This is a genomic window from Dactylosporangium sp. NPDC050588, from assembly GCF_040654975.1.
GTDB lineage: Bacteria > Actinomycetota > Actinomycetes > Mycobacteriales > Micromonosporaceae > Dactylosporangium > Dactylosporangium maewongense.
This window is the reverse complement of the sequence record NZ_JBFAJA010000005.1, coordinates 17,127-132,469: the sequence shown is the minus strand read 5'-3', so window position 1 is coordinate 132,469 and position 115,343 is coordinate 17,127. Positions and strand designations below refer to the sequence as shown.

The 115,343-nt window shown below is 73.6% G+C and carries 90 protein-coding genes (1 of these 90 only partly in view); 44 read left to right on the top strand and 46 right to left on the bottom strand.

The window, feature by feature from the left end:
• Both AB0I21_RS04705 and AB0I21_RS04700 read right to left on the bottom strand, forming a co-directional pair.
• Positions 1-666 carry the beginning of a methyl-accepting chemotaxis protein gene (locus tag AB0I21_RS04705; protein ID WP_360559083.1) on the bottom strand. Its footprint begins 987 nt before the window's first position, so only the first 666 of its 1,653 coding nucleotides appear in the window; its start codon is at positions 664-666; its stop codon lies beyond the left edge, outside the window.
• Between the two features lie 73 nt (positions 667-739).
• Positions 740-2,104: a condensation domain-containing protein gene (locus AB0I21_RS04700; protein WP_360559082.1), complete on the bottom strand. Its 1,365-nt coding sequence runs from the start codon at positions 2,102-2,104 to the stop codon at positions 740-742.
• Positions 2,105-2,452: 348 nt separating this feature from the next.
• On the opposite strand from AB0I21_RS04700, the gene AB0I21_RS04695 reads away from it, so the two are divergent.
• Entirely contained in the window at positions 2,453-3,475 is a 1,023-nt protein-coding gene (locus AB0I21_RS04695) for a LacI family DNA-binding transcriptional regulator (RefSeq protein WP_344501949.1), read from the top strand.
• 246 nt (positions 3,476-3,721) lie between these two features.
• Here the strand turns inward: AB0I21_RS04695 and yicI are convergent, their stop codons facing one another.
• Positions 3,722-6,142: an alpha-xylosidase gene (gene yicI / locus AB0I21_RS04690; RefSeq protein WP_360559081.1), complete on the bottom strand. Its 2,421-nt coding sequence runs from the start codon at positions 6,140-6,142 to the stop codon at positions 3,722-3,724.
• A 119-nt stretch (positions 6,143-6,261) separates the two neighbouring features.
• On the opposite strand from yicI, the gene AB0I21_RS04685 reads away from it, so the two are divergent.
• The 3 genes from AB0I21_RS04685 (at position 6,262) to AB0I21_RS04675 (ending at position 9,065) form a co-directional block, all read left to right on the top strand.
• Positions 6,262-6,606 carry an MmcQ/YjbR family DNA-binding protein gene (locus AB0I21_RS04685; RefSeq protein ID WP_344501947.1) on the top strand — a complete coding sequence of 115 codons (345 nt, stop codon included), beginning with the start codon at positions 6,262-6,264 and terminating at the stop codon, positions 6,604-6,606.
• Between the two features lie 10 nt (positions 6,607-6,616).
• On the top strand, positions 6,617-6,871 hold the full coding sequence (locus AB0I21_RS04680; protein WP_344501946.1) for an acyl-CoA-binding protein: 255 nt from the start codon (positions 6,617-6,619) through the stop codon (positions 6,869-6,871).
• Between the two features lie 976 nt (positions 6,872-7,847).
• The gene (locus AB0I21_RS04675) at positions 7,848-9,065 is read left to right on the top strand and encodes a family 16 glycosylhydrolase (protein ID WP_360559137.1); all 1,218 of its coding nucleotides are present in this window, start codon (positions 7,848-7,850) and stop codon (positions 9,063-9,065) included.
• Positions 9,066-9,074: 9 nt separating this feature from the next.
• Here the strand turns inward: AB0I21_RS04675 and AB0I21_RS04670 are convergent, their stop codons facing one another.
• Positions 9,075-10,286: a PucR family transcriptional regulator gene (locus AB0I21_RS04670; protein WP_360559080.1), complete on the bottom strand. Its 1,212-nt coding sequence runs from the start codon at positions 10,284-10,286 to the stop codon at positions 9,075-9,077.
• Between the two features lie 65 nt (positions 10,287-10,351).
• Between AB0I21_RS04670 and AB0I21_RS04665 the strand changes: the two genes are divergently transcribed.
• The 5 genes from AB0I21_RS04665 (at position 10,352) to AB0I21_RS04645 (ending at position 14,918) form a co-directional block, all read left to right on the top strand.
• Entirely contained in the window at positions 10,352-11,836 is a 1,485-nt protein-coding gene (locus AB0I21_RS04665) for an NAD(P)/FAD-dependent oxidoreductase (protein ID WP_360559079.1), read from the top strand.
• A gap of 85 nt (positions 11,837-11,921) precedes the next feature.
• The gene (locus AB0I21_RS04660; RefSeq protein WP_360559078.1) at positions 11,922-12,827 is read left to right on the top strand and encodes an alpha/beta hydrolase; all 906 of its coding nucleotides are present in this window, start codon (positions 11,922-11,924) and stop codon (positions 12,825-12,827) included.
• The gene (locus AB0I21_RS04655; RefSeq protein ID WP_360559077.1) at positions 12,824-13,675 is read left to right on the top strand and encodes an SDR family NAD(P)-dependent oxidoreductase; all 852 of its coding nucleotides are present in this window, start codon (positions 12,824-12,826) and stop codon (positions 13,673-13,675) included. Before AB0I21_RS04660 ends, AB0I21_RS04655 begins: the two co-directional genes overlap by 4 nt.
• Positions 13,676-13,707: 32 nt before the next feature.
• On the top strand, positions 13,708-14,511 hold the full coding sequence (locus AB0I21_RS04650; protein WP_360559076.1) for a sterol desaturase family protein: 804 nt from the start codon (positions 13,708-13,710) through the stop codon (positions 14,509-14,511).
• Positions 14,512-14,558: 47 nt separating this feature from the next.
• Positions 14,559-14,918, top strand: a complete 360-nt coding sequence (locus AB0I21_RS04645; protein WP_360559075.1) for a hypothetical protein — start codon at positions 14,559-14,561, stop codon at positions 14,916-14,918.
• Between the two features lie 38 nt (positions 14,919-14,956).
• On the opposite strand, the gene AB0I21_RS04640 is transcribed toward AB0I21_RS04645, so the two are convergent.
• The 4 genes from AB0I21_RS04640 to AB0I21_RS04625 form a co-directional block, all read right to left on the bottom strand.
• Positions 14,957-16,060, bottom strand: coding sequence for an RNA ligase RtcB family protein (locus AB0I21_RS04640; RefSeq protein WP_360559074.1), 1,104 nt, complete (start codon positions 16,058-16,060; stop codon positions 14,957-14,959).
• 179 nt (positions 16,061-16,239) lie between these two features.
• Complete coding sequence (locus AB0I21_RS04635) at positions 16,240-17,673, bottom strand: family 43 glycosylhydrolase (protein WP_360559073.1); 1,434 nt, start codon at positions 17,671-17,673, stop codon at positions 16,240-16,242.
• Between the two features lie 102 nt (positions 17,674-17,775).
• Entirely contained in the window at positions 17,776-18,183 is a 408-nt protein-coding gene (gene yidD / locus AB0I21_RS04630) for a membrane protein insertion efficiency factor YidD (protein ID WP_360559072.1), read from the bottom strand.
• A 93-nt stretch (positions 18,184-18,276) separates the two neighbouring features.
• Positions 18,277-19,764, bottom strand: coding sequence for an MFS transporter (locus tag AB0I21_RS04625; protein WP_360559071.1), 1,488 nt, complete (start codon positions 19,762-19,764; stop codon positions 18,277-18,279).
• 110 nt (positions 19,765-19,874) lie between these two features.
• Between AB0I21_RS04625 and AB0I21_RS04620 the strand changes: the two genes are divergently transcribed.
• The 4 genes from AB0I21_RS04620 (at position 19,875) to AB0I21_RS04605 (ending at position 24,177) form a co-directional block, all read left to right on the top strand.
• Positions 19,875-20,468: a TetR family transcriptional regulator gene (locus AB0I21_RS04620; RefSeq protein WP_360559070.1), complete on the top strand. Its 594-nt coding sequence runs from the start codon at positions 19,875-19,877 to the stop codon at positions 20,466-20,468.
• Positions 20,469-20,528: 60 nt separating this feature from the next.
• Entirely contained in the window at positions 20,529-21,050 is a 522-nt protein-coding gene (locus tag AB0I21_RS04615; protein WP_360559069.1) for a toxin-antitoxin system HicB family antitoxin, read from the top strand.
• Between the two features lie 99 nt (positions 21,051-21,149).
• A complete protein-coding gene (locus AB0I21_RS04610) occupies positions 21,150-21,995 on the top strand; it encodes a DUF4097 family beta strand repeat-containing protein (protein WP_360559068.1) in 846 nt (281 codons plus the stop codon).
• A gap of 25 nt (positions 21,996-22,020) precedes the next feature.
• Positions 22,021-24,177 (top strand): MMPL family transporter, encoded by a 2,157-nt coding sequence (locus AB0I21_RS04605; RefSeq protein WP_360559067.1) that lies wholly within the window; start codon positions 22,021-22,023, stop codon positions 24,175-24,177.
• A gap of 88 nt (positions 24,178-24,265) precedes the next feature.
• Here AB0I21_RS04605 and AB0I21_RS04600 read toward each other — a convergent pair whose 3' ends face one another.
• On the bottom strand, positions 24,266-26,029 hold the full coding sequence (locus AB0I21_RS04600) for a TerD family protein (RefSeq protein WP_360559136.1): 1,764 nt from the start codon (positions 26,027-26,029) through the stop codon (positions 24,266-24,268).
• A 189-nt stretch (positions 26,030-26,218) separates the two neighbouring features.
• Here AB0I21_RS04600 and AB0I21_RS04595 point away from each other — a divergent pair, with 189 nt between their 5' ends.
• Together AB0I21_RS04595 and AB0I21_RS04590 are read left to right on the top strand one after the other, a co-directional pair.
• Positions 26,219-27,799 carry a DUF4139 domain-containing protein gene (locus tag AB0I21_RS04595; protein ID WP_360559066.1) on the top strand — a complete coding sequence of 527 codons (1,581 nt, stop codon included), beginning with the start codon at positions 26,219-26,221 and terminating at the stop codon, positions 27,797-27,799.
• Positions 27,800-27,907: 108 nt separating this feature from the next.
• Positions 27,908-29,008 carry a hypothetical protein gene (locus tag AB0I21_RS04590; RefSeq protein ID WP_360559065.1) on the top strand — a complete coding sequence of 367 codons (1,101 nt, stop codon included), beginning with the start codon at positions 27,908-27,910 and terminating at the stop codon, positions 29,006-29,008.
• A gap of 31 nt (positions 29,009-29,039) precedes the next feature.
• Here the strand turns inward: AB0I21_RS04590 and AB0I21_RS04585 are convergent, their stop codons facing one another.
• Entirely contained in the window at positions 29,040-30,326 is a 1,287-nt protein-coding gene (locus AB0I21_RS04585; protein WP_360559064.1) for an MFS transporter, read from the bottom strand.
• A 111-nt stretch (positions 30,327-30,437) separates the two neighbouring features.
• On the opposite strand from AB0I21_RS04585, the gene AB0I21_RS04580 reads away from it, so the two are divergent.
• The 3 genes from AB0I21_RS04580 (at position 30,438) to AB0I21_RS04570 (ending at position 33,233) form a co-directional block, all read left to right on the top strand.
• The gene (locus tag AB0I21_RS04580; protein ID WP_360559063.1) at positions 30,438-30,965 is read left to right on the top strand and encodes a hypothetical protein; all 528 of its coding nucleotides are present in this window, start codon (positions 30,438-30,440) and stop codon (positions 30,963-30,965) included.
• A 69-nt stretch (positions 30,966-31,034) separates the two neighbouring features.
• The gene (locus AB0I21_RS04575) at positions 31,035-32,354 is read left to right on the top strand and encodes a condensation domain-containing protein (protein ID WP_360559062.1); all 1,320 of its coding nucleotides are present in this window, start codon (positions 31,035-31,037) and stop codon (positions 32,352-32,354) included.
• 27 nt (positions 32,355-32,381) lie between these two features.
• Positions 32,382-33,233, top strand: a complete 852-nt coding sequence (locus AB0I21_RS04570; protein WP_360559061.1) for an alpha/beta hydrolase — start codon at positions 32,382-32,384, stop codon at positions 33,231-33,233.
• Positions 33,234-33,278: 45 nt separating this feature from the next.
• Here the strand turns inward: AB0I21_RS04570 and AB0I21_RS04565 are convergent, their stop codons facing one another.
• On the bottom strand, positions 33,279-35,885 hold the full coding sequence (locus AB0I21_RS04565; protein WP_360559060.1) for a glycosyl hydrolase family 18 protein: 2,607 nt from the start codon (positions 35,883-35,885) through the stop codon (positions 33,279-33,281).
• Positions 35,886-36,007: 122 nt separating this feature from the next.
• A complete protein-coding gene (locus AB0I21_RS04560) occupies positions 36,008-36,928 on the bottom strand; it encodes a hypothetical protein (RefSeq protein ID WP_360559059.1) in 921 nt (306 codons plus the stop codon).
• A gap of 104 nt (positions 36,929-37,032) precedes the next feature.
• Between AB0I21_RS04560 and AB0I21_RS04555 the strand changes: the two genes are divergently transcribed.
• A complete protein-coding gene (locus AB0I21_RS04555) occupies positions 37,033-38,643 on the top strand; it encodes a TerD family protein (RefSeq protein WP_360559058.1) in 1,611 nt (536 codons plus the stop codon).
• Here AB0I21_RS04555 and AB0I21_RS04550 read toward each other — a convergent pair.
• Positions 38,640-39,752, bottom strand: coding sequence for a crosslink repair DNA glycosylase YcaQ family protein (locus AB0I21_RS04550; RefSeq protein ID WP_360559057.1), 1,113 nt, complete (start codon positions 39,750-39,752; stop codon positions 38,640-38,642). The two genes, AB0I21_RS04555 and AB0I21_RS04550, sit on opposite strands and share 4 nt — an antisense overlap.
• Positions 39,753-39,858: 106 nt before the next feature.
• Between AB0I21_RS04550 and AB0I21_RS04545 the strand changes: the two genes are divergently transcribed.
• Positions 39,859-40,173, top strand: coding sequence for a hypothetical protein (locus AB0I21_RS04545; RefSeq protein WP_360559056.1), 315 nt, complete (start codon positions 39,859-39,861; stop codon positions 40,171-40,173).
• A gap of 91 nt (positions 40,174-40,264) precedes the next feature.
• Here AB0I21_RS04545 and AB0I21_RS04540 read toward each other — a convergent pair whose 3' ends face one another.
• On the bottom strand, positions 40,265-45,733 hold the full coding sequence (locus AB0I21_RS04540; RefSeq protein WP_360559055.1) for a biotin carboxylase N-terminal domain-containing protein: 5,469 nt from the start codon (positions 45,731-45,733) through the stop codon (positions 40,265-40,267).
• A gap of 287 nt (positions 45,734-46,020) precedes the next feature.
• The gene (locus AB0I21_RS04535; RefSeq protein ID WP_344501971.1) at positions 46,021-46,488 is read right to left on the bottom strand and encodes an Lrp/AsnC family transcriptional regulator; all 468 of its coding nucleotides are present in this window, start codon (positions 46,486-46,488) and stop codon (positions 46,021-46,023) included.
• A 131-nt stretch (positions 46,489-46,619) separates the two neighbouring features.
• Here AB0I21_RS04535 and pdhA point away from each other — a divergent pair, with 131 nt between their 5' ends.
• Genes pdhA through AB0I21_RS04515 form a run of 4 tightly spaced genes read left to right on the top strand, consistent with a single transcriptional unit; the run spans position 46,620 to position 50,615 of the window.
• Complete coding sequence (pdhA, locus tag AB0I21_RS04530) at positions 46,620-47,714, top strand: pyruvate dehydrogenase (acetyl-transferring) E1 component subunit alpha (protein ID WP_360559054.1); 1,095 nt, start codon at positions 46,620-46,622, stop codon at positions 47,712-47,714.
• The gene (locus AB0I21_RS04525; RefSeq protein WP_354891078.1) at positions 47,711-48,703 is read left to right on the top strand and encodes an alpha-ketoacid dehydrogenase subunit beta; all 993 of its coding nucleotides are present in this window, start codon (positions 47,711-47,713) and stop codon (positions 48,701-48,703) included. The genes pdhA and AB0I21_RS04525 overlap by 4 nt, the downstream gene beginning before the upstream one ends.
• Entirely contained in the window at positions 48,703-49,962 is a 1,260-nt protein-coding gene (locus tag AB0I21_RS04520; protein WP_360559053.1) for a dihydrolipoamide acetyltransferase family protein, read from the top strand. The genes AB0I21_RS04525 and AB0I21_RS04520 overlap by 1 nt, the downstream gene beginning before the upstream one ends.
• A complete protein-coding gene (locus AB0I21_RS04515; protein WP_360559052.1) occupies positions 49,959-50,615 on the top strand; it encodes a hypothetical protein in 657 nt (218 codons plus the stop codon). Before AB0I21_RS04520 ends, AB0I21_RS04515 begins: the two co-directional genes overlap by 4 nt.
• Here the strand turns inward: AB0I21_RS04515 and AB0I21_RS04510 are convergent.
• Positions 50,594-51,355, bottom strand: coding sequence for an IclR family transcriptional regulator (locus AB0I21_RS04510; protein ID WP_360559051.1), 762 nt, complete (start codon positions 51,353-51,355; stop codon positions 50,594-50,596). The two genes, AB0I21_RS04515 and AB0I21_RS04510, sit on opposite strands and share 22 nt — an antisense overlap.
• A 46-nt stretch (positions 51,356-51,401) precedes the next feature.
• Between AB0I21_RS04510 and eda the strand changes: the two genes are divergently transcribed.
• Together eda and AB0I21_RS04500 are read left to right on the top strand one after the other, a co-directional pair.
• On the top strand, positions 51,402-52,031 hold the full coding sequence (eda, locus tag AB0I21_RS04505) for a bifunctional 4-hydroxy-2-oxoglutarate aldolase/2-dehydro-3-deoxy-phosphogluconate aldolase (protein ID WP_360559050.1): 630 nt from the start codon (positions 51,402-51,404) through the stop codon (positions 52,029-52,031).
• A complete protein-coding gene (locus tag AB0I21_RS04500; protein WP_344501979.1) occupies positions 52,028-53,128 on the top strand; it encodes a sugar kinase in 1,101 nt (366 codons plus the stop codon). The genes eda and AB0I21_RS04500 overlap by 4 nt, the downstream gene beginning before the upstream one ends.
• Positions 53,129-53,384: 256 nt before the next feature.
• On the opposite strand, the gene AB0I21_RS04495 is transcribed toward AB0I21_RS04500, so the two are convergent.
• The gene (locus AB0I21_RS04495; protein WP_360559049.1) at positions 53,385-54,749 is read right to left on the bottom strand and encodes an MFS transporter; all 1,365 of its coding nucleotides are present in this window, start codon (positions 54,747-54,749) and stop codon (positions 53,385-53,387) included.
• Between the two features lie 190 nt (positions 54,750-54,939).
• On the opposite strand from AB0I21_RS04495, the gene AB0I21_RS04490 reads away from it, so the two are divergent.
• From AB0I21_RS04490 to AB0I21_RS04475, 4 genes are all read left to right on the top strand, one after another.
• Positions 54,940-56,796 (top strand): M14 family zinc carboxypeptidase, encoded by a 1,857-nt coding sequence (locus AB0I21_RS04490; RefSeq protein ID WP_360559048.1) that lies wholly within the window; start codon positions 54,940-54,942, stop codon positions 56,794-56,796.
• Positions 56,797-56,855: 59 nt separating this feature from the next.
• Complete coding sequence (locus AB0I21_RS04485) at positions 56,856-57,347, top strand: SigE family RNA polymerase sigma factor (RefSeq protein WP_344502337.1); 492 nt, start codon at positions 56,856-56,858, stop codon at positions 57,345-57,347.
• The gene (locus AB0I21_RS04480) at positions 57,344-58,372 is read left to right on the top strand and encodes a hypothetical protein (protein WP_360559047.1); all 1,029 of its coding nucleotides are present in this window, start codon (positions 57,344-57,346) and stop codon (positions 58,370-58,372) included. The genes AB0I21_RS04485 and AB0I21_RS04480 overlap by 4 nt, the downstream gene beginning before the upstream one ends.
• Positions 58,373-58,474: 102 nt before the next feature.
• A complete protein-coding gene (locus tag AB0I21_RS04475; RefSeq protein WP_360559046.1) occupies positions 58,475-60,613 on the top strand; it encodes a hypothetical protein in 2,139 nt (712 codons plus the stop codon).
• A 65-nt stretch (positions 60,614-60,678) separates the two neighbouring features.
• Here the strand turns inward: AB0I21_RS04475 and cysA are convergent, their stop codons facing one another.
• From cysA to AB0I21_RS04445, 6 genes are all read right to left on the bottom strand, one after another.
• A complete protein-coding gene (gene cysA / locus AB0I21_RS04470; protein ID WP_360559045.1) occupies positions 60,679-61,698 on the bottom strand; it encodes a sulfate ABC transporter ATP-binding protein in 1,020 nt (339 codons plus the stop codon).
• On the bottom strand, positions 61,695-62,570 hold the full coding sequence (locus AB0I21_RS04465; RefSeq protein WP_360559044.1) for a sulfate ABC transporter permease subunit: 876 nt from the start codon (positions 62,568-62,570) through the stop codon (positions 61,695-61,697). The genes cysA and AB0I21_RS04465 overlap by 4 nt, the downstream gene beginning before the upstream one ends.
• Positions 62,563-63,420: a sulfate ABC transporter permease subunit CysT gene (gene cysT, locus AB0I21_RS04460; protein WP_360559043.1), complete on the bottom strand. Its 858-nt coding sequence runs from the start codon at positions 63,418-63,420 to the stop codon at positions 62,563-62,565. Before cysT ends, AB0I21_RS04465 begins: the two co-directional genes overlap by 8 nt.
• The gene (locus tag AB0I21_RS04455) at positions 63,417-64,454 is read right to left on the bottom strand and encodes a sulfate ABC transporter substrate-binding protein (protein ID WP_360559042.1); all 1,038 of its coding nucleotides are present in this window, start codon (positions 64,452-64,454) and stop codon (positions 63,417-63,419) included. Before AB0I21_RS04455 ends, cysT begins: the two co-directional genes overlap by 4 nt.
• Entirely contained in the window at positions 64,451-64,960 is a 510-nt protein-coding gene (locus AB0I21_RS04450) for an Rrf2 family transcriptional regulator (protein WP_360559041.1), read from the bottom strand. The genes AB0I21_RS04455 and AB0I21_RS04450 overlap by 4 nt, the downstream gene beginning before the upstream one ends.
• A gap of 148 nt (positions 64,961-65,108) precedes the next feature.
• Positions 65,109-66,911 carry a serine/threonine-protein kinase gene (locus tag AB0I21_RS04445; protein WP_360559040.1) on the bottom strand — a complete coding sequence of 601 codons (1,803 nt, stop codon included), beginning with the start codon at positions 66,909-66,911 and terminating at the stop codon, positions 65,109-65,111.
• A gap of 164 nt (positions 66,912-67,075) precedes the next feature.
• Between AB0I21_RS04445 and AB0I21_RS04440 the strand changes: the two genes are divergently transcribed.
• On the top strand, positions 67,076-68,455 hold the full coding sequence (locus AB0I21_RS04440) for a hypothetical protein (protein WP_360559039.1): 1,380 nt from the start codon (positions 67,076-67,078) through the stop codon (positions 68,453-68,455).
• 21 nt (positions 68,456-68,476) lie between these two features.
• On the opposite strand, the gene AB0I21_RS04435 is transcribed toward AB0I21_RS04440, so the two are convergent.
• The gene (locus tag AB0I21_RS04435) at positions 68,477-72,196 is read right to left on the bottom strand and encodes a nidogen-like domain-containing protein (protein WP_360559038.1); all 3,720 of its coding nucleotides are present in this window, start codon (positions 72,194-72,196) and stop codon (positions 68,477-68,479) included.
• 277 nt (positions 72,197-72,473) lie between these two features.
• Between AB0I21_RS04435 and AB0I21_RS04430 the strand changes: the two genes are divergently transcribed.
• The gene (locus tag AB0I21_RS04430; protein ID WP_360559037.1) at positions 72,474-73,595 is read left to right on the top strand and encodes a serine hydrolase domain-containing protein; all 1,122 of its coding nucleotides are present in this window, start codon (positions 72,474-72,476) and stop codon (positions 73,593-73,595) included.
• A 56-nt stretch (positions 73,596-73,651) separates the two neighbouring features.
• On the opposite strand, the gene AB0I21_RS04425 is transcribed toward AB0I21_RS04430, so the two are convergent.
• The 3 genes from AB0I21_RS04425 to AB0I21_RS04415 are packed head-to-tail and all read right to left on the bottom strand — an operon-like array spanning position 73,652 to position 76,330.
• Positions 73,652-74,815 carry a hypothetical protein gene (locus AB0I21_RS04425; protein WP_360559036.1) on the bottom strand — a complete coding sequence of 388 codons (1,164 nt, stop codon included), beginning with the start codon at positions 74,813-74,815 and terminating at the stop codon, positions 73,652-73,654.
• On the bottom strand, positions 74,809-75,531 hold the full coding sequence (locus tag AB0I21_RS04420) for a hypothetical protein (protein WP_360559035.1): 723 nt from the start codon (positions 75,529-75,531) through the stop codon (positions 74,809-74,811). Before AB0I21_RS04420 ends, AB0I21_RS04425 begins: the two co-directional genes overlap by 7 nt.
• A 34-nt stretch (positions 75,532-75,565) precedes the next feature.
• Positions 75,566-76,330, bottom strand: coding sequence for a hypothetical protein (locus AB0I21_RS04415; protein WP_360559034.1), 765 nt, complete (start codon positions 76,328-76,330; stop codon positions 75,566-75,568).
• A gap of 248 nt (positions 76,331-76,578) precedes the next feature.
• Between AB0I21_RS04415 and AB0I21_RS04410 the strand changes: the two genes are divergently transcribed.
• On the top strand, positions 76,579-77,529 hold the full coding sequence (locus tag AB0I21_RS04410) for a DUF2690 domain-containing protein (protein ID WP_360559033.1): 951 nt from the start codon (positions 76,579-76,581) through the stop codon (positions 77,527-77,529).
• On the opposite strand, the gene AB0I21_RS04405 is transcribed toward AB0I21_RS04410, so the two are convergent.
• A complete protein-coding gene (locus tag AB0I21_RS04405; RefSeq protein WP_360559032.1) occupies positions 77,524-78,360 on the bottom strand; it encodes a helix-turn-helix transcriptional regulator in 837 nt (278 codons plus the stop codon). The genes AB0I21_RS04410 and AB0I21_RS04405 overlap by 6 nt on opposite strands.
• 49 nt (positions 78,361-78,409) lie before the next feature.
• Between AB0I21_RS04405 and AB0I21_RS04400 the strand changes: the two genes are divergently transcribed.
• Positions 78,410-79,120: an alpha/beta fold hydrolase gene (locus AB0I21_RS04400; RefSeq protein ID WP_360559031.1), complete on the top strand. Its 711-nt coding sequence runs from the start codon at positions 78,410-78,412 to the stop codon at positions 79,118-79,120.
• Between the two features lie 21 nt (positions 79,121-79,141).
• Here the strand turns inward: AB0I21_RS04400 and AB0I21_RS04395 are convergent, their stop codons facing one another.
• From AB0I21_RS04395 to AB0I21_RS04350, 10 genes are read right to left on the bottom strand one after another with little or no spacing between them, the layout of a single operon-like run.
• Positions 79,142-80,782: a helix-turn-helix domain-containing protein gene (locus AB0I21_RS04395; RefSeq protein WP_360559030.1), complete on the bottom strand. Its 1,641-nt coding sequence runs from the start codon at positions 80,780-80,782 to the stop codon at positions 79,142-79,144.
• 10 nt (positions 80,783-80,792) lie between these two features.
• Positions 80,793-81,899 carry an o-succinylbenzoate synthase gene (gene menC / locus AB0I21_RS04390; protein ID WP_360559029.1) on the bottom strand — a complete coding sequence of 369 codons (1,107 nt, stop codon included), beginning with the start codon at positions 81,897-81,899 and terminating at the stop codon, positions 80,793-80,795.
• On the bottom strand, positions 81,896-82,801 hold the full coding sequence (locus tag AB0I21_RS04385) for a GNAT family N-acetyltransferase (RefSeq protein ID WP_360559028.1): 906 nt from the start codon (positions 82,799-82,801) through the stop codon (positions 81,896-81,898). Before AB0I21_RS04385 ends, menC begins: the two co-directional genes overlap by 4 nt.
• A complete protein-coding gene (locus tag AB0I21_RS04380; protein ID WP_360559027.1) occupies positions 82,801-83,955 on the bottom strand; it encodes a M20 family metallopeptidase in 1,155 nt (384 codons plus the stop codon). The genes AB0I21_RS04385 and AB0I21_RS04380 overlap by 1 nt, the downstream gene beginning before the upstream one ends.
• Positions 83,945-87,280 (bottom strand): serine hydrolase, encoded by a 3,336-nt coding sequence (locus tag AB0I21_RS04375; RefSeq protein ID WP_360559026.1) that lies wholly within the window; start codon positions 87,278-87,280, stop codon positions 83,945-83,947. The genes AB0I21_RS04380 and AB0I21_RS04375 overlap by 11 nt, the downstream gene beginning before the upstream one ends.
• Positions 87,277-88,287, bottom strand: coding sequence for an ABC transporter ATP-binding protein (locus AB0I21_RS04370; protein ID WP_360559025.1), 1,011 nt, complete (start codon positions 88,285-88,287; stop codon positions 87,277-87,279). The genes AB0I21_RS04375 and AB0I21_RS04370 overlap by 4 nt, the downstream gene beginning before the upstream one ends.
• The gene (locus tag AB0I21_RS04365; protein ID WP_360559024.1) at positions 88,284-90,125 is read right to left on the bottom strand and encodes a dipeptide/oligopeptide/nickel ABC transporter permease/ATP-binding protein; all 1,842 of its coding nucleotides are present in this window, start codon (positions 90,123-90,125) and stop codon (positions 88,284-88,286) included. The genes AB0I21_RS04370 and AB0I21_RS04365 overlap by 4 nt, the downstream gene beginning before the upstream one ends.
• A 3-nt stretch (positions 90,126-90,128) precedes the next feature.
• Entirely contained in the window at positions 90,129-91,094 is a 966-nt protein-coding gene (locus AB0I21_RS04360) for an ABC transporter permease (protein WP_360559023.1), read from the bottom strand.
• Between the two features lie 22 nt (positions 91,095-91,116).
• The gene (locus tag AB0I21_RS04355) at positions 91,117-92,700 is read right to left on the bottom strand and encodes an ABC transporter substrate-binding protein (RefSeq protein ID WP_360559022.1); all 1,584 of its coding nucleotides are present in this window, start codon (positions 92,698-92,700) and stop codon (positions 91,117-91,119) included.
• A gap of 15 nt (positions 92,701-92,715) precedes the next feature.
• Positions 92,716-94,104, bottom strand: a complete 1,389-nt coding sequence (locus tag AB0I21_RS04350; protein ID WP_360559021.1) for a serine hydrolase domain-containing protein — start codon at positions 94,102-94,104, stop codon at positions 92,716-92,718.
• A gap of 171 nt (positions 94,105-94,275) precedes the next feature.
• Between AB0I21_RS04350 and AB0I21_RS04345 the strand changes: the two genes are divergently transcribed.
• Positions 94,276-95,085: an SDR family NAD(P)-dependent oxidoreductase gene (locus AB0I21_RS04345; RefSeq protein ID WP_354891104.1), complete on the top strand. Its 810-nt coding sequence runs from the start codon at positions 94,276-94,278 to the stop codon at positions 95,083-95,085.
• Positions 95,086-95,140: 55 nt separating this feature from the next.
• Here AB0I21_RS04345 and AB0I21_RS04340 read toward each other — a convergent pair whose 3' ends face one another.
• From AB0I21_RS04340 to AB0I21_RS04330, 3 genes are all read right to left on the bottom strand, one after another.
• Complete coding sequence (locus AB0I21_RS04340) at positions 95,141-96,457, bottom strand: hypothetical protein (RefSeq protein ID WP_360559019.1); 1,317 nt, start codon at positions 96,455-96,457, stop codon at positions 95,141-95,143.
• Between the two features lie 10 nt (positions 96,458-96,467).
• On the bottom strand, positions 96,468-97,997 hold the full coding sequence (locus AB0I21_RS04335) for a hypothetical protein (protein ID WP_360559017.1): 1,530 nt from the start codon (positions 97,995-97,997) through the stop codon (positions 96,468-96,470).
• 227 nt (positions 97,998-98,224) lie between these two features.
• On the bottom strand, positions 98,225-99,979 hold the full coding sequence (locus AB0I21_RS04330) for a hypothetical protein (RefSeq protein ID WP_360559015.1): 1,755 nt from the start codon (positions 99,977-99,979) through the stop codon (positions 98,225-98,227).
• A gap of 318 nt (positions 99,980-100,297) precedes the next feature.
• Between AB0I21_RS04330 and AB0I21_RS04325 the strand changes: the two genes are divergently transcribed.
• From AB0I21_RS04325 to AB0I21_RS04285, 9 genes are all read left to right on the top strand, one after another.
• Entirely contained in the window at positions 100,298-102,073 is a 1,776-nt protein-coding gene (locus tag AB0I21_RS04325; RefSeq protein ID WP_360559013.1) for an endonuclease/exonuclease/phosphatase family protein, read from the top strand.
• Between the two features lie 315 nt (positions 102,074-102,388).
• Positions 102,389-103,207: an AfsA-related hotdog domain-containing protein gene (locus tag AB0I21_RS04320; protein WP_360559011.1), complete on the top strand. Its 819-nt coding sequence runs from the start codon at positions 102,389-102,391 to the stop codon at positions 103,205-103,207.
• Positions 103,204-104,265: a ketoacyl-ACP synthase III family protein gene (locus AB0I21_RS04315; protein WP_360559010.1), complete on the top strand. Its 1,062-nt coding sequence runs from the start codon at positions 103,204-103,206 to the stop codon at positions 104,263-104,265. The genes AB0I21_RS04320 and AB0I21_RS04315 overlap by 4 nt, the downstream gene beginning before the upstream one ends.
• On the top strand, positions 104,262-104,858 hold the full coding sequence (locus AB0I21_RS04310) for an isoprenylcysteine carboxylmethyltransferase family protein (RefSeq protein ID WP_360559008.1): 597 nt from the start codon (positions 104,262-104,264) through the stop codon (positions 104,856-104,858). Before AB0I21_RS04315 ends, AB0I21_RS04310 begins: the two co-directional genes overlap by 4 nt.
• Positions 104,858-105,505, top strand: coding sequence for a nitroreductase family protein (locus AB0I21_RS04305; RefSeq protein WP_360559006.1), 648 nt, complete (start codon positions 104,858-104,860; stop codon positions 105,503-105,505). Before AB0I21_RS04310 ends, AB0I21_RS04305 begins: the two co-directional genes overlap by 1 nt.
• The gene (locus AB0I21_RS04300) at positions 105,502-108,141 is read left to right on the top strand and encodes a PEP/pyruvate-binding domain-containing protein (protein ID WP_360559004.1); all 2,640 of its coding nucleotides are present in this window, start codon (positions 105,502-105,504) and stop codon (positions 108,139-108,141) included. The genes AB0I21_RS04305 and AB0I21_RS04300 overlap by 4 nt, the downstream gene beginning before the upstream one ends.
• Positions 108,138-109,319 (top strand): cytochrome P450, encoded by a 1,182-nt coding sequence (locus tag AB0I21_RS04295; protein ID WP_360559002.1) that lies wholly within the window; start codon positions 108,138-108,140, stop codon positions 109,317-109,319. The genes AB0I21_RS04300 and AB0I21_RS04295 overlap by 4 nt, the downstream gene beginning before the upstream one ends.
• Positions 109,316-110,164, top strand: a complete 849-nt coding sequence (locus tag AB0I21_RS04290; protein ID WP_360559000.1) for a hypothetical protein — start codon at positions 109,316-109,318, stop codon at positions 110,162-110,164. The genes AB0I21_RS04295 and AB0I21_RS04290 overlap by 4 nt, the downstream gene beginning before the upstream one ends.
• A complete protein-coding gene (locus AB0I21_RS04285; protein ID WP_360558998.1) occupies positions 110,161-111,153 on the top strand; it encodes a class 1 isoprenoid biosynthesis enzyme in 993 nt (330 codons plus the stop codon). The genes AB0I21_RS04290 and AB0I21_RS04285 overlap by 4 nt, the downstream gene beginning before the upstream one ends.
• A 7-nt stretch (positions 111,154-111,160) precedes the next feature.
• Here the strand turns inward: AB0I21_RS04285 and AB0I21_RS04280 are convergent, their stop codons facing one another.
• The 5 genes from AB0I21_RS04280 to AB0I21_RS04260 all read right to left on the bottom strand — a co-directional run.
• Positions 111,161-112,648, bottom strand: a complete 1,488-nt coding sequence (locus AB0I21_RS04280; protein WP_360558996.1) for a VCBS repeat domain-containing M23 family metallopeptidase — start codon at positions 112,646-112,648, stop codon at positions 111,161-111,163.
• Positions 112,649-112,764: 116 nt separating this feature from the next.
• Positions 112,765-113,559 carry a Fic family protein gene (locus tag AB0I21_RS04275; RefSeq protein ID WP_360558994.1) on the bottom strand — a complete coding sequence of 265 codons (795 nt, stop codon included), beginning with the start codon at positions 113,557-113,559 and terminating at the stop codon, positions 112,765-112,767.
• Positions 113,552-114,247, bottom strand: a complete 696-nt coding sequence (locus tag AB0I21_RS04270; protein ID WP_360558992.1) for a hypothetical protein — start codon at positions 114,245-114,247, stop codon at positions 113,552-113,554. The genes AB0I21_RS04275 and AB0I21_RS04270 overlap by 8 nt, the downstream gene beginning before the upstream one ends.
• A gap of 44 nt (positions 114,248-114,291) precedes the next feature.
• Entirely contained in the window at positions 114,292-115,056 is a 765-nt protein-coding gene (locus tag AB0I21_RS04265) for a TetR/AcrR family transcriptional regulator C-terminal domain-containing protein (RefSeq protein ID WP_360558990.1), read from the bottom strand.
• Between the two features lie 70 nt (positions 115,057-115,126).
• Positions 115,127-115,343 (bottom strand): hypothetical protein (locus AB0I21_RS04260; protein ID WP_360558988.1); only part of this gene is annotated, 217 nt, incomplete at its 5' end.

Sequence of the window (115,343 nt, the reverse complement as noted above, 5' to 3'; positions counted from 1 at the left end):
CCCGACGATGAGCGAGCCGACCGTCCAGTTGCGCGCGCTGGTGTAGTCGTTTCGCGCCGCGGCCGCCATCGCGTCGGACTCGGTGGTCTCCTGCTGCTGGAGCTTCGCCAGCGACGCGTTCATCTGCGCCTCGAGGCTCTGCCAGAGGGTGTTCGTGGCGGCCATGTCCGACGGCACCGTCAGGCCGGGCGCCGGCTGCTTGCGGAAGACGACCACGTCGCGCAGGTTGCTGTAGTCGGTGAACGCCTTGGCGAAGTCGTTGAGGGCGGCCTCGCGGGCGGCGGAGCCGGCGAGCCGGTCGCGGTACTTCGCGATCGCCCCCTCGATCATCGCGTCGCCGCCCTCGACCGCCTGCGTCCCTCGCGGGCCGAGCGTCGGGTCGTAGGCGGACCAGGCGAACAGCGACTGGCCCCGGTAGTTCTCGCTGACGCCCTGCCGGATGACGACGAGCTGCTCGACGCTCTCGAGGTGCCGCGTCTTCAGCTGGCCGAAGCGGTCGTTGAGCCGGGCCATGCTCGTGATCGACAGGATACCGACGCCGATCGCGACCAGCGCCACGAGCGCGATGCCGATCAGGTTCTTCGTCCCGACGGACCGGTCGGCGACCCAGCCGGCCAGCGCGCCGCGCCGGACGGTCACCTGGATGGGGGTGCTGTCAGTGGTCATGCGGGGTCCTTGCCGACGACGGGAACAACCGGGCCGTCCGGTGCATCGGCGTTGCGATCGCGGTATTGAGGGTTTAGACCGCGACAGTCTCGGAAAGGGCGGCGGCCACGACGAGCGACTCGATGCCGCGCAGGCACACCTCCAGCATCGCGGGCGAGACGGCCGCGGTGTCGACCCGCCAGGTGAGGTCCACGGCGTCGGTGGCGCCGGCCGCGCCGGCCGCCGGGTCGACGTGCAGGAAGCAGGTCGCGTCCCACTCGTTGGAGCTCGGCCCCCACCGCAGCACGCTGCCCTCCAGCGCGGCGGTGACCTCGGCGGGCGAGGGGATCCCGCTCGGCGGCGGAGCGGAGCGGCGGCGGTCGTTGAAGTAGCAGCCGGTGTCGAGCTCCACGCCGCGTTCGGCGCCGACCCGGTCGACGAGCGCCCACAGGTCGCGCGGGTGGTAGTAGGCGTACATCCCGGCGGTCAGCTGGCTCTTGAACGTCCGCGCGATCACCTCGGCGAACGAGGCGGCGCCCGTGTCGATGACGGCGAGCCCGGCCTGGGCGAGGTTGCTGACCGACTCGGCGAAGCCCGGGCGGAAGCGGTTGCTGACCACGATCCGGAACGCGCCGACCGGCTGTCCCGACAGGCGGCCGAGCATCATGGCGTACGCGGCGAGCAGGATCGTGCCGCTGTGCACCTTCGTCCGCTCGGCCACGGCGGCGAGGGCGAGGTGCGTCGCGGGTGACGTGAGCGTCGCCTCGCACCAGCGCTCGGGCCGCGGCTCGAGCGGCACCGGGAACCGGCGGGGCTCGATCGCGCGCAGGTGCTTCTCCCAGTAGCGCAGCGACGCCTGATGCTGCCGCCGCGCGCCGGCGCCCTGCTGGGCCGCGGCGAGCTCCAGAGGCTGGATGCCGGCGACGGGCGCGAGGTGGCGGCCGGTGGCGGGGTCGAGGTTGGCGAGGTCGGCGATGAGCGCCTCGAAGCCGTAGCCGTCGATGACCATGTGGCAGTACAGCGCGACGAACCACAGCGCGTCGCCGGTGCCAGGCCGTGCGACGACCGCCATCCGCACCGGCCAGTCGGTGTACGGGTCCCACGGCGCCGCCTCGTACCGGGCGCGGATCGTCGCGGCGAGGCGCTCCGGGTCGCCGTCGTCGTCGTACACCTCCAGGACGACGGAGCCGGAGGACGACAGCGCCTGCTTCGGCGGTGCGTCGGTCCCGGGGCCGTCGGGGACGAGGCGGGTGCGCAGCGACTGGTGGCGGCTCATGATGAACCCGAGCGTGGTGGCGACGTCGCCGACGGTCGTGCCGGGGGCGAGGGCCATGGTGCCGCCGGTCCACTCGGTCGCCTCGACGACCTGCATGGACCGCCAGGCGGCGAACTGTCCCCAGGTAAGTTCCCCGATGCCGCTGCCATCCCCTTGAAAGGGCACGGTGATCCGATGTGTCACGACAGTCCCCAAAAGATGGCCGGCGGCATCGAGGTCAGAGCAATACTCAGAGAGAGCGGACGGCCTTCATGGCGGTCTCCTTTCTGATATTCGCCCGTCGATCGATAATTGCCCGCGGGCAGTGCCGGAAGCGTATCGGCAGGGCCGCTCGAAGCGGAAGGGCCGCCGGTGCCGATTGCGGCGGTTGTCCGCATTCACCGCACCCGTTAGGGGTATTGAAAGGGTCCTTGAGCGGAAGAGATGAATTGATTTCAGTAACTGATACGAGGTTATCGTCGTCAATTCGTACTGGTCCGGAAATTTCCTGCCGACTACGACAAAGGCGCCGCGTCGCTTACTGTCGTGACCATGAAGGCGGGCATGGCGACGATCGGTGACGTGGCACGGCAGGCGGGCGTGTCCCCGAGCACCGTTTCGTACGTCCTGAGCGGCAAGCGGACGATCTCCGAGGAGACCCGCCGCAGGGTGCTCGCCGCGATCGACGTCCTCGGCTACCACCCGCACGCCGGCGCCCGGGCCCTGGCCAGCAACCGCTCCAACGTGATCGCGCTGATCATGCCGCTCTACACGGGCCTGTACGTGCCGGTGCTGATGCAGTTCGTGATCTCGGTCGTGACCGCGGCCCGCCGCCACGACCACGACGTGCTGCTGCTCACCCAGGACGAGGGCGTGCAGGGCCTGGAGCGGGTCGCCGCCAGCTCGCTCGCCGACGCGCTCATCGTGATGGACGTCGAGCTGCACGACCGGCGGCTGCCCCGGCTCCGGACGCTCGGCCGGCCGTCGGTGCTCATCGGGTTCCCCGCCGACGCCGACGGGCTCACCTGCATCGACCTGGACTTCGCGGCGGCCGGCGCGGCGTGCGTCGAGCACCTCGCCGACCTCGGTCATGCCTGTGTGGCCCTCGTGGGGTCGCCGCCGGAGGTGTACGAGCGGGAGCTCGGCTTCGCCAGCCGCACCGCCGCCGGGTTCGACGAGGCACTGCGGCGGCGTGGCCTGCGCGGCACGACCGTCCCGTGCGAGCCGACCCCGGACGCGGTCCTGTCGACGGTGCGCGGCCTGCTGGACCGCCACCCGGACCTGACCGGGGTGGTGGTGCACAACGAGCCGACCGTGCCGCCGCTGCTGGACGCATTCGCGGCGCTCGGCCGGCGGGTGCCGCGGGACGTGTCGGTGGTGGCGATCTGCCCCGACGAGGTCGCCGAGCGGGGCAAGCCGCGGCTCACGTCGGTGAGCATCCCGGCGGAGGAGGTGGGCCGGCGGGCGGTCGACCTGCTCATGGCGAAGCTCGACGGCCGCCAGGTCCCCGAGGCGACCCTGCTCCCGCCGGCCCTGACGGTCCGCGACAGCGCCGCCCCGGCCCGCCGGCCCTGAACCACGGTCCCGCGGAGTCTTCCGCGGCGGCCGGTGCGGCCTCGGCGCCCCGTGTGGCTCGGGGTCCCTGTGTGGCTCGGCGTCCCTGTGTGGCTCGGCGTCCCCGTGCGGCGTCGGCGTTCAGCAGGCAGCGGAAGGGTTGCCGCGGCTCGTGCCGTCGCGGAACCAGGGAAACAGCGGCGCCGCCGCGGTCCGGAACACCCGATCCGGACCGCGGCGGCGTCGCTCCACACCCCTGGGAAGTCGCTAGGCGAGCCTGACGGTCAGCCGGTCCACCTCGGCGTCCACGGCGATCAGCACGCCGGCGGGGTCGCGAGTGAGCCGGCCGGCATCGACGGCCGCCACCGTGTCGATGCCGGCCAGCTGCACCCGCCAGGGCGCCGGGCTCCCGTTGTCCCGGCGCACCTCGACGGTCGTCCCGGCCCTGCGCACCGTGAAGCTCGCTCCGGCGGTGCCGCTGAGCCGGCCCTGCGGCGAGGGGATGTCCACGGTCGTGCCCGCGCCGTCGGGCAGCTCGTGGACCCGCAGGGTGACGCCGTCGGCGTATGGGTAGTCGGGGCGGTCGTCGCGCGCGCCGAGCGGCACGACCGAGCCGGGACGGGTGAGCACCGGCAGGTCGCCCATGCCGTACCGGCGCCGGATCCAGCCTGGCCCGCTCAGCACCTCGCCGCTGCGCAGGTCGGTCCACCGCCCCGCCGGCAGGTAGAAGCTGACGTCGCCGTCGGCGCTGAACACCGGCGCGACGAGGATCGAGCCGCCCAGCATGTACTGCCGGTCCAGGTGCGCGCAGGCAGGGTCGTCGGGGAACTCCAGCGCGAGCGGCCGCAGCACCGGCAGGCCCTCGCGGTGCGCGGTGACGGCCGCGCCGTACAGGTAGGGCATGAGCCGCGCCTTGAGCCGCGTGTAGTCGCGCAGGACGGCGACCGCCTCGTCGCCGAAGTGCCACGGCACCCGGTAGGACTCGTTGCCGTGCAGCCGGCTGTGCGAGGACAGCAGCCCGAACGGGATCCAGCGCATGAAGACGGCCGGATCCGGCGTACCTTCGAAGCCGCCGATGTCGTGGCTCCAGAACCCGAACCCCGACATGGCCAGGGACAGCCCGCCGCGGAGGCTCTCGGCCATCGACTCGAAGGTGGCGCTGCAGTCACCGCCCCAGTGGACCGGGAACTGCTGCCCGCCGGCGGTCGCGGACCTGGCGAAGAGCACCGCCTCGCCGTCGCCGCGGCGCTCCCGCAGCACCTCGAAGACGGCCTCGTTGTACAGGTGCGTGTAGTAGTTGTGCATCCGCAGCGGGTCGGCGCCGTCGGACCAGACGACGTCGGTGGGGATGCGCTCGCCGAAGTCGGACTTGAAGCAGTCGACGCCCAGGTCGAGCAGGTGCTTCAGCTTGTCCTGGAACCAGGTCCGCGCGGCCGGGCTCGTGAAGTCGACGAGGCCCATCCCGGCCTGCCACTGGTCCCACTGCCACACGTCGCCGTCGCTCTTCCTCACCAGGTGCCCGGCGGCCGTCGCCTCCGCGAACAGCGCGGAGCGTTGCGCGATGTACGGGTTGATCCACACGCAGATCCGCAGCCCCTTCGCCTTGAGCCGGGCCAGCATGCCGGCCGGGTCGGGGAAGGTCACCGGGTCCCACTCGAAGTCGCACCAGTGGAACTCGCGCATCCAGAACGTGTCGAAGTGGAAGACCGAAAGCGGCAGCCCGCGCTCGGCCATCCCGTCCACGATGGACGTCACGGTCGCCTCGTCGTAGGACGTGGTGAACGACGTGGACAGCCACAGGCCGAACGACCACGCCGGCGGCAGCGCGGGCCGGCCGGTGAGCGCGGTGTACTTGCGCAGCACGTCGCGCGGCGTCGGCCCGTAGATGACGAGGTACGACAGGACCTGCCCGGGGACGCTGAACTGCACCCGCGACACGGCCTCCGAGGCGACCTCGAACGACACCGGGCCCGGGTCGTCGACGAACACCCCGTAGCCGGCGCTGGTCAGGTAGAACGGGACGTTCTTGTACGCCTGCTCGCTGCTGGTGCCGCCGTCGGCGTTCCAGACGTCGACGGTCTGGCCGTTCTTGACCAGCGGACCGAAGCGCTCGCCCAGCCCGTACACCACCTCGCCGACGCCGAGGTTGAGCTGCTCGCGCAGGAAGTGGCCGTCCGCGGTGCGCAGGGCGGCGAGCGCCTTCGGGGCGCTGCTGGTGAGGACCCGCCCCTCGGCGATGAAGTCGAGCCGCCACTGCCCGCCTTGGCTGTTGCCCTGTCCCTGACTGCTGCCCTGGCTGTGGTTCGTGCCCTGGCTTTGGCTGTTGCCGTGGCTTCGGGGTCCGTCAAGTGCGAACCGGGCGCTGAGGGCGCCGGCGGTGAACGTGACGGCGTCGTTGTCGCGGGTCACCTTCGCGTCGGCGGCCGGGTCGGCGTCGATCCGGAACCGCGGCCCGCGCGGCGCGCCGCCGGTGTGCCGGCTGACCCGCACCGCGATCACGTCGGGCGCCGGCGTGGTGCACTCGATGGTGAACAGCGGCGTGTTGAGCGTGTCGCCACGGCCGGTGACCCGGCGGGTCGGCGCGTACACCGACAGGCTGTTCGCGCCGACGGCCACATCCCGGACGTGCACCGGGTACAGGGGGTGCACCCCTTCACGCAGCTGCCAGTACCCGTCGCTGAACTTCATGCACGGCCCAATCCCTGTCGAAGCGCTTCGACAGGTGACGGTACGAACCCCTCACCGGCGTGTCAATCAGCCCGGCCCCCGCCGTGGACGCCGCCGGGCGGGGCTGTGAAACTTCCATCGTGGCTGTACCGGATGCGCAGTTCCTCGCGATGGTGGACCGGCTCGCCGAGGTCGAGCGGGCACACGCCGCGGACTACACGTCGTTCAGCGTGCGCGGCAAGCGGTTCGGCTATTACTGGCCCCGCACGCACACGACCGGCCTGAAGCAGACGCTGTCGGAGCAGATCGCCCTTGTCGCGGAGCGCCCCGACGTGTTCGAGGTGCAGTTCACCTCCGGCGGTTTCGGCTGGGTCGTCGTGTACCTGGAGCGGATCGACGCCGACGAGCTGACCGAGCTGCTCTACGAGGCGTGGCAGCTTTCCGCCCCCGAGTCGCTCGTCCAGGATCACCCGCTGCGCTTGTAGGCTTCGGGGCATGTCCCTCACCGCGGAGTTCGAGCAGGCCCAGATCGACGTCAAGCAGCTCGACCAGCGCCCCGGCAACGACGTCCTGCTGCGGCTCTACGCCCTCTACAAGCAGGGCACCCACGGCGACGCCACCGGCAAGCGCCCCGGCGTCTTCGACATGGTCGGCCGCGCCAAGTACGACGCGTGGCACGCCTTGGCCGGCACCGCCCAGGAGGACGCCCAGCGCCAGTACGTGGCCCTGGTCGCCGACCTACGCTCCTAGCCCTCCGGCACCGCCGGCGTCAACGCCTTCTTTCCTTCGCCGCATACCACCACCAATTGCCATACTCCCGGGCATTGACCAACGTCTGCGTGCAGGCCCGGGTCCATGTAGCGCCAGGAGGGGCACGCGCCGTCGGCAGTGCGAACGCCCCACGTCGGTCCGCACCCCACGTCGGTCCGCGCCGCGGACCTGGCTCCCCGGGTGTGAGTCGTCCGTGCCGCATGTGTGTCCCGGTCGCGCGTCGGACCGCGCCGTGGTCCGGCCGTGGCCCGTGACCGTCCCGCCGCATGTCCGTGCCGTGGCCTGGCGCGCCGCGTGCTCGCCCTCACTTCGTGTCTTCCTGCTCCGCGGGCTCGCGCTCGGGGTGGGCCGGCAGTGCGTCACGTTCGCGGCCTGTCGGTGAGCGCCTCACGCAGACGTTGGTCAATGCCCCGAGATGTTCATAATTGGGCATCGACATTGCGCGATCTACCTCCATTTTAAAGATCGTTTTGTGGTTGGATCGCGCAAAGTCGATTGCGCAATTGCCGTATTTACGGGCATTGACCAACGGCTGTGGAGCGAGGCGGGGGTCATGTAGCGCCGGAGCGGGGTGTGCTGAGGGCCGGCCCCGGTGCTTGCGGGGTTCGCCGCCGCCCCGAGTCGGGCGTCGGCGTCCGGGCAGGGGTCGGCGGGGCGGCCGGGGTGGGTCGTGTGGGCCTGGCGCACGGATTGCTGGTCTGCGCTGTGCCCGCCTGGAATCCCGGGGTGGTCTGGGCTCGCCGCGCCGGTGGTCGGCGGGGTGGTCAAGGGGGTGCGGTGCTGGTTGTGGTTCGGGCGCGTGCCCGGGGGCGCCGACTGAGAGCGCTCTCTTGACCGCGGTCGCCCGAGGTGTATACGTTCGACCGGGGTCGATCTGTTAAGTAACCGTACGGACTCCGCCAGGTCCTCGGGAGGCCACATGCACGTGAAGCTCATCAAGGCTCGCACCCTGGTCATGCTGGGTGCGACCGTCCTGTCGTTCCTCACCGCGGTCGCGGTGCGGGACGCCGCCAGCAACCCGGCCGCCGCCGCCATCGGAGGGCTCACCTGGTCCGACGAGTTCGACGGCGCGGCCGGCAGCGCACCCAACGGCAGCAAGTGGAAGTACGACGTCGGCGGGGGCGGCTGGGGCAACAACGAGCAGCAGTACTACACCACCAGCACGAGCAACGCGGCGCTCAACGGTGCCGGGCAGCTCGTGATCACCGCCCGCAAGGAGAACCCGGCCAACTACCAGTGTCACTACGGCCGGTGCGTCTACACCTCGGCCCGGCTGCTGACCGCGGACCGGTTCACCCAGGCGTACGGCCGCTTCGAGGCAAGGATGAAGCTGCCGCGCGGCCAGGGCATCTGGCCCGCGTTCTGGATGCTGGGCGCCGACATCGGCAGCAACCCGTGGCCGAACAGCGGCGAGATCGACATCATGGAGAACATCGGCAAGGAGCCGAACACGGTGCACGGCACGATCCACGGGCCTGGGTACTCCGGTGCCGAAGGGATCGGTGCCGGGTACACGATCGGGGCGCCGTTCGCGGACGCGTTCCACACGTTCTCGGTCGAGTGGGAGCCGAACGTGCTGCGCTGGTACGTCGACGGCAACCTGTACCAGACCCGGACCCCCGCGGACCTGGGTGGGGACCGGTGGGTGTTCGACCACCCGTTCTTCATGCTGCTGAACCTCGCGGTCGGCGGCTACTGGCCCGGCTACCCGGACGGCACCACCCAGTTCCCGCAGACGCTCACGGTCGACTACGTGCGGGTCTACGGGTACAGCGGCGGCGGTGGCGGCGGGGGCGCCGGACCGATCATCGGCAACGGCAGCAACCGGTGCATCGACGTGCCCAGCTCCAACGCGGCCGACGGCAACCGGCTGCAGATCTGGGACTGCAACGGCACCGGCGCGCAGCAGTGGACGATCAACGCCGACGGCTCGATCCGCGCGCTCGGCAAGTGCATGGACGTCTCCGGCGGCTCCACCGCCGACGGCGCGGCCGTGCAGCTGTGGACCTGCAACGGCAGCGGCGCGCAGAAGTTCACGCTCAACGCCGCGGGCGACCTGGTGAACATCCAGGCCAACAAGTGCGTCGACGTGCAGAACGCGGCCACCGCCAACGGCTCCAAGCTGCAGCTGTGGACCTGCGGCGGCGGCAGCAACCAGAAGTGGCACCGCTGATCGGGTAGGTCAGGTCCGGCGCCACCGGAGCACCTCGAGGGCTGCTCCCACGCTCACCACGTTTTCGGACAGGGGGCGGGGGAGCAGCTCGTCGGCGCGGGCCAGGCGGCGCAGCACGGTGTTGCGGTGGGTGTACAGCCGTTCCGCGGCCCGGGTGGTGCTGCACTGCTCCCGCACGTAGGTGAGGACCGTCTCGTGGGTGGCCGCGTCGGCGTGCAGGAGGTCGCCGAGCGTGTCGGCGAGGAACTCGTCGGCCTGCGTCGGCTCGGCGGTGAGCAGCGCGACGAGCTGCACGTCCTCGTAGCGGGCGACCTGCTGCGGCGAGGTGAGCCGGGTCAGCATCCGCTGCACCGCCGCCGCGTCCAGGTGGCTGCGGCGGAAACCGGCGACGTCCGTGCCCGGCCGGCCCAGGGCGACCCGCACGTCGGGGTGGCCCGGCAACGACGGCAGCGGCGCGGTCCGGGACGGGAACCAGACCCACAGCGCGGCCGTCCCGGCCACCACGGTCAGGCGGTGCGTGGCGCCGGCGGCCCGCATCACCGTCTCCGCGGCGCCCTCCAGGTGCTCGGTCGCGCCCCACACGATCGCGGCGGTGTGCGGACCGGCCAGCCCGTACCCGAGCTGCGCCTCGGCCCGCGACCGGCTGATCGGCGCGCCCTCCAGCAGCAGCGTCACCGCCGCCCGGCGCTCCGCCGACGCGCCCCGGGTGAGCTCGGCCCGCTCCACCTCCATCCGCCGCGACACGGCGGCGACGGTGTCGTCGATGAACGTGGAGATCGACAGCGCCGACGCGTCCAGCAGCTCCCGCAGCCGCACCGGGTCGGAGGTCAGCTCGAAGCAGATCTCCATCCACCGCCGCCACGCGACGCTCTGCGCCGTGCGGTACGCGTCCAGCCCGCGCTCGTCGAGCCCGCGGCGCACCATGTCCCGGGCCGCGTCGAGCGCCTCGGCGCCGGTGTTCGCCGGCACCCGCCGCCCCGGATGCCGCACGTTCTGCTCCGCCCAGTGCAGCAGGTTGGCGAGGTTGGCCCGCTTCGTCGCCTCCGCCAGGACCGGGTCGGCGGCGACGGGCCGCATCCGGTCCCCGCCGAGCGCCGCCGCGTGCAGCTCCTCGATCCACTCCGCGCGCGGGTCGAGGGCGATCTCCGCGCCTCGGCGGAAGAGCTCCCTGACCTCCGGTGACAGCGCCGGCCACGGTGCCGACGCAGCATTCTGCACCATCCGGCGAGTATTCCGGTGCACATTGGGCTGGCGCAAGGCGACGTGCAAGGCGCATCGTCGAGGTCATGAGCACAACGCCCGCCGAGCATCTCGACGTCGTCATCGTGGGCGCCGGCATCTCCGGCATCGGGGCGGGGCGCTACCTGACCACGCAACTGCCGGGCAAGACGTTCGCGATCCTGGAGGCCCGGGCCGCGTCCGGCGGCACGTGGGACCTGTTCCGCTACCCCGGCATCCGGTCCGACTCCGACCTGCACACGTTCGGCTACGAGTTCAAGCCATGGCAGGACGAGGAGTCCATCGCCTCCGCGCCCAGGATCCTGCGGTACGTGCGGGAGACCGCCACCGAGAACGGCCTCGACACCCACATCCGCTACCACCACAAGGTGCTCGGCGCGGCGTGGTCGAGCGACGAGGCCCGGTGGATCCTCGACGTCGAGCGCACCGACACCGGGACGCGGACGCGGATGACCGCCGGCTGGCTGTTCTGCGCCGGCGGCTACTACCGGTACGACGCCGGCCACACCCCGCACTTCGAGGGCCGCGAACGGTTCGCGGGCCCGATCGTGCACCCGCAGCAGTGGCCCGAGGACCTCGACTACGCCGGCAAGCGCGTCGTCGTCATCGGCAGCGGCGCCACCGCCGTCACGCTGGTGCCCGCCATGGCCGCCGGCGCCGCCCACGTGACGATGCTGCAGCGCACGCCGACGTACGTGATGCCGGTGCCGAAGAAGGACCCGATCGCCAACGCGCTGCGCCGGTGGCTCGGCAACGAGCGCGGCTACCGGGCGGCGCGCCGCAAGAACATCGCCCAGCAGCGCGCGGTCTGGCGGTTCTGCCAGAAGCACCCCCGCCTCGCCCGGCGGATCATCCGGCGGATCAACGTCAAGCAGCTGCCGCCCGGGTTCCCCGTCGACGAGCACTTCAACCCGCCCTACGGCCCCTGGGACCAGCGGCTGTGCGCGGTGCCCGACGGCGATCTGTTCCGGGCGATCCGCCGCGGCACGGCCAGCGTCGTCACCGACCGGATCGCCACCTTCACCGAGCGCGGCGTGCTGCTCGAGTCCGGGCGGGAGCTGGCGGCGGACATCATCGTCACCGCGACCGGCCTGCAGGTGCAGGCGCTCGGCGGGCTGCGGCTGACCGTCGACGGCGCGCCGGTGCACCTGCCGGACACGGTCGCGTACAAAGGCATGATGCTGTCCGGCGTGCCCAACCTCGCCTTCGCGATCGGCTACACCAACTCGTCGTGGACGCTGAAGGTCGGGCTGCTGTGCGAGCACTTCTGCCGGCTCCTCGCGTACATGGACGCCCACGGCCACGACGTCTGCCGCCCTGAGGTCGGCGACCCGGCGATGCCGACCAGGCCGTTGCTCGACTTCGCCGCCGGCTACATCCAGCGCGCCGTCGACCAGCTGCCCCGGCAGGGAGACCGCATGCCCTGGCTCACCTCCATGGACTACCACTCCGACGTGAAGCTGCTGCGCGCCGGCCGCGTCGACGACCCCGCCCTGCACTTCTCCAAGGCTCCCGTGAAGGTGACCGCATGACCGGGACGGAGCGCAGCGGAGGGCCGGGCATCATGGGCGCAGTGTTTGGGTCAGGCGGACGCCGGAGCGCAGCGGAGGTGGCCGCATGACCGAGGACCTGTTCGCCGAGCTGCCCGGCGGCACGACCATCTGCCACCGCGTCGAAGGCCCGGCCGACGGGCCGGCGCTGCTGCTGGTCGCCGGGCTCGGGCTGGACCTCACCTCGTGGCCGCGGCGGATGGTCGACGGGTTCACCGGCCGCGGGCTGCGGGTGATCACGCTCGACAACCGCGACACCGGCCGCTCCACGCGCGTCCGGGCCCGCCCGCCGGGCATGCTTCGGCAGCTGCTCGCCCGGCCCGTGCCCGGCGCGTACGACCTCGGCGACATGGCCGCCGACGTGGACGGGCTCCTCGGGCACCTCGGCGCCGGCCCGGTGCACGTGCTCGGCATGTCGATGGGCGGGATGATCGCGCAGACCCTCGCCGCCCGCCACCCGGCGCGGGTCGCCACGCTCACCTCGGTCTTCTCCACCACCGGCGACCGGCGGGTCGGGCAGCCGGCCCGCTCGACGCTGCTGCGGATGGCGAAGCGGCCGGCCCGCACCGCCGAGGAGGCCGTCGAACGGCACCTGTCGCTGCTGCGGCACATCGGCTCCACCACCGACTTCCCGCCCGATGTGGCGCTCGAACGCGCGTGGGTCACCGGCGTGTGGGACCGCGCCGAGGGGCGGCCCAACCCGGCCGGCGTCGGCCGGCAGATCGGCGCCATCCAGGCCTCCGGCGACCGCACCGCGGAGCTGCGCTCGATCACCGCCCCGACGCTCGTCATCCACGGCGACACCGACCGCATGGTGCACCCCAGCGGCGGCCGGGCGACCGCCGCCGCGATCCCCGGCGCCCGGCACGTCGAGATCGCCGGCATGCGCCACCACTTCGCCCCCGGCGTCATCGACCGCGTCGTCGACCTGACCGCCGACCACATCACCGCCACGGCAGGGGTCCGCGAATGAGCAAGGTCTCCGGCAAGGTCGCCGTCGTCACCGGCGCGGGCTCCGGCATCGGGCGGCAGCTCGCCGCCGAGCTCGCCCGGCGCGGCGCGCGGCTCGCCGTCAGCGACGTCGACGAGGCCGGGCTCGCCGCCACCGTCGAGGAGGTCAAGGCCCTCGGCGCCGAGGTGCACGCGGCGCCGCTCGACGTCGCCGACCGCGCCGCGGTGCTCGCCCACGCCGAAGCCGTCGCTGCGCACTTCGGCGTGGTGCACCAGGTGTACAACAACGCCGGCGTCGCGGGCGGCGGGCGCAGCGTCCTGGACAGCGACTGGGCCGCGTACGAGCGGACCATCACCGTCGACCTGTTCGGCGTCATCCACGGCACCAAGGCGTTCCTGCCGCACCTGATCGCCTCCGGCGACGGCCACGTCGTCAACGTCTCCAGCCTCAACGGGATCATGGCGCAGCCGGCGCTCAGCGACTACTGCGCCGCCAAGTTCGGCGTGCGCGGCTTCACCGAGGCGCTGCGCGGCGAGCTGCTCGCCGCCGGGCACCCGGTCCGCGTCAGCGTCGTGCACCCCGGCGGGGTCCGGACCAACATCGCCACCGCCGCCCTGGCGCACGCCCGCGGCCAGGGCGCCGACGTCACCGCCCGCGACGAGGCCCGCACCCGCCTCTACAACGAGAAACTGCTGACGATGCCCGCGGACCGCGCCGCCCGCATCATCGTCGCCGGCGTCGAGGCGAACCGGCCGCGGATCCTCGTCGGCAACGACGCCAGGTCCGCCGACCTCCTCGTGCGGTGGCTGCCGCGCTGGTACCCGAGGCTGACCGCCCGCCTGGAGCGTCGCCTTTCCGCCGCCACCTGACCGCGGTTGCGCCGGGGTGGCAGAGTGCGAGCGTGCACGAGATCGTCACCTGGCTGCGGGACCTGCCCACCGGCTGGTTCGCGCTCCTGGCCCTGGCCGAGAACGCGGCGCTGGTCGGGGTCACCGCCCTGCTCGGGCACTGGGCGCTGAAGCTGCCCGGCGCGCACCGGGTCACCCCGCCGCCCGGCCCCGTCAGCCGCCTCGAGCTGGCGCTGGTCGCCGTCGCGACGGTGCTCAACGCGGCGGTCACCGTCGCCGGCTGGTGGCTGTGGCGCGCCGGGATCATCACGTTCACGCTGCCGCTCACCTGGCGGGCGCTGCCGGACCTCGTGGTGCTGCTGGTGGTCATGGACGTGTTCCTGTACGTCAGTCACGCGACCGCGCACGTGCGGTGGCTGTTTCCGCTCGCTCACCGGCTGCACCACGTCTTCGCCGACCCGCGGCCGATCACCCTGTTCGCGCTGCACCCGGTGGAGGTCGCCGGGTTCGGCGGGGCGTGGCTGGCGATCCTCGCCGTGCACCCGTTCTCGGCGTGGGCGGTCGCCGCGTACACCCTGCTCAACCTGCTCTTCGGGATCCTCGGGCACCTCGGGGTGGAGCCGCTGCCGCCGCGGGTGCGGGCCTCCGCGGTCTTCAAGTGGGTCGCCACGCCGGCCATGCACGCGGGGCACCACGCGACGCCGCGGTACAACCTCGGCTTCTACACGACGGTGTGGGACCGGCTCTTCGGCACGCTCGAACCCGGCTACGACGCCCGCCGCACGGGCGCATCGCCCAGAACGCCTGTAGGCGACACAACGGGCATCGGCATCCCGACAGCGCCGTCCGCCGGATGATCCAGAATAGGTGCTCCACCCCCTCGAGACGGAAGAAGCGAATAGCCATGCGAGCCACCCGATCGATCGTCGCCGCCACGACCATGCTGCTGCTCGGCGTGGGGCTCGCCGCCTGCTCGTCGCAGTCCGACGACCTGGAGAAGCAGCTGACCAAGGCCGGCTACACGAACGTGTCCGCCGAGGCCGACTACGACACCGTGTACGACAAGAAAAAGAAGAAGAACGTCAAGAAGCTCGACGACTACGAGGCCGACGCGAAGGCCGGCAGCTGCACCGTCGAGATCGAGCAGGACTCCGGCGACCACGACTACGTCATCGAGACCGTGAACGGCAAGGAAGTCAACTTCAGCAACCTCACCGCCAGCGCCCTCATCGCCGAGCTCGCCAAGCAGGACGTCCGGTGCTGATCAAGCAGAAACGTCCGGTGCTGAGGTAGCGCACCGGCTCAGCGCCTACGGCGCTCGCGGGGTCCCGCCTCGGCCGTCTTGTACGTGACCAGCGGGACCGTGGTCGCCACCGGGGTGGCCAGGCCGTGCGCCTCCAGGTCGCCGATCACCTGCTCGATGCGCTTGTACGCGGTCGGCGCCTCCTCGAAGAGCAGCTGCCGGTCGCCGCACACGACCAGCGAGCCGACCGGCGTGCGGCGCAGCTCCTCGACGGTGTGCTTGGCCTTGCCGCGGCGCAGGGCGTCGGCCCGGGACATCTTGCGGCCGGCGCCGTGCGCCACCGAGTGGTTCGCCTCGGCGCCGGCGTGCGCGGCGACGAGGTACGACGGGGTGCCGCGGGTGCCGGCGACCAGCACGTCCTGCCCGTCGCCGGGCGCGGCGCCCTTGCGGTGCAGGTAGATACGGTCGCCGCCCTCGCCGGTGCGGACCTCGGCGAGGTTGTGGCACTGGTCGACGACGGGTTCGGACAGCTGCGCGCCGAGGGCGTCGGCGACCCGGGCCGCGAGCAGCCGCCGGTTGAGCGAGCCCCAGCGCACCGCGTCGTCGTGCGCCGCCAGGTACGCGGCCGGGTCGGCGGCCGGTCCGGCGCCGTGGACCTCGGTGTGCGCGCGCAGGATCCGCTCGCCGAAGCCGCGGGACCCGCTGTGCACGACGAGCACGAGGTCGCCGGCGGCGAGCCCGAGCCGGGCGGCGTGCGCCTCGTCGAGGACGGTGCCGACCTTCGCCAGCTCCACGAAGTGGTTGCCGCGGCCGACGGTGCCGAGCCCCTCGACGTGACCGCCGGGGATCTCCCCGTCGACGAGGCCGGGGTCCAGCGGGACGTCCAGGTCGGGGAACTTCGCGGCGAGCTTCTCCGGCACGGCCCGCTTCAGGCCGATCGGGAACACGGCGATGCCGCAGCCGATGTCGGAGCCGACGAGCAGCGGGTACAGCACCGTCGACGCCATCGCGACGCCGATCGGCGCACCCTTGCCGGGGTGCAGGTCGGGCATGCCGGCGACGTGCAGCATGCCGTCGAGCGCGGCGACCTGGTGGCACTGCGCGACGGCGTCGGACTCGATCCAGCTGCCGGGGCCGGCGAACACGGAGACGGTGGCGGACATGGTCCTCGCTTCAGCGGGAGGAGGGGCATGGCAACACGGGGTGTCCGTCAGCGCGTCATGCCGTCCATGATCGTTGGAGCCCGCCGGCCGCGGCAACCGGTTTTTCGGCGCCCCGGCGCTCCAGGAGCGCCGGAGCGCCGGAGCGCCGGAGCGCCGGAGCGCCGGAGCGTGCGTCGCGCTCAGTCGAGGGTGAACGTGGCGTCGGCGCGGCTCGTCGCGTCGGTGGCGGTCTGCAGGAACAGGTCGGCGCCGCTGTGCCGCACGTACCGGCCGGGGAAGTTCTGCGACTCGAACGACACCGCCGTACTGCTGGCGAGCCCGGCCCGGCGGAAGAAGCTGGCGTCGGCCTTGAACGTCGCCGAGCCGTCGTTGCGCTCGACCCACACCTCGTAATTCTTGTGCCGCAGGAAGTAGCCGGGGAAGTTGGTCGACTCCAGCGACACGGTGCCGCCGCCGTTGAGGCCGGTCACGATGCGGAACTGCGCGTCGGCGAGCGGCGTGACGTTCGCCTCGATGCGGGCCCGGAAGTTGTAGTGCCGCACGAAGCTGCCCGCGGCGTTGTACGACTGCAGCCGCACCGGCGTGGCGCCGTCGGGCACCGGGATGCCGAAGTTCGGGGTGCCGTCGGCGTTCCAGTACAGCTTCTGCACGCGGGTGCGGCGGTTCGGGTCGTTGAGGGGGTCGCCGCTGATGTCGCGGTAGCTGCGGTCGTGGTAGACGAGGATGTCGCTCTGGCCGTCCTCCGACGTCGTGAACGAGTTGTGGCCCGGGCCGTACTGGCCGGTGGACGCGTTGCTGGTGAAGACCGGCTGCGGGCTCTTCACCCACGACGACGCGCTGAGCAGGTTCGCCGACGCGGACGCCGTCAGCAGGCCGAGGCAGTAGTTCGCGTCGGTGGCGCTGGCGGAGTACGTGAGGAAGATCCTCCCGTTGCGCTGGATGACGGTCGGGCCCTCGTTGACCGCGTACCCGCGCTTCTCCCAGTCGAGGGTCGGCGTCGCGATCCGGACCGGCGTGCCGGTGATGGTCCACGGGTTGCTCATGCGCGCGATGTACACGTTGGAGTTGGTCGCGATGCCGGGCTCGGACTGCGCCCAGATCAGGTACCGGACGCCGCCCGCGACGAACGTCGAGGCGTCCAGGGCGAACGTGTCCCAGGCGGTGGTGATGCGGCCCTTCTCGGTCCAGGTCGCGGTGAGCGGGTTCGCGCCGGTGCCCTCCAGCACGTACATGCGGATCGCCCAGACGTTGTCGGTCGCGCCGGCGGCGAAGTACACGTACCACTTGCCGTCGATGAAGTGGATCTCCGGTGCCCAGATGTGCGCGCCCATGACGCCGCTGGAGTGCTTGCGCCAGATGACGGTCTCGGCCGCGGTCGACAGCCCCTGCAGGGTCGTCGCCCGGCGCAGGACGATCCGGTCGTACTCGGGGACGGTCGCGGTGAAGTAGTAGTACCCGTCGGTGTGCTTGACGATCTGGCTGTCGGCGCGCTGGTTGACCAGCGGGTTGGTGAACTGCACGGCGGGCGACGCAGCGGCGGCCTGCGGCGTGGCCACCAGTGCGGCGGAGGTGGCAATCAGGGCGGCAAGGATCGCGAGCAGGCGTCTGCGCATGAGGGCTCCTCGTGGCGGCGGGGGTACGCCATGTTTGCGCTCACATCGGCAGTTGTCAACCATCGGGACGATTGCCTTTGTGAGCGCGAACACGGCCGCCCGCTACGGCACCTGGTCGACCGTCCCCCGCGGGGTCGACGCGTTGCACCGGCGGATCCTGGCCGCCGTCAGGCGCGAGCCGACGACGAGCCCGTAGCGGCGCACCGCCTCCATGCCGTAGTTGCTGCACGTCGGGATCTGCCGGCACCGCGTCGGCAGGTGCGGCGAGAGCCAGCGCTGATACCCGCGGATGGCCACCATGCCGGCCCGCCCCGGCCCGCTGGCGGTCGCCCGGGGCTTCCTCGTCGGCGTGCTGATCGCCATCGTGCCGAGCAGCATCGTGCCCAGCATGAAGTTGCAGTCACAGCCCGGCACGTCGCACCCGTCGCAGCCCGGCACGTCGCAGCCGCTGAGGCCGTCGCATCCGTCGTACCACTTCGACCTGCGCTGGCCCTCGTTCTCCGTCTCCACGCGCGGCATTGTGTCGTGCCCCCGCAACGTCGATCAACCCCGCTGTCAGCTGTCCGTCGCCGTGCCCGCCCGTCAGGCGGGCACGGCGCGGGCTCAGCCGCGGCTGTGCAGGTGGGGCAGGTGCAGCTCGGCCGGCTCCGGGGGCAGGTCCTTGACGCCGGCGGCGACGGCCTCCTCGTGGCGGCGGTGCGCGGACGGCAGGGCGAGCGAGGCGACGACCGCGAGGACCGCGACGCCGGCGCAGACCCAGAAGCCGGCGGTGAAGGCGGCGTCGGTCGGCAGCCCTTGCGGGGTGCTCTTGGACGTGATGACGGCGGCCACGACGGCGGTGCCGATGCTGCTGCCGATGGTGCGGGCGATGGTGTTGACGCTGCTGGCCTCGCCGGTCTGGGCGGCCGGGACGCTCTCGATGATGGCGTTGGACATGGCGGCGAAGGACAGGCCGATGCCGGCGCCGGTGAGCACGCCCGAGGCGAGCACCTGCCAGACGGCGCCGTGGGCGACGGCCGGGAGGGCGAAGGCGGCGACGACCGCGGCGGCGCCGAGGAACATCGGGACCTTCGGGCCGAAGCGGCGGTTGAGCAGGCCGGCGATGGGGCCGAAGACGACCATCATGAGGACCGTCGGCAGCAGGAAGAGGCCGGACTCCGACACCGACTTGCCGAAGCCGTAGCCGGTGGCGGCGGGCAGCTGCAGCAGGGTCGGCACGAGCAGGAACGTGCCGAACATCGCGAAGCCGAGGATCAGGGCGACGAGGTCGGTGGCCCAGACGCCGCGGATCGACATCAGGCGCATGTCGACCAGCGGCTCCTTCACCCGCAGCTCGACCAGCACGAAGCCGACGAGGGTGGCGACGCCGAGCGCGAGCAGGCCGATGGTCTTGCCGTCGGTCCAGCCCCACGACTGGCCCTTGCTGATCGCGAGCAGCAGCGACACCAGCGACACGGACAGGATCCCGGCGCCGAGCACGTCGAGGCGGCCCGGGGTGCGCACCGGCGACTCCGGCATCCCGAAGATCGCGCCGAGGAGCGCCACCACGACCAGCACCAGGGGCAGCCAGAACAGCCAGTGCCACGACAGGTGCTCGACGATCGGCCCGGCGCCGACGATGCCGACACCGGCACCGACGCCGAAGATCGCCGACAGCAGGCCGACGGTGACGGCGACCTTCTCGCGGGGGAGCTCGTCGCGGACGATGCCGATGGACAGCGGCAGGATCGCGCCGGCGGCGCCCTGCATGGCGCGGGCGACGATGAGCACCGCGAGGTTCGGGGCGAGCGCCGCGAGCAGGGTGCCGGCGGCGAGCACGGCCAGGACGCCGATGAGGACGCGGCGCTTGCCGGCCATGTCGCCGAGGCGGCCGAGGATCGGGGTCAACACGGAGGCCGACAGCAGGTATGCGGTCAGGATCCAGCTGATGTCCGCGGTCGAGGCGTTCAGGTCGCGGGCGATGGTTGACATCGCGGGCGCCACCAGCGACTGGAGCACCGCGAAGGCCAGGCCGCCCAGCGACAGGTAGACCACCAGCAGCGTGCTGTTGGCGTGCCGGGCGGTGGCCGGCGGTTCCAGAGTTCGCGTCATGAGGTCCTCGCGGCGCTATGTAAACGATTGCTGACTTGCCAAGTATGGGCGGCCCGCGAGCTAAGTCAACAATCGTTTACGTCACACCGGACGGCGTCTACCCTGGTGGCGTGACGAGTGAGGACGCGACCGGGGTGCGCCGCCGGGACGCCGCGGCGACCCGCCGGCTGCTGCTGGAGGCGGCCCGCCGCCGGTTCGCCGCGGACGGGTACACGGCCGCCACCGTGCGGGACATCGCCACCGACGCGGGCGTCAACGTCGCGCTCATCAACCGGTACTTCACGTCGAAGGAAGGCCTGTTCGAGGCGTGCCTGGCGGGGGTCGGCGACGAGCTCGGCCGCACCGTCGGCGACGTGACGCTGGACCGGATCCCGCACGACATCGCGGCCCGCCTCGCCGGCCCGCACGCCGCCCAGCACCGCACGCAGCTGCTCCTGCTGCTGCGCTCCTCCGGCGACGAGAAGGCCGAGGCGATCCGGGTGGAGATCCTGCGCCGCTTCGCCGAGAAGATGACGGCGGCCGCCGGCCTGCGACCCGACGACGCCGGGATCCTGCGGGCCCAGCTGGCCCTTGCCGCGTCCATCGGCATCGCCCTGCTGCGCGCCTCGACCGCCCTCGAGCCGCTCGCCTCCGCAGGCCAGGACGACCTCGTCGGCCCCCTCACCGACATGTTCACTGCCCTCATGGCACCGCGCGACGCCTGAGTGTGCCACTTTGGCACACGATGGCTTGCTCGTGTGCCACGCGCGTGCCATAGTTGTGCCATGGACCTGAACTCGTATGTGGCCAACCTCGGACGTGAGTTCGCCACCCTCGCCGAGGCCGGCGGGGAGGAGGCGCGTGCGGTGGTCGAGCGGCTGACCGGGCCGCTCGAGTCGGCGATCCGCATGACGCTGCTCGAGGCGCTGTCCGCGGCCGCCGACGAGATCACCCTCGACCTCGCGCCGGGCTCGGTGGAGCTGCGGCTGCGGGGCCGCGACCCGAACTTCGTCGTGACCCTGCCGCCCGCCCCGGCCCCGGTCCCGGCCGACGCCAAGACCGCGACGGCGGACCTGGCGGCGGCCGAGCCGCTCCTCGCCGAGGACGGCCCGGCCGCGCGGATCAACGTCCGGCTGCCCGAGCAGCTCAAGGCCGCGATCGAGGAGGCCGCCGCGAAGGAGGGCCGCTCGGTCAACGCCTGGCTGAGCCGGGCCGCCGCCGCCGCGCTCCAGCGGTCCGACCCGCGCGCCGAGCCCGCCGCGGCCGCGCCGCAGGCCAGGCAGGCGCTCACCGGCTGGGTGCGCTAGCCCGCGCCGCTCCTCGTCACCGCCCTTCACCACCACTGAGCCGGCCCAACCGCGCTGAGCAGCGCAAACGGCTCACCTACCCAAGATGTGGGGATCACCATGCCAACGTTCACCACCCCCGAATCGATCACTGTCACTGTCGAGCTGGGCGTCGGCGACGTGCGCATCGTCGCGAGCGACCGCACCGACACCGTCGTCGAGGTCCGCCCGAGCAACGACGCCGACGAGTCCGACGTGCAGGCCTCGAAGCAGGTCCGGGTCGACTACACCGACGGCGTGCTGCGGGTGACCGGCCCGAGGTCGCGGCTGTTCGACTTCTCCCGCAGGACCAGGTCGGTCGACGTGTCGATCGAGCTGCCCAGCGGCTCGCAGGTGTCCACCGAGCTCCAGGTCGGCGGCGTCCGCGGCGACGGCCGGCTCGGCGAGTGCCGCGTGCGGACCGGCGCCGGCAACGTCTCGCTCGCGGACACCGGCCCGCTGCGCCTGGACACGGCGGCCGGGCACGTCACCGTCGGCGGGGTCGCCGGCAACGCCGAGATCCACACCGGCACCGGCAAGGTCCGCGTCGGCGACGTGCGGGGCAGCGCCGTGGTCAAGAACTCCAACGGCGACACCACCATCGCGTCCGCCGCGGGTGACGTACGGGTGCGCAACGCCAACGGCGACATCGCCGTCGAGCGGGCCGGCGCGGGCGTCGACGCGAAGACCTCCAACGGCGCCATCCGCCTCGGCGAGATCGCCCGCGGCTCGGTCGTCCTCGGCACCGCGATGGGCGACCTGGAGATCGGGATCGCCGAGGGCACGGCCGCGTGGCTCGACGTCACCACCGGCTTCGGCCGCGTGCACAACCTGCTCGACAGCGCCACCAAGCCCGAGCCCACCGACGAGACGGTCGAGGTCCGCGGCCGTACCACGTACGGCGACATCACCGTCCGCCGCTCCTGACCTCTTTCGCAGTGGAGGAACCGCCATGTTCGACAGATGGGGCAAGTTCGTCGTCCGGCGCGCCTGGTGGGTCATCGCCGGCTGGCTCGTGGGCGCGGCGCTGATCATCGGCCTGCTGCCGGGCCTCTCCGACATCACCAGCGGCGACCAGGGCAGCTTCCTGCCCGACAGCTACGAGTCCGTGCAGGCGATCAACCTCGCCAAGGCCGCGTTCCCGGAGCAAGCCACGTCCACCGCGATCGTCGTGGTGAAGCGCGCCGACGGCGGGCCGCTGACCGCCGCCGACCAGACCCGGGTCGGCGCCCTCGCCACCGCGATCGACGGCGCGCACGTCGCCGGGATCGGCAAGGCGCAGACCGGCCCGCAGGCCGTCGCGCCCAACGGCCTGGTGCAGCTCGTCACCGTGCCCATCACCGCCGCCCTGACCGACGCGCAGGGGCAGCTGGACGCGGTGACCGGGACCCGCGACGTCATCAAGGCCGACCTCGCCGGCACCGGGCTCAGCGCCGGCGTCGCCGGGCAGGTGGCCCAGGTCGTCGACAACAACGACACGTTCAACACCGCGTTCGCGGTCGTCGGCGCCGCCACGTTCGCGCTGATCATCGTGCTGATCCTCATCATCTTCCGCAGCCCGATCGCCGCGCTGCTGCCGATCGTCGTCATCAGCGTGGTGCTGCAGGTGTCGTCGAACCTGATCGCGGCCGCCGGCAAGGCGTTCGGCTTCAACGTCGACCAGAGCCTGCAGACGCTGCTGCTGATCGTCCTGTACGGCATCGGCACCGACTACCTGCTGTTCCTGCTCTTCCGGTACCGCGAACGGCTGCGCGCCGGCGAGGACCGCAAGACCGCGATGGTGCACGCCGTCGCCCGGGTCGGCGAGGTCATCACCTCGGCCGCGGCCGCCGTCATCGTCGCCTTCCTGGTGCTGCTGCTGGCGAGCTTCGGCGGGTTCGGCTCGCTCGGCCCGGCGCTCGCCATCGCCGTCTTCGTCATGCTGGTCACCGGCCTGACCCTGATCCCGGCCCTGGTGAGCCTGATCGGCCCGGCGACGTTCTGGCCGTCGAAGGCATGGCGGCGCGAGCCGAAGGGCACCGCGTTCCTGCGCATCGGCGCGGCGCTCGGCCGCCGGCCCGCGGTCGCGGCGATCGCCTCCGGCGCCGTGCTGGTCGCGCTCGCCGGCGGGGTCCTGCTGTACAAGGCGGACTACGACTTCGCGGCGGGCTTCCCGAGCACGACCGAGTCGGCGAAGGCCGCCGCCGACCTGGAGCGCGGCTTCCCGCAGGGCGCGCTGGACCCGACCGAGGCGTACCTCACCACCGGCGACGGCAGCCGGCTCACCCCCGCGCAGCTCGACCGGTTCGGCGCCGCCGCGGCCAAGGTCGCCGGGGTCGGCGGCGTCCAGCCACCGGTCACCGCGGCCGGCGGGACCGTGGCCCGCTTCGCCCTGCTGCTGTCGGTCAACCCGGCCTCCAACGAGGCGATCGACCTGGTCCACGACCACCTCCGCGCCGACCTGCACGCCGTCGCGCCGCCCGGCACGAAGGTCCTCGTCGGCGGCACCACGGCGATCTACGCGGACATCAACGCCGCCAACAACCGCGACCTGTCGGTGATCCTGCCCGTGGCGGCGCTGCTCATCGCGGTCATCCTCGGCCTGCTGCTGCGCAGCGTCGTCGCGCCGCTCTACCTGGTGGTCGCGGTGCTGCTCAACTTCGCCGCCACCCTCGGCGCCGCGATCTACCTGTTCCAGAGCCTCGCCGGGCGGCCGGGGGTGACGTTCCAGCTGCCGATCGTGCTGTACCTGTTCGTCCTGGCGATCGGCACCGACTACAACATCCTGATGATCGCCCGGCTGCGGGAGGAGGCGCGGGCCGGCAACGAGCCCAGGGCCGCCGCGGCGCTCGCCGTCCGGCACGCCGGCCCGTCCGTCGCCGCGGCCGGCCTGATCCTCGCCGGCACGTTCGCGGTCCTCGCCCTCGCCCCGGTGTCGTTCCTGCGGCAGATCGGGTTCTCGGTGGCGGCCGGCATCCTGCTGTCGGCGTTCGTGATGTCGATGTTCCTGGTGCCGGCGCTGACCGCGCTGCTCGGGCACGCCGCCTGGTGGCCGGGGCACGGCGACGCCGCCCGGACCACCGCCGTCGACCTCGGCAAACGCCAGGAGGCGCCGGCCGGGTCGCACTGACCAGAGCGCGGCGAACGGCAGCGGCGGCACCGCCCCGGACCCGACCGTCCGGGGTGGTGCCGCCCCGTTGCCGTCGTCGACGCGGGGGTCAGTCGTCGTCGACGGCGACGCCGTGCAGGGTGGCGAGCCCGGCGAGGCCGTGGTCGTACCCCTGCCCGATCGCCCGCAGCCGCCACCGGCCGTCGCGCCGGTAGACGGTGGCGAGCAGCAGGCTGCGTTCGGTGGTGGCCGCGTCGAGGGTGGCGCGGGCGTGGGTGGCGCCGTCGCCGGCCCGCGCGACGAACTCGACGGGTCCGAGGTCCCCGAACGTGTGCGTGCCGGTGATGGCGGCGGCGAGCACGATCCGGGTGACGTCCTTGGGGATCCGGCCGAGGCGGACGTCGACGAGCGCCTCGTGCGGCACGTCGAGGGTCAGCTCCACCGACCCGTCCGCCGCGGCGGGCTGGTTGTAGAAGACGAAGTCGGCGTCGGCGCGGACCTGCTCGTCCTGGTCGGTGAGGAACGCGACCACGTCCACCTCGGCGCCCGCGCCCGCCGGCCAGCTGACGGCGACCGTCCAGTCCTCGACGTCGTCGGGCAGGTCGATGACGGCGCCCCGGGACAGGACCACCGCCGGGACGGCCGCGGGCGGCTCGACCGCCGCGGCACCGGGTGCGGCGGCCGGCGGTTCGAGGGCGTCCGGGGTGCGGACGGGCAGGGCGAGGGCGGTGACGGTGGCCCAGCGGCGGTCGTTGTCCGCGCCGGGGAGGGCCACGACGCCGTTGACCCGGGCCGTCAGGTTGACCGCGGCGATCCCGCCCAGGTCGGCGATCCGGTTGCGGACCTCCGCCGCCTCGGCGTGGGTGCCGCCGAGCACGAGCAGGCACCGCCCGGCGAGCGGCCCCGCCGGTGCGGCGGCCCGCTGCGACGGCACGTCGGCCCGGGGGCGGGCGGCCTCCGGCTTCGGCGTCCCGGGCTCCACGTCCGCCAGCAGCGACGCGAACGTGGCCTCGGAGACGACCGGCACGGCGTACATGGCGGCGGCGCGCAGCTTCGAGGTGGTGGCGGTCGCGTCGTTGGTGACGAGCAGGCCGGTCCTGCCGCTGACGGTGTTCATCACGTCGAGCCCCGCCTCGGTCGCGCGGGCCGCGAGGGCGTCCCGGGCCGTCGCGGTGCTCCCGGTGATGGCGACCTTCGCGCCCTGGATCAGGCGGCGGCCCTGCGTCCAGCGGCCCGGCCACGCCCACGGGCAGACGGGCCGCGGCAGCCGGGCCGGGTAGACCGGGTCGGTGGCGGCCGGGTCGCAGGCGCTCAGCGGCAGGTCGACGGCGAGGGCGTCGGCGGCGGCGAGGCTGTGCCGGAGGATCTCGGTGAGGACCCGCGTGTCGTCCTCGGCGTCGTGCGGCCGGGCCTGTGCCACGCCCCAGTGCGCGGCGAGCGCCGCCAGGGACAGGCTCGCCGTCGGCAGGTCGAGGCGGCGGCTCAGCGCGAGCGTGCACAGCCGCTGGCTGACCGGGAGGCGGTGCACGGCCCGGTGCGCCTCCGCGGCCAGGAACTTCCAGTCGAACGCGGCGTTGTGCGCGACCAGCACCCGCCCGTCGAGCAGCCGCGCGAGGTGCCCGACGACCGCGTCGAAGCGGGGCGCGCCGGCGAGGCGCTCGCGCGTGATCCCGTGGACGTGCACCGGGCCGGGGTCGCGGCCGGGGTCGACCAGGGTCGACCAGACCTGCCCGAGGGTCCCGTCGGACTCCATCTGCGTGACGGCGATCTGCAGCACCCGGTCGCCGGGCGCGTGCAGGCCGGTCGTCTCCACGTCGACGACGGCGTACCGCAGCGGGTACCGCGTCGCCGCGCTGGCCGGCAGGGTCAGCATGACCGTCACAACAGGGTCCTTCCGGTGGGCGGGAGGCGATTCTGAACCCACCGCGCCGCGGAACCCGGCCGCACCGCGCGGCGTGTCGCCGACCCGCGCCGAACGGTGGCGCGCCGGCGGCCGGAACGGTCACCCGCCATGCCCCGAACGGCGGTGGCGGTGGTGACGGCATGCGTTACCGTGCGGGAGGTGCAGAACGAGATCGTCGCGGTCACCGTCTATCCCCGGCAGGCCCGCGTCACCCGGCGCGGCCAGGCCACCCTCGAGGCCGGCGAGCAGCTCGTCGAGATCGGCCCGCTGCCGATGGGCATGGACACCGACTCGGTCCGGGTCAGCGGGCGCGGCCCGGCGACCGTCCTCGGCGTCGACGTGGTGCTCAAGCGCCACGCCGAGCCGTCCGACGGCACCGTGACGGCCGTCCAGGAGGAGCGGCGCGCGCTCGAGGACGAGCTGGCCGAGATCGCGGACACCGAGACGGTCCTGCGACAGCGGCAGGCGTTCCTGACGACCCTCGGCGAGCGGGCCAGCGGCGCCTACGCGCGGGCCCTCGCCACCGGCGACGCCGCCGCGGAGACGGTCACCGCGTTCACCGCCACGATGGGCGGCGAGCTGTCGCAGGTCCTGGCCGGCGTCCGCGACCTGCAGCGCCGGCGCACCCGGGCCGCCGACCGGATCGCCGCCCTGGACCGGCAGCTGCTGGACCTGTCGGGCAAACGGGAGCCGGACGCGCACTACGCGGTCGTCGCGCTCGCCGTGTCGGCGGCCGGGCCGGTCCAGCTGGACCTGTCCTACCAGGTGCCCGACGCCGGCTGGCGCTCCACCTACGACGTGCGGCTCACCGGCGAGACGCTGCGCCTGACCTGGTTCGGCCTGATCGAGCAGCACACCGGCGAGGACTGGCCGGAGTGCGAGCTGGCGCTGTCGACGGCCCGCCCCTCCGGCGTCGTCGCGATCCCCGAGCTGCAGCCCTGGTACCTCGACCTGCTGATGCCGCCACCGCCGATGCCGCCGATGCAGTCGTTCGCGGCCTACGGCGCCGCGCCCGGTGGCGCTCCCGCGCCCGCGATGGCCCCGGCGCCCCGCGCGATGGCGAAGGAGCAGTTCGACGGGTTCGCGGAGGTCGAGATCGCGCAGGCCAGGGTCGAGGAGGGGCCGGTCGCGGCCACCTACCGCCCGGCCCGCGCGGTCCCGGTGCCCGCCGACGGCACCACGTCCCGCGCGACGGTGCTGGTGCTCGACCTCGGCAGCCAGCTCGACCACGTCGTCGCGCCGTCGCGCTCCACCGACGTGCACCTGCGGGCGAAGGTGACCAACACGTCGCAGCACACGCTGCCGCCCGGGCAGGCGGCCGTCTTCCACGAGGCCGACTTCGTCAGCAAGACCGCCCTGTCGACGTGGGCGCCCGGGGAGGAGCTGGAGCTGGCGCTCGGCCTCGACGACCGGGTCCGGGTGGAGCGGGAGCTGACCCGCCGCACCGCGACCAAGGCGACGCTGGGCTCCAGCCGGCGCCGCGAGGTCGAATACCGCACCACCGTCGGCAACTACACGGGCCGCCCGGTGCGCATCACCGTGCTCGACCAGGTGCCGGTCGCCCGCCACGACACGATCACCGTGCGGGAGACCGTCCTGGAGCCGCCGCCGGCGGAGCGCACCGACCTCGGCGTCCTCACCTGGCGCCTGGTCGTGCCCGAGGGGCAGAGCCAGACGGTGCGGCTCGGCTACCGCGTCGAGACCGCCAAGGGCGCCGAGCTGTCGGGCTGGCGCGAGTAGCGACCCGCCGGCGCCGGCCCGGGCAGCGACCTGCCGGCGCCGGCGCGACCAGCGGGAGGAGAGCGCGGCACCGGCCGTCGATGTACAGTGCACTGGGTGGTCACTTCGATGACTTCCGCCCCGGATCTGCGGGCCTACGACTTTCGGTACAAGCGCACGATCGCTGAGCTGAGCTACCGCTATGTCCTGAACCCTGCCTCACCGCACCGCGACTGGGCGCTGCGGGAGATCATCCAGCCGGCGTTCCGTGCGCTGCACCGCGAATACGGCGTGACCGCCGAGCCCCTCGCCTACGGCCAGCTGCCGCAGGACGTGTCCGGCGGCGCCACGTATGTCATCTACGGGCCGACGAACCCGCTGCTGATGTCGCCGGAGGAGCGGCACTACCTCGCGGCGCTCGCCGCGACCGGCGCCAGGACCAACATCATCTCGGCGTACCCGCTGACCGAGACGCACGAGGACCGGCCCGACTACGCCCTGGCCCGCACCGTCGTGCCGCAGCTGTGCGACGCCCTCGACATCAACGCGATCTACCCCGACCACCTCGACCTGGCCCGGGGGCTGCGCACCAACACGTGGCAGGACGTGCACGCCAACGCGATCGGTGAGACGGTCCGGGTCAAGTACCACCCGACGCAGAGCGTCGACCCGGGCGACCGGGCCGTGCTCGACCGGCTGCGCGTGCGGCACGCCGGGGAGGTCGCCGAGCTGGCCCGCATCCACCGCGACCACCACCTCTGGCAGCGCAAGCCCTACACCGACGGCTCGATCATGTTCACGCACGACGGGCACTGGCTGGTGTCCCAGACGGTCACCGACAAGTCGCGGATGACCGCCGCCGACTACGACCTGATCACCTCGTTCGACGAGGGGACGCAGAGCCTCACCTACACGGGGGAGCGCCTGCCGAGCTCCGACGCGCCCGAGTTCCTGATGCTGAGCGGCCTGATGGCCATGCAGGGCCGGCGGCCGCGGCTCCTCGTGCACTTCCACCACCGGGAGCTGACCCGCGGCCGGCGCCACCGCGACCTCGTCTCCGACACGCGGATCGAGGGCGGGCGCTTCGCCGCCGGCCGGCAGTTCTTCCGTGAGCTGCGGCAGAAGTCGACGAACTGGTTCATCATCCGCGAGCACGGCATGGTGTGGACCGGCGACTCGGTCGTGGAGTTCGAGGACTACGTCCGCTCCGTCGTGTCGGCCACGACCTGACGGCGGCGGAGGGTGCCGAGCGTGCGCTCTTTCACGAGCGCTGCGGCACCGCCTCCGCCTCCGCCGGCTCGGTCCGGGTCGCCGCCGTGACCTCGTGCCGGCGGGCCTCGTGCCGGCGGGCCAGGAACAGTATCGGCAGCGCCATCACCTGCAGCAGGCCGCCCAGCACGAACGAGGTCGGGTAGCCCCACAGGTCGGCGGCCCGGCCCAGCCCCGGCTGGGTCACCACGCCGCCGCTGCTGGCGACGAGCGAGTCGAACGACAGCACCGTGGCCCGCCGGTCCGACGGCAGCAGGCCGTTGAGGTACGCCTGCCGCGACGGCAGGATCGCCGCGGACACCATGCTGTGCAGCGCGAGGAGGGCGATCGCGAGCGGTACACCACCCGCCAGCCCGAACCCGGCGAGCAGGGCGCCGTTGAGCGCCACCCCGGCGATGACCACCGACATCCGCCACCGGAACAGCGACTGGAACGCCATCGCCAGCAGGCCGCCGACGGTCTGCGCCGCGGCGTTGACGGCCGCCGCGACGCCGAGCAGGCCGTAGGCGCGCCGGTCGCCGGCGAGCTGCAGCAGGTAGGGCTTCATGGTGAACGCGACGTAGTAGCCGACCCCGGCGGCGAGCATCGAGCCGAGCATGACCCAGCGCACCGCCGGCCGCCCCCAGCCGTGCCGCACCGACTCCGTCAGCACCCGCCGCACGTCCTTCACCGGCCCGCTGCCCCGCCGGGGCGTGAACCCGATGTCGTGCATGACCCGCCACGCGACAATGGTGAGCGTCAGCAGCAGCGCGGCCCGGACGAGGAACGGGACGCCGACGTCGGTCGCCTGCGCCACGTACGCGCCGCCGAGCGAACCGGCGAGGGTGCCGATCCCGGCCGCCACCTGCCCCCGCGCGAACACCTGCTCCAGCCGGCCGTCGTACCGCAGGTGGTGTAGCGCGTCGACCAGCCACGCCTCGGTGGCGCCGGAGAAGAACGTGAAGCCGACCGCGAGGACGACCGACACCCCCGCCCATACCCACACCCCGGCGTGCAGGCGCCAGGCCAGCCAGTACAGCAGCGTCGTGACCGCCAGGGTGCCGCCGCCCAGCAGGTAGGACGCCCGCCGCCCCCACGTGTCGGCGATCGACCCGGTCGGGATCTCGAACACGGCGTAGCCGAGCGTGAAGCACGCGTTGGCGACGAGGGCCTCGGTGTTGCTCAGCCCCGCCTCGAACAGCAGCAGCGAGTTGATCCCCCAGATGAACGTGACGGCGAGGGTGTTGAGCAGCACCAGTGTGAGGTAGAGGCGGCGCACTTGGCGGCCCGTCACAGCCATGGCGCCAGCTTACGGCCTGAGCCCCGTCTATTTGGAAGATTGTCGATGAGGAGGCGCCTCAACCGCGGAACGCGGTCGGGACCAGAGCGTCGCTTGGCTACAGTCATGGTCATGGGGAGTGAGTGGGGGAGTGAGACGGCCGCGGGCACGCCGGTGGACCCGGTGGGCACGGCGGAGCACGCAGCGGAGAGCACGGTGGCGGACGGGGCCGCGGACGGCGACGGCTGGCAGCCGCGGTCGCGGGTCGGTGCCGTGGTGGCGGCGCTGCTCAACGGGGACCACGACGCGGCTGAGCAGGTCGCCGACGAGTCGCAGGAGCACGACCGGCACGCCGACAAGGACCCCGAGGTCCTGGCCGCCGCGATCCGGCTCGCCGTGTGCAGCCTGTTCGACGAGGACACCCCGCCCGGCGCGATCGCCGACTACGTCGCGGTCATGGCCCGCGACGTCGAGGTCGACCAGGACGCGGCGGTGGCGCTCATCCGCGCCCAGCTCGGCCACGAGGACGAGCTCGCGGCGTTCCCGGAGCAGGTGGTGATCGACACCACATGGTCGGTGTTCGGGTACCTGTGCGAGCAGCGCCTCGGCCGGGAGGACTCCCTGGAGCTGATCGCGCAGGCCGAGGCGGAGACGCTGTAACGGCCGGTCGGCCATCAGTCACCGAACGGCGGATCTCAATCCCGGCCGCCTGTGCCAACATCAACTTCCGTGGATGCTGAGACGCGGATCGTCGTGCGGTTCGAGGGGCCCGGCGCCGGTGCCGGCCCCCTGGCCTGGGGGCAGCGGCAGGTGTGGGCGGCGATGGTCGAGATCGACTCGTCGATGAGCATGGGCGGTGCGATGCCCGTCACCGGCGGGCGGACCGCCGAGGACTACGCGGCTGAGCTGCGCTTCTTCATGTGCCGCTACGCGGCGATGCGGACGCTGCTGCGCTTCGCGGACGACGGCACGGTGACGCAGGAGGTGTTCGGCTCCGGCGAGACCGCCCTGGTGGTGCTCGACGCGGCCGATGACGACGACCCGGCGGCGGTCGCCGAGGATCTCGCCGCCCGGTGGCGGGAGCGCAAGTTCGACTACGAGCACGAGTGGCCGCTGCGCATGGGCGTGGTCCGGCAGCACGGCGCCGTCACGCACGTGGTGGCGCTGATGTGCCACATCGCCGCCGACCTCGGCGGGGTCGCCGTGATGATGCGGGAGCTGGCCGGCAGAGACCAGGTCACCGGCGAGCCGGCCGGCCCCTACGAGGCGCCCCAGCCGCTCGACCTGGTCCGCCTGCAGCAGGAGCCGGCGATGACCCGGCAGACCGCCGCGGCGATGCGCTACTGGGAGTCGCACCTGCGCGCCATCCCGGCGTCGATGTTCGACGCCCCCGCCGACCGCGGGGCGCCGGTGTTCTGCCGGCTGCGGTGGCGGTCCCGCGTCATGCACCTGGCCGCCGAGGCGGTGTCGGCCCGGCTCGGCGCGGACCCGGCGTGGGTGCTGCTCGCCGCCTTCGCCGCCGGCCTCGAACGGCTGCGGCCCGGCACCGGCCCGTTCGTCGCGATCAACATCATCAGCAACCGCTTCCGGCCGGCGCTGCGCGACGTGGTCAGCCCGATCACCCAGGACGGGCTGTGCGTCCTCGACGTCGCCGGGGTGAGCCCCGACGAGGCGATCGCCCGGGCCCGGACGGCGTCGATGAGCGCGTCGAAGTACGCCTACTACGACCCGGCGGCCCGCGCGGCGCTCACCGAGCGGGTCAGCCGGGAGCGCGGCGAGGAGCTCGACCTCACCTGCATCTACAACGACCGGCGCACCCCCCGGCCGGCCGGACCGGCGGCGCCGGTGCCCGCCGAGACGCGGGTGTTGTCGGAGGAGCCGCTGCGGTCCCTGGGACCGAAGCTCATGATCGTCGTCGAGGACGTGCCGGACGTGGTCCAGCTGACCGTCGACGTCAAGACCCGGTTCCTGTCCCTGCCGGACCTGCGGGCGCTGCTGCACGAGATGGAGGCGTTCGTCGTGGACGCCGCCGGCCAGCCGGTGGCGTAATCCGCGCGGGAACGGGCACTGACCCGCATGCCTTACATCACCGTCGGGACGGAGAACGCCGGCCCCATCGACCTGTACTACGAGGACCACGGCGCCGGCCGCCCGGTCGTGCTGATCCACGGCTTCCCGTTCAACGGCGCCACCTGGGAGAAGCTGTCGATCCCGCTGCTGGCGAGCGGGCACCGGGTGATCACGTACGACCGCCGCGGCTTCGGCAACTCGTCGCAGCCGTCGACCGGCTACGACTACGACACGCTCGCCGCCGACCTCGACGCGCTGATGACGAAGCTCGACCTGCGCGACGCCGTGCTCATCGGGCACTCGATGGGCACCGGGGAGGTGACCCGCTACCTCGGCACCCGTGACTCCCGGCGGGTGGCGCGGGCGGTGCTGCTGGCGCCGCTCGCGCCGTTCCTGCTCAAGACCGCCGACAATCCCGAGGGCGTGGACCGGAGCGTGTTCGACGGCTTCCAGGCCGCGATCCTGGAGGACCGCTTCGCGTACCTCACGACGTTCTGCGAGGCGTTCTTCAACTGGGACGAGAACCGGGGCACGCTGGTGAGCGAGGAGGCGTTCCGGGCGCACTGGGAGATCGGCGCGCGGGGCTCCGCGAAGGGCACCCACGACTGCGTCGCCGCCTGGCTGACCGACTTCCGCCCCGACCTGCCGCGCATCGACGTGCCGGTGCTCATCGTGCAGGGCGACCAGGACCGCGTCCTGCCCTACGCGGCGACGGGCGGGCGCCTGCAGCCGATGCTGCCCGACGCCCGCCTCATCACGCTGCGGGGTGCCCCGCACGGCATTCCGTGGACCCACCCGAGGGAGGTGGTGGCGGCGACGATGGAGTTCATCGGCGCCACCGCCATGTCGCACGCCTGAAGGGCCGTGCCGGGCCTTACCGAAGGGCCCGGCACGACCCGGTCATCAGCAGGCGCCCTGGTCCTCCCAGACGCCCCACTGGCCGGTGGTCGTCGGGTTCTCGCCCTGCGTCCACCACTTCGCGCGGTACTTGCGGCCGCTGTACTGCACGACCGTGTTGCCGCTGTACGCCGTGCCCGCGTTCCACACCGGCAGGCCCGCGCACCCGGTGCCCGTGGACGTGCTCGGCGACGTGCTCGGGCTCCTGCTCGGCGACGTGCTCGCGCTGGGCGAGGTGCTCGGGGACGTGCTCGGGCTCTTGCTCGCGCTCGGCGAGGCGGTCGGGGACGTGCCGGAGCAGACGCCCTGGTCGACCCAGACCGCGTTGGTGCCCGGGGTGTCACCCTGCGTCCACCACTGCGCCTTCCAGGTGTGGCCGTTGTGCGACACCAGGTTCCCGCCGGTGTACACCGTGCCCGCCGCCCACGCCGGCGCCGTGCAGGTGCCGGTCGACGGGTTGCCGGTGCCGGAGACGGTCGGCGACACGGTCGGCGCGGTGCCGCCGCGGCCGTAGTCGGCGGCGAGCGCGTAGGTCTGGCCGCCGATGGTGAGCGTGAAGTTCGACGGGCCCGAGATCGGCAGCTGGTAGTTGAGCGTCACCTCGGCGTAGGAGCCCGCGGCGATCGCCGGCACGTTGAGCCGCACCCGGTGGAAGTCGCCCTTGAGACCGCCGACGTTGCTGCCGGTGTGGCCGGTCGACACGGTGGTCAGCGCCCAGCCGGACTGCTGGCCGAGGTTGCCGGGCGCGGTGGTCGGGTAGTCGAACTCCAGCTGCGAGCCGGCCGGGATCGCCGCGCCGGTGTTGTTGATCAGCCGCAGCTCGGGGTTGATCGGGTAGTTGTTGTCACCCAGCGCGAACCCGCCCATCTGCACGCCGACGTTGAGCGTCTGCGTCGGCAGCGTGATGTTGGCCTTCTTCGCGCCGTACGGTGCGGCGGTCTTGAACTTGTCGTAGAGCAGGTTCGTCAGCGTGTTGCCCATGTACCACTCGTTGCGGGCCGCGTCCCACGCGTAGTCGCCGGCGAGCTCCCAGATCATGACGCCGCCGATGCCCTTGTTCACGACGTAGTCGGCCTTGGTACCGAGCGACTGGTCGTCCTCGGTGGACAGGAACACCTGCTTCTGCGCGTTCCACAGCCACGGCGCGACGAGGGCGCTGGAGTAGTTGCGGGTGTACGTGCCGGTGATGCGGTCCTCCGGGTCGGTGGCCGGGGTCAGCCCGTAGGCCTCCAGGTAGTCACCGGCCCGCCCCTCCTGCAGGTTCTTCGCGTGCCACATCGGGTTGGCGCCGGCCGGCACCTCGGCGTTGAGCTCTTCGTCGTGCCACAGGTTGTCGATGCCGACCGCGCCGTTGCCGCACGGGGTCGTCGAGCCGATGGCCCCGCCGGTGCCCGCCGGGCACTTCGTCTGGTCGGGCAGCGCCGCGCGTCCCCACAGGCCGTTGGTGCCGCCTGTCACGCCGCGCCAGCCCCGGGTGTAGTACGGGACGCCGATGTTGATCCGGCCGGACTGCATCGCGCCGCGGAAGTAGTGGTACGCCCAGTCCGTGTTCAGGTAACCGATGTTGGAGTACGCGCCGTACACGCCGCCCTGGGACAGCTCGGCGTCGTCGCCGTTGTCGTACAGCGCCGCGTTCGGGCCGACGAAGTGGTTCCACGAGCCGTGCAGGTCGTAGGACATGATGTTGACGTAGTCGAGGTACTGCAGCGCCTGGTAGGACTCCAGGCCGCGCAGCAGCCAGCCGGAGGCGGGCGCGGCGACGGTCACCATGTAGTACTTGCCGTCCGCCGCGGCGGCCGCGTCGAGCTTCTCCCGCAGCGTCTTCATCAGCAGGTGGTAGGAGGCGTTGAGCCCGGCCCGCTTCGCGTCCGCCTGGGCGAAGTCGAGCGGGTTGCCGGCCTTCGCGTTCGACGTCGGGTACTCGTAGTCGATGTCGACGCCGTCGAAGCCGTACGTGCGCAGGAACGTCACGACCGAGTCGGCGAAGGTGTTGATGCCGGCGGTGTTGATGCTGTTGTCGGCGTTGGTCGTCATCCGGTAGAAGCCGCCGGAGTCGACCCGGTCGCCGTTGTCGTTGAAGAAGCCGCCGGTCTCGGCCCAGCCGCCGACGCTGATCAGCGTCTTGACCGCCGGGTGCTGCTTCTTGAACTTGTTGAGCAGGTTGAAGTGGCCGGTGTACGAGTAGGCCGGGTCCATCTCCGCGCCGGCGACGCCGGGCCACGTCATGTTCGTCGCCGCGTTGTTCGCCGCCGTCGGCGTGCCGACCGAGATCTTGTTGGCGCCGTCGACGTGCGCGAACGCGTAGTTGATGTGGGTGATCTTGTCCCACGGGATGTCGCTGGCCAGGTACGCGGGCGCGCCGTTCTTGCCGGTCCGCCAGCTGGTGAAGTAGCCGATGATCCGGCGGCCGTGGTCGGCGCCCAGGTTCTCCCGGCCGTTGGTGTCGTAGACCTTGCAGTACGGCACGGTGACGCCCGCGGTCGGGTAGAGCCCGTCCGGGCGGCAGGCAGCGTGGTCGACCTCCGCGTTGGCGGTGGTCACGAAGAACGCCGCGGACGCGGCCACGAGGGCCGCCGTCGCGGCGGACAAGAGGTGCAGGGTGCGTCGTCGCATAGAACCCTCCGCCAACCGTTAATAAAGTTAACAGTAAAGTGTCCTAGATGTATAACGGCATCGACGAGGGTGCGCAAGAGCCAGCCTTAGCGGAGCCTTAGTACGCGACTTATTTCTTTCGATTACTGTTTGACTGCGCTGTAGAGGTTGCGCATCGCGAGGATCGAGGACCGGACCTCCTGGAGCAGCTCGGTGGTCGCCAGGGGGCGCCCCCACTCGGCCGTCGCGAGGTCGTCCATGCCGATGGTCTCGATGCCGCAGCCGTACGTGAGGCCGAGCAGCCGGACCGCGTCGCAGTGCTGGTGCCGCACGTAGGGGTCGTTGGTCACCAGCAGCACCCGGTCGGTCTCCAGGGGCCTGCTGACGTGCTCGGCCCAGCCGATCAGGGTGCAGGCGGTGCTGGCTCGCAGCGGGAGCCGGGTCGACGCGGCCGCCAGGACGTGGACGCCGCCGTCCGGCCACGTCTGGTGCCACCAGCCGTCGCCGGTCTCGGTCCTCGCCGGCTCCGGCAGGTCGAGGAACCGGCGCAGCGCGGCCGTCATCATGTCCGCCTCGGTCTCCAACTCGCCGAGGCCGAGGCGGAGGCCTTCCCGGTGCTCCCGGTCGTCGCGGTGCCGCAGGCTGCCCAGCCCGGCGACGGTCGCGGCCGTCGTGCCGCCACGGAGCAGCCTCGCCGCGAAGTCGACGCGGCCGAGGGTGACCCGGATGCCGCCGCCGAGGACGACGACGTGGTCGTAGTGCTCGTGGACGGGCTTCGGGCGGCCGCCGTTGCCGAGGGCGTGGATGAGGTCGCGGATCCGCTCGTCGTCCGCGCCGTAGCCGACGCGGGCGGTGTCGAACCGCTCCTTCGTCCCGGCCCTGAAGTCCCAGACCTTCGAGAAGTCCGCGACGTGGTCCAGCGCCTCCCGCGCCGGCGCGTCGGGCACCGCACCGCCGAACCTGGCCACGAGCTCGCGCATCTGGGGCGAGGCGACCCAGGCCTCGATCGCGGCGGACGGATCCGTCCCGCCGGGCTCGCACGGCGGCAGCGGGAACGGCTCCATGCCGGCGAAGCCTACCTTCTCCAAAGTGGACGGTCGGGAGTATGACGCGATGATCGACTGCGAGATACCGTGTCGATACGCTCACGCCCCGGAGGTGGCCCCGCATGACGACCGCAGCACTTGCCCGCGGTGCGAACACCGCGATCGACGAGACGGCGGTCACGGCCCTGGTGGCCTGGCGCGCCGGCGCGACCGTCGACGCGTGCGCGCTGCTGGTCGGCGAGGGCGGCAAGGTGCGCGGCGACGCCGACTTCGTCTTCTACAACCAGCCGCGGGACGCCACCGGCGCGGTGTCGCTCAGCGCCGACGGCCCGCGCGCGGCGACCCTCGCGGTCGACCTGGCCCGGGTCCCCGCGGACGTGGCCAGCGTCGTCATCGCGGGGTCGATGGACGACGGCACGTTCGACACCGTGCCCGGCCTCGAGGTCACCGTGAAGGGCCGCCGCGGGCAGGTCGTCGCGCGGTTCCCCGTCCGCGACGTGGAGCCGGTCACCGCGATGGTGTTCGGCGAGTTCTACCGGCGGCAGGGCAGGTGGAAATTCCGCGCCGTCGGGCAGGGCTGGTCCTCCGGCCTCGCGGGCCTGGCGACCGACTACGGCGTCTCGGTCGACGCTGATGATTCCGTCGCCGAGGCGTCGGGTGCGTTGCCGGCGGAGCGCCCGCGCCCCGACTGGTACGTCGCGCCTGACGACCCGTCGCTGCTGCGGTGGTGGAACGGCACCGAGTGGACGATGCAGACGGTTCCGCTCATCCACGACACGCCGGCGGTCTGCGGCCGGTGCGGCGGGCCGAAGTACCGCAGCTACGCCGGCATACCGTCCAACTGCCGCCGGTGCGACCCCGAGATCGCCAACGTGCTCAACGTGTGGCGGGCCAGGGCGACCCGGGTCCTCGCCGCGACCGGCACGGCCGAGCCGGCCTGGTCGGAGCTGTGGGCCGAGCTGCGCTACCACCGGGTGCGCGAGGACGCCGGCCGCGAGACGCTGCGCCCGGTCGCCCTGCACCACCTGCACCAGCTGCTGACGTTCGCGTTCGCGGACGAGGTGATCGAGCAGCACGAGATGGACGCGTTCGACGACGCGGTCCGCGCGCTCGGCGTCGTCGACCCCGCGATCAGCCAGATGCGCCGCCGGCTGCGGCGCGGCCTCGAGCTCGGGCTGATCAGCGGCGGCGACGTGCCCCGGGTCTCCTCCAGCACCCTGCACCTCGACGCGGAGGAGATCCTGCACCTGGAGGTGCCGGCGACGCGGGTACGGCAGCTGGCCAGCGGCACGAAGCGCGACAACGGCCGGCTGATCGTCACCAACACCAAGCTGCGCTTCGTCGGCGACAGCGCCGGCTCCGACCTCGTCTGGGCGAAGGTCATCGAGGCGCGCCCCGAGTACGGCACCGTCGTCGTCGCCGCGACCACCTCCCGGGGCGGCGGCACGTACGAGGTCGGCGACCCCGAGTACGTGGCCGCCGTGCTCACCGGGGTGCTGCGCGTGGCGAAACGCACCGCGGTCGCGCCGGCGCAGCGCGACTCCCGCTCCGTGTCGCCGGCGATCCGGGCCGAGGTGTGGCGCCGCGACGGCGGCGCGTGCGTGGAGTGCCAGGCCACCGAGTACCTCGAGTTCGACCACGTCATCCCGTGGAGCCGCGGCGGCGCGACCAGCGTCGGCAACCTGCAGCTGCTGTGCCGCCGCTGCAACCTCGCCAAGGGCGCCCGGATCTAGCTTCGCTGAGTCTCCAGATCCAGCCAGGTCGCGAGGTCGTCGATCTCCTTGTCGACCGCTGCCCTCGTCTCCGCGTCGAACGGCTCGTCCTCGTGGACCGCGTTGATCCGCAGGACGCGCTGCTTCCGGTCCGCGGTGGCGTCGAGCTTGCCGACGAGCCGGTCGCCGACCAGGATCGGCAGCGCGTAGTAGCCCCACCGGCGTTTCGCGGCCGGCTTGTACATCTCCAGGCCGTAGTCGAACCCGAACAGCTCCAGGGTCCGCTTCCGGTCGTGGATGAGCCGGTCGAACGGCGACAGCAGCGCGGCCCTGCCCTCGAAGGGCTCGCCCAGGCGCTCCAGCTGCGCCGGGTCGACCCGCCAGGCGCCCCTGACCCCCTCGACCACGGCCGGCTCGCCGACGTCGCCGACGCCCCACGGCTCGATCGGCACCTCGGTCGTCTTCGCCCGCGCGATGCCCAGCGCCCGCAGCCGCCGCTCGCCCCGTCGCCGGACCACCTCCTCCGCCGGCACCGGCGGGTGGTCCGGGTACACCCGCCCGGCCAGGTCCCACAGCCGGTCCCGCCCCTGCCGCCCCGCGACCGCCACCTCACCGCACGCCGCCATCAGGTCGAGCAGCCGGATGACGTTCTGGTCGTTGGTCCAGCCCGTCGACGCCCACGGCATCGCGCACGTGTCAGGGATGGCCCGCGACGGCAACGGCCCCTCCGCCGTCAGCCTGGCGAGGATGTCCTTCCGGCACGCGTCGTTGGCCCGCATCCACTCCGGGTGCCGCCGGTACTTGAACGCCCCGGGCGCGTCGTCGCGGCGCAGCGCCATCTCCGCCGTGTACAGCGCCAGGTCCTCCGCCGGCCGGACCGTCGCCGCCAGCTCGATCAGCTCCCTGCGCCGCAACGCCCCGACCAGCTCCGCGGGCGCGTACCCGCCGGCGCCGAGCCTGCTCCACGCCACGAGGTCCGCGGTCGGCGCGATGGCGGCGGTCGGGTCGATCTGCAGCAGCGCCAGGTGCCGCACCGTCTCGAGCAGCCCCGCCGGCCGCTCGCCGCCCAGCAGCTGCGCCCGCACGGCGATCCGCCGCGCCTCAACGATCGAAATCCGGTGCGTCGTCACCCTGCGAGGCTAGCCCTTCGATCTTGGCTGCCCCTCCTGGGTGACCATTCTCGTGCGGCCGCCTGTGTACCGTGAATCGACGCAGCTCCGACCGCAGGGGACACCGGTGAGCCTGAACATCACGATGGCCAGGCCGGCCCCCGACGGCACCCTCACCTTCCGCGCCGTCCCGCCCGGCGTCAACGACAGCGCCGGCGGCGAGAGCACCCGCCAGTGGCTGTACTCCTCACAGATCGTGCGCGACCTCGGCGCGGTCTACCTGCCCCGCCTCGCCGACGACTGGCTCGTCGTCCCGCCGGAGGAGACCGCCGCCTTCCTGTGCGAGTGCGCCCGGGTGCTCGCCGAACTGCCCGCGGTCACCGCCGCCACCCGCCGCACCCCAGCGATGGAAATTGATCTCCGGAGTCGTTGCTGTCCGTAGTCTACGCTGCTCCGCCTGGTGAACAGGGGCTTGCGGAAGGTGAGGGGACCGGCACGTCGGGTGGGGGCGGCGTGCCGGTCCGCAAGGGTGGTCAGCGCTTCATGCCGTGCTCGATCGCCTCGATGATGCGGGGGCGCAGCTCGGCGGCGCTGATGATGGCGTCCACGGAGCCGACGGTGACGGCGCGCTGGATGTTGTGCACGCGGTCGAACTCGGCGGCCACCTCGCCCAGCTTCTCGGCGCGGACCGCGGAGTGCACCTCGGCGAGCTGCGCGTTGAGCGCCGCCCGTTCCGCGCCGGTCGCGGCGGCGACCCGGGCCTGCAGGTCGGTGACCCGCGGGTCGGTGGCGGTGCGGTTGTTGACGTCGCCCGTGAAGACCACCGCGGCGGCCGGGGCGCCACCCAGTACCGACGCGAACGAACCCTCGAGAGCGAGCACGGTCATGTTCGGGTTGAGGGCCTTGGAGAAGACGACGAACGCGCCGCCGTGGTAGCGGGAGATGACGCAGAAGACGATCGGGCCGTCGAAGTTGACGATCGCGCGGCCGATCTCGGCGCCGTACTCCAGCTGCAGCTTGCGCATCGACTCGGGGGAGCCGTCGAAGCCGGACAGGTTGGCGAGGACGACGAGCGGGCGGTTGCCGGAGGCGGCGTTGATCGCGCGGGCGGTCTTCTTCGACGAGCGCGGGAAGAGCGTGCCGGCGGTGTACGTGTCGGGGCCGTCGGTGGGCGGGAAACCCCGCCGCGGCACGGAGCGGGACTCGATGCCGATGAGGCAGACGGGCCAGCCGCCGATGTGCACGTCCTGCACCGCGGACGTCTCCGCGTCGGCCATGCCGGCCCAGCGCTCCAGGACCGGGTGGTCCTGGTCGGACACTGCCCGCATGACGGTCCGGATGTCGAAGGGCTTCTTCCGGTCGGGGTTGTGCGTGGTGGAGAAGATCTGCCCGACCGTGGTGAAGTCACTGCCCGCGAAATTGTGCGGGAAGTCCGAAATGTCCCGATCGACAGCGTCCACGGTCGAAGCCTTACGCGGACCGGACTCACCGGGCACGACGTACGTGTGGTCGTAGTGCGCCATGAGGATGTCCCGGGCGGCCGGCAGGTGCGGCGCCCAGTACTGCGCCTGGCCGTTGGGGCCCATGACCCGGTCGTAGCCGCCGATGCCGTAGTTGTCCTCGGCGGAGACGCCGCCGGAGAAGTCCAGCGACTGCTTGCCGGTGAGGACCATCGCCGAGTCGGGGGTCATGACCAGGATGCCCTTGGTGTGCATGAGCATCGTCGCCTCGGCGTTCCAGTACGGCTGGGCGCCGACGTTGATCCCGGCGACCACGATGTTGATCTCACCGCCGGCCTGGGTGAACGTGACGATCCGCTTGAGGGCGGCCGCGACCCAGTCCATGTTCTCGGTGCCGGAGCTCATCGAGATCTTCGCGCCCGCGGACAGCGCGAACCACTCCAGAGGCACCTGCATCGAGGCGGCGAGATCGAGGGCGGCGATCACCCGGGAGCACTCGGGCTCGGCGAGGGCGCCGAGCGCCTTGGTCGGGTCGCCGAGGAGCACGACGCGGGTGATGCCCTCGGGGTGCCGGTCGGTCGGCGTGGTGACGACCCCACAGACGATCGCCGCGGTGTTGCGCCCCTTCGGCCGGTCGACCGGCACCAGGACGCCGTCGACGAGGTCGTGCTCGACGAAGGAGCCGAGCAGCGAGGTCAGCTCGTACGGGTAGACGTTGCCGCGCCGGGCCGCCTGCAGGACCTTCTGGCGGTAGTCGTCCAGGGGCCGCAGCGGCTCGGTCGACGGCTTGTCGACGGACACCTGCACGCCGTGGCCGTGGTTGAGGGTGATGCGGACCGCGACCTCGCTGAGGTCACCCGCCGAGGTGCGCTGGCGGGCGATGAACTGCACCTCCTCGAGGCCGGCACCGGCCGTCGTCGGCAGGATGCGCTGGACGAGCGCGTTGAGCTCGTCGCCGGTCAGCTCGGTCGACGGCCACACGTACATGAGGATCCGGTTGGTGTCGAACCGCTTGTTCTGCGGGCGCTGCGCCTGGATGTTGCGGATCGCGTCGAGCCCGGCGGTGATCGCGTCCTCGACGGCGGGCAGCGCGACCAGGCGGCCGTCGGCCTCGCGCAGCGGCGTCAGGTCGCGGACCTGGCCCATCGCGATGAGCCGCTCGTCGGCCGGGTTGCTGCGCGCGACCGCCTTGAACAGGTAGATCTCCTCGTCCGCGGACGGCAGGCGGGTGAGGTCGAACTCGCGCAGCCGGTGCAGCTGGAGCCGCTGCGCGATCTGCGGGTGCAGCCCGCGCAGCAGCCGGTCTTCATCGAAGCCACCGGCGGAGGGGCGGAAGGTGAAGTGGTGGTGCATGACGGCGCCGCTGGTGCCGGCCACGGTGGTGGTGATGCGCCGGACCCCGTTGGGCAGCGGCTGCTCCGTCAGCAGCTGCCGCAGCCGCACGGCCATCGCGTCCGCGTCCGGCTGATCCTCCCAGGTGACGTAGAGGTCCGCGACGAGACCGTGCTCGGCGACGCCCGCGGCCAGCTCGCCGACCGCCCCGATCGCGGCCGGCAGGGCGGCGATGTCGACGGCGGTGGTGACGACCCGGACGGTGCCGGATCCGTCGGTGCGTTCCGCGGTCACGAACCGGCAGCCGCCCGCCTCCCGCACGGTGACGCCGGACAGCGCCCGGTTGCCGTAGTACCGGCGGGTCACGACCTCCAGCAGCGCCAAGGCGTCGCGGCCGGGGCGCCCGGTCCGCTGGCCGATGAGCCGCACGAGCGGCTCGGCGCTGGCGACCATCGCCTGGATCCGCTCGGCGCGGTCGGGTGCGTCGGGGTTGCGGTCGAGGTGCTGCAGGTCGGCGCGGACCGCGGCGTAGACCTTGGCGCGGTTGCGGCGCAGCAGCGGCTGGGCGAACCAGCGGAAGACGACACCGCGGGCGAGGTCCGACACGGCGGGGAAGCGCACCTGGGTGGCCTCGACGAGGTGCTCGAGGGCCAGGCCCGCCCGCTCGTTCATCGACTCCACCGGCGGCGGGCCGGCCAGCCACTGGCGCAGCAGCTCCAGCACGACGGCGACGTCGGTGGACATCCGCTGCTGGGCGAGGAAGATGCGGAAGACCGCGGACTCCAGCTCCGGGGTGCGGTCCAGCTCGGTGACGCCGTAGTGGCCCAGCGCCTTGCGCAGCTTGGCCTGGAACCCGTCGGGGAGGCCGGCCCGGTCGACGTCGAGGCTCTGCAGGTAGCTGTGGAAGTACTCCCGCGGGCTGTGCACGGGGCTGCCCGGCTCCTCCTGGAACTCGCCGCCGGGCTTGTTGCGGCTGAGCTCCGACAGGTCGGCGAACGTGGTGAGCAGGTCGATCTCGCCCTGCAGCGGCCGCCCGCCCAGCTCGGCGCGGGCGGCGAGGTAGCGGGTCAGCAGCCGCCGCCCGTCCTGCGGGTCGACGTCGAAGCCGAGCAGCAGGCTGCACAGGTCCTGCAGGCCGCGCTCCACCCGCTCGGCCACGCTCACGCCGTCGCGCTCGGGCGGCAGCTCGATGTCCACCGTCTGGGTCTCGACGACCTCGTCGGCGGCGGCGTCGTCGGCGAGGGGCTCCAGGCGCATCAGCGGCGCGCCGGTCTCCACCTGGCTGCCGACGGACACGGGGCACTCGCGGACCCGGGCGCGGAACGGCGCGCGCAGCACCGTCTCCATCTTCATGCTCTCCAGCACGAGGATCGGCGCGCCGGCCTCGACCTCGTCGCCGACCGTGAGGGGGGTCGCGACGACCAGCGCGGGCGCGGGGGAGCGCACGACGCCGCCCTCGTCGCGGCTGACGCGGTGGGTGATGCCGTCGACCTCGACCAGGTGGACCGGGCCGTGGGTGGCGGTGACGAGCCGGAAACGGTGGCCGTTGACGACGATCCGGCCGCTGTGGGCGTCGAAGCGCTCGATCTCGACGTCGACGGGGTGCACGTCGCCGCCGCCGGAGACGCCGACCCGGTAGCGCTTCTGGCCCACGCGGGCGACGCTCACCCGGTACCCGACGCCGCGCAGCTTCAGGTCGAGGGGGCGGCCGGTCTCGTGCTGGACCTGGGGGCGCCCGCCGTGCGCGGTGGACAGCAGCCGGTGCCGGCTGATCTCCTCCTCGTCCTGGTAGGCCTCGATCGCGGCGGCGGCGAGGGCGACCGCGGAGTGGCGGTGGCTGACGAGCCGGCCCTCGGCACGGACCCGGTCGATCCAGCCGGTGTCGGCGCTGGCGTCGATGACCTCGGGCTGGTCGAGCAGGTCGAGCACGAAGCTCTTGTTCGTGGTGCCGCCCTCGATGACGACGGTCGTCTCGGCCATCGCGCGGCGCAGGCGGCCGAGGGCCTCGTCGCGGTTCCGGCCGTACGCGATGATCTTCGCGATCATGGAGTCGAAGTCGGCGGGGATGGAGTCGCCCTCGCTGACGCCGGTGTCGACGCGGATGCCGGGGCCGGCGGGCAGCACCAGGCGGGTGATGCGGCCGGGTGACGGCGCGAAGTCCCGGTCGGGGTCCTCGGCGTTGAGCCGGGCCTCGACGGCGTGCCCGAGCTCCTCCGGCTTCTGGCCCTCCAGGCGCCCGCCGCCGGCGACGTGCAGCTGCAGCTTCACCAGGTCGGTGCCGGTGGTGATCTCGGTGATCGGATGCTCGACCTGCAGCCGGGTGTTGACCTCCAGGAACGCGAACAGCCGCTCGCCGGGGTGGTACAGGAACTCGACGGTGCACGCGCCGCGGTACCCGACGGTGATCGCGAGCCGCTCGGCGGACGCCTTCAGCTCCGCGGCCTGCTCCTGCGAGAGGACCGGCGACGCGGACTCCTCGATGATCTTCTGGTTGCGCCGCTGCACGGAGCAGTCGCGCACGCCGAGCGCCCACGCGGTGCCCTGCCCGTCGGCGATGACTTGCACCTCGACGTGCCGGGCGCCGGTGACGAGGCGCTCCAGGAAGACCACGCCGGAGCCGAACGCGCGCAGCGCCTCCTGGCTGGTCCGCTCGTAGGCGTCGGTCAGGTCCTCGGCGGAGGTGACCTTGCGGATGCCGCGCCCGCCGCCGCCGGCGGTCGCCTTGAGCATCAGCGGGTAGCCGATCTGCTCGCCCGCGCGCAGCGCCTCGTCCAGTGTGGACACCGCGCCGCGGCTCCACGGCGCGACCGGCACCCCCACCTCCTCGGCCACCAGCTTCGAGCCGATCTTGTCGCCGAGCTTGCGCATCGCCTCGGCGCTCGGGCCGACGAACGTCACCCCGAGCTTCTCGCACAGCTCCGCGAACGCGGGGTCCTCGGCGACGAAGCCCCAGCCGACCCAGGCGGCGTCGGCCCGGGTCTCGACCAGGGCCCGTTCGAGGACGGCGTGGTCCAGGTACGGCCGGGCGGAGGCGGGGCCGAGCGGGTAGGCGACGTCGGCCTCCCGCACGAACGTCGCGGTGCGGTCGGCGTCGGTGTAGAGGGCGATCGTCTCGATCCGCTCCCCGGTTTCGGCCGAAAGATCCCGGACGGCGTGGATGAGCCGCATCGCGGCCTCACCACGGTTGACGATGGCGACACGACTGAACACCGGTTGAGCCTCCCAATTGCCCCACACACAGCAGGCGACGTCCGGGTCCCGGAGCGCCGCCTGCACCTGGCTACACCCTGCGTGATTACCGCCGAGTACGCCACTGTGCCGCACGACGCATCCCGCACCCCTCGCGTTGTAAGAATCCTACAAAGGACTTCCGGGTCGACGCTCGGGTGGACAGTGACCGGCATCACCCAACTATCACCTTGCGTACCCACTTCGTTCATCTCCGACACTGCGCAGTCACCCCCGGCGCCCGCGCGGCCGGCTCCGGCGCCGCGCGGTCAGCGTGTCTCCCACATCGAGGCCGAGGTGGGTGGCTCGAACTCCTCGAAGACCAGGAGGGTGCGGGTGTTCACCACGCCGGGCATGCCCTGGATGACGTCGAGGACGAGGCGGCGCAGGTCGGCGTTGTCCTTGGCGCGGACCAGGAGGATCACGTCGAACTCGCCGCCGACGAGGGCGATGTGCACGACGCCCGGCAGGGCCCGCAGGCGCTCGCCGACCACCCGCCACTCGGCCTGGCGCAGGTTGACCGTCACGTACGCCGACGTGCCCATGCCGGCGGCCACGTGATCGACGTCGGCGTGGAAGCCGCGGATGACCCCGGTGTCGCGCAGGCGCTGGACCCGGGCGTAGGCGTTCGCGCGGGAGATGTGCAGCAGCTCGGCCAGGGTGCGCATCGACATGCGGCCGTCCCGGCTGAGCTCCACGAGGATACGCCGGTCGATGTCGTCGAGCGGGGCGGCCACCTGTCTCGCCCACCTTCCTGAACGAGCCCTCAGTTTGGACGTTTGGCATCGTACGACGCCCTGAACACGAACATCTTCTCGGTTTGGCGCCGGAAGTGGAACGCGAATGGCGCGAGGCCCAGGATTGCGGCATGACGCGTGACCCGAGTCACCTGCTACCGGGCGACGAACCGGTCGCCCTCATCGACGCGCACGGCCAGGCCCTCGACCCAGGGCGCCACGCGCTTCCGGACACCGAAGCACTCGTCACGGCGCTCGGCGCGCTGCTCACCGCGCGGCGGCTCAACGACCAGGCCTACGCGCTCGTGCGGCAGGGGCGGCTCGCCGTGTACCCGTCGTCGCACGGGCAGGAGGCGTGCCAGGTCGCCGCGGCGCAGGTCCTCGACGCCGGCGACTGGCTCTTCCCCACCTACCGGGACACGGTCGCCGCGGCCGTCAAGGGCGTCGACCCCGTCGAGGCGCTCAGCCTGCTCAAGGGCGACTGGCACTGCGGGTACGACCCGTACGAGCACAACGTCGCCCCGCACGCGACGCCGCTGGCCACCCAGCTGCCGCACGCGGTCGGGGTCGCGCACGCGGCCAGGCTCCGCGGCGAGCCGACCGTCGTCATGGCGATGTGCGGCGACGGCGGCACCAGCGAGGGCGACTTCCACGAGGCGCTCAACTTCGCCGCCGTGTTCCAGGCGCCGGTGGTCTTCTTCATCCAGAACAACGGCTACGCCATCAGCGTCCCGCTGTCACGGCAGACCGCGGCGCCGTCCCTGGCGCACAAGGGGATCGGCTACGGCATCAAGGGCGAACGCGTCGACGGCAACGACATGGCCGCCCTGCTCGCCGTCCTCGGCGCCGCCGTCGAGCGGGCCCGGTCCGGCGGCGGGCCGCAGCTGGTCGAGGCGCACACGTACCGGATGCAGGCGCACACCAACGCCGACGACGCCACCCGGTACCGCGACGACGCCGAGGTCGCGGCGTGGGCCGAGCGCGACCCGATCGCCCGGCTGCGCGCGTACCTGACCGGCCAGGGGCTGATCGACGACGCGGCGATCGCGGCCTTCACCGAGGAGGCCGAGCGGGTCGCCACGCACCTGCGCGACGGCCTCAACCGGGACGTCGAGCCGGACCCCGCCGACCTGTTCGCCCACGTGTACGCGACCCCCACACCCCAGCTGCGCGAGCAGGCGGCGATGGTGGCGGACGAGCTGAGCCGCGAAGGAAGCCCCCGATGACCACAACCACGCACGAGAAGCTGTCGATGGCGCAGGCGCTCAACCGGGCCCTGCGCGACGCGCTCGAAGCAGACCCCACGGTGGTCGTGTTCGGCGAGGACGTCGGCGCGCTCGGCGGCGTCTTCCGGATCACCGACGGCATCACCGCCGACTTCGGCGAGGCACGCTGCTTCGACACGCCGCTCGCGGAGTCCGGGATCGTCGGGATGGCCGTGGGGATGGCGATGAACGGGATGCGTCCCGTCGTCGAGATGCAGTTCGACGCGTTCGCCTACCCCGCGTTCGAGCAGATCGTCAGCCACGTCGCGAAGATGCGCAACCGCACCCGCGGGCGGGTGGCGCTGCCGATGGTCATCCGCGTCCCGTACGCCGGCGGCATCGGCGGCGTCGAGCACCACTGCGACTCGTCGGAGGCCTACTACGCCCACACCCCCGGGCTGCACGTGGTCGCGCCGTCGACGCCGTCGGACGCCTACACGCTGCTGCGGGCGGCGATCGCGTCGCCGGACCCGGTCGTCTTCCTCGAGCCGAAGAAGCTCTACTGGAGCAAGGAGGAGGTCGAGCTGCCGTCCGGGGCGCCCGGCATCGGCACCGCCGTGATCCGCCGCGACGGCACCGACGCGACCCTCATCGCCTACGGGCCCGCCGTCCCCGTCGCGCTGGAGGCCGCCGAGGCCGCCGCGCAGGAGGGGCGGAGCCTGCAGGTGGTCGACCTGCGCTCGATCGTGCCGTTCGACGACGAGACCGTGTGCGCGGCGGTGCGCTCCACCGGCCGGGCCGTGGTCGTCGCCGAGGCCGCCGGGTTCGCCGGGGTCTCCGCCGAGATCGTCGCCCGGGTCACCGAACGCTGCTTCAACGCCCTGGCCGCGCCGATCCGCCGGGTCGGCGGGTTCGACATCCCATACCCGCCGCCGAAGCTGGAGCACTTCCAGCTGCCCGGCGTGGACCGGGTCCTGGACGCCGTCGACGACCTGCAGTGGGAGCAGTGATGGCGACGTTCCTGCTGCCGGACCTCGGAGAGGGGCTCACCGAGGCGGAGGTCGTGCGGTGGCTCGTCGCCGAGGGCGACACGGTGACCGTCGACCAGAGCGTCGTCGAGGTCGAGACGGCGAAGTCCGTGGTGGAGGTGCCGTCGCCGTACGCGGGCCGGGTCGAGACCCTGCACGCCCGGCCCGGCGCCACGGTCCAGGTCGGCAAGCCGCTCATCTCGATCGCCGCCGCGGAGCGCGAGCCCGTGAGCGTGGCGGCGGCCGCCAAGGAGGCCTACCGGGAGGAGGAGCGGGCCGGCTCCGGCAACGTCCTCATCGGCTACGGCACCACCGGCACCACCGGCGCCACCACAGCCGGCCGCACCCGCCGCCCGCGCGCCAACGTCCGGCCGGCCGCGCCCGCGTTCCCCGCCCCGGCGGCCCGGAAGGTGCCCCTCGTCGTCTCGCCGCTGGTGCGCAACCTGGCCCGCGCCAACGGCGTGGACCTGCGCACCGTGCAGGGGACGGGTGAGAGCGGCGTCATCACCCGCGCCGACGTGGAGCGCGCCTGCGTCACGACAGCCGCCGCCGCGTCGGTACCGGGGGAGCGCCGGATCCCGCTGAGCGGCTTCCGCCGCAGCGTGTCGGCGGCACTGAGCCGCAGCCGGGCAGAGATCCCCGAGGCGACCGTCTGGGTCGACGTCGACGCGACGAAGCTGTGGCGGCTGCGCGAGAGCGTCCCCGCCGGGCCGGGCCTGATCGCGTACGTCGCCCGGTTCGTGGTCGCGGCCCTGCGCGAGTACCCGGTGTTCAACGCCCGCCTCGACACCGTGCGCCAGGAGATCGTCGAGCTCGACCGGGTCGACCTCGGCATCGCCGTGCAGGGCGCCCGCGGCCTCGTGGTGCCCGCGGTCATGGACGCCGGCGCGATGACGACCGCCCGGCTCGACCAGGAGATCCGCGCGGTCACGGCCAGGGCGCGGGAGGGCCGTTCGACGGCGCAGGAGCTGTCGGCGGGCACGTTCACGCTCAACAACTACGGCGCGTTCCGGGTCGACGGCAGCGCGGCCATCATCAACCACCCGCAGGTCGCGATCCTCGGCCTGGGCCGGATCATCGACCGGCCGTGGGTCGTCGACGGCCAGCTGTGCGTCCGTAAGATCGCGCAGATGAGCTTCGTGTTCGACCACCGCGTGTGCGACGGCGGCACCGCCGCCGGGTTCATGCGCAGCGTCGCCGACGCCATCGAGGAGCCCGCCTCCGTCATCGCCAGGCTGTGACGGTCGTCCTGCTCGACGGGTCGCCCCTGCCGGGCGGCCCGTCCGCCGACGTCGCCCTCGGCCCGCACCTGCTGCGGGCCGGCGCGGGCCGGGAGTTCCTGCGGATCTTCTCGCCGGCGCCGACGGCCGCGTTCAGCCGGCGCGACACCCTGCGCCCGGGCTACCCGGACGCCGAGGCGGCGGTCCGCGCGGCCGGCTTCACCCCGGTGATCCGCCCGCAGGGCGGCACCCTGGCGCTCTACCACGAGGGCAGCGTCGTCGTGGACCACGTGTGCCGCACCCCGGACGCGTCCCGTGACCCCGTCGGGCGGTTCCGGCGGTTCGCGGCCATGCACGCCGCCGTCCTCACCGGCCTCGGCGCCGACGCCCGGATCGGCGCCGTCCCGGGCGAGTACTGCCCCGGCGAGTACAGCGTCAACCTCGGCGGCACGGTCAAGGTCGTCGGCTCGGCCCAGCGGGTCACCCGGGACGGGTGGCTGTTCAGCTCCGTCTTCCAGGTGACGGGCGCCGGCCTGCTCCGGGCGCCGCTGACGGCCGCGTACGCCGCGCTCGGCTACGACTTCGACCCCGCCACCGCCGGTGCCCTGGAGACCGTGACGGTCGAGGCGGTCACGGCGGCGCTGACGGACGCCTACAGCATGCTGCGGGCCTGACCCAGCGGCTGGAGCAGGTCGGTGAGGGCGGCGACGACGCCCTCCTCCACCCCGGCGGTCATCCGGGTCATCGGCACCGAGACCGAGACGGCGTCGGTCGCCGGCACCGTCAGGGGCACCGCCATCGCGAAGCACATGATGCCGTCCGCGTTCTCCTCGCGGTCGACGGCGTACCCCGTCTCGCGGACCGTGGCGAGGGCCCGGTGCAGGGCATCGCGGTCGGTGATGGTGCCGGCGGTCAGCCGCTGCAGGGGCCAGCTGAGCATCGCGTCGGCGTCGGCGTCGGCGTGCTGGGCCAGCAGCGCCTTGCCGAGGGCCGTCGCGTGCGCGGGCAGCCGGCGGCCGACGGCGCTGTAGAGGCGCAGGCGGTGGGTGGAGTCCCGCTTGGCGAGGTACACGATCTGGTCGCCCTCGATCCGGCCGAGGTGGACGGTCTCGCCGAGCCGGCGGGAGAGCTCGTCGAGGACCCCCGACATCACCGCGACGCTGTCGTCGCCGTCGAGGTAGGCGGCGCCGACCTGCAGGGCGCGCATGCCGAGCCGGAAACGGGTGCCGGTCTCGTCGGCGCGGACCCAGCCGCGGGCGGTCATGGTCCGCATGAGCCCGTGCAGGCTGCTCTTCGGGATGTCCAGCGCGCGGGCGAGGTCGACGAGCGTCCAGGCGCGCGGCTGATCCGCGAGGACCTCGAGCACGTCAAGGGTGCGCCCGGCTGACTTGACCGGCTGGAAGTCGTCCTGCACGGCGCCACTGTAGCGAACGGGCCGCGCTTGCACTATGTTCACACCCGTGACTGATGTTCATAGGAGTGAACAGCTCGCCCTGGGGCGGGTCGTGCCGGTGGTGGTCCTCGAGGACGCCCGGCACGCGGCGGCGCTCGGCGACGCCCTCGTCAAGGGCGGCCTCAAGGCCGCCGAGATCACCCTGCGCACCGCCGCCGGCCTCGACGCGATCGAGGCCATCGCCGGCCGCGACGACCTGGTCGTCGGCGCCGGCACGGTGCTCACCGCCCAGCAGGCCGAGCGGGCCATCGCCGCCGGCGCCCGGTTCGTGGTGACGCCGGGCTTCGCGCCCGCCGTCGTCGCCGCGTGCCAGGACGCCGGCGTGCTCGTCGTGCCCGGCGCCGCCACCGCCACCGAGATCCAGATGGCCCTCGACGCCGGCCTGGACATCGTGAAGTTCTTCCCGGCCCAGCAGCTCGGCGGCGCACCGATGATCAAGGCTCTCGCGGCGCCGTTCCGCGGGGTGCGGTTCATCCCCACCGGCGGCATCACCCCCGAGGTGATGCCGGACTACCTCGCCCTGCCGCAGGTCCTCGCGGTCGGCGCGAGCTGGATCGTCGCCCCCGACCTCCTGCAGGCCGGGCGCTGGGACGCGGTGGCCGAGCGGGCCGCCGCCGCGGTGGAGGCGGCGGCATGACGCTCACGCTACGCCCCAAGGACGAGTGCCGTTACGACCTTGTCTCGCTCGGCGAGGTGATGCTGCGCCTCGACCCCGGCGCCGGCCGGGTCCGCACCGCCCGCACCTTCCAGGCGTGGGAGGGCGGCGGGGAGTACAACGTCGCCCGTGGCCTGCGCCGCTGCTTCGGCCTGCGCACCGCGATCGTCACCGCGTTCGCCGACAACGAGATCGGCCGCCTCCTGGAGGACCTCATCCTGCAGGGCGGGGTCGACACGTCGTTCGTGCGCTGGGTGCCGTATGACGGGATCGGCCGCGCCACCCGCAACGGGCTCAACTTCACCGAGCGCGGCTTCGGTGTCCGCGGCGCCGTCGGCACGTCCGACCGCGGGCACACCGCCGCCAGCCAGCTGCGCCCCGAGGACGTGGACTGGGATCACCTCTTCGGCACGCTCGGGGTCCGCTGGCTGCACACCGGCGGCATCTACGCGGCGCTGTCGGAGACCGCGCCGGCCACCGTCGAGGCCGCGATGACCGCCGCGCGCCGGCACGGCACGGTCGTCTCGTACGACCTCAACTACCGCCCGTCGCTGTGGAAGGCGGTCGGTGGCAAGGCCCGCGCGCAGGAGGTGAACCGCCGCCTCGCCGGCCTCGTCGACGTGATGATCGGCAACGAGGAGGACTTCACCGCCTGCCTCGGCTTCGCCGTGCCCGACACCGACATCCACGCCGGCGCGCTCGACGCCGGCAACTTCAAGGCGATGATCAAGGAGGTCGTCGAGGAGTACCCGAACTTCGCGGTCGTCGCGACCACCCTTCGCGCCGTGCACAGCGCCACCGTCAACGACTGGGGCGCCGTCGCCTGGGCGGGCGGCGAGTTCGCCGAGGCGACCCACCGGCCGGCCCTGGAGATCCTCGACCGGGTCGGCGGCGGCGACAGCTTCGCGTCCGGGCTCATCTTCGGCCTGCTCGAGCGCGACGGCGGCATCGCCACCGCGGTCGAGTACGGCGCGGCGCACGGCGCCCTGGCCATGACCACCCCCGGCGACACCTCGATGGCGAGCCTCGCCGAGGTCGAGTCCCTGGTGCGCGGCGGCGGCGCCCGCGTCCAGCGCTGAGTGTCCCAGCGTTGGACGCCCAGGGTCGCGTGTCCAGCGCTGGGCGTCCCGCAATGCAACGGCGACCGGCACCGGCGGCGACCGGCACCGGCGGCGACCGGCACCGGCGGCGCCCGACGGCGCGGTGGCCGAACCGCAGCGTTGTTGACCCCGGCGGGCAGGCCTCGCACAGCCGCCCGCCGGGGTTTGTCATCGGTACAGGTGCCGACTCAACTGTCGCGGAGAACCCCCGGCGGCGCTGTCCGCCCGCCGGCCGTCAATCGCCGGACGGGCGGGGGTCGCCGGTGGCGCGCAGGATGTCGGCGTCGAAGGTGCGCCGCGCCCGGAGGATGATCCAGGCGCCGAGCCCCAGCGGCAGCAGCAGCACGGTGAACGCGCCGCGCAGCGAGCCGGACCCGCCGCCGCCGAGCGCGTCGGAGGCGGCCCCGACGAGGAACGGGCCGGCCGCGCCGCCGAGGGTGACGACCGCGTTGAGGACCGCGAAGCCCAGGCCGCGCCGGTGCGCGGGCACCACGTCGGCGTTGGCCGCCGTCAGGTTCGGGATCGCCGCGGAGAACCCGGCGTTGGCGAGGAAGTAGCCGGCGATCTGCACGGGCAGCACCGGCACGAGCGCGGCGACGGCGAGGCCCAGCGCGCCGATGAACAGGGCCGTGCCGGCCAGGACCATCCGCCAGCCGGGCCGCCGGCCGTGGAAGCGGTCGCCGTACCGGCCGCCGACGATCACCCCGAGGACGATGCCGACGCCGCCGACCCCGCCCGCGATCCCGGTCGCGGCCGCCTCCTCCAGGCCGAACTCCCGCTGGTAGAACGTCGGCATCCAGAAGAACAGCCCGCCGAGGCCGAAGAACATGATGGTCAGCCCCGCGACCACCGACCGCAGCGTCGGGATCCGCACGAGCTGTCGCAGCTGCCGGTGTACGGGCACCGCCGCGGACTCCGCCGGTCGTTCGACGGGTGCGACACCGGCGGCCAGCGCGCCGATACGGTCGCCGAGGCCGCGGACCGGTTCGCGGACGGTGAGGCACAGCAGCGCGATGACGGCCCCCGGCACGGCCACGAACAGGAACGCGTGCCGCCACCCGACCGCCTGCGCGAGCGAGCCGCCGACGAGCACCCCGACCGGCAGCCCGACGAAGTACCCGAGGCGCTCCAGCCCGAACGCGCGCGCCCGGCCGCCGGGCGGGAAGTAGTCCGCGAGCAGGCTCGAGGCGGGCGGGTTGTAGAGCTGCCCCGCCGCGCCGAGCAGCACCCGGATCGCGAAGAGCACCGCGTAGGACGTGGCGAGCCCGGTCCCGAGGGTCAGCACCGCCCACGTGCCGACGACGCCGGCGATGATCCAGTTGCGCCGGCCGGTGTCGGCGAGCCGGCCGGCCGGCAGCAGCAGCACCACGCCCGCGATCGCCCCCGCGGTGGGGATGGCGCCGACCGCCTTGTCGCTGAGCCCGAACTCCGCCTGGATCTGCGGCACGACCCCGGCCAGGAGGTTGTATTCGACCCGGTCGACGAACGCGACCAGGGCCACGCAGATCGCCGGCCACCACCCGAGCGGCGCGGTCCGCGCGGGCTCGACCGCCACCTCCGGCCGCCCGGCGAACGCCCGCACCAGCACAGTCCCGGCCACGGCGACCTCCTCGGTTTGGAAACAGTGTTTCCCTCAGGATCGTGGCGTCACCATATGCTCCGGGCCCGCCCCACCACAAGATCGGTCCTCGCCGTGCCCGGCGCGGTAGGGACAAAGACGGATGTTGATATGACCATGCCTTGGGTGGTCACCTGGTAGCTCGTTCACCTCCACCACCCAAGGAGGCCAGATGAGCCACCCCCGCAGGGGCACCATCCCACTCGCGATGGCCGGTGCCGTCGCGCTCGTGGTCGCCGCGATCAGCCCGGCCGGCGCCGCGCCGGCCGACGCGGTGACCGCCGAGACGTCCGCTCCCTACCTGGTGAGCGGGGTCGGCACGCTCGACCAGCGCAACCGGGTCGCCGGGACCGGCGCCGCGATCGACGGCATCGACCACGGCGTCGCGGACATCACCGCGACCCCGTCCGAGGTCGCGAAGCTGCGGCAGCTGGGCTTCACCGTCACCCGCGCGCTGCGGCCGGCGACGCCGGGCGGGCCCGCGACGATCCTCGACTTCCCGTCGGCGGACTCGATGTACCACAACTACGCGGAGATGACCGCCGAGCTCAACCAGGCCGTCGACGACCACCCGGCGATCCTGCGCAAGAGCAGTCTCGGCACGTCGTACGAGGGCCGGGACATCCCGGTCATCAAGATCTCCGACAACGTCGCGGTCGACGAGAACGAGCCGGAGGTGCTCTACACGGCGCACCAGCACGCCCGCGAGCACCTCACCGTCGAGATGGCGCTGTACCTGATCAAGCAGCTCACCGACGGCTACGGCACCGACACCCGGATCACGAACGTGGTGAACTCGCGCGAGATCTGGATCGTGCCGGACATGAACCCCGACGGCGGCGAGTACGACATCGCCACCGGCGCCTACCGGTCGTGGCGCAAGAACCGGCAGCCGAACAGCGGCAGCAGCAACGTCGGCACCGACCTGAACCGCAACTGGGGCTACAACTTCGGCTGCTGCGGCGGGTCGTCGAGCTCGACCAGCTCGGAGACCTACCGCGGGCCGTCGGCGTTCTCCGCGCCGGAGACCCAGCGGGTGCGCGACCTCGTGCTGAGCCGGCGGGTCGGCGGGGTGCAGCAGATCAAGACGCACATCGACTTCCACACCTACGGCAAGCTCGTGCTCTGGCCCTTCGGGTACACCACCTCGAACACCGCACCGGGCCTGGACGCCGACCAGGAGCTCACCTTCCGCACCCTCGGCACCCAGATGGCCGCCACCAACGGCTACACCCCGGAGCAGGCCAGCGACCTGTACATCACCGACGGCACCATCGACGACTGGCTGTGGGCCGACCAGGGCGTGTGGTCCTACACGTTCGAGATGTACCCGGGCAACTCCGGCGGCGGCGGCTTCTACCCGCCGGACGAGGTCATCGCCGCGCAGACCGCGCTCAACCGGGAGGCGAGCCTGCAGATCGCCGAGTACGCCGACTGCCCGTACCGGGTGATCGGCAAGGAGGCCCAGTACTGCGGCACCGCGCCCGGCACCACGGTCTGGTCCGACGACTTCGAGACGAACCTCGGCTGGACCACCAACCCGTCGGGCACCGACACCGCGACCACCGGCGCCTGGGAGCGCGGCGACCCGGAGGCCACCGACTCCAGCGGCCCGAAGCAGCTCGGCACCACGGTCAGCGGCAGCAACGACCTGGTGACGGCGCGCCTGGCCGGCGCCGACGCCGGGGCCAACGACGTCGACGGCGGCACGACGAGCGTGCGCTCGCCGAGCATCACGCTGCCGTCGAGCGGGACGCTGACGCTGAGCTACTCCTGGTACCTCGGCCACGGCAGCAACGCCTCGTCGGCGGACTTCTTCCGGGTCAGCGTCGTCACGGCGAGCGGCACGACCGTGCTGGCCACCGTGGCCGGCGCCGCCGCCGACCGGGACGCGTCCTGGTCGACCGGCAGCGTCAACCTCAGCGCGTACGCGGGGCAGAGCGTCCGGATCCTGTTCGAGGCGGCGGACGCGGCGACGGCAAGCCTGGTCGAGGCCGGCGTCGACAACGTCGTCATCCGGCAGTCCTGACGAAAGAAATGTGGCCGCCCGTGTCTACGGCACGGGCGGCCCGCCGCGTGTATAGGGACGTGACGTTCGAGGAGTACGCGTTCGCCCGCGCCGGGGCGCTGCTGCGCTTCGCCAGGCTGCTCACCGATGACGAGCACCGCGCCGAGGACCTGGTGCAGGACGTCCTGGCCAAGGCCTACGCCCGCTGGGGCCGCATCGCCCGCACCGACCGGCCGGACGTCTACGTGCGCCGGATGCTGGTCAACACCCACCACTCGTGGTGGCGGCGGCGCAGCAGCCGCGAGGTGACCGTCGAGGCCGTCGGCGAGCGGCCCGCGACCGGCGACGAGGCCGCCGAGGTGGCCGAGCGCGACGCGCTGTGGCGCCTGGTCCGGCAGCTGCCCAAGCGGCAGCGCACCGTCATCGTCCTGCGCTACTACGAGGACCTGGACGACGCGCGGATCGCCGAGATCCTGGACTGCTCCACCGGCACCGTGCGCACCCACGCGAAACGGGCCCTCGACACGCTGCGCGCCGCGCCGTCTGCCATCTCCACGGGAGGGTCCCGATGAACCTCGACGATCGGCTCACCACCATGCTGCGGGACCGCGCCGGCGGCGACGCCGACCCGGCGCCGATCGTCGCGCACGCCCGCCGGCGCGGGCAGCGGATCCGGTTGCGGCGCAGGGCCGGTGCCGTGGCCGCCGCGGTGGCCTGCGCCGTGCTCGTCGCGTTGGCGGCGTCGGCACCGACGAAGCCCACGCCGGACGGGCCCGCCGCGCCGGCCGTGGCGCTCGGCCTGCCGCCGGCCCCCGACGTGCCCGGCGCGCTGGAGCAGCCGGACGCGGTCGGATCCGACCCGGGCACCGTCCACTTCGCCGCCGACGACCTCGCGGCCGGCGCCGAGTACGCGACCTGGAGCACCGGCCCGGGCATCGAGAGCGTCCAGTTCCTGCGCCGCGCCACGGTCACGCTCGCCGCCACCGCCGACAAGCTCGACGCGGCCGGGTCTCAGCTGGAGTCGGCGGGGCAGCCGGGGGCCCCGGTCGGCGTGACCGTGGGCGACCGGCCGGGGACGGCGCGGGTGGACGCGGGACCCGCCGGCGGCCAGGCCCTGTGGTCCGTGCGCTGGCAGCCCGTGGGCACCCTGTGGGCGAGGCTCGACCTGTACGCCGGCAGCGGCGACGAGGCGACGGCCGCCGCGGCCCGGATCACCTTCGACACCGCGCACCGCTGTGTGGTGCCCTTCGGCATCGAGCGGTTCCCCGCCGGCGCGGACGTCCTGGGCTGCTCGCTGACGCTCGGGCGGCAGACCGGCTTCGCCGAGGGCGCCCTCACGATCGGCGACCACGACCGCTGGCTCACGGTCCGGGCCGAGCGCACCCCGCCGGGCATGGAGCACCCCACCGGCGACCTGGCCGCGGGCCCCTACCGGGTGGCCCGCGCCGGCGACGGCCTGCTGGAGATGCTCGTGCAGCCGTGCCTCGTCGACCTGTTCCTCACCGACCGCGGCAAGGGCTACACCGAGCAGGACGGCCTGCAGCTCCTGGCGGGCTACCTGCCCGTCCAGGACCTGGAGCATCCCGAGCGCTGGTGACTTCGCGGCCTCTGTCCACATTGGAGATGACGGGGCGACGGGGACCGCGGCGCGGGTCTATGGTTCGCCTCGACAGACGTCCATCGTCACGGGGGGTCTCCGATGTCACGAAACCCTGCGTCATCCCGAAGCCGGCGGGCCGCGCTCGTCGCGGTCCTCGTCGCGGCCGGCGGTGCGGTGCTCATCCACCCGCCGGCCGCCTCCGCCACCAGCCAGCAGGCGCTCCGGCCGACCAGCTGGACCTACACCGACTCCCGCACGCCCGACAAGGCCTACACCGGCAGCGCCGCCGACGCGCCCGTCGGGGCCTGGCGGGACGCCGCGGGCAAGCACAAGTCCCGGTCCTACTTCAGCTACGACATCAGCGCCTACCGGGGGATGCGGATCAACGCGGCCGGCTTCGTCCTCGCCGAGACGCAGGTCACCGACTGCCGCAAGGAACGCACCTGGCAGCTGTGGAGCACGGACCCGGTCACGTCCACGACGTCGTGGAGCCGGCCGCCGCGCGAGCGGCAGCGGTTCGAGGTGACCGGCGCCGACGCCTGCCCGTCCAGCTACATCGGCGTCGACCTCGGCACCGTCGTGCGCGACGCGCTCGCCGCGGGCCGGAGCACGGTCACGTTCGAGCTGCGGGTCCCCGACCGCCTGGAGGGCAACCTGCACTACGGGCGGCACGTGCGCAACGACCCGGCGCTGATCATCAACGCCAACGGCATCCCCGGCACACCCGCCCAGCTCACCGTCGACGGGCGGTCCTGCGACACGGGTGGCCCGCTGTGGGTCACGACCGACACGCCGCGACTGACCGCGCTGCTCACCGACGCCGACATCAACGACACCGGCGGCGGTGACGTCGCCTACGGCAGGTTCGCGGTGTGGCCGGTCGACCGGCCGCAGGACCGGGTCGAGCTGCCGGAGAACTTCGCCGGGTACACGCCGGCCCGGTCGTGGGGCAGCATCCCGGCCGGCATCCTCACCGACGGCGGCACCTACGCGGTCGCCGCCCAGTCCCGCGACGACATGGACGTGTCGCCGTGGAGCGCCGAGTGCCGCTTCACCGTCGACACCAGCCACCCCGCGCCGCCGGTCGTGTCCTCCGCCGACTACCCGCCCGGCGCCCCCGCGCACGGCGGCCCGGGGATCCCCGGCGCCTTCACGTTCACGGCCAACGGGACCGCCGACGTCGCCGGTTACCAGTACGGCGAGTCCTACTTCAGCATGACCAGCGTCGCCGCCCCCACCCTGGGCGGGCCGGTCACGATCCAGCTCGCGCCGTCCCGGGCGGGGATCCTGACGCTGTACGTGCAGAGCGTCGACCGCGCGGGCAACCTCTCCGAGATGGTGTCCTACCGGTTCCTGGTCCGGAACACGGCACCGGCGATCGAGGACGCCGACCCCGACGCGTGGCTGGGCGACCCGCACCACCTGACGTTCGCCGCCAACCTGGACGGCACGGTCGCCTACACGTACCAGATCGACGGCGGCACCCAGCAGACGGTGCCGGCGGAGGCGGACGGCACGGCGCGCGTCACGGTGGTGCCGGGCGCCGAGGGCACCACGGTCTCGGTGTTCAGCACCACCGCGGCCGGGGTGCGGTCGGGCACGAGCTCGCGGACGCTGTTCGTCGACACGGAGCCCTTCGTCGAGTCGGCGGACTTCCCGACCGACGGCTCCCCGGGCAGGCCGGTCGGCACCGAGGGCGTCTTCACGCTGAAGCCGCACATGCACGGCGTGGTCGCCTACACGTACCAGTTCAACCAGGGACAGGCGGACGAGCAGCCGCAGGGGACGGTCGCCGCCGGCGCCGACGGCACCGCGACGGTCCGCTTCACCCCGGGCCGGGCGGGCTACAACACGCTGACGGTCACCTCCAGGACCGCCGACGGCACCGAGTCGGAGGTCACCGGCGTCTCGTTCGTCCCGGCGTCGATCGCGCCGGTCGTGACGTCCGCGGACTACCCGCCCGGTGACTGGCAGGGCGGCGGCGGGCCCGGCGTCGAGGGCACGTTCGTGTTCCACCCGACCGCGGCCGGTGTGGTGTCCTACACCTACCAGTTCGGCGCGGACCCGCAGCAGACGGTCGCCGCCGCGGCGGACGGCACGGCCACGGTGCGGTGGACGCCGCTGGAGTACCCGGCCGTCACCGGCGGCTGGGTGGACCTCCTCGTCCGCAGCACCAGCGACGGCGGGCCGGTCTCCGACTGGGCCTACGTCACCTTCCGGATCAGGCCGCCGTCCTGATCAAGCCGTCCTGACCCGGTCTTCCGGGGCCGGGCCGTGCGGCACCCGCCGCACGGCCCGGCGCTTCAGTGGCTGCCGGTCTTCGCGAGGTCGGGCTCGGCGGCGGGCCTCCCGGCGACCGGGGTGGTCGGGCTGCCGGGCGCGATCCGCAGGTGGACCGTCGCGCCGGCGTCGATGCCCAGGGCGAGGAACTCATTGCGGGTCACGGTCACGATGACGTCCTCGCCGGCAGCGGTGGTCACGTCGATGCGGATCTCGAAGCCGATCCGGGTGATCCGCGCGACCTGCCCCGTCACGTCGTCCGGGGCGGACGGGTCCGCGGGGCCGGCGCCGATCTGCAGGTCGTGCGGGCGCACCAGGCGGCCGCCGAGCTGGGTGACCGGGCCGAGGAAGCGCATGACGAAGTCGTTGGCGGGGCGGTCGTAGAGGTCGTCGGGCGAGCCGATCTGCTCGATCCGCCCGTCGTTGATGACCACGATCTCGTCGGCGACCTCCAGGGCCTCCTCCTGGTCGTGGGTGACGAAGACGGTGGTGACCTCGACCTCGTCGTGCAGGCGGCGCAGCCAGTCGCGCAGCTCCTTGCGGACCTTCGCGTCCAGGGCGCCGAAGGGCTCGTCGAGCAGCAGCACCGTCGGCTTGATCGCGAGGGCCCGGGCCAGGGCCATGCGCTGCCGCTGGCCGCCGGACAGCTGCGCGGGCAGCCGGTCGGCGAACTGCTGCAGGTGCACCAGCTTGAGCAGCTCGTCGACGCGCTCGGCGATCTCGTCCTTCGGGCGCTTGCGGATTTGCAGGCCGAAGGCGACGTTGCGGCGCACCGACATGTGCTTGAACGCGGCGTAGTGCTGGAACACGAAGCCGACGTTGCGCTTCTGCGGCGGGAGGTCCGTCGCGTCGACGCCCTCGATCTCGACCCGGCCGGTGTCGGCGCGTTCGAGGCCCGCGATGATGCGCAGCAGCGTGGACTTGCCGCCGCCGGACGGGCCGAGCAGCGCCGTGAGGCGGCCCGAGGGGATGCTCACCGACACGTTGTCGAGCGCGACGAAGTCCCCGAAGCGCTTGCCGACCCCTGCGATTTCGATGCTCAACGGTCTTCCTTCGGCCGGAGGACGGATACGACGATGATGCTCGCCACCGCGACGAGGGCGAGGAGGAACGCGGTCGCGTAGGCGCCGCCCTTGTCGAAGTTGAGGTACTTCTCCTCGACCACGAGCGGTGCGGTGCGGGTGAGCCCCAGCACGTTGCCCGACACGATCTTCACCGCGCCGAACTCGCCGAGCGAGCGGGCGAGGCTCAGCACGACGCCGTAGATGATGCCCCACTTGATCGACGGCAGGGTGATGCGGCGGAAGGTCTGCCACGCGTTGGCGCCGAGGCTGCGGGCGGCCTGCTCCTGCTCTTCGCCGATCTCCTCGAGGACCGGCACGACCTCGCGGATGACCAGCGGCAGGGCCACGAAGACGGTGGCCATCACCATGCCGGCCTCGGCGAAGATGATCTGCAGGCCCCAGCTCTCCAGCGTCGGGCCGAACCAGCCGTTGCGGCCGCCGTAGACGAGCACCAGCGACAGGCCGACGACCACGGGCGACACCGACAGCGGCACGTCGAGCAGGGCGTTGAGCAGACGCTTGCCGGGGAAGCGGTAGCGCACGAGCAGGATCGAGATGCCGACGCCGAAGACCGTGTTGATGAGCACCGCGATGATCGCGATCTCGACCGACAGGTGCAGCGCGTGCACGATGTCCGGGTCGGTGAGGATGGCCCGCAGGTCGTCGAAGCCGTTCTTGAAGGTGTTCTGGCCGACGAGGTACACCGGCCAGGCCACCAGGAAGAACAGGTAGACCACGACGACCAGCCGGATCAGGTAGGTGACCGGGCCGCGCCGGCGGGTCCAGGCCTTGCCCGTGGCCCTGGTGGCGGGCTTGGTGGCGGGCGCGGGTTGCACGAGGGTGTCAGCCACGGCGGACCGTCCTTCGCTGGATCACGTCGAGGATCACGATGACGGCGAACGAGATCACCAGCAGCACGGTGGCGACGGCGGCCGCGTTCTCCAGGTGGTCGTTCTCGATGCTGCTGAAGATGCGCACCGAGGTGACCTCGGTGCGCATCGGCAGGTTGCCCGACAGCAGGACCAGCGAGCCGTACTCGCTGACGCCGCGGGCGAAGGACAGCGCGGCCCCGGCGGTGATCGCCGGGGTGAGGCTGGGCAGGATGACCCGCCAGAAGATCGTGAACCGGCTGGCGCCCAGCGAGGCGGCGGCCTCCTCGACGTCCTGGTCGATCTCGGCGAGGACCGGCTGCACGGTCCGCACGATGAACGGCAGCGTCACGAACAGGAACGCGACGAAGACCGCGACCCGGGTGTTGGCGATGTCGACCCCGATGGGGCTGTTCGGCCCGTACAGCGACAGCAGCACCAGACCGGCGACGATCGTCGGCAGCGCGAACGGGATGTCGACGAGGACCTCCAGGACGCGCTTGCCGAAGAAGCGGTCCCGGACCAGCACCCACGCGATGAGCGTGCCCATGACGACGTTGACCAGCGTGACGCCGATCGAGGTGAAGATGGTGAGCTCGATCGACGCGAGGGTCTGCTCGGCGGTGATCGCGTCCCAGAAGCCGCTCCACCCCTCGGAGCCGGCGACCGCCACGACCGCGGCGAGCGGGATGAGCACCAGGAGGCTGAACCACAGCATCGCGACCCCGAGCCCGAGCCCGGAGACGCGCGTGAGGGGGTGCCCGGACACGGCCGACCGGGCCGGCCGGCGGTTGCCCGCCGACCGGCCCGTGACCGTGGTGTCGGATGTCACTTGGCCTTGCCCGAGGCCGCGATGATCTTGACGATGAGGCCCTCTTTCTCGTCGAAGAACTTCTTGGACAGCTTCGACCAGCTCTCGAAGTCCTTGTCGACGGTGAGCAGCTTCTTCGGCGTCGGGAACGGGTTGGCGGGGTCGATGGCGCCCTCGACGCCCTTGGTGTCGACCCCGGAGATGATCGGCCGGAAGCCCTTGAGCACGAACTGGCGCTGACCGTTGGCACTCAGCACGAAGTCGAGCCACTCCTTCGCCTTCGGGTTGGCGTTGGTGAGGATCGCGCCCGGGTTCTCGATCAGGATCGTGGTGTCCGGGTAGACCCAGTCCAGCTTCTCGCCGCTCTGCCGGGCCAGGATGGCCTCGTTCTCGTAGGCGAGCAGCACGTCACCGGTGCCGCCGAGGAACGCGGTGGTGGCGTCGCGGCCGCTGCCGGGCAGCGCGACGACGTTGCCGAAGAGCTTGGTGAGGAACTCGCCGGCCTGGGCGTCGGTGCCGCCGTTGGCGGTGACGTGACCCCATGCCGCCAGGGCGTTCCAGCGGGCCGCGCCGGAGGAGGCCGGGTTCGGGGTGACGATGCCGATGCCGGGCTTGACCAGGTCGTCCCAGCCCTTGATGCCCTTCGGGTTGCCGGGGCGCACCGCGAGGACCACGACCGACGAGGACACGATGCCCTTGGTGGGCCCGGCGTTCCAGCTCGGGTCGACCAGCTTGGCGTCGACCAGGCGGGTCACGTCGCTGGACACCGAGAAGTGCACGTAGTCGGCCTTGAGACCGGCGACGACCGCGCGGCTCTGGTCGCCGGAGGCGCCGTAGGAGGTCTGGAACTTGACGCCCTTACCGGCCGGGGTCTTGTTCCACTCCGCGGCGATCGCCTTGTTCGCGGCCTCAGGCACCGCGAAACCGACGATGTTGAGCGTGGTCGACTCGCCGGCGGCGCCGGCGTCGTCCTTCTTGGTGGTCCCCGCGCACGCCGACAGCAGTAAGCCGGCGGTGAGCATGAGAGCGGCGGCCGCTCTGATCCGGTGCTTCATGGGGAACCTGTCCTCCTGGGGTCGGCTGTGCTCAAGGTGCTCAAGGTGCTCAAGGTGCTCAAGGTGCTCAAGGGGGTGGTGCGGTGGTCGTCGTCAAGTTCCAGGTCGGGGTCGGCGAGCAGGTCGGCGAGGGTGGCCCGGTCGACGATCGCGTTGACCGCGTCGTCGACCGACAGCCAGACCTTGCGCAGCCCGCGGCCGACCCCGTCGTACGTCGCCTGTCCGGTCGGCAGGCCACGCACCGTGGTCAGTGCGCCGTTCATGGCACGGAGGATCTCCCCGACCGTGACGGCTGCCGCCGGCCGGGCGAGGCCGTACCCCCGCTCCGTGCCGCGGTGGCTGTGCACGAGCCCGACGCGGCGTAGTTCGAGAAGCACCGTCTGCAGCGATCCGATGGACATCCGCTCGCTGCGCGCCAGCTCCGATGCCGTGATCCGGCCCGGCTCCGCCGCGGCGATCGCGAGCATCGCCCGGATCGCGTAGTCGGCACGGACAGAGATGTGCACCTCGCTGTGCTCCGATCGGTCCCCCGGCGCTGGCATTGCCTATCTTGTCTAGTTAGTAGGTAGGAATAGAATAGTTGCGGAGCGACGGGTGTCAAGACGTGTGGGTCGCGTTACACCGAGCGGGTGTCGGGCGGGTGCCGGCCGGGGGTCAGGCCTGCTGGGCGCGCTCGGTGACCATCTGCAGGAGCACGGGGTCGATGACCTGCGGGTCCGCGCCCGCCAGCAGCCGCACGAGCGCCGGACCGGCGTCCCGCGCCACGACGACCGTCAGGCTCGTCGACTCGAGCTGCGCCGGCGCGAGCCGGATGCCGTCGGACTGCGCGCCGTCGGTGGTCAGCACGACGACGCAGCCGGCGCTGACCCCGGCGGTGCCCCAGCCGGCGGCGTCGACGCCCCGGGCGAGGTCCTTGAGCCGCGTGTCGACGGACGTGTTGGGCCGTCCGTCGGCGAACACCCGGCAGGGGTGCCCGTTCGGGGGGTTCAGCTCGTACCGGCCGGGGCGCACACCGTCGAGCACGGCCACGAACGCCACGCTCCGGTCGCACACCACCGCGAACCGGAGTGTGCCACCGCCCCGCCAGGGCATCGCCCGGGCCGCGGGCAGCGGGCCGAGCACGTCGTCGAGCCAGTCCGGCGGGTGGGCGCCATCCAGCCAGTACCGCTCGCGGAACCGCTCGAAGAGCTGCCCGCGCTCCTGGTTGGCCCGGGCGGTCTCCGACTGCGCCATGTCCTGCCGGGCGTACCGCTCGACCTCGTGCACCGCGGTGACCTGGCCGCCGAACGCGACCAGCGTGAACACGACCATCACGAGGTTGATGAACGGGTCCTCGCCGATGCGGGTCAGGTAGGTCACGCCCGGCACCGCGTAGCAGACGAGCGTCGCCGCGGCGGCCGGGCCGAACAGCCGCCGGGTGCCCAGCCCCCGGCGCAGGGCCGCGGCGACGCCGAGCGGCGCCGCGACGATCAGCGCGCCGCCCCACCAGACCCAGTCGAGCACCACCAGCCCGCCGAGCCCGCCGGCCAGGGCGAGCACGCCGGCGGCGATGTTGCGGCCCAGGTCCGGGTCGGTGGTCGGCGGCTCGATCAGCCGCGGCCGCACGGCGCCGGGCGGGTCGTCCGGCAGGACCCTGGTCGACGCCGGCGCGGGACTGGCGAACGACGACTCCCGGGTGGTCACGAGATCCGCGGCGCGCAGCAGGTCCTCGCGCAGCCGCCGGGCGGACTCCTGCCGGTCCGCCGGGTCGGGCGACAGGGCCCGGCGCAGCACCGTGGCGGCCGGCTCGGGCACCGCGTCGAGCGCCGACCGGCCCGGCCCGGCCGGCGGGCCGCCGGTCAGCAGCGTGTGCAGGGTGGCGCCGAGGGAGTAGATGTCCGACGCGACGCTCTCGGAGTCCCCGGCGTGCACCTCCGGCGCCGTGTACCCCAGCGTGCCGATCCGTGCCGTCGCCGTGAACCGGCCGTCGTCGCGGTGGATCGCGGAGATGCCGAAGTCGGACAGCACCGCCGCGCCGTCGGCGGTGAGCAGGATGTTGCCCGGTTTGATGTCGCGGTGCAGGATGCGCGCCGCCGCCTCGTGCGTGTGGGTGAGGGCCTCGGCCACCTCCGCACCGATGCGCAGCGCGTCGCCGACGGGCAGCGTCCCCTCCACCGCCAGCCGGTCGGCGACCGACCCGGTGTAGAGGTCCATGACCACGTATCCGCGGCCGTCGGCGGTGAAGTCGGCCTCCAGCAGCCGCACGACGTGCGGCCGGCCCTGCAGCGCCTGGAGCGCCTGGACCTCGCGGCGGAACCGCCGCCGGTCGGCGTCGTCGAGGTCCCGCCGGTACACCTTGATCGCGACGGCGGAGGAGTCCATGGTCGCCTTGCGCGCCCGGTACACGTGCGCCTGCCCGCCCCGGGCGCTGATCAGCGTCAGGTCGCGGTAGCCGTGGATCTGCGGCGCAGTGGCCATGAGGCCTCCCGGATGGCAGGGCTGCGGCGAGTCTAACCGCCACCGCATCGACCACCGGCGGCTTTGCCGGACGCCCTCACCCGCGCTCACCCGCCCTCACACCGGCGGCCGGCTCCCGGACGCCTATGCTCCAACCCGTCACCGGACGACGGGGGGAGTGCGTGATGGCAGCAGCGGGGTGGCCGGAAGTGGCCGACGAGCTCGTCGGGGCGCTCGCGGCGCTGCGGCCCGAGGCGGCGATCTCCCTCTCCGGCGGCGACGGGTTCGTGCAGTTCATCCGCTTCACCCGCGGCTACCGGCTGGATGTGCCGTCGGTGTACATGCTCACCCGGGACGTGCCGGAGCGGGCGGCGGACCTCGCCGCGCTGGGGTGGCAGCCGGACGAGGACGGGACGGAGACCCTGTGCTTCCCGGAGGTCCCGGCGCCGGTGGAGCCGGCCACGGCCCGGCGGCTCGCCGACGTGATCGTCCGGACGCTGCGCGACGTGCACGGCTTCGCCGACCCGGCCGAGGTGACGTACACGTCGTTCGACAACAACGGGATGCGGGCGCCGCGGCTGCGCACGGTCGCGGCCGAGGCCGGGCAGGAGGCGCCCGACGACCGCGACCCGGCCACCCTGCTGCCGGCACCTTCGCCGGCGTGGCGGCGGCTGTGCGCGGTCTTCGCCGGCGGGCTCGGCGACTGGTCCCGCGGCGCGTTCGACCGGCTCGTCGCCGAGCAGGGCTGGCAGCCGGACGGCGACGAGCTCCTGGCCGCCGGCGGCGAGCGGATCGAGGCGCACGACTGGGACGCCGGATACTACGGGCACGGCGAGATCAGCTCGCTGAGCGCGCGGCTGCCGGTCGGCGAGGCCGGCGTCGCCGACGACTTCCGCCGGGCGCTCGCCGGCGCCGTCGCGGTGCTCGGCCACCCGCCGATCGTCGGCTCCGAGGGCCGGATGCCCCTCGCGCGCTGGCGCGGCGAGGACACCACGCTCACCCTCGAGGCCCTGTGGGGCCGGCACATCCGGCTGACGGCGGAGCCGACCGGCCCGCGCGAGAACGTCATCTACAACAAGCAGAAGTGGATGATGACGCCGGACGACTGGGCGCCGGACGAGCTGTGGTTCACCGAGCCCGACGTCGAGGCGCCGCAGGCGAAGGCCCTGCACGGCATGATGACCTACTGGCACTCGCCGTCGGAGACCCTCGACGGGACCGTGGACGAGCTGCGGGCCCTGTTCGCGTCGTGGTGCTCCGCGCTGCCGATGCTGCACCCGTACGCCAGCAGCGCCCGCTGGCGGTTGCGCCGCACCAGCGGGACCATGGTCGCCGAGGGCGAGTTCACCCGTGAGCGGGTGACGGCCCGGTTCGGCTGGTCCGACGAGTTCGGCGAGCGGGTGGAGACCGTCCCGGGCGGGGACGTCGCCGCCGACCTAGCCGCCCGGGTGGCCGCCGCCCTCGACCGCGCCGGCGTCACCGCGCCCGGCGATCTGGACGGCGGCGCGTGGTCCGACACCCCCGCCGAGCGCCTCAACGCCCTCCGGCTCACCGTCAGGCGCTGAGGCTTCCTCGACGTCGCGCCGCTACGGGCGGACCGGCAGGATGTGCACGCCCGGCTGGGTGCCGCCGGTCGAGGTGCGGGTCAGCCCCGTCGGCGACGGGTCCAGCAGCGCGCCGTCGGTGCGGGACCCCGGCAGCTCGACGAACGTCCCCGGCTGCCCCGTGCCGTTGGAGTAGCCGACCCCGGCGGGCACGGAGCTGAGGTCACCCTTGTCCCATTGGAGGCGGGTGTACCGCAGCACGATGTCGAACGCGCCGGGTGCGACGTCGCCGCGGTCGACGAGGTACAGCTGGAACGCGTTGAGCTTGTCGTCGTGCCGGTCGTAGTAGCCGACCCCGTTGAAGTCGACGCAGAAGGCGCGCCGGCCGTCGACGGTGCCGCCGCCGTAGCGGACCGGCTGGGAGCCCGCGCCGCGGGTGTCGACGTCGGCGAACCAGGCCGCGACGATCGGGGTGCGGATGGTGTCCATCGGCACCGCGGTGAACGTCGACAGCGGCCCGTCGAACGTGACGTTGCCGTTGTTGTTGACCCACAGCGAGCCGAACGTCCGGCCGTGGAAGTTCAGGTCGAACGGCAGGGTCACCTCCGGGCTCGACTGGTCGTCGTTGGGGGTGACCTCCGTGGCGTTGCAGGTGAGGTCCAGCTGCCGGCCGTCGGCCCGCAGCTCGTACCGGCCGGTGAAGCCGCCCTGGTCGGTGACGCGCAGCTCGTACCGGCCGGACTCGCGCAGCCCGGTGAACCCGAGCGTGCCGCAGCCCTCGCCGCGGGTCCGGCCGACCGGGCGGCCGCCCGGCGCGACCAGGGTGACCGCGAACGTGCCGTCGCCCGGGCAGACCCCGAACGTGGACACCGTGACCGAGTCACCGGCCTGGAGGGTGACGGTGAGCACGTCGACCGCGAACGGCGCGTCGAGCGACCCGGTCACCTTCTGTCCCAGGGTGATCTCGGTGGTGGTCTCCACGGTGGGTGCCAGCGCGGCGAGGTCCACCGTGGATCGCAGCCGGTTCGCCACCACGCCGGCGTCGGCGGCGAACGTGTCGTCGCCGGTGATGCCGACGTCCAGCACGCACTGTTCGAGCCCGGCGCCCGGCCGCAGCGCCCGGCAGACGGTCTCGGCGTGCGCCCGGGCCGCGGCCGGCAGCGCCGCCACCGACGCCTGGTCCACCGGGTCCACCGGGGTGACCCGGTCGGCCGGCAGGACGCTGCGCAGCAGGGAGGCCGGCCCGGTCACCCGCCAGCTCGCGGCGAACAACCCGTACAGCTGCGCACGGTCCCGGATGTCGCGCACGGGCGTGCCGTCGCGGGCGGTGAGGTCGTCGCGCGGGTCGCCGTCGGCGTCGCCGAGCACGCCGCGGACCTTCCCGTAGCGGGACTCGGCGAGGGTGACGAACATGTTGTCGCCGGTCCACCGCCCGGCGGCGAGCCTCGTGCCGTCGGGCCAGGTGACGACGGCGCCGCCGGCGGTGGTGAACGTGAGCGCCGCGCCGCCGGGCAGGGTGGTGCGCATGCCGGGGGTGAGCGGGACCGGCTGCCCGTCGAGGGTCGCGACGAGCGGGTCGAAGCGTTCGCCGGTCGCGGTGTCGCCGAACGCGATGACCGAGGTGCCGACGCGGGCGGCGACGGCCCGGTTGAGGCTGATCGCCGTGGTGCCGGGCCGGCGCACGAACCGGCCGTGGACCGCGAAGTCGTCCACTGTGGACTCGGCGAGGACGTAGTCGCCGGCGGCGTGGAAGCCGAACGAGCCGCCGTCGAAGCTCACCAGGTGCGGGTCGCCGTAGGAGCCGCCGGTGCCGCGGCCGCCGCCCTCGCCGGTGTCGCCGGTGGTGCCGCCGTCCCCGCCGGGCGGGGGTTCGGTGCCGCCGGGCGGGAGCCCGCCGTCGCCCGGGTCCGGGTCGTCGGGCTCGTCGCAGGCGTCGCCGGCCCCGTCCCCGTCGGCGTCGGCCTGGGTGGGGTTCGCGACCGCCGGGCAGTTGTCGAGGGTGAAGGCGGCGCCGTTCCACGGCTGCGCGTCGGGGACGCCGTCGCCGTCCTTGTCGTTCGTCGGGTACAGCGCGGTGATGTCGCGCCGCTTCGGCTGGAGCAGGTCGTCCTTCAGCGGGACGGCGGCCTCGAAGAGGACCGGTTTGGCATACGTGCCGGTGCCGGACGGCAGCGGCGTCGCCTCGAGGCGGCTGAGCGGGATCGTGGCGTTGGTCTCCAGCCAGGCGCCGGGGTCGCCGTCGCACAGGTCGATCGAGTCCTGCACGGTCATGGTGAGGTCGGCGACGAGCTCGACCTTCGTCCGGACGCCCTTGGCGTCGGCGGCCGGCACGAAGCGCAGGTCGCCGGTGAAGGTGCGGTCGTCGCGGACGTAGCCGGACGGCAGCTGGACCCCGCCGACCGCGCCGGCGATGTTGCCCGGCACGTCGTAGGGCCAGCTGAAGTTGACGTCGACCCCGCGGCCGATCGGCGGGTAGTCCGACACCTGCTTGGTGGTCGGGGTGGCCGGCGCGGCGAGCTGCGGCGGGGTGCCGAGCGCGGCGACGAGCTGGTCGACGACCTTGTCACGGGCGTCGATGGTCGGGGCGTTCCAGCGGAACTGGCGGATCGTGTCGGCGTCGGTGATCGTCTCGCGGGCCGTGGTCGGCACGCCGCCGAGCAGGTACTTGGTCCACAGGTCGCGCGACGTCGCGCCGATGACCGCGCCGAGGAACGGCAGCAGCGTCGCGCGCAGGTAGGCGACGGCCCGGTCGGCGTCGGCGGAGGTGGCGAAGGGCGTGCAGTACGCGGCCGGCCCGCCCCACTGGTTGAGGACGCCGGGCTCGGGCTCGGTGCGGATCTCCTCGCCGTCGAGCACCGACAGCTGGACGACCCGCTCCCGCCCGACGACCCGCGACGGGACGACCGTGGCGGTCGGTCCGCCCGGGTTCACGCCGACGATCCTGGCGGTCGCCGGCTCCAGGCCGAGGACGGACGGGTCGACGGCGACGGTGATCGGCTTGGCGAAGCGCAGCCCGTCGGGTGACAGGTCGACGATCGGCGCGCCGAACACGTCCTTGGCGCCGCTGTAGCCGAGCGGCGTGATGTGCAGGTCGGTCGGCCGGGCGACGGCGCCGCGGGGGACCACGACCCGCCAGCCGGGGCCGGTGAACACGCCGCCGTCGGGGCTCAGCCGCACCGGCGCCGCGAGCGCCTGCACGGTCAGGTCCGGCGCGGTCCCGGCGGCCTTGTCGACGCGGGCGACGCTCAGGCCGCCGAGCCGGCCGGCCTTCTTCGCGACCAGGGCGATCCCGCCGTCGGGCAGGCCGCGCAGGACGTAGCCGCCGTCGGCGCCCGTGGTGGCGGTCCGGCCGCCGTACGAGACGACCGCGGCGGCGACGGGCAGCTTGGTGACCGGATCGACGACCCGGCCGACGACCCGGCCGGCGGCGGTGGCCGCGATCCGCTGCCGCACCTGGGCGCGGGCCGTGCCGGTGCGGCCGCCCGACGGGTCCCAGGCGCGCACGTCGAGGGCGTTGGCGCGCTGCGGGTGCAGCAGCACCTCGACGGCGAACTTCCCGTCCGGCCCGGCGAACGTGGTCGCCGGCAGGACCCCGCCGTCGACGCGGACGGCGCCGCGGGCGAAGGTCCGGCCGGCGACGACGACGCTGCCGCGGTCGGTGTCCGCCGGGACGGTGAGCTTGACGGCGTCCTGATGGGGCCCGCCGGGCCCGCCGTCCGGCGTACAGGCGCCCATGAGCGCCAGGACGGCGCAGAGCACCACCGTCCGGGTTCTCCGCTTTCGGTCCATCATCACCTCGCGGTCGTCGGTGGGGCACGCAGCGTGCCCGGGCACCGACAGCCTTCCAATACATCGCAACTAGTCGATGCAGACAGAAGTGGCAAGTCGCCCTTCCCCGCGGCGGCCACGTGAACTGCCCGTGAACGCCCCGTCAACATCGACGTGTATCTGTCGACTAGCCGACCGTCCGGCCGATGAAACGTTCAGCTCGGGCGGTATTTCGGTTGGGTCGGGGCGCGGGCGGCGTTACGGTCGGCCCGTGACCGGCGTTCGGGGGTTCGTGCGGCAGGACCTGGCGGCCGTCCGCGCCGCGTTCGAGCGGAACTTCGCCGACGGCGCCGAGGCGGGGGCGTCCTTCTGCGCCACCGTCGACGGTGAGATCGTCGCCGACCTGTGGGGCGGGCACGCCGACGCGGCCGGGGTCCGGCCCTGGGAGCGGGACACGATCGTCAACGTCTACTCGATCACCAAGACGATGGCGGCGCTGACGGCGCTGCTGGTCGCCGACCGGGGCGAGCTGGACTTCCACGCGCCGGTCGCCCGGTACTGGCCGCAGTTCGCGGCCGGCGGCAAGGGCGACGTCACCGTCGCGCAGGTGATGAGCCACTCCGCCGGGCTGTCCGGCTGGCGCGAGCCCCTCGCACCCGCGGACCTGTACGACTGGGAGAAGGTGACCGCCCTGCTGGCGGCGCAGGAGCCGTTCTGGCGGCCCGGCACCGCCTCCGGCTACCACGTGGTCACGCAGGGGTTCCTGATCGGCGAGATCGTCCGGCGGATCACCGGGCGGACGCTGGGCACCGTGTTCCGGCAGGAGCTCGCGGAGCCGCTCGGCGCGGACTTCCACATCGGGCTGCCGGAGTCCGAGGAGCCCCGGGTCGCCGACCTGGTCCCGCCGGACGAGGAGCCGTTCGCCGGCGGCCTGACCGAGCTGCAGGACAACGCGGCGCACAACCCGCGGCTGGACACGGCCGTGGCCGGCTCGCGGGCGTGGCGGGCGGCGGAGATCCCCGCCGGTGGCGGCACCGGCAACGCGCGGTCCGTCGCCCTGGTGCACACGGTCCTCGCCTGCGGCGGCGTCACCCGGGGCCGCCGCCTCCTGTCCGAGGCGACCTGCCGCAGCGCCCTGGAGGTCCAGGTCGAGGGCACCGACCTCGTGCTCGGCATGCCGGTGCGCTTCGGGGTCGGCTTCGCGGTCGGCGGGCCGTTCATGCCCGGGCCGGACACGCTGTACTGGGGCGGCGCCGGCGGCTCCCTGGCCGTCATCGACCTCGACGCCCGGGCGACCTACGCCTACGCCATGAACAGGATGGGCGGCCCGGGCGACCTGCGCGGCTTCGCCCCGGTCTCCGCCGCCTGGACCGCCCTCGCGGCATCGACCTGATTCCTGCCGGCCGGCGGCGGGGCCGGGAACCCGCCCGCCGCCGGCCGGTCAGGCGGTCACGGGGTGCAGACGCTCTCCCGGACCGGGGTGGTGGCGGACGTGCTGTCGATCCAGCCCTGGAACGTCGGGCCGGAGCCCGGCAGCTGGTAGTCGTAGCCGTAGAAGGCGACGAGCCCGAGGCCCTTCGCGTAGTAGTAGTCCTCCCAGCGGTTGTAGACCCCGTTGAACGTGTGCTGCGACTGCAGCCAGATCACGTTGCTCAGGGTCACGCCCGACGGGCTGGTCCACGACGCGAAGTACTGCATGAACACGATCCTGGACGGGTCCGTGCCCCAGCCGGGCGCGGCGCCGCAGTCGCTCTTGTTGTAGACCCTGATCGACGGGCTGCGCACCAGGGAGTACCCCGGCGACACGTACCGGCCGATCCACAGGTCGCCCTGCGCGCCGCCGCTGGTGTAGAGCCCGTAGTAGGTGTTCGGGTCGGACGTGTCCCGGAAGCGGTAGATCGCGGTCGACGTCGCCCAGAGCTCCTCCCAGTGCGCGTTCTTCACCTGGTAGTAGCGGCCGCCGGAGTACTGCAGCTGGTTGTTCTCGCCCGTGTTCATGTGGTGCGGGGTGCTGTTGGCGCCGTCGGCCCGGATGACGTACGTCGCCAGGTCGTACGGCGGGTTCTCGCCGCCACCGCCGGTCAGCGACACGTCGTCGAACGCGACCCAGCCGCCGTTGGTGGCCGGCAGGTTCGACGTGGCGATCGCGACGTGCAGCGTGCTGCCGGCCGTGTAGGTGAACGAGCACGACACGGTGATCCACGAGCCGGTGTTGGTGGGCGCGGAGCGGCAGTAGGTGCTGTCGAACAGCCCGTTGTCGGCCTGCACGAACGACTGCTGCACGCCGCCGGACCCGCGGACCTTCGCGCTCAGCGTGTACGTCCCGGACGGCGCGCCGGCGATGTTCTGCCAGCTCACCAGGTTGGCGTTGAGGCTCGTGCCGCTGCCCTGCCCGTTGGGGTGGAAGAACGCGTTGGGCGCCCCGCCGGGCGGGTTGGCGCAGCACGTCTCGGTCCCGGCCGCGCCGCCGCCGGTCGGCATGTTCCAGCTCGCCGTCCCGCCGGAGAAGGTGTCGTTGCTGACGTACTCCGCCGCCGTGGCCGGCTGCGGCGCGACCAGGACGGCGCCGAGCAGCGCGGCGGTGGCCAGGGCGGCCGGGGCCCGCCTCAGCACTGCGGCACCATGGTCTTGACGTCGTACGTCGTGGAGATCCACGTGTCGGCCGCGTAGCCGGTGGCGCCGGTGGCCGGGTTGGTGATCCGGTCCCACGTGGAGGACGGCCAGTAGCCGCCGCCGACGTACTCGCCGAAGGTGTAGCAGGTGATGTTCACGACGGCGCCGTACGCGGCGGAGCCGACCGAGCCGTAGCCGGTGCCCGGGCCGGACCGGATGTTCAGCGACGGGCTGGCCAGGATCGTGCCGGTCACGTTGCCCGGCGGGTTGCCGAGGCGGTTGACCGCGGCCTGCGCGGCCGACAGGTAGCCGCTGTAGGCGCCGTTGTTGTAGGTCGACCACGGCTGCCAGTACGTGCCGCTGTAGGAGATCGTGTAGGCGGCGTTGGCGTTGCACTGGGCGTTGTACGCGCAGGTGTCGCTGACCTCCGGGTGCCAGCAGTTGTTGATCTGCCACAGCCCGCGGTCGGTCGAGCCGTTCGGGCAGCCCTGGCCGGCAGGGTTGTATCCGGACGCCGACGGGTTGCACGACGACTCGGCCATCGCGATGGCGACGGCGGTGACGAGGGAGTTGCCGCGGAACCCGGCCGCGTAGCCGGTCTGCGCGCACAGGTCGATGCCGGTCGCGGCGTGCGCGGCGGTGGGCACGACCAGCGTCAGCGCCGCGGCGAGGAGTGCCACGAGGGGGTACAGGAGGGGGTGCAGGAGGCGACGCATCGCATTCCTTTCGAGGGGGTCTGTCGAGGGGGAGCTAGCGCCCGGCCCACTCGGGGTCGGCGTAGGACCAGCCGATGTAGGGGGCGCCGGGCCAGCTGAGGTTCACGCGGCGCACGGTCGGCGCGGAGGTGATGTAGTTGCCGTTGCCCTCCGACAGCATCACGTGGCCGAAGTAGCCGTTGATCGGTGCGCTGTTGAAGAAGACCAGCGCGCCCGCCGGCGGGGTGCCCGTCGTGTGGATCAGGCCGCGGTTGTACAGGCTGTTGTAGTGCACGATCGCGGACGCGTAGCCGCTGGCGGCCCGGCCGTAGGCGTGCCCGACGAAGTTGTCGCACCAGCCGTCCCAGGCGTGGTTGGAGTCGCCGAGGTCGCCGTTGGTGTACGCCTGCCCGATCACCGACCGGGCCCAGGCCAGGGCCCGGTCCTCGCGGGTGCCGGTGGGCGGCGGGCCGCCGCACTCGGGCTCGCCCGGGAGGTACTGGTTGAAGCCGGGCGTGTTGGTGTAGTAGTCGCTGATCCAGCCGACGGCCGGCGAGCTGATCTGGTGCCAGACCGTGTTGCCGCTGATGTTGCGGCCGCGCACGGCGCACTCGGCGACGAACGGGGTGCCGTCGCCGAGCACGGCCACCGCGGACGCGCCCGCGTCGTAGGGGCTGGTGCGCACCTGCAGCCCGACGCCGCCGGTGCCGGTGACGCTGTACCCGCTGATGCCGGCCGCCGCCGGGGCTGCCGTGCCGGCCAGCAGCGCGACGGTGACGCCGAGGGCGAGCAGGATCGCTCTGACCTTGCGATGGTGCACGCGGAACCTCCCTGGTCGAACGCTGAAGAATGCGCGCAGGACGGCGACCGGCGATCCGGGTATCCCCGGGCCGGGTGTTCATTCGAGCCATTCGGATACGTGCGCGGCGCTACGCGAAGCGTGAGATCCTATTGACCGACGCCAATCAAGCGGGCATTCGATACCGGCCCGATCTTTCCCGTGCGCACGGTTGGAAAGCACGGGCTTGACGCAGGTTGACACCAGGCTTTACATCGCAGGGAGCGTCCATGACGGGTCAAAACGGAAGTTCCGGCGGGCCGCCGTCGGCCGAGGACCGGCTCACCGAATTCGTCGCCGACCTCGCCGAGCTGCGCCGCGGGGCGGGCCAGCCGTCGCTGCGGAAGATGGCCGGCGCGAGCCATTACTCGCACACCGCGCTGGCGGGCGTGCTGTCCGGCAACCGGCTGCCGTCGCAGGAGCTGACCCTCGCGTTCGTGCGGGCCTGCGGCGGCGACGACCGGGAGTGGCGCGAGCGCTGGCGCCGCGAGCACGACCTGCTGCACCGGCCGGCCACCGCGACCGAGCCGGCCGCTGTGCCCGGGCCGGCCGCCGCCGCCCTGCCCGAGCCGGCCGACGTGGTCGCCTCGCCCGGATCCCCGGACGGCCCGGCCCGTGGCCCCCTCGCGCTGACGGTCGGGATCGCCGCCCTGGTCGGGTCGCTGGTCGTCGCGGTCGCCGCCGCCACCGGCGCGTTCACGTCCGGCCCGGGGACCGCCCCGTCCGCCGGCGCGTCCGGTACACCCGCCGCGAACGCCTCCGGGGCGGCATCGGCGGCCGGGTTCGCCGCCGCGGACGGCAGCGACCCGCAGGAGCAGCGCTGCCAGCTCGACGCGGTCAGCGCCCGCACCGTGCCCGTCCCGGACCGCGACGCGTCCCAGCCGCCGTACGGCAGCCTCACTCTGCGGTTCTCGCCGCACTGCCACGCCGCGTGGCCGCTGTTCGTCTCCACCGAACGGGTCCCGACCGGCGCCACGATCCGGCTGCGCGCCACCCGCCCCTCCGACGGCGGGACGAGCGGGTTCGACTACCCGTACCTGGTCCCGCCCCAGGTCTTCAGCGTCTTCGGCAACGTCCTGGGCACCGGCCGGGGCTGCGTCGCGGTGTCGGTCGAGATCACCGCCCCGCAGACCGCCGCCCCGCTCGCCACCGCCGAGACCCCCTGCCTCCAGCCGTCATAGCCGGCGGTCCCCGATCACCGCACGGGTGCGGTCGTCCGCGGGCACCAGGATCCGCAGGCGCAGCCACGGCGCGTGGGCGGGGCGGCTCTGGGCCGACAGGAACGCGAGGTCGCCGAGCACCGGGTGCGGGATCCGCTTGCGGGACGGCTCCAGGACCCGCACGTCGTGCCCGGCCCACCAGTCCCGGAACGCCGGGCTGCGCGCGGTGAGCTCCTCGACCAGCGCCACGGAGGCGGGGTCGCCGGGGTGCCGGGCGTATTCGCTGCGGAAGTCGAGCAGGTTCGCGTGGGCGGTCCGCTGCCACGCCGGCGACCCGGTGTCCCAGCCCTCCGGGTCGAACAGCCACAGCAGCAGGTTGCGCCGCCCGCCCGCCGGGGGCGCGACCAGGCCCGACATGATGATCTCGGCGGCCCGGTTGTGCGCGACCACGTCGAACCGCGGGTCCAGCACGAACGCGACGTGCGGCAGCAGCGCGTCGACGAACGCGGCCGTCTCCTCGTCGACCGGGCCGTCCCCGGGCTGCGGCGGGGCCACGGCGGCGAGCAGGAACAGGTGGTCGCGCTCCGACGGGGTGAGCGCGAGGGCCCGGCTCAGCGCGAGCAGCACCTGCGCGGACGGGGCGACGTCGCGGCCCTGCTCGAGCCACGTGTACCAGGACAGGCCCACGCCCGACAGCTGCGCGACCTCCTCGCGGCGCAGGCCGGGCGTGCGACGGCGGCCCGGGCCCGGGTCCAGGCCGGCTTCCTGCGGGCGCAGCGCAGCGCGGCGGGTCCGGAGGAAGTCCGCCAGGGCGGCGCGACGGGCGGCGCTGGGTGTTGGTGCGGGTCCCACGATGGACCATCCTCTCCCGCCGCCCGCCCCGGGACCGAATCCTGGACCGGTGACCGATGACGACGTGACCCTCCTCGAGCTCGGCGCGGGCGCCGAGCCGTTCCTGCTCCTGCACGGCGGTGCCGGCCCGCGCTCGATGCTGCCCTTCGCCGGGCTGCTCGCCGCGTCCCGGGACGCGCGGGTGATCGTGCCGACGCACCCCGGCTTCGCGGGCACGCCCCGACCCGCGGGCCTCACCACCGTCGCGGGGCTCGCCGCGCTGTACGCCGGCCTGCTCGACCGCCTGGACGTCCGGGCCGTGACGGTGCTCGGCAACTCGATCGGCGGTTGGGTCGCCGCCGAGCTGGCGCTGCTGCGCAGCCCGCGGGTCGGCCGGGTCGTGCTGGTGAACGCGGTCGGCCTCGACGTGCCGGAGCATCCGGTCACCGACGTGTCCGGCCTGACCCCGGCCGGGCTGGCCGAGCTGTCGTTCCACGACCCGGCGCGCTTCCCGCCGGACCCGGACCGCCCGAAGCCCGACCTGGCGGCGCTCGCCGCGTACACCCGGATGTCGATGACCGACCCGGGCCTGCGGGACCGGCTCGCCACGGTCGACCTGCCGGTGCACGTGGTGTGGGGCGAGTCCGACGGCATCGCCCCGCCCGCCTACGGCCGCGCCTACGCCGGCGCCATTCCCGGCGCCCGGTTCACGCTGCTGCCGGGCGCCGGGCACCTGCCGCAGCTGGAGGCCCCGGACCGCCTGCTCGCCGCCGTCGCCTGACCTGCCGCCGGCCTCGACGGGTCACTCGGTGGGGCGGGCGGCGAGGCGCAGCTCCAGCATCGCGGCGAAGCGGGCGTCGGGGTCGTGCAGGTCGAGCGGGCCGACCTCGGCCACCCGGCGCAGCCGGTACCGGAAGGTGTTCGGGTGCACGTACATGGCCGCGGCGGCGGCGACCGCGTCGCCGAAGGCGTCCAGCCAGGCCCGCAGCGTGTCGACGAGGTTGGTGTTGTGCTTGGCGTCGTAGGCGAGCAGGTTCGCCACCGCGCCGCTGGGCCGGTCGCCGCGGGCCGACACGACGTCGGCGAGGTCCAGCAGCAGCGCCTCCACGTGCACGTCGGCGAGCCGGGCGACCCGGCGCCCGGCGGTGTTGCCGGTGCGCAGGACCCGCAGCGCCCGGTCCGCCTCCGCCCGCGCCGCGGCGAGCCCCGCCACGTCCTGCGCGACCGGGCCGATGCCGGCGACCGCGGGGGTGCGCTCGCCGACCCGGTCGAGGAAGTCGGTGGCGATGCGGACGGCGCCGTCGGCGCGGCCGCGGGCGACCGGGACGAGCCCGTAGACGACGTCGCCGACGAGCGCCGCCGCCGAGCGCGGGTGCACCGCGCCGATGTGCATGGCGAGCGCGTCGGCCAGCCGCTGCCGGTCGGTGGCGAGGCCCGCGTCGGCGGTGACGCCGGACGGGTCGTCGGGGCGGGGGAGGAGCGCGAGCCCGAGCACGGCGACCGGCCGGTCGGCGAGCCCGAGGCGGGTCAACGCGTCCAGCGCCCCCGGCCCGCCCTCCAGGGCGGTGCTGAGCAGGTCGGTGCGCAGCCGGCGCTCGACGTCGGCGCCGGCCCGGATGCGCAGCATGTGCAGCGCGACGACCCGGGCGGCGTCCCGCAGCGCCTGCATCCGGTCGAGGTTCGGGGGCCCCTGCACGGCCGCCCAGATCGAGCCGAGGATCTCGTCGCCGGCCCGGACCGCGACCGCGACCCGGGGCAGCAGGAAGAAGTCGTCGCCGCCGGGCTCGACGTAGACGGGTTGGTCGCTGCGGTACAGGTCGCGGAAGATGCCCCGGTCGGTGAGCTGGCGCGAGTACCGCTCAGGCACCTGCCGGCCGAGGATCGTCTCGATGCGGGATCGGTCGGCCTCGTCCTGCCGGCCCGAGTAGGCCAGGACGCGGGAGCTGCGGTCCTCGATGGTGACCGGCGCGTCGAGCAGCGCCGCGATCGCGTTGGCGAGCGCGAACAGGTCACCGGCCGGCACCCCGCCGAGGGTCTGCGGCTCGGCGTCGCCGACGTCGCCCTCGGCCAGCAGCGAGCGCAGCAGCGCGGCGAGCTGCGCCCATGACGCGCCGCGGGTCAGCCCGAGCAGCGCCACCCCGGACTCCGCCGCGGCGGCGGCCAGGTCGGGGTCGGCCGGCACCGGCGCCCGCACGACCAGCGCGACGGCCTCCTGCCGGCCGAGCGTGCGCAGCAGCCGGGCGGTCTCGTCTGCGTCGCCGACGCCGACCCCGAGGACCAGCGCGTGCTGGGGGAGCACCGGCTCGTCGAGGGGGTCGTGGATGACCACGCCGCCGATCGCGGCGGCCTGCCGCGGGTGGAGGTCCGGGTCGCCGTGGACCAGCTCGAGCAGGGTCGCGCCGAGGTCGTCCAGGACGCGCCCGAGGCTGGCCTGTGGTCGCACACCAGGAATTCTAGATCCGGATCCAGGTCGTCTCGGTGGTGATCCCGGCGAGCACGTCCGGCAGCGGCTCGACGCCGAGGCCCGGCCCGGCCGGCACGGCCAGGTGGCCGTCGTCGAGCACGAACGGCGCCGTGACGTCGGTGCGGTAGTAGCGGCCGGAGGCGGACGTGTCGCCGGGCAGGGTGAAGCCGGGCAGCGCGGCGAGCGCCACGTTCGCGGCCCGCCCGATGCCGGTCTCCAGCATCCCGCCGCACCAGACCGGCACGCCGTGCGCCACACAGACGTCGTGGATCCGGCGCGCCTCCAGGTAGCCGCCGACCCGGCCGGGCTTCACGTTCACGATCTCGCAGGCGCCGAGCGTGATCGCCGCGGCCGCGCTGCGGGCCGACGTGATCGACTCGTCGAGGCAGACCGGGGTGCGGATGAGCTTCGCCAGGGCGGCGTGGCCGAGCAGGTCCTCCTCGTCGAGGGGCTGCTCGATGAGCAGCAGGTCGAACGGGTCGAGCCGGCTCAGGTGCCGGGCGTCGGCGAGGGTGTAGGCGGTGTTGGCGTCGACCTGGAGCAGCAGCGCGTCGCCGAAGCGCTCGCGGACCGCCCGGACGGGCTCGACGTCCCAGCCGGGCTCGATCTTCAGCTTGATCCGCACGTACCCGTCGGCGACGTACCCGGCGACCGCGTCGAGCAGCTCGCCGATCGAGTCCATGATCCCGACGGAGACCCCGCACGGCACGCGGTCGCGGACCGCGCCGAGCTCCCGGGCGAAGGACCGGCCGGCGGCGCGCAGCTCCGCGTCGAGGACGGCCATCTCCAGGGCCGCCTTCGCCATCCGGTGTCCCTTGTACGGCGCGAGCACCGGCCCGACCGCGTTGGCGTCCAGCCGCGGGGCCGCCCCGAGCGCCGGCACGAGGAACCGGGTGAGCACGTCGATGGCGGCCTCGACGTACTCCGAGGAGTACAGCGGGTCGGCCATCGCCACGCACTCGCCCCAGCCCTCGGCGTCGGGGGTGACCGCCCGCAGCAGCAGCAGGTCCCGGTCGGTGCTGGTGCCGAAGGAGGTGCGGAAGGGCGCCACCAGCGGCATCTTGACGCGCCGCAGCTCGACCCCGGTGAGTTTCATGATGTCCCGTCGTTCCCTTCGGTGAGCACGTACCAGCCGCCCCGGTCGAAGCCGGTCACCCGCCGGCCGCCGGCCATGAGCGTGCCGAGCGTCTCGCGGACCGCGATCCGCCAGGCGTGGGCGGCGTCCGGATCGGTCCGCCGCAGCGTCTCGATGTCCGGCGGCACCGCCACCAGGATCGCCCGCCCGTCTGTGTCCTTGTCGAGGTCACCGGGTGCGGGGCGGCCGTCCGCGGAGCGTCCCAGGCCGACCACCGCGCCCCGGTGCAGTTCGTGTTCGACGGTACGGGTAGCCGGCCGCCCGCCGCACGCCGCCTCCACGGCCGGCGCGGCCAGGTCCCAGCTGACCAGCAGCCGGTCGCTGTCGTCGGCGCCGTTGAGCCCGTCGTTCATGCCGCCGTAGAAGTTGGTCAGGTACTCCGCCGGGGTCGCGGCCAGCTTCGCCAGGTTGAAGTAGGAGTTGCGGGCGACGAGCGGGTCGTAGGTCCACGAGATGGTCCGCAGCCCGCGGCGCACGGCCCAGCCGCGCTGGTGCGTCTTGAGCGCGAACCCGACCGCCCGCCGCCCGCCGCCGGCCGCGACGCCGGTGATGTGGCTGTGCATGGTCGCGTGCGCCGGCGGGCCGAAGAACGCGACGCACGCGCCGACGAGCTCGTCCCCGTCGTACGCGCCGGCGACGTAGTTGTCGGCCTTGCTGAACGCCCGCAGCAGCACGGCGGTGACCGGCTGGTTGGCCGGGTCGGGCCGCCAGATCCGGTCGAACAGCCGGTGCATCGCCTGGAAGCCGTCGTCGCCGGTGATCTCGCGGATGGTCACCCCGGCCGCGTCCGCGGCGGCCCGCGCCTGCGCGTCGGCGGCGTCGGCGACGGCTGCAGCAGCGTCGGTGGCGTCGAGGGTCGCCATCACGCACCCCCCGCGGCGGCTGAGACGTCCAGCACCAGGGCCGCGACGAGCGCGGTGCGCCCGGGCAGCGCGTCGACGAGGACGTGCTCGTCGTCGGCGTGCGCGCCGCCACCGACCGCGCCGAGCCCGTCGAGCGTCGGCGTGCCGACGCCGGCGGTGAAGTTGCCGTCGGACGCCCCGCCCACGGCGGCCCCGGTCAGCGGCGGCAGGCCCAGCCCGGCGGCGAGCACGGCGGCGCGGGCGAAGAGGCCGGCGGACGCGGCGGCGGTCAGCGGCGGGCGGTTGCCGCCGCCCTCGACCTCGAGGGTCGCGCCGTCGAGCACGGGGCGCAGCCCGGCGAGGGCGGCGGCGACCCGGTGCTGCTCGGCCTCGTCGCGGACGCGGACGTCCACGGCGAGCTCGGCGGCGGCCGGCACGGTGTTGGTGGTGGTGCCGGCCGACACCGCGGTCGGTGTGACGGTGGTGCCGAGGGCGGGGTCGCCGAGCCGGTGCACGGCGAGGACCTGGTGGGCCAGCTCGACGCCGGCGTTGATCCCGCGCTCCGGCTCGAGCCCGGCGTGGGCGGCCCGGCCGGCGATCCGGATCCGGTAGAACCCGGCGCCCTTGCGGGCGGTCTTGAGCGCGCCACCGTCCGCGGACGGTTCGAGGACGAGCGCGGCGCGGGCGCCGGCCGCCTCCTGCTCGACGAGCGCCTGGGAGCTCGGCGAGCCGATCTCCTCGTCGCCGGTGATGAGCACGGTCACGGCGGCGCCCCGCCCGGCCGCGGCGGCGGCCGCGTGCAGCGCCATCACGACCCCGGCCTTCATGTCGAAGCAGCCGGGGCCGCGCAGCCGCCCGCCGGTCGTGGCGAACGGGTGCGTGGCGAGGGTGCCGACCGGCCACACCGTGTCGTGGTGGCCGAGCAGCAGGACCCGGTCCGGTCCGGCGCCGAGCCGCCAGCGCAGGTGGGTGCGGCCGTCGACGACGATCCGGTCCGGCGCGACGCCGAGGCGCCGGGCGCCGACACCGGCGAGCACGTCGGCGCTGCGGGCGACGGCGGCGAGGTCGGTGGACGGCGACTCGGCCCGCACGAGCGTCTCGATCTCCGCGAGCAGCGCCGGCAGCGCCGCCCGCATCGACCGCAGCAGGGAAACGGTGTCCAGCTCAGTGTCCATTGTGGACCTTCGGCGTCGCCCGCACCCCGAAGTGCAGGTACGGCTCGCCGGTCGGCAGCGCGTAGAACGTGACCGGCGCCCAGTTCTGCGCCGACGGCTCCTTGACCAGGAACAGGTCGTCCTCGACCGGGACCATCGCGTATTCGCTCACCGGGTCCGGGATCAGCTCGGCGATCGGGCCGGTGACGGTGCTCCGCATGACCGGCCCGCCGTCGCGCTCGAAGACCTCGATGCGGACGCTGGCCCGCTCGTACGTGCCGAGGTACCGCTGGAAGTCGACCTGGACCGGCTCGGCGGGCGGCGCGATCGGGCGCGGCATCGCGACGCCGGCCGCCTCGGCGAAGATCTCCCGGTAGAGCTCGTCGTAGAGGTCGCGGCCGTTGCCGCCGTTGGTGAGCAGGGTGACGGCGAGGCCCTGCTCGGGCAGCAGGCGCAGGAACGCGGACTGGCCGATGGTGTTGCCGTCGTGCCCGATGAGCCGGTGCCCGTCCCAGCCGAACCGGATCCAGCCGAGCCCCCACGAGTCGCCGAGGGAGTACTTGTCGGGCAGCTCGGCGTGCTCGGCGGCCATCGCGGCGGCGCTCGCCTCGCTCAGCACCCGGGTGCCGTCGGGGGCGAGCCCGCCGGTGAGGTGCAGCCGGGCGAACGCGAGCACGTCGGCGGCGGTGGCGTTGATCAGGCCGGCCGGCCCGAGCGAGCGGGGCAGCGCCCACGCCGGCGCGACCTTCAGGTCGTCGGGGTCCTCACCGACGTGGCCGATCGCGGTCCGGTGGGCGAGGGCCTCCTCCGGCAGCGTGCCGGTGCGGCGCAGCCCGAGCGGGCCGGAGAGCCTGGCCCGCAGCGCGGCGTCCCAGGTGCCGCCGGTCAGCTTCTCGATGACCCGGCCGGCGAGGGAGAAACCGGCGTTGCAGTACGACCAGGTGACACCGAGCGGATGGTTCTGAGTCTGCTCGGCGAGCAGCGCCACGTACCGCTCGAGGCAGTCGTCGCCGCGACCGGTGTCGGTGAACACGTCGCCGTCGATGCCGCTGGTGTGGGTGAGCAGGTGCCGCATGGTGACCTGCTTGGTGACCTCCGGGTCGGCGAGGCGGAACTCGGGCAGCACGTCGGCGACCGGCGCGTCCAGGTCGAGCAGGCCCTCGTCGACGAGCTGCAGGACCACGGTCGCGGTCCACACCTTCGAGATCGACCCGATCTGGAACACCGAGTCGGTGGTGGTGGCGACGCCGGTGTCCTTGTTGACGACGCCGTACGCCGCCTCCACGAGCTCGTCGTTGTGCGGGCGCAGGCGCAGGATGCCGAGCGTCGCGCCGGGCACCTTGTGCCGCTGGGCGAGGGCGGTCAGCCGGCGCTGCCAGTGCGCCGCGTCCAGGGCGGGCCGGCGGGGTTCGCGGTCGGCGGCGAACCGCTCGACCCAGTCGACGATCCGGCGGTTGAAGTCGATCCGGTGCGACGGCCGGCCCTGCAGGATGAACAGGTGCGAGGCGTCAGGGTAGAGGACGAGGCGGGTCGGCACGTCCCGCTCGCGCAGCGCGGTGTGCCACTGCTGCGCCTGCCCGGCCGGGCACCGCACGTCGGCGGCGCCGTGCAGGATCAGGGTCGGGGTGCGGACCTGGTCCACCCGGGTGATCGGTGACATGTCGGCGACCGAGCCACCGGCGAGCTCGAAGGCGTTGAGGAAGTGGCCCGCGTCGGCGGTGCCGGACTCGCTGGTCAGGTCGCTGACGACGCCGCCGGCGACGGCCGCGGCGAACCGGTCGGTGACACCGGTCAGGTAGCAGGTCATGTAGCCGCCGTAGCTGTAGCCGGCGACGGCGAGCCGGGCCGGGTCGGCGACCCCTTCCGCGACGAGGGCGTCGACCGGCTCCAGGAAGTCCTTGGCGTCGGCGACGCCCCAGGCGCCGACCGCGGCGGTGTAGAAGGCCTCGCCGTAGCCGTCGCTGCCGCGCGGGTTGAGCAGCAGCACGGTCCAGCCCCGCGCGGCGAGCTCCTGGTGGTACAGGTGGACGTCGTCGGCGGCGGCGTTCCACGCGTTGTGCGGGCCGCCGTGGATGTCCAGCAGCAGCGGGCCGGGCCCGGTCGCCGCCGGGTCGCGGACCAGCCAGCCGTGCACCACGGTGCCGTCGGAGATGGTGAACTCCCGCTCCAGCCGCGGGAACAGGTCGGCCTCGGCGTCCCGCTCGACCAGCACCGTCTCGTCGCCGGTGCTCAGGTCGAGGGCGATGAGCGAGCCGAGGGAGGTCGGGGTGAGCAGCAGGACGACCGCGGTGCCGCCGGCGACGGACAGGCCGGCGACGGAGCGTCCGGCGCCGGCGAGGACCGGTCGCGGGTCGCCGCCGCCGGCCGGGACGGTGTAGAGGTGGGTGTCGCCGCGGTCGCGGGCGCAGAACAGCACCGACCGTCCACTGTCGACGGTCACCGGGAGCGCGCCCGGGTAGCCCGGCCCGCCCGGCATGACGTTGCGGTCCAGCGGGGCGGACAGGCTGGTGACGGGCCCGCCGTCCAGCGGCACGCGCAGCAGGTGCGCGTGGCCGGTGAGCGGGCCGGGGAACCCGGTGACCAGCAGCGCCTCGCCGTCCGCGGCCCAGGTGACGGGGCCGCCGGTGCCGTCGGCGAGCCCGGCGAGCCGTGGCGGCGCCGCCGGGTCGGTGGCGGAGCGCACGTACACCGGGCAGTGCATCGTCCGGTCCGCGTCGGGCGCGGTGGCCGCCGCGTAGGCGAGCCGGGTGCCGTCCGGCGACCAGGCGGGGTCGCCCGCGTGCCAGTCGCCGTCGGTGAACCGGCGGCACGTCCTGGTGGCCACGTCCACGACGTGCACGTGGCTGCGCATGGTGCGCAGGTAGCCGGCGCCGTCGGCGAGGTAGTCGAGCCGGTCCGCGACGATCGGCGCGGCGCCGCGCCGCTGCCGGGCCGCGTCGTCCTCGCCGTCGGCGGCGTGCAGGTCGACCGGCGCGGCGAACGCGATCGCCGTGCCGTCGGGGCTCCACACCGGCCGGCCGGCGCCCAGCGGCAGCGTCGTCAGCTGCTCGGGCTCGCCGCCGCCGGCGGGCAGCAGCCACACCTGCGCCGCTCCGCCGGTGGCCCGCAGGAACGCGATCCGTTGGCCGTCCGGCGACCACGCCGGGGCCGTGTCGGCGCCGCCGCGGGTGAGCTGCTCCGGCCCGCCGGAGCGGGTGCCGGCCCACCAGAGGTTGTGCAGGGTGCGGTCCGCCTCGGCGTCCACGGTGCGGAGCACATAGACGACCCGCGAGCCGTCCGGCGCGATCGCCGGCTGCTCCGGCGCGGCGAGGGTGGGCAGGTCGTCGATGCGCTGGCGTCGGGTCACGACAGACTCCTCGTGGGAAGCGGGGCTTGCTTGTCAAGGCCGGGTCGCGGCGCGGCGAAGTGGCAGGCGGCCAGGTGCCGGTGGGCGGCGCCGTCCGGTTCGGTGTCGCGGCAGACGTCGCGCCGGAGCACGAGCGGGCCGACCGGGCAGCGGGGGTGGAACCGGCAGCCGGCCGGCGGGTGGTGCGGGTCCGTGGGTTCCGCGGCGTCCAGGACGGCTCCGACACCGGCGAGCGTGCCGGGCAGCGCCGGCCCGGGGCCGCCGGGCTGCGGAGCCGAGGCGAGCAGCTGCCGGGTGTACGGGTGCTGCGGGTCGCCGAGCACGTCGTCGACCGGCCCGCACTCGACGATCCGGCCGAGGTACATGACGGCGAGGACGTCGCTGACGTAGCGGACGACCGCCAGGTCGTGCGAGATGAACAGCATCGACAGGCCCAGCCGGCGCTGCAGGTCGCGCACCAGGTTCAGCACGGTGCCCTGGATGGACACGTCCAGCGCGGAGGTGATCTCGTCGGCGACGATCACGTCGGGGCGGGCGGCGAGGGCGCGGGCGAGGGCGACCCGCTGCCGCTGGCCACCGGACAGCTGCGCCGGGTACTGCCGGGCCCGCTCCGGCGCCAGCTCGACCAGGTCGAGGAGCCGGGCGACCTCGGCACGGCGGGCGGCGGCGGTCGTGCCGCGCGGCACCGCCTCGGCGATGGAGGCGCCGATCGTCATCCGTGGGTCGAGCGACGAGTACGGGTCCTGGAACACCATCTGCACGCGGCGTCCGGCGTCGGTGCCGGGGGTGCGCGGCAGCCGCCGCCCGTCCAGCAGGATCTCCCCGCCGGACAGCGGGGCGAGGCCGACCGCGGCGCGGGCGAGGGTCGACTTGCCGGAGCCGGACTCGCCGACGAGCCCCACGACGCTGCCGGCGGGGACGGTCAGGTCGACGCGGTCGACGGCGGTGACGCCGCGCCGCCGCCCGCCGAAGCGGACCGAGACGTCCCGGAAGCTCAGCTCGTTCACCGGACCTCACCCACATGCCAGCAGGCGACCCGCGCCCCGGTGGCGTCGGTCTCCAGCGGCGGTTCCTCGCGCCCGCAGTGCTCGTCGGCGTACGCGCAGCGGGGCGCGAACGCGCAGCCGGTGGGCACCTCGCCGGGCTCGACCGGCCGGCCCGGGATGACGGTCAGCGGCAGGTCCCGGTCGGTGCCGAGGTGCGGCACCGCCGCGAGCAGCGCCCGGGTGTACGGGTGCCGCGCCCCGGCGGGCAGCGCCGCGGCGGCCACGTCCTCCACGACGCGCCCCGCGTACATCACCAGCACCCGCTGGCAGACCTGCCCGACGACGGTGATGTCGTGGCTGATCAGCAGCAGCGCGACCGAGTCGGCGGCCCGGATGTCCTCCAGCAGCGCCAGCACCTGCCGCTGCACGGTCACGTCCAGCGCGGTGGTCGGCTCGTCGGCGACGATGAGCGCCGGGGTGCCCATCAGGCCCATCCCGATCATCGCCCGCTGCCGCATGCCGCCGGAGAACTCGTGCGGGAACTGGTGCGCGCGCCGCTCGGGCGCGGGCAGCCGGACGGCGCGCAGCCGGTCGACGGCCCGCGCGAACGCCTCCCGGCGGCCGAGGCCCTGGTGCTGGACGGCGGGCTCGGCGAGCTGCCGGCCGATGCGCTGGGTCGGGTTGAACGACGACATCGGGTCCTGGAACACCATCGCGAACGAGGTGCCGAGCAGGCGCCGCTGGGCCCGGCTCGGCCCGTGCCGCAGGTCCTCCCCGGCGAACTCCAGCCGGTCGGCGCGCACCTCGCCGGGCGCCTCGATCAGCTGGGCGACCGCCAGGGCGGTGAGGCTCTTGCCGGAGCCGGACTCGCCGACCACGCCGACCGCCTCGCCGCGGCGGATCGTGAAGCTCAGCCCGCGGACCGGGGTCAGCTCGCCGAACGAGACGCGGAGGTTCTCCACGGCGAGCACGGTGTCGCCGTCCTTGTCCACTGTGGACGGCGCGGCCGGCTCCTGCCGGGGCGCGCGGCGCACGGCGGCGAACAGCGGCGTGCTCTGGCCGATCTGCCGGGCGACCGCCTCGCCGGTGAGGTTGAACGCCAGCCCGGCGAGCACCACCGCGGCGCCCGGGACCAGGGCCGCGAGCGGGTGGACGTACAGGCTGTTGAGGCCCTCGCCGAGCAGCCGCCCCCAGTCGTACGACGGTGCCTGCACGCCGAGGCCGAGGTAGGACAGGCCGGCGAAGGCGAGCAGCGAACCGCCGGCCGCGACGGTCGCGTTGACGACGAGCGGCTCACCGATGTTGAGCAGGACGTGCCGGACCAGGACGCGGAGCCGGCCCACCCCGGCGATCCGGGCGGCGGCGACGAAGTCCCGCTCGGCGACCGAGGCGACCAGGGTGCCGGTCAGCCGCGCGAAGGCGGGCGCGACCGCGAAGCCGATCGCGAGGACGGAGCCCTTGGTGCCGACCCCGAAGATGACCGCGAAGCTCAGCGCGAGCAGCAGCCCGGGGAACGCGACCGCGACGTTCACGCCGGCGGTCACGAGGCGGCCGAGGCGCGCGCCGATCAGCTGCGGCGCGGCGCCGAGCAGCAGCCCGATGACGACGCCCAGGCCGGTCGACAGCAGCGCCAGCACCACCGAGAGCCGGGTGGCGACCAGGACCCGGAAGAAGATGTCCCGGCCGAGCCCGTCGGTGCCGGCCCAGTGCGCCGCCGACGGGCCCTGCAGGATGTTCGCGGTGTCCACGGCGTCGGCCCGCCCGCCCCACAGCACGGGCGCCAGGACCGTTAGAGTCAGCACCGCCGTGAGCAGGACCGCCGCGGTCACGCCGAGCGGGGTACGCAGTCGCTTCGGCACGGTTCAGCTCTCCCTGATCGTCGAGCGCGGGTCGAGCAGCGCGAGGCCGACGTCGACCAGGAGGTTGACCAGGAGCACGCCGAGGCCGTAGATCAGCACGATGCCCTGCACCACCGGGTAGTCCTTGGCCAGGATCGACTGGACGATGGTGCTGCCCAGGCCCGGCCACGCGAACACGTTCTCCACCAGGACGGTCGCCGCGACCAGCCCGCCCAGCAGCAGCCCGGCGATGGTGACCGTGGCCGTCACCGAGTTGGGCAGCGCGTGCCGCAGGTACAGCCGCCGGTCCGGCAGCCGCTTCGCGCGGGCGGTGCGGATGTAGTCGGCGTCCAGCACCGCCAGGGTCTCCACCCGCATGATCCGGGCGAGCACCGCGGCCGGGCCGAGGGCCAGGGCGAGGACCGGCAGCACGTAGGAGTCCGGCCCGGCCCGCCCGGCGATCGGCACCAGCCCGAGCTGGACCCCGAACAGGTACACCAGCCCGGCGCCGATCAGGAACTCCGGCACCGCGCCGAGGAACACGCTGGTCGAGGTGAAGCCGAGCTCCAGCCGCCGGCGCCGGCCGCCCCGGGTCAGCACCGCCATGGTCAGCCCGACCGGGACCGAGAGCGCGACGGCGACCAGGAACGCGTACCCGGCCAGCTCCAGCGTCGCCGGGTAGCGCTCCGCGATGACCTGGGAGACCGGCAGGCCGGAGACCGTCGAGGTGCCGAACCGCCCGGCGGACAGGTCGCCCAGGTAGTCCAGGTACTGCCGCCACAGCGGGTCGTCCAGGCCCAGCTGCTCCCGGCGCGCGGCGACCAGCTCGGGCGGTGCGGCGACGCCGAGCGCCGCCCGCACCGGGTCACCCGGGATCAGGTGGATCATGCCGAACGCCGCGGTCAGCAGCACCCAGACCGACAGCAGCAGCCGGCGCGACCGGCGTGCGGCGAACCGCACCCACGCGTTGTCCGTGAGTTTCTCCGTCATCGCTCGCACGCCGGTCACCTCCTTACACCAGCATCCGGATGGACTGCGGGATCATCGAGCCGTCACCGATCTCGAACCGTGCGCCCTGACCGAAGATCGGCACCGTCGAGTTGACGAACGGCACCACGTCGACGTGCTTGAAGATGGCCTTCTCGGCGGCGGCCCACTGCTCGCAGCCGGCCGTGCCGGCGACCGCCGACGCCTCCGTGACCGCCTTGGTGTACTCGGCGTTGTCGATGCCGGAGAAGTTGACGCCGTTCGGCGCGGACGGCCCGGACACGTAGGGCACGACCTGGCTGGGCAGTGGCGTGTTGAGCGGCAGGAACGCCGCCTCCCAGGCGAGCTGCCCGCCGAGGAGGCCGGTGCCGATCTCGGCGTCGGTCACCGGCTTCACGGTGACCTCCGCGCCGACGCTCGTCCAGACCTTCTGCGTGAGCTCGGCGCCGGCCTGCGAGCCGGTGCCCAGGCTGGCCGGGTACGCGATCGCGATGGTGAGCTTCTGCCCGCCCTTCGCGCGCACGCCGCCCGCGCCGGCCGTCCAGCCGGCGGCGTCCAGCGCGGCCTTCGCCGCGTCCAGGTCGTGCCCGGGCAGGTTCCCCTCGACCGTGTTCTGCTTGCACGGCGCGCCGCCCGACGAGACGAGGCCGGTCGGCGGCCTGCCGTTGCCGCTGCTGACGACCTTGCCCAGCTCGGTGAGGTCCAGCGCCTGGACCAGCGCCTTGCGCACCTGCTCGTCGGCGCCGGGCAGCCCACTCTTGTGGTTGAACCACAGCTCGCCGAGCGTCGCCTCGATCTGCCGCTGGTGCAGGTTCGCCGCCTGCACCCGCTGCCGGTCCGGACCGACCAGCTGCGCGGCGTTCGCCTGCTTGGACATCAGCAGGTTGGCCGCGGTCGACTCGTTGGTGACGACCTTGAGGACCGCCGTGTCGGGCAGCCCGCGCTGGTCGGCCTTCCAGTCACCGGGGCCCCACGCGTAGTCCTTGCGCCGGGTGAACGTGTAGTGATCGTTCGCCACCGCCTCGGTCAGCGTGAACATGCCGGTGCCGTCGCCGCCCTGCTTGAGCAGGTTGCGGTCCTTCATGCCCTTGTCGCACACGATCGGCAGGCCGCCGACCATCCGGGCGAGGAACGAGGCCGGCGCGGGCGACGTGACCGTCACGGTGCCGGCCGCGTCGTCGGCCTTCGCGGTGGCGCCCGCCGGGACGAACGCCCCGATCCGCGACGACGCGTTCTTCGGATCGCCGACGAAGTTGATGTTGTCGGCGACCGTTGTCGCGGTGAGCGGGCTGCCGTTGGCGCACTTGACGTCCTTGCGCAGCGTGTACGTGGCGGACGTCGTCGTGCCCTGCCAGGTCTGCGCCAGCCCGGCGACCTCGTTGCCGTCCGGGTCGATGTTGACGAGCGAGTCGTACATGAACCGGTCGACCAGCATCGCGACGGACAGCGACGTGAGGTGGGGGTCGAGCGTGCCGGGGTCGGCGCCGAGCACCATGGTGAACGTCTTGCCGTCGGCGAACGTCTGGTCGCCGGTCACGGCGTTGCCGCCGCAGGCGCCGAGCAGGAGCGCGAGACCACCGAGGGCGGCGATGGTCCGGACAGATCTCATGGATGCCTCCGGTGGTCAGTTGGCGACGCGGCGGATCGCGCGACCGCTGTGGATGTACAGGGCGTGCCCGGTCCCGTCGTCGCCGACGAAGACGTGCGGCAGGTGGACGCCGAGCGTCGCCTTGAGCGGGACGAACCGGTCGGTGGAGAGGTGGACCAGCTCGGTCCGCTCGACCTGGCCGCCGAGCTGGGCCATCAGGCCCCGGGGCCGCTGCTCCAGCCAGAGCCGGCCGTCGCCGTCGCGCTCCACCACCAGCTCGGCGACGTCGCAGCGGTACGTGCCGAGGTAGCGCTCGACGTCGACGGTCTCGGGGACCTCCGGCGGCGCCGGCAGCGGCGGCAGCTCGACGCCGGCCAGGTCCCGAAGGATCCGCGTGAAGATCGCGGTGTACAGAGCGAACGGGTTGCCCCCGTTGGAGACCAGCGCGACCGCGACGTCGCGGCCCGGCACCAGGCGCAGCATCGCGGCCTGGCCGATCGTGTTGCCGTCGTGCCCGATGACCGTGCCGCCGGGCCAGTCGAACACCTCCCAGCCGAGCCCCCAGGCGTCGCCCATCAGGCCGAGCGCGGGCAGCGTGACCTCCGGTCGCCGCATCTGCGCGACGGCGTCGGCGCTGAGCACCTGGGTGCCGTCGGACGCCTTCCCGCCGTCGAGGTGCATCCGGCCGAACGCGAGGAGGTCCCGGACCCGCATGGCGAGCATCGAGCCGGCCGGCGCGTTGGAGCGGGCCAGGGCCCAGATGGGCGCCGCCACCGGGTCGGCGTCCGGCGCTGGCTGGATGTGGCCGACCGCGGCCCGGAACAGGATCGCCTCGTCGGCGCCGTTGGCGGCGTGGGTCAGCCCGAGCGGCCCGAACAGGTGCTCCCGGACGCAGGCGTCGAACGGCTTGCCGCGCAGCACCTCGACGACCCGGCCGAGCACGCAGTACCCGGCGTTGTTGTACGAGAACATCGTGCCGGGCGCGAACAGCTGCGGCGTGTCGCCGAGCGTCGCGACGTACCTCTCGACGCAGTCGTCGCCCTTGCCGGTGTCGGTGAACACGTCACCCTCGAACCCGGCCGTGTGGCTCAGGAGCTGCCGCACCGTGATCGCGGCGGCCGCGTCCTCGTCGGCGATGACGAACTCCGGCACGTACCGCCGGACGGGCGCGTCGAGGTCGAGCTTCCCCTCGTCGGCCAGCTGCATCACCAGCGTGGCCGTCCACACCTTGGTGATCGAGCCGATCTGGAACACCGAGTCGGTGGTGGCCTCCACCCCCGTTGCCCGGCTCAGGACGCCGGCGGCGACGTCGATGACGTCACCCCCGACCGAGACCGCCACCGCGGCGGCCGGCACCTTGTGTTCGACGAGCAGCGCGGGCAGACGCTCACGCAGCCAGTGATGGATGTCACCCAGTTCCGACATGCGGCAACCCTAGGGCGGCCCAACCGGCTCATGTTCGTCTGGAACGACAACTCCACCCCCATGAGTTCGTACCACCGGACAAGCCAGTGCCGCGGTCCCGGCGCGTCACCGGGACCGCGGCGTTGGCGTGGCGGCCGTGCGAATCCCGGGCGCGGCGTGGAGACTGCATCGATGGATCGAACTGTGGTGATCACGGGCGCGAGCTCCGGTGTCGGGTTGGCGGCGGCGGAGCAGTTCGCCGCCCGGGGCGACCGGGTGGTCGTCGTCGGCCGCGACGAGGGGCGCCTCGAGGCGGCGGTCGCGCGGGTGCGGGCCGCGGGCGGCGGCCGCGAGCCGGGGCGCTTCCGGGCCGACTTCGAGCGGCTCGCGGAAGTGCGGGACCTCGCCGCGTACCTGCTCGACACGTGCCCGTCGATCGACGTCCTCGCCAACAACGCGGGCGGGATGGTCGGCGGCTACCGGCGGACGGCGGACGGCTACGAGGCGACGATCCAGGGCAACCACCTGGCCCCGTTCCTGCTGACGAGCCTGCTGCGGGAGCGGCTCACCGGGGCGCGGCTGGTGGCGACCGCGTCGCGGGTGCACACGCAGGGCCGCCCGGACCCGGACGACTTCACCGGCGACGCCGGCACGTACCGCTGGGGTCGCGCGTATGGCGCCGCGAAGTCCGCGAACATCCTCTTCGCCGCCGAGGCCGCGCGCCGCTGGCCGGACGTCACCAGCGTGTCCTTCCACCCGGGCGTCGTGCGCTCCAACTTCGGCGAGGGACCGGTCCGGCTCGTGTACCGGTTCGCGCCGTTCCTGACCACCCCGGAGAAGGCCGGTGCGCTGCTGGTGTGGCTGGCCACCACGCCCGCGGCCGAGCTGACGGACGGCGGCTACTACGTCGGGCACAAGCTCACCACGCCGGCGGCGCACGCGAGCGACCCCGCGGCGGCCGCGAAGCTCTGGGACGCGAGCGCCGCCGCGGTAGCGTTGTAGGACGCCCCGGAGCCCAGCGTGCCAGGGCTCCGGGGCGCTCGTTCGGATGGGTCCGTCACGGGACCTGGGTGATGTGGTCGCAGCCGAAGAACGCCGTGCCGGTGCCCGCGCCGAACCGGCCGCGGACGCAGATCTCGACCGTGCCCGGCTGGATGCCGAGCTGGTCCCGGCGGGCGTGGATCACGCCGTCCTTGTCACCGTCGCGGGTGTGCTCGTCGAGCTCGTACGAGTCCTCCAGGTGGACCTTGCCGTGGTCCTCCGGCGCGCCGGCGCCGGTGGCGATCAGCGGGCCGCGCACGCCCATGCGCACCGTGGCCGGCTGGATCGTCGCGGCGTTGAAGGCCAGGGGGTTGCCGTACTGGCCGGCGGTCGTGGTGAGCACCGCGGCCGGGAGCACCCCGGGGTTGACGTTGACCGGGTTGGTGAGGCTGCCCGGCATGATGTTCAGCGTCACCGGCACGGCACAGTCGACGGCGAAGGTCGCCGTGCGGCTGTTGTTGCCGGCGACGGCGTCGACGACCTTCGCCTTCGCGGGCGCGACCGTCGTGGTGACCGTGACCGTCTGGGCGCCCGGCGCGGTACAGGTGACGTCGTAGGCGCCGTCCAGGGTCACCGGGGCGCCGACCGCGAGCCCGCCGGCGGCGGACGTGCGGCTCGCCGGGGTGACCGTGACGCCCGGCGACCCGGTCGCGGTCTGGGTCACGACGGCGTCGACGGGCCCGTCCGGGCCGAGGTTCGCCACGACCGTCCGCACCTGGACGGTGCTCGGCAGCCCGATGACGGCGAGCGGGTCGCCGGTCACGGTCGCCGCGGTGACGGCCAGGTCGGCCTCGACGCAGTCGGGGTCACCCGGGTGCGCCACGCAGAACTCGTGCACCGCGGGCCGCAGGTCCACGGTCACCAGGTCCGTCCCGGCGTTCACGTCGCGCACCACCATCGTCGCGGTGTCGGCGTCGAACGGCACCGTCAGCGTCCCCGGGCCGTCGCGCACGACGAGCCGCTCCCCGCCGTCGTCGGTCTGGTCGAAGTACCAGCGGGGATCCCAGGCGTTGAACGCGCCGGCCGGTGCCCCGTCCTCGTCCGTCAGCGTGAGCCGCAGCAGCGGCGGGTCGCCGAGGTGGGAGACGGAGCGCTGCTCGCCGACGGTGGCGCCGGCGAGCGTCGCGGACGGGCCGGCGAAGTTCAGGTCGACCAGGAACGACTTGGCCGTGTCCGCGTAGTCGTACTGCGGCTGCGGCGCGGTCCCCGGGTCGACCGGGTCGCCGGGCGCGGCGGCGGACCCGGCCACCGTGACGGCGACCGTGACCGCGACCGCGACGAGGGCGGTCGCCGATGCGGTGATCAGCGCGAGCGCGCGTCGGTTGCGTCTCATGGCGTCCCCCTCAGCACTTTCCGGCGGCGCAGTTGTCGAAGTACCAGTTCATGCGTCTGATGTCGGCGGCCTGCGGCGGTCGCCGGTCGGCGTTCATGAGGTCGTTCGGCGTCGGCTCGGACAGGAACCAGCTCTTCGCCGGGGTCGGCCGGACATCGGTGACGGTCCGGCAGTCGGCGGCGGTGCGGCCCAGCGTCGGGGCGTCCGCCTGGCACTTGGCGAGGGTGTCGAACATGTTCGGGTTCGGCAGCGCCTCGAAGTAGCCGCCGTCGCAGCAGTACTCGTCGGCGAGGCCGAACGGCGCGTGCCCGGTCTCGTGCAGCACCGTGCCCAGCGACGTCGGCTCGGTGGAGAAGACACCCCCGTTGGCGCAGTCCCGGAAGGTGTCGCGGTGCAGGATGACGCCGGTGTCGGCCCAGCTGTAGTCCTTCGACCAGTTCGGCGGCCGGGTCAGCACGCAGTTGGTGTTGGCCGGGTTCGCCGGCGTCGGTGCGGCGACCCGGTCGGCGTCGCCGCGCTGGTCCGCCAGCCAGAAGTTGAACCGCTGCTGGTTGGCGAGGAAGAAGTCCTGGCCGTAGTAGGCGCCCTTGATGACGTCGGTCGCGTCGGCGAGGAACGCCGGGTCGGTCGCCGCGGTGTAGCTGTCGCTGTCGGCGATGAAGACGACGTCGACCCGGTTGGTGCGGGCACCGGTGAAGCTGACCGGGATCGCGGTGCCGTCGGCGGGCGCGCCGACCCTGGTCCGCCGCCAGCCGGTGAAGACCCGGTCGGCGCCGGCGTGGGCGGTGCAGCCGTACACGAGGTCACCGGCGGGCACGTCGGTGATGACGTAGCTGTCGGTGGTCTTGCCGGTGACGTGCAGGTCGGGTCCGGTCGGTTCGTTGACCCACACCTCCAGGTCGTCGGCGATCTTCTTGTGGTCGACCAGCGCCGGCCCCGGCGCGCCGGAGGACAGGTCGGCCATCGTGTCGCCCACCTGGACCGTGCCGTCGAGCGACTCGACGGTGATGGTCACGGTGTCGCCGGGCTGCGGCCACAGCGGGGTGTGGGTGCACCGCACGGCCAGCCCCGGCGTCGCCGCGGGCAGGTCGACCTCGATCCGGAACCGGATGTCGGCGTCGCCGTTGCCGGCGGAGGTGATCGGCCCGGCGCACACGCCGCTGACGTCGCCGGTGACGGCGCACGGCACCAGGTTGACCGTGAGGTCGAGCTCCGAACCGCTGGGCGAGATGTCGCAGACGTCGTCCTCGAAATTGAGGAAACCGTCCGACTCCGCCAGGGTGATCACCACCGGAACGGTGGCCGCCGTGTCGACGTCGACCGCCTTTTCCGCGGTCCAGTCCGGTGATATCTCGTCCTCACCGTCGATCGGGCCGAAATTGAAGTCCTGCCCGCCGATCGTGATCTTCGAATAGAAGTCCGAACCGGACAGGTTGTCGGTGCACCCCTGTTCCAGGACGTGTTCGATGACCACCCGCACCGTGACGGTGCTGGCCGCGCTCGCCGGTCTGGCCAGCATGAACTGCGTTCCGAGCACCATCGCCACACACGAGACGGCGGCGATGAATATCCGTCGTGGCGATCTGACATTGCCCATTCGTAGCCCCTTTCCTGCAACGACTCCGGCATGTGGCGCGAAGCGTAACCAGGGCATTACGTGGACGATGTCCAGGAAATGACGGTATCTGGGCGCGGCCGACGGAGTCCGCGCGCGTCACACGAACGTGTCGCCCGGAAAAGAAAAGCGTCCGAATTCAGCGGCCGGGGTCAGGCCGTCTTGCTGGTCCAGACGGCCTTCTTGGCCGCGGTGTAGAGCACGGCCGACCCGTCGTCCTGGACCAGCAGGTAGCCGGCGTCCTTGCCGTAGGTCTTGGTGCTCCACAGCGCCTTGCCCGCGGTGTCGTAGACGACGAGGTTGCCGTCGGGCTGCATCCGCGTCGACGCGCCGGGGTGCCCGCTGGTGCCGCTGCGCCACACCACGGTCTTGGCCGAGTTGCGCAGCACGAGGTTGCCGTCGGGCTGCTGCAGCAGCTCGAAGCCGCCCTTCGCCGCCGAGCGGGACTGTCCGGCGAGGAGGCGCTGGCCGGTGGTCAGCTTGCTGACGCCGTCGGTGGTCGTGGCCCAAAGGACCTTGCCGCCCGAGGTGAGGGCGAGGTTGCCGTCGGCGTTGAGCGTGGCCGTCACCGCGGTGGCGCCGTACGTGCCCGACGACCAGAGCGGCTGCTTGTCGGCGCCGTACACGACGAGGTTGCCGTCGTTCTGCATCTGCGCCGACCCGCCCGAGCGCCCACCCGTCTGCGCGCTCCAGACGACCTTCTTGTCGGCGCCCGCGACCACGAGGTTGCCGTCGGGCTGCTGGGTGAGCGTGAACCGGCCGTCGGGGGAGCGGCGCTGCTGCCCGGGGAGCAGCGCCTGGCCCGGATACAGCCGCCCCCGCTCGCCCTGGCTGGACCACAGCTCCTGCTTCCCGGCCTGCGACACCACGGCGTTGCCGTCGTCGCGCACCTCGAGCAGGGCACCCTTCCCGCCGGTGGCGGTGTGCCACAGGACGCCGCCGCTCTTACCGTAGACGACGAGGTCGCCGTCGCGGTTGAAGCTGGCGTACGCGCCCGGGTTCGACGGCGTCTGCGACGACCACTGCACCCGCTTCGCCTCGTCGGCGAGGACGAGGTTGCCGTCCGGCTGCTGCGTGAGCGTGAACCTGCCGTTGGGTGAGCGCAGCCCCTGCCCCGCGGCCAGCCTGAAGCCGGGCTTCAGCTGCGCGGGCGGCACCGAGGCGCTCGGCGCCAGCGGCACCCGCTCACCGTCGGGCGTCCCCGACGCCGTGCCGGCCTCGCTGCCCGCCCTGGACGGGTCCCCTTCCTGCGCCACGACCACCGGCGCGCCACCGCCACCACCGGACCCCGACAGTTTGACCGCGGCGACGGTGCCGACCGCGACGACCAGCGTGAGCCCGGCGGCGGCGAGGACCAGCCCGGTGCGCCCCCTTCTGCGCGGCGCCACCTCCCCGGCGAAGGCTTCCGGCGGCCCCTGTACCGGCGGTGCCCCCAGCCCCACGAGCGGCGGCCCGGCCTGCTGGACCGGTGGCGCCACGGCGGGCGGCAGGAGCGGCGGCCCGGCCTGCTGTACGGACGGCGGCACGGCCTGCTGTGCCGGTGGGGGAGCGGTGAACGGCACCTGCGGCCATGGTGGTGCCGGGACCGGCGGCGGCGTGACCAGCGGCAGCTCCGTCGTCGCGTCCTGCGCCACCGTGGCCTGCGCCACCGGCGATGGCATCGGCGGCCCGGACACCGGCAGCGGTGCGGCCTGGGGCATCGGCGGCCCGGACACCGGCAGCGGTGCGGCCTGGGGCATCGGCGGCACCGGCGGCCCGGACACCCGAGGAGCCGCGGACATCGGCAGCGGCGCGGCCTGCGGCATCGCCGGCGGGCCGGGCGGCACCACGATCGGACGTTCGGCGGTGCCCTCATCGGGATCCGTCAGGCTCCACACGTCGCCCGGCACCGGATCGCTCCCCGCCATGCCACCGTCCTCCCGATCCAGCACGGGCCGGGGCCGCACCCGGTGCGCCGCCCCCCGCAACACGCCACCGATCGAGAACCGTAACGCTTCGCCACCGCCCGCTCCACCCCGGAACCGCCCAGGGCCATCCCGCTGCCACCGCGGACCCGGCAGAACCCGCGCCGATGAACGGTGTCCCGCGGCGGTCACGGCGATTCTTGGGCCGCGGTTCGGCGGGATGTGGCTACGATGTCACATCGGCGTCAGATGATCCCTCACAATAGTTGAGTGTCGATATTTAGAGCTTCAGTGCGCAGAGTTGTCCTTATGGTGCTGGCGATGCTGGCGGTGCTGATCGGGCCGGTTCCGGAGGCGAGGGCGGCGGCCGACGGGTCCCTCGCCGTCAGCTCCGCGACGGTGGCGGTCGGGTCCGACGTGCGGTTCCAGTACGCGACGCCGCGGCCCCAGGCGAAGAACTGGGTCGGGCTGTACGCGGACCCCGGCAACGGTCCGGTGAGCGAGGCGTACGTCGGGCCGTCGCTGAAGTGGGTGTACACGCCGGACGGCAGCGGGTCGGGGGTCCTCGCGACCGGCGGGCTCACGCCGGGCAACTACGTCCTGTACTACCTCTCCAACGACGGGTACACGTGGCTCGCGCAGCCGGTCAAGCTCAAGCTGACCGCCGCGCTCCCGGGGACGCTCACCGTCGCCAACCCCACCGTCGCCGCGGGGTCGCCGGTGCAGGTGTCGTACACGACGACCAGTGCCAACGCGAAGAACTGGGTCGGGCTCTACCGCAACCCCGGCGACGGGCCGGCGAACCAGGTCTACGTGGGGCCGTCGCTGGCGTGGGCGTACACCCCGAACGCGAGCGGGTCCGCGACGCTGCCGACGACCGGGCTGACGCCGGGCGACTACATCGTCTACTACCTGTACAACGACGGGTACACGTGGCTGGCGCAGCCGTTCCCGATCCGGGTCACCGGCACCGGCGCGCCGCGGTTCCCGTCGAGCGCGTTCGCGCTGCGCAACGCGAAGGCCGGCGTCGCCTACACCGCGGCGGTCGGCGGTCTCGTCCAGGGCGGCACCGCCGGCCTGACCCTGACCAAGACCAGCGGCCCCGCGTGGGTGAGCGTCTCCGCCTCCGGTGTCGTCAGCGGCACGCCGACCGCGGCCGGCACGGTCACGATCGGCGTCCGGGCGACGTCGTCGACCGGCACCGCGGACGCCACGGTGACGGTCCGGGTGCAGTCCGGCGTGCTGGTGCCGCAGCTGCGCGCGCTGAGCTGGAACCTGTGGCACGGCGGCAGCTCCGTCACCGGCGGGTTCGAGAAGGAGCTCAAGTTCCTGCTCGACAGCGACGCCGACGTCGTCGGCCTCCAGGAGAACGACGGGGCCGCGCAGCGGCTCGCCGGCGCGCTGGGCTGGTCCTTCCACCAGGACGGCTCCGTCGCGGTGGTCAGCCGCTACCCGATCACCGCCACCGGCACGGCCATCGCGGGCAGGGCGGTCGCGGCGCGGATCGACCTCGGCGCGCGCTCGGTGCGGCTGTGGAGCGCGCACCTCGGGTACACGCCGTACGGCCCGTACGACGCCTGCTTCGGCCGGATGGGCGTCCAGCAGCTGCTGAACCAGGAGGCGGCGGCCGGGCGGACGGGCCAGATCAACACGATCGTCTCGGCGATGGGCCCCGACCTGGCGGCCGCGTCGAGCACGCCGGTGCTGCTGGTCGGCGACTTCAACGCCCCGTCGCACCTGGACTGGACGGCGTCGAACTCGCGCTGCGGCTACGGCGCGGTGCCCTGGCCGACGTCGACCGCCCCCGCGAACGCGGGCCTGACCGACTCCTACCGGCAGGCGCACCCGAACCCGGCGGCGTTCCCGGGCACGACCTGGTCGCCGGTGTTCAAGACGTTCACCGGCGGTTACGGGTACGACTCCCACGCCGGCGAGGCGGAGCCGCAGGATCGCATCGATTTCATTCACTACAAAGGCCCGCTGACCGTCGTCTCCTCCGACGCGCTCTGGGTCGGCGCCCCGTCGCAGTCCAATCCGTCGGCGAACGCCTGGCCGTCGGATCACGCCGCGGTCCTGACGGTCTTCCAGGTCGGTTGAGCGAGTTCCCGACACCGGAAGTGCACATTTCTGTGCACCGATACATCTGACGTTTCAGCAGTTCATTACCGCATTGTTTCGCATTCGTGGACAACTGGTGCACAGTGGTCAGTTGAACGCCATCAGTATGAATGAGGCTCATCCGAAAGTATGACGGTGAGGTGAATACAAGCCGATTTCGCGGTATTGACGGCCGCAAGTTTCGACACCATACTTCGATGCTTCACACCGCGTCATGGACGTGAATGGGGGGCATTGATGCGGACAGTTCAATTACCTGTGGATCGACATCATCCGTTCTTTTTTGACCACCCGGTGGATCATCTACCAGGCAATCTGCTCGTCGCCGGCCTGCTCGGGCTGGCCGGCGACGTCACCGGCGGCGGGCTGCGGCGGGCCGGCCGCCGGCTGCGGCTCGAGTTCGCGTTCCCGGCGTTCGGCGAGCTCGAAGAGGGCGTCGAGCTGCACTGCGGCGGGGCCGGTGACACGCTCGAGCTCACCGCCACCCAGTCGGTCGGCGGCACCACCCGGGACATCTGCCGCGGCACCGTCACCGTGCTGCCGGAGCCGGCCCTGCCGGAGGCCGCGCCGCCGCCGCTGCCCCCACCACTGCCCCCACCGCTGCCCGCGGCCGGGCCGGCCGGCGGGTCCGGCCGCGGCGGGACGGCGACGCTCACGGCACCCGCCGAACGGACGCTCGCCACCCCGGCCGACCCGAGGCTCGTGCACCGGGCCGACCTGAGCACCGTCATGCTGGGCGCGCCCACCGAGACGCCGGACGGCGGGTTCACGTGCGCCGTGCTGCGCTGCCGGAGCCTCGCCCCGCCCGGCGACCTGCGGGACCCGATCGAGGTGATCGAGGCGGCCCGCCAGCTCGTGCTCATGCTCGGCCACATCGCCAACGGTCACGCGTTCGACACCCACGTCGTCTGGATCGACCTGGCCGCCGACATCCCGGCCGCCCCGCCCGCCGGCCTGCCGCTGCACGTGAGCTGGCGCCGGCCGCCGGGGAAGCCCCGGCCGCGGACCGCGTTCGACATGGGCCTGCACGCCGGGACGGCCGACCTCGGCACCATCCGGCTCGTCACCCACACGATGTCGCCCGCGGCCTACCGGAAGGTGCGGGCCGCGTGAGGTTCGACGAACTGTGGCTGGCGAGCGTCGGCACCTACCTCCCGCCCGTCCTCACGGTCGCCGAGGCGGCCCGGCAGGGCTGGTGCGGCGCCGAGCAGGACGGCTGGACCGGGGTCGCGGTCGCGGGCGACATCGCGCCCGCCGACCTGGCCGTGCGCGCCGCCCGCACCGCGATGGACCGCTCCGGCATCGATCCGGCCCTGGTGGGGCTGCTGCTGCACGTGACGTCGGCGCCGCAGGGCCCCAACGGCTGGTGCCCGCAGCACTACATCGAGCACCGCGTCGTCGGTCACGGCGCGCCCGCGATCGAGCTGCGGCAGGGCAGCGCCGGCATGCTCAACGCGTTCGACCTCGCCGCCGGGCATTTGGCCCGCCCTGGTCCGGGCGCGGTGCTGGTCACCAACGGCGACAACTTCGGGGTCGAGCCGGCCACCGGATACGACCCGGCGGTGCGCTGGCGGTACGCGACGAACGCCGGCACCAACCGCGGCTCGATCCTCGGCGACGCCGGCACCGCCGCGGTGCTGAGCAACCGGGGCGGGTTCGCGCGGGTGCGCAGCATCGTCAACCGCTCGCTGTCGGACCTGGAGGAGATGTACCGCGGCGACGAGCGCATCTTCCCGCCGCCGGTCGCCGCCGACGGGCCGGTCCGGCTCGGCAACCGGTTCGCCGCGTACGACGCGAAGAGCCCGGGACGGCTCGCGACCGCGCTGCGCCGGCTCCGCGCCGCCCGGACCGGGACCGCGGAGGAGGCCCTCGCCGACGCCGGCGTCGCCGCCGCCGACGTGACCCGCGTGCTGCACGTGTTCGCCGGTGACGAGCGCTACGTCAAGCACGTGCTCAAGCCGCTGGGCATCGACCACACCCGCGGCGTGCTGGAGTTCGGCCGCAACCTCGGGCACCTCGGCTCCGGCGACCAGGTCGCCGCCCTGGAGCACCTGGTGCTCACCGGCCAGCTGGAGCCCGGCGACCGGGTCCTGGTCATGGCCAACGGCACCGGCATCGCGGTCGGCGCCGCCGTCCTGGAGATCCTGCACCGACCGGAGTGGACCGCATGAGAGCCGCACCCTGGATCATCTTCGTCACCGCCTTCGGGTTGCTCGCCGGCGGCGCGTACACGCACCGCGACGACCCGGCCGCGCTCGTCGTCGCCGGCCTGTACGCGCTGTGGCTGCTCGTCGAGGCCCCGATCGCGCTGCGGGCCACCAGCGCGCCGCAGGACGCGTGGACGATCGTGCCGTACGGTGCGGCCCGGCTCGCCACCATCGGCTGCTGCCTGCTGGTGCCGGGGGAGCGCCCCGCCTGGTTCTGGGCGTCGGCCGCGCTGTTCGTCGTCGGCGTCGTCCTGCGCGAGACCGCGATCCGCACCCTGGGCCGGTTCTACTCCCACCACGTGGTGCGCCGCAGCGACCAGGTCGCCGTCACCCACGGGCCGTACCGCCTGGTGCGGCACCCCGCGTACGCCGGCATGATCCTGGCCCACCTCGGGCTCGTCGGCTGCTTCCCGGGCCCCGCCGGGGTCGTGGCGCTCTGCGCGCTCGTCGCGTCGATCGTGTGGCGGCTGCGGGTCGAGGAGCAGGTGCTGTGGGACATGCCCGGCTACCGCGACTACGCCGTGGGCCGCAAGCGCCTCGTCCCGGGCGTCTGGTGATGGACCCTGTGATGGGCCCGGCCGGCACCACCGGGATGAGCGCGGCCGAGGTGCTCACCACCACCCGGTCGGTGCGGCACCGGCTCGACCTGACCCGCCCCGTCGACCTCGCCGACGTCCGCGCCTGCCTGGAGGTGGCCCTGCAGGCGCCGACCGGGGCGGGCCGCCAGCACTGGCGGTGGCTGGTCGTCACCGACCCGGTGCTGCGTTCCTCGATCGGCAAGGTGTACCGGGCGGCCTTCGAGCAGCGGTACCCGCCGGGCGCCACCGGCACGGGCGTCCCGCCCCGGACCCTCGCCAGCGCCCGGCACCTCGCCGAGCACCTCGGGCAGGTCCCCGTCCTGGTCGTGCCGTGCCTGGAGGTCCGCCGCGGGCTCGGCACCGGCAACCAGGCCGGCATCTGGGGCTCGCTGCTGCCGGCCGCGTGGAGCTACATGCTCGCCGCCCGCGCCCGCGGCCTCGCCACCGCCTGGACCACCACCCACCTGGACCGGGAGGAGGAGGTCGCCGCGCTGCTGCGGCTGCCCGGCCACGTCCGGCAGGGCGCGCTGATCCCGACCGCGCACCCGGTCGGCGGCGGCTTCCGCCCGGCCCGGCGCGCCCCGCTGGACAGTGTCATCCACATCGACGGCTGGAACGAGACATGACGATCACCACCGGCGCGGACGTCGCCGACCCGGCGCTCGTCGGGCACAAGTTCGCCCGCCTGCACCGGATGCGGGCCGCCGGGTTCCCGGTGCCGGACCTGGTCACCGTCCCGGCGACCGCGTTCGACGCGGCGTGGCAGGACGTCCAGGACAGCGGAGGCGCTGCAGGAGACTCGGGGGGAGACCCCGAGGACCCGCAGCGGTGGGCGAGGGCGGCCGCCGCCCTGCGCGCCGCCCCGGTCCCGGACGGCATCCTCGCCGAGGTCCGCGACCGGTTCGGCCCGGACGCGCTGTTCGCCGTCCGGGCCTGCGCCGTCGCGTCCACTGTGGACGGTGACGACGGCGAGGACGGCGCCGACCCGTTCGCGGGGATGAGCGACAGCTTCCTCTATGTGCCCGCCGACCGGGTCGCGGACCGGATCGCGGCCTGCTGGGCGTCGGCGTTCACCGCCCGGGCCGTCGCCTACCGGCGGCACCGCGGCCTCGACCCGGCCCGGACCCGGATCGCGGTCGGCGTGCAGCTGATGGTGCCCGGCACCCGCTCGTTCGTGGCGTTCACCCGCGACCCCCGCGACGGCGCCCGGCGCACCGTCATCGCCGCCGCGCACGGCATCGGCGAGGGCGTCGTGCAGGAGAAGGCCGACGTCGACCACTTCCACGTCACCGGCACCACCGTGACCGCCGACCTGGTCCGCAAGGAGCGCATGGTCGGCCCGCCGGACGCCACCGGCGAGCTCGCGCTGCTGCCCGTGCCGGCGGACCTCGCCGACGCGCCGGTGCTCGACGACCGCACCGCCCGCGCCGTCGCCGCCCTCGCCGCCCGGGCCGAGGCGTTCTTCGGCGGACCGCAGGACGTCGAGGGCACCATCACCGCCGACGGCACCATGCACCTGGTGCAGGCCCGGCCGATGGTGATGCCCGCGGGGCCGCCGGTGTACTGGGCCAACCACAACATCACCGAGAGCTACCCGGGCGTCTCCGGCGCGCTCACCTTCTCGCAGGCGCAGGAGTTCTACCGGCGCGCGTTCGGCGACCTGTACCACCGCATGGGCGTGCCGGCCCGCACCGTCGAGGCGAACCGGCACCACCTGGAGCAGCTCGTCGCGCACCTGGACGGGCGGGTCTACTACCGGCTCGGCGCCTGGCACGCCCTGCACGGCCAGATGCCGGTGTTCGACCTCGTCCGCGACGTGTGGCAGGACGGCATGGGGGTCGCCGGCGAGGCGCGCCCGGCCGTCACCCGCCCCCGCTGGCGGGCGTGGCTCGCGCTGCCCGGCACGCTCCTGCGGGCCACCCGCCACCCCCGCCGGGCCAGGGAGTTCCTGCGCTGGTGGGACGGCGTGATGGCGGACGCCGGCGACCTGTCCGGGCGGAGCCCGCACCAGCTCGTCGCCGCCTACCGGGAGCTGTGGGCGGCGATGAGCGTCCGCTGGGGCGTCACGCTCACCAACTCCATCTACGGGCTGCTCGCCGTGAAGGCCCTGATGCGCCTGCTCGACCGGTGGGCCGGCGGCGCGAAGGGCCTGCTCACCGGCCTGCTGACCGGCGGCCCCGCCAACCGGTCGCTGCGGTCGGTCCGCGCCGCCGTCGCCCTCGCCGAGCTCGTCGCCGCCGACCCGGACCTGCGCGCGGCCGTCGAGTCCGGGGAGCGCCCCCGCGAGGTGTGGCGCGCCATCAGCACCGGCGGGCACGGCACGCCCCTCGCCGAGGCGGCCGCCGACTATCTGCGCCGCTACGGGGACCGCGCGCTGCACGACCTCAAGCTCGAGCAGCCGACCCCGCGCCAGCAGCCGTGGACGCTGCTGGAGGTGCTCCGCCCGTACATCAGCCAGCACCGCACGGTCGAGGGCCTGATCCAGGCGGAGGAGCGGGCCACCCGCCAGGCCGCCGAGGAGCTCGCCGCGCGCTGCCCCGGCCGGCTGCGCCGCACCGTCCTGCGCACCCTGGCGCGCTACGTGCGCTACACCGCCCGGGTCCGTGAGGACACCCGGTTCTGCCGCACGCAGCTGTACGGGCTGTCCCGCGACATCCTGTGGCGGCTCGGCGCCGACCTGCACGCCACCGGCCACCTCGACGACCCGCTCGACATCCGCGACCTCACCGTCGCCGAGGTCCTCGGCGCCTACGACGGCACGCTGCCGTGCGCCGCGCTGCGCGACCTCGCCGCCGCCCGCCGCCGTGCACGGCTCCTCGCCGAGGCCCGCCCCGGCCGGCCCGGCCTCCTGCGCACCCCGGCCACCGGCCCCCTCGCCGACGTGCTGCCGGGCGCCGTGGAGGTGACCGCCGCGCCCGCCGCCGGCGACACCGGGGTCCTGACCGGGCTCGGCTCCGCGCCCGGCGTCGTGCGCGCCCCGGCCCGCCTCGTCCTCGACCCGTCCGTGCCGCCGGAGACGTGCCGCGACGCGATCCTCGTCGCCCGCGAGACCGACCCCGGCTGGCTGTTCCTGATGATGGCGGCGAAGGGACTCGTCGTGGAGCGCGGCACGCTGCTGTCGCACACCGCGATCACCGGGCGGCTGCTCGGCGTCCCGACGGTCGTCGCCGTGCCGGGCGCCACCGGCCGCATCCCCGACGGCGCGCTGATCGAGCTCGACGGCACCGCCGGCACCGTCCGGATCATCGCCGAGGCGTCATGACGCGGTTCCCCTTCGAGAGCCGCCCCGGCGTCGCCCTCGACCCCGAGCAGGCGGCGCTGTTCCGCCGCGCCGCCCTCGTGCCGGTCCGCATCCGCGGCAACCATCCGGCGCTGCTCGTCACCGGCCACGCCGACGTGCGCACGGTGCTGTCGGACCCGCGGTTCAGCCGGCAGCAGTGGCACGGCGGCACCATGTTCGCCCGCAGCCCCGACACCCTCGCCCTGGCCACCACCGACCCGCCGCTGCACACCCGCCGCCGCCGGACCGTGCAGGCGGCGTTCACCCACCGGGCCGCGGAGGCCGACCGGCCGTGGATCGAGCGGCTCGCCGAGGACCTGCTCGACGAGGCCGCCGCGAAGCCCGGACCGGTCGACCTGGTCGCCGCGTACCTGCGGCCGCTGCCCTACCTGGTGATCGCCCGCATCATGGGCACGCCGGCCGGCGACGTCGACCAGCTGGTCGCGTGGACCGACGTGATGATGTCCGCGGGCCGGTGCGAGCCGGACGAGGTCACCGCCGCGACGGCCGCCATGCACGGCTACTTCCGGGAGCGGCTCGGCACCGGAGGCCGCCGGGAGGGCGCGACTGGGGCTGTCGGGCTCTTGAGTTCGCTCGCGCCGGCGCTCAGCGAGCAGGAGATCGTCGTCATGGCGGCCGGGCTCGTCATGGCGGGCGGGGACGCCACCGCGAGCCACCTGAGCAGCTGCGTACACCACCTGCTGCACGACGACGAGCTCCGCGGGACGCTGGTCGAGCGGCCCGAGCTGATCCCCGCGGCGGTGGAGGAGCTGCTGCGCTGGGTGTGGTTCGCCGGCACCGGCGGGCAGCCGCACGTCCTGCTCGCCGACGCGGAGCTCGCGGGGGTGCCGCTGCCCGCCGGGCAGGTCGTCGTCCCGCTCACCGACGCGGCCAACCGCGACCCGGCGGTCTTCCCGGACCCGGACGAGTTCCGCCTCGACCGGCCCGCCAACCCGCACCTGGGCTTCGGCCACGGCCGGCACATGTGCGTCGGCGCCCCGCACGCCAGGGTCCAGCTGCGCACCGCGATCGGCGCGCTGCTGCGCCGCTTCCCGGACCTGCGCCCCGCATCCGAGGGCGCCGACGAGTGGCGGGACAAGATGTTCCTGCGCGGCCTGTGGCGCCTGCCGGCGCACCTGGGCTCGCCGGTGCGGCCGTGAGGGCGTTCATCCGCGGCAGCTACCCGCCGGTGCCGTCGATCCTGTTCGCGGTCTGCTGGGCCTACGGCGTCACCGGCCTCTTCGCCCTCACCGGCCCGCCCGCCGGCCCCTGGCGGCCGGGGCTCGGCACCGCCGTCGCGGCGCTCACCATCGCCCTCGACATGCTGCTCATGCGCATCGTCGACGACATCCGCGACCTGCCCTACGACCGCGTGCACAACCCGGGCCGCCCGCTCGCCGCCGGCGTCGTCACCCGGTCGTCGTTGCTGCGCTGGTACGGCGCGATCGGCGCGCTCCTGGTGCTGCTGAACCTGTTCGACCGCTGGGCGGCGCTCGTCATCGCGGTCCAGCTGGCCTACGCGCTGCTGTTGCTGCTGCCCGGCCCCGACCCGGGGCGGCTGGTGCTGACGCTGCTGCTGAGCAGCCCCGTGCAGCTGCTGCTGCACCTGTACCTGTACACCCTCCACCTCCGCGCGACGGGCGGCGGCTTCGGCCCGTCGTTCTGGCCGGCGCTCGCCGTGGTCGTCCTGGCGACGCTGCACCTGGAGGTGGCCAAGAAGATCACCCGGTCGCCGCGCCCCGGCGAGCGCACGTACGTGACCACGTTCGGCCTGCCCGCGACGGTCGCGGTCGCCGTGCTGAGCCCGGTGGCCGCCACCGTCGTCCTGGTGCTGGCGGCACCGTCCGCGTGGGTGGTCCTGGCGCTGCCGCCGCTGGCCCTGCCGGCCCTCGCGTGGTGGCGGTTCCGCCGCGCGGACCGCTGGGACGCCCGCCTCGCCTTCTTCTATCTGCTGGCCTCGTTCGTCTCGTGGGCCGTGACCGCTGCTGCAGGGGGTACATCATGACGACGGACGTCACCGAGGTGGTCGGCGCGGTGCACGAGGACCTGGCCGCGCTGCTGGCGCGGCTGCGGGCCGGCGGCGACGTCGCCGACGAGGCCATGGCCGGGTTCCTCGGCGGCTTCCTGGACCGGCTGGCCGCGCGCGGCTCGACCGGCGCGGTGGACGTGATGATCCGGCTGCCGCTGCTCGTCCACGCCGCCGAGAGCGGCGACCCGGGCGGTGGCAGGCCGGCGGCGGTCGTCCACGTGCTCTGGTGGGCCGCCGCCCGCTACCTCGACGACCTCGCCGACGGGGGCCCCTTCGACCCGGCGCGGTGCAACGCGGACATCCTGGCCGCGCTGGGCGTCGGCAGCCACCTGCCGGCCAGGCTGCTGCGGGAGGCCCGCGTGCCGGACGCCACGAAGGTCGCGGCGCAGGCCGAGCTGTCCCGCGGCTGGCTCGACGGCATCAGCGGCCAGCTGCTGGACCTCGCCGCCCGGCCGGCCACCGCCACGACAGCGTCGGTCCTCGCCAGCTACGAGGGCAAGACCGGCGCGCCCTACGCCATGGCCACCGCGGCGGCGGCCTGCCTGGCCGGCGCCGACCCGGGCCGGGTCGACCGCTGGCGCGACGTCGGCCGCCGGTTCGGGGTCCTCCGCCAGCTCACCAACGACCAGCGCGACCTGGTCACCGGCCGGGACGAGGACCTCCGCAACGGCGCCGCCACCTTCCTCGTGATGCTGCTGCTGGACGGCGTACCGGCGGCGCAGCGCCCCGGACTGCTGGCCCTGCACGCGGCGGCGGCGACGTCGGCGGACGCCCGGGCCGAGTTCAAGGCGCTGCTGACCGGCCCGGAGCACCTGCGCGCCTACCACGGCCGGGTCGACGCGATGGTCGCCGAGGTGCACGGGGCGCTGCACGCCCTCGGCGGCACGCCACCGTACACCTCGGCCCTGCACACGCTCGTCGACGACGCGATGCTGGCGTTCCCGCTGCCGGTCCCCGTCGCCTAGCGTCCGCTCACAGCGTGGTCTCGCCGGTGAGGCCGAAGAAGTCGTGCCACTTCACGCCGCCGGCGAACGACGTGCCGGTGGACAGGCCCACGTAGACGTCGTTCGTGGTGCCCTTCGTGAAGACGATGATGTCGTCCAGCTCGTCGCCGTTGAAGTCGCCCAGGTACGGGAACTCGCCGGGCAGGCAGAAGAAGTCGTTCCACTTGACGGTCGTGCCGGCGAAGCTCGTGCCGGTGGAGACCGCGGCGTAGACGTCGGCGTCGGCGTTGCAGGTGAAGGTGACGATGTCGGCCAACTCGTCCCCGTTGATGTCGCCGACCCGCGGCTGCTCCGCGCCGACGGCGAACAGGTCGTGCCACTTCTGCGGCGCGCCGAACGACGTGCCGTTGGACAGCGCCACGATCACGTCCGAGGCGCTCGCCGGGCCCTGGGTGAAGGTGATGATGTCGGCCTTGCCGTCGCCGTCGACGTCACCCACGGCCGGGTGCTCGCCGGGGATCGAGAAGTACTCGTGCCACTTCACGCCCGGCCCGAAGCCGGTGCCGGTCGACAGCGCCACGTACACGTCGCCGGCCGCGTCGTGCGTGAACGTGACGATGTCATCCCTGCCGTCGCCGTTGACGTCGCCCACCGCCGGCACCTCGGCGCTCGGCGCGAACCAGTCGTGCCACTTCGCCGCGCCCGCGAAGGCCGTGCCGGTGGACAGTGCCACGTACACGTCGCCGAGCGAGCCGCCGGTGAACGTGACGACGTCGGCCTTGCCGTCGCCGTCGAAGTCGCCGGTCAGCAGGGTCTCGCCGGTCAGGCCGAAGAAGTCGTGCCACTTCACCGACGTGCCGCTGAAGGACGTGCCGGTCGAGGTCGCGGCGTACACGTCGTTGAGCGTGCCCCGGGTGAACGTGACGATGTCGTCCAGCTCGTCACCGTTGAAGTCGGTCGGCGACCTGGCCAGGTAGCGGTCGCCCGGGCCCGAGCCCTGCCCGCAGTTGTCGCTGACCAGGAACTTCTGGTTGTACTGCCCCGGGTACGGCGCGAGCGAGGCGCCGTTGATCGAGATGACCTGCCCGACGCCGTTGAACAGCTGCTCGTAGTGCAGGTGCGGGCCGGACGAGTTGCCGGTGCTGCCGGTGATGCCGATCTGCTGGCCCTGCTGCACGTACGCGCCGTCGGGCACCGAGTAGGCGCTCAGGTGGAAGTGGTACGTCGTCCAGCCGCCGCCGTGGTCGATGGAGATGTAGTTGCCGGCGCCGCCGGGCTGCGACAGCCGGTGCGCGACCCCGGCCGCCGTCGCGACCTGCGGCGTGCCGTTGGTGGTGCCGTCGGTGCGCACGAAGTCGAGCGCCTGGCGCACCTCGGCGCTGTGGTGGTCGTAGGTCCAGCGCTGACCGCAGGGGAACGGCGCCTTGAACAGCGGCGCCGCCGACGCAGGTGAGGCATCGACCAGCACGAAGGTGAGCAGGGCGGCGGCGAGCGCGGCTCGCTGGACACGGGACATACGGGGTCTCCTGACGGCCGGTCCGGCATCGGTTGATGTCGATAGCTTGCCAGGCGTGGGGAATTCCCGTAAAGAACTTGCAGTAATCGATTTCTCGGATACGTGGCCCGGTCGGCTCAGGTGCGGTGTCCGGGTGCGGCGCCCGCGGCGCGCCGGTGGGTGGCGGCGATCAGGACGTCGACCAGCCGCACCAGGTCCGCGGCGCCGGCCGGGTCGTCGGCGCGGCGGGTGATCCGCAGCAGCGGTGCGGCCAGGTCCAGCGTGACCTGTCCGCGGTGCAGGACGTGGTACAGGCAGAGCATGGCCGCCCTGGCGTTGCCGTCCTCGAACGGGTGGAAGAACGCCACGTCGAGGTAGACGCGGGCGGCGCGGGCCGACAGCGGCACCGACGGGTCCGCCGCGTCGGCGAGGCAGGCCCGGAAGCGGGGTTCGGTGTCGGCGTGCAGCCCGTAGCGGTCCCGGCCCCGCTTCGCGTGGGCGGTGCCCGTCCGGAAGCGGGCTGTGTCCGTCCCGCCGCCCGTCCCGTTGTCCGCCTCGCTGCCCGTCCCGTCGCCCGTCCCGCTGTCGGTCCCGCTGTCCGTCGCGTTGTCCGCCTCGCTGTCCGTCCTGCTGTCCGTCGCGTTGTCCGTCCTGCTGTCCGTCGCGCTGTCCGTCCTGCTGTTCGTCCCGCCGAGGACCACGGCCTGCCAGCCGGCGAGGACCTCGAGGGACAGTTCGGTGGCGGTCCGGGCCCGGTGCAGCGCGTCGAGCAGGCGCCGCGCCCGGTGCGGGTCGCGGTGCGCCACGGTCGTGCGGACGTGGTCGGCGACGCCGTCGCGGGCGCCCCGGACCGGGCCGGGGAACGGCCGCGCCACCTCGGCCCAGCGCACCTCCTCGCGGACGCGGATCCAGTCCAGCAGATGGTCACGCATCGCCGCGGCCGACGACCCCGGCGGCGAGCCGTCCGGCGACGTCCGTGACCAGGTCGCCGGCCGGCTCGCACCAGCTTTCGAACCGGCCGTCGATCGCCTCGCCGACGAGCGTCGCGCGCGGCGCCTCCGGTACCCCGGCGGCCGCCAGGAACCAGTGCAGCACCTGGCCGCAGAGCTCATACCACGCGTCCTCGGCGCCGGTGCTGTCCACCACGACCGTCACCAGCTGCGCCACCGCCCGCTCCCACGCCGCGAGGGCCGCCTCCCGGCCGGTGGGCAGCGGCAGGAACCCGTCGAAGCGCGCGGCGAGGTCCTCCAGCCAGGCCCGCCACTCCAGCAGCGCCGCCGCGACCACGGCCAGTGTCGCGTCCGGCGTGGTCATCGAGTCGCGCGGGCAGCACCACGCGTGCACCGGCCCGCCGCCGTAGTCGCCCTCGCCGGAGGACCACCGCCAGCCGGACGCCCACGGCCCGTAGTGCTCGACGAGGGCGGCGCTCATCGCGTCGCACCACCGCCGCCCCTCCCCGTGCCCCCAGCCGATGACGGCGGGGTCGGCGGCGTGCCCGGCCCGGCGGGACGGCACCTCGGCGGCGGGCGGCAGCCCACGGATCACCGCGGGCGCCGCCTCCCGGTCGAACGGGTGCCGGGCGGGGTCGACCTCCGGCCACGACAACGTCCACGGATACACGCGTCCAGTATGGTGCCGCCTTCCGCGGCGGCCGTGGCCGGCCGTCACGGAAACAGCGGCGCGAGTCCGTCCAGGAGACGCTGGAGGCCGAACTCGAACAGCTCGGTGTCGTCGGGGTCCTGACCGGCGTCCATCGCGATCCCGCGCACGACGTCGGCGGCGGTCGCGGCGACCCGCGACGCGGTCTCCGCCGGCAGGCCCTGGCCCGTCATCGCGTGCGCCGCCCACTCGATGTGCGCGACGACGTGCTCGCTGAGCGGCGACGGCTCGAACGACACGATCCTGGCGAGCCAGGGGTGGCGGCGGTACATCTGCCACTGCGTGCGGCACACCAGCTCGAGCTGCGCCCGCCAGTCGCCGGCGGGCGCCTGCGGGAGGGGGTGCCCGGCGAAGATCGCGTCGGCCATCATGGTCTCGAGGCGGGCCCGGCTGCCGACGTGCTTGTGCGGCGTCATGGTGGTCACGCCGAGCCGCTCCCCGATGCGCCGCATGGAGGCGGCCGCGAGGCCGTCGGCGTCGGCCAGCTCGATCGCGGTGCGGACCACCCGCGCCCGGGCCTGCGTCCCCGGCGGCGGCGGGGGTTGCCACGCCGCCGCGATGCCCGCGGCGGGCTCGGTCACCAGCAGCCCGTGGATGCCGGGCACCTTCTCGACGAGGCGCTCGTCCCGCATCTGCCGCAGCGCCTTGAAGGCGATGTGCATCGAGACGTCCCACTCGCTCATGAGGTCCTTGAACGACACCACCGTGTGCGGCGGCAGCTCGCCCGTGGCGATCCGCTGGCGCAACAGCGCGGCGATGTCCGTCGCCATCAGCGCCACTGCCGCCTCCTGCCGTGTGTTGTGGCCCAACTCTAGCCGCGCCGCCGTTTCCCGTCGTCGCCTATGGCACCAGGCGCGCGAAGCCGTCGAGCAGCCGCTCCAGCCCGAACTCGAACAGCGCGGTGTCCCGCTCCACGCCCGCTACGGGCTCCCGGCGCCGCGGTACTCCTGGCTGCGGCTTTCCGTGCTGCGCCTCGTCGTGCTGCGCCTCGTCGTGCTGCGCCTCGTCGTGCTGCGCCTCGTCGTGCTGCGCCTCGTCGTGCTGCGCCTCGTCGTGC

Coding starts and splice junctions, on each gene's coding strand:
- AB0I21_RS04350 (WP_360559021.1), bottom strand. CDS start 94,104: ATGTCGGAACTGGGTGACATCCATCACTGGCTGCGTGAGCGTCTGCCC.
- AB0I21_RS04340 (WP_360559019.1), bottom strand. CDS start 96,457: ATGAGACGCAACCGACGCGCGCTCGCGCTGATCACCGCATCGGCGACC.
- AB0I21_RS04600 (WP_360559136.1), bottom strand. CDS start 26,029: ATGCTGACCCTGCCGGCCAGCGCGGCGACGCGGTACCCGCTGCGGTAC.
- AB0I21_RS04590 (WP_360559065.1), top strand. CDS start 27,908: ATGACTTCCGCCCCGGATCTGCGGGCCTACGACTTTCGGTACAAGCGC.
- AB0I21_RS04525 (WP_354891078.1), top strand. CDS start 47,711: ATGACCACAACCACGCACGAGAAGCTGTCGATGGCGCAGGCGCTCAAC.
- AB0I21_RS04680 (WP_344501946.1), top strand. CDS start 6,617: ATGTCCCTCACCGCGGAGTTCGAGCAGGCCCAGATCGACGTCAAGCAG.
- AB0I21_RS04635 (WP_360559073.1), bottom strand. CDS start 17,673: ATGCGCAGACGCCTGCTCGCGATCCTTGCCGCCCTGATTGCCACCTCC.
- AB0I21_RS04420 (WP_360559035.1), bottom strand. CDS start 75,531: ATGCGTCGCCTCCTGCACCCCCTCCTGTACCCCCTCGTGGCACTCCTC.
- AB0I21_RS04325 (WP_360559013.1), top strand. CDS start 100,298: ATGCTGGCGGTGCTGATCGGGCCGGTTCCGGAGGCGAGGGCGGCGGCC.
- AB0I21_RS04410 (WP_360559033.1), top strand. CDS start 76,579: ATGACGGGTCAAAACGGAAGTTCCGGCGGGCCGCCGTCGGCCGAGGAC.
- AB0I21_RS04580 (WP_360559063.1), top strand. CDS start 30,438: ATGGGGAGTGAGTGGGGGAGTGAGACGGCCGCGGGCACGCCGGTGGAC.
- AB0I21_RS04695 (WP_344501949.1), top strand. CDS start 2,453: ATGAAGGCGGGCATGGCGACGATCGGTGACGTGGCACGGCAGGCGGGC.
- AB0I21_RS04520 (WP_360559053.1), top strand. CDS start 48,703: ATGGCGACGTTCCTGCTGCCGGACCTCGGAGAGGGGCTCACCGAGGCG.
- AB0I21_RS04670 (WP_360559080.1), bottom strand. CDS start 10,286: ATGGTGCAGAATGCTGCGTCGGCACCGTGGCCGGCGCTGTCACCGGAG.
- AB0I21_RS04570 (WP_360559061.1), top strand. CDS start 32,382: ATGCCTTACATCACCGTCGGGACGGAGAACGCCGGCCCCATCGACCTG.
- AB0I21_RS04310 (WP_360559008.1), top strand. CDS start 104,262: ATGAGAGCCGCACCCTGGATCATCTTCGTCACCGCCTTCGGGTTGCTC.
- menC (WP_360559029.1), bottom strand. CDS start 81,899: ATGAAACTCACCGGGGTCGAGCTGCGGCGCGTCAAGATGCCGCTGGTG.
- pdhA (WP_360559054.1), top strand. CDS start 46,620: ATGACGCGTGACCCGAGTCACCTGCTACCGGGCGACGAACCGGTCGCC.
- AB0I21_RS04490 (WP_360559048.1), top strand. CDS start 54,940: ATGAGCCACCCCCGCAGGGGCACCATCCCACTCGCGATGGCCGGTGCC.
- AB0I21_RS04560 (WP_360559059.1), bottom strand. CDS start 36,928: ATGGAGCCGTTCCCGCTGCCGCCGTGCGAGCCCGGCGGGACGGATCCG.
- AB0I21_RS04295 (WP_360559002.1), top strand. CDS start 108,138: ATGACGCGGTTCCCCTTCGAGAGCCGCCCCGGCGTCGCCCTCGACCCC.
- AB0I21_RS04335 (WP_360559017.1), bottom strand. CDS start 97,997: ATGGTGCTCGGAACGCAGTTCATGCTGGCCAGACCGGCGAGCGCGGCC.
- AB0I21_RS04330 (WP_360559015.1), bottom strand. CDS start 99,979: ATGGCGGGGAGCGATCCGGTGCCGGGCGACGTGTGGAGCCTGACGGAT.
- AB0I21_RS04275 (WP_360558994.1), bottom strand. CDS start 113,559: ATGCGTGACCATCTGCTGGACTGGATCCGCGTCCGCGAGGAGGTGCGC.
- AB0I21_RS04610 (WP_360559068.1), top strand. CDS start 21,150: ATGCCAACGTTCACCACCCCCGAATCGATCACTGTCACTGTCGAGCTG.
- AB0I21_RS04640 (WP_360559074.1), bottom strand. CDS start 16,060: ATGTCCGCCACCGTCTCCGTGTTCGCCGGCCCCGGCAGCTGGATCGAG.
- AB0I21_RS04475 (WP_360559046.1), top strand. CDS start 58,475: ATGTCACGAAACCCTGCGTCATCCCGAAGCCGGCGGGCCGCGCTCGTC.
- AB0I21_RS04565 (WP_360559060.1), bottom strand. CDS start 35,885: ATGCGACGACGCACCCTGCACCTCTTGTCCGCCGCGACGGCGGCCCTC.
- AB0I21_RS04480 (WP_360559047.1), top strand. CDS start 57,344: ATGAACCTCGACGATCGGCTCACCACCATGCTGCGGGACCGCGCCGGC.
- AB0I21_RS04660 (WP_360559078.1), top strand. CDS start 11,922: ATGACCGAGGACCTGTTCGCCGAGCTGCCCGGCGGCACGACCATCTGC.
- AB0I21_RS04455 (WP_360559042.1), bottom strand. CDS start 64,454: ATGAAGCACCGGATCAGAGCGGCCGCCGCTCTCATGCTCACCGCCGGC.
- yicI (WP_360559081.1), bottom strand. CDS start 6,142: ATGAAGTTCAGCGACGGGTACTGGCAGCTGCGTGAAGGGGTGCACCCC.
- AB0I21_RS04265 (WP_360558990.1), bottom strand. CDS start 115,056: ATGGCGACGGACATCGCCGCGCTGTTGCGCCAGCGGATCGCCACGGGC.
- AB0I21_RS04645 (WP_360559075.1), top strand. CDS start 14,559: ATGCGAGCCACCCGATCGATCGTCGCCGCCACGACCATGCTGCTGCTC.
- AB0I21_RS04555 (WP_360559058.1), top strand. CDS start 37,033: ATGACGACCGCAGCACTTGCCCGCGGTGCGAACACCGCGATCGACGAG.
- AB0I21_RS04665 (WP_360559079.1), top strand. CDS start 10,352: ATGAGCACAACGCCCGCCGAGCATCTCGACGTCGTCATCGTGGGCGCC.
- AB0I21_RS04355 (WP_360559022.1), bottom strand. CDS start 92,700: ATGAGATCTGTCCGGACCATCGCCGCCCTCGGTGGTCTCGCGCTCCTG.
- AB0I21_RS04345 (WP_354891104.1), top strand. CDS start 94,276: ATGGATCGAACTGTGGTGATCACGGGCGCGAGCTCCGGTGTCGGGTTG.
- AB0I21_RS04655 (WP_360559077.1), top strand. CDS start 12,824: ATGAGCAAGGTCTCCGGCAAGGTCGCCGTCGTCACCGGCGCGGGCTCC.
- AB0I21_RS04615 (WP_360559069.1), top strand. CDS start 20,529: ATGGACCTGAACTCGTATGTGGCCAACCTCGGACGTGAGTTCGCCACC.
- AB0I21_RS04300 (WP_360559004.1), top strand. CDS start 105,502: ATGACGATCACCACCGGCGCGGACGTCGCCGACCCGGCGCTCGTCGGG.
- AB0I21_RS04605 (WP_360559067.1), top strand. CDS start 22,021: ATGTTCGACAGATGGGGCAAGTTCGTCGTCCGGCGCGCCTGGTGGGTC.
- AB0I21_RS04585 (WP_360559064.1), bottom strand. CDS start 30,326: ATGGCTGTGACGGGCCGCCAAGTGCGCCGCCTCTACCTCACACTGGTG.
- AB0I21_RS04675 (WP_360559137.1), top strand. CDS start 7,848: ATGCTGGGTGCGACCGTCCTGTCGTTCCTCACCGCGGTCGCGGTGCGG.
- AB0I21_RS04440 (WP_360559039.1), top strand. CDS start 67,076: ATGGCAGCAGCGGGGTGGCCGGAAGTGGCCGACGAGCTCGTCGGGGCG.
- AB0I21_RS04280 (WP_360558996.1), bottom strand. CDS start 112,648: ATGTCCCGTGTCCAGCGAGCCGCGCTCGCCGCCGCCCTGCTCACCTTC.
- AB0I21_RS04445 (WP_360559040.1), bottom strand. CDS start 66,911: ATGGCCACTGCGCCGCAGATCCACGGCTACCGCGACCTGACGCTGATC.
- AB0I21_RS04360 (WP_360559023.1), bottom strand. CDS start 91,094: ATGACGGAGAAACTCACGGACAACGCGTGGGTGCGGTTCGCCGCACGC.
- AB0I21_RS04285 (WP_360558998.1), top strand. CDS start 110,161: ATGACGACGGACGTCACCGAGGTGGTCGGCGCGGTGCACGAGGACCTG.
- AB0I21_RS04500 (WP_344501979.1), top strand. CDS start 52,028: ATGACGCTCACGCTACGCCCCAAGGACGAGTGCCGTTACGACCTTGTC.
- AB0I21_RS04625 (WP_360559071.1), bottom strand. CDS start 19,764: ATGACGCGAACTCTGGAACCGCCGGCCACCGCCCGGCACGCCAACAGC.
- AB0I21_RS04380 (WP_360559027.1), bottom strand. CDS start 83,955: ATGGACACTGAGCTGGACACCGTTTCCCTGCTGCGGTCGATGCGGGCG.
- AB0I21_RS04385 (WP_360559028.1), bottom strand. CDS start 82,801: ATGGCGACCCTCGACGCCACCGACGCTGCTGCAGCCGTCGCCGACGCC.
- AB0I21_RS04305 (WP_360559006.1), top strand. CDS start 104,858: ATGGACCCTGTGATGGGCCCGGCCGGCACCACCGGGATGAGCGCGGCC.